The 115,343-nt window shown below is 63.2% G+C and carries 86 protein-coding genes and 1 riboswitch (2 of these 87 cut by a window edge); of the genes, 50 read left to right on the top strand and 36 right to left on the bottom strand.

Annotated elements, in window-relative coordinates; all coding sequences use genetic code 11:
- The 5 genes from EOD43_RS04705 to EOD43_RS04685 all read right to left on the bottom strand — a co-directional run.
- Positions 1-330 carry the 5' portion of a DUF2147 domain-containing protein gene (locus tag EOD43_RS04705; RefSeq protein WP_127741542.1) on the bottom strand. 45 nt of this gene lie to the left of the window's left edge, so 330 of the gene's 375 nt are visible here — the first part of the coding sequence; the start codon lies at positions 328-330; the stop codon falls past the left edge of the window.
- A gap of 69 nt (positions 331-399) precedes the next feature.
- Positions 400-2,820: a TonB-dependent receptor gene (locus EOD43_RS04700; protein ID WP_127741540.1), complete on the bottom strand. Its 2,421-nt coding sequence runs from the start codon at positions 2,818-2,820 to the stop codon at positions 400-402.
- Between the two features lie 2 nt (positions 2,821-2,822).
- Complete coding sequence (locus EOD43_RS04695; RefSeq protein WP_240653081.1) at positions 2,823-3,764, bottom strand: FecR family protein; 942 nt, start codon at positions 3,762-3,764, stop codon at positions 2,823-2,825.
- A gap of 36 nt (positions 3,765-3,800) precedes the next feature.
- A complete protein-coding gene (locus tag EOD43_RS04690; protein WP_127741538.1) occupies positions 3,801-4,316 on the bottom strand; it encodes an RNA polymerase sigma factor in 516 nt (171 codons plus the stop codon).
- A 37-nt stretch (positions 4,317-4,353) separates the two neighbouring features.
- The gene (locus tag EOD43_RS04685) at positions 4,354-5,019 is read right to left on the bottom strand and encodes a TetR/AcrR family transcriptional regulator (protein WP_127741536.1); all 666 of its coding nucleotides are present in this window, start codon (positions 5,017-5,019) and stop codon (positions 4,354-4,356) included.
- Positions 5,020-5,122: 103 nt separating this feature from the next.
- Between EOD43_RS04685 and EOD43_RS04680 the strand changes: the two genes are divergently transcribed.
- The gene (locus EOD43_RS04680) at positions 5,123-6,049 is read left to right on the top strand and encodes an alpha/beta hydrolase (RefSeq protein ID WP_127744627.1); all 927 of its coding nucleotides are present in this window, start codon (positions 5,123-5,125) and stop codon (positions 6,047-6,049) included.
- 10 nt (positions 6,050-6,059) lie between these two features.
- On the top strand, positions 6,060-7,841 hold the full coding sequence (locus tag EOD43_RS04675) for a flavin-containing monooxygenase (RefSeq protein WP_127741534.1): 1,782 nt from the start codon (positions 6,060-6,062) through the stop codon (positions 7,839-7,841).
- Here EOD43_RS04675 and EOD43_RS04670 read toward each other — a convergent pair.
- From EOD43_RS04670 to EOD43_RS04660, 3 genes are read right to left on the bottom strand one after another with little or no spacing between them, the layout of a single operon-like run.
- A complete protein-coding gene (locus tag EOD43_RS04670; protein ID WP_127741532.1) occupies positions 7,838-8,869 on the bottom strand; it encodes a zinc-binding dehydrogenase in 1,032 nt (343 codons plus the stop codon). The two genes, EOD43_RS04675 and EOD43_RS04670, sit on opposite strands and share 4 nt — an antisense overlap.
- 8 nt (positions 8,870-8,877) lie before the next feature.
- Positions 8,878-10,005, bottom strand: a complete 1,128-nt coding sequence (locus EOD43_RS04665) for an alkene reductase (protein WP_127741530.1) — start codon at positions 10,003-10,005, stop codon at positions 8,878-8,880.
- 14 nt (positions 10,006-10,019) lie between these two features.
- A complete protein-coding gene (locus EOD43_RS04660) occupies positions 10,020-10,520 on the bottom strand; it encodes a nuclear transport factor 2 family protein (protein WP_127741528.1) in 501 nt (166 codons plus the stop codon).
- Between the two features lie 104 nt (positions 10,521-10,624).
- Here EOD43_RS04660 and EOD43_RS04655 point away from each other — a divergent pair, with 104 nt between their 5' ends.
- Positions 10,625-11,461: a helix-turn-helix transcriptional regulator gene (locus EOD43_RS04655; RefSeq protein ID WP_127741526.1), complete on the top strand. Its 837-nt coding sequence runs from the start codon at positions 10,625-10,627 to the stop codon at positions 11,459-11,461.
- On the opposite strand, the gene EOD43_RS04650 is transcribed toward EOD43_RS04655, so the two are convergent.
- Positions 11,437-12,036, bottom strand: a complete 600-nt coding sequence (locus EOD43_RS04650) for a TetR family transcriptional regulator (protein WP_127741524.1) — start codon at positions 12,034-12,036, stop codon at positions 11,437-11,439. The two genes, EOD43_RS04655 and EOD43_RS04650, sit on opposite strands and share 25 nt — an antisense overlap.
- A gap of 301 nt (positions 12,037-12,337) precedes the next feature.
- Here EOD43_RS04650 and EOD43_RS04645 point away from each other — a divergent pair, with 301 nt between their 5' ends.
- From EOD43_RS04645 to EOD43_RS04630, 4 genes are read left to right on the top strand one after another with little or no spacing between them, the layout of a single operon-like run.
- Positions 12,338-14,863 carry a TonB-dependent receptor gene (locus tag EOD43_RS04645; RefSeq protein WP_127741522.1) on the top strand — a complete coding sequence of 842 codons (2,526 nt, stop codon included), beginning with the start codon at positions 12,338-12,340 and terminating at the stop codon, positions 14,861-14,863.
- 52 nt (positions 14,864-14,915) lie between these two features.
- On the top strand, positions 14,916-15,329 hold the full coding sequence (locus tag EOD43_RS04640) for a carboxymuconolactone decarboxylase family protein (protein ID WP_164857093.1): 414 nt from the start codon (positions 14,916-14,918) through the stop codon (positions 15,327-15,329).
- An 11-nt stretch (positions 15,330-15,340) separates the two neighbouring features.
- On the top strand, positions 15,341-16,495 hold the full coding sequence (locus EOD43_RS04635) for an MFS transporter (RefSeq protein ID WP_164857092.1): 1,155 nt from the start codon (positions 15,341-15,343) through the stop codon (positions 16,493-16,495).
- On the top strand, positions 16,492-17,334 hold the full coding sequence (locus EOD43_RS04630; protein ID WP_164857091.1) for an NAD(P)-dependent oxidoreductase: 843 nt from the start codon (positions 16,492-16,494) through the stop codon (positions 17,332-17,334). Before EOD43_RS04635 ends, EOD43_RS04630 begins: the two co-directional genes overlap by 4 nt.
- Positions 17,335-17,342: 8 nt before the next feature.
- Here the strand turns inward: EOD43_RS04630 and EOD43_RS04625 are convergent, their stop codons facing one another.
- Both EOD43_RS04625 and EOD43_RS04620 read right to left on the bottom strand, forming a co-directional pair.
- Complete coding sequence (locus EOD43_RS04625; RefSeq protein ID WP_127741514.1) at positions 17,343-18,116, bottom strand: ABC transporter ATP-binding protein; 774 nt, start codon at positions 18,114-18,116, stop codon at positions 17,343-17,345.
- Positions 18,110-19,114, bottom strand: coding sequence for a FecCD family ABC transporter permease (locus tag EOD43_RS04620; RefSeq protein ID WP_127744626.1), 1,005 nt, complete (start codon positions 19,112-19,114; stop codon positions 18,110-18,112). The genes EOD43_RS04625 and EOD43_RS04620 overlap by 7 nt, the downstream gene beginning before the upstream one ends.
- Before the next feature lie 115 nt (positions 19,115-19,229).
- On the opposite strand from EOD43_RS04620, the gene EOD43_RS23540 reads away from it, so the two are divergent.
- Both EOD43_RS23540 and EOD43_RS23535 read left to right on the top strand, forming a co-directional pair.
- Entirely contained in the window at positions 19,230-21,407 is a 2,178-nt protein-coding gene (locus EOD43_RS23540; protein WP_164857090.1) for a penicillin acylase family protein, read from the top strand.
- Positions 21,404-21,736, top strand: coding sequence for an EthD domain-containing protein (locus EOD43_RS23535; RefSeq protein ID WP_164857089.1), 333 nt, complete (start codon positions 21,404-21,406; stop codon positions 21,734-21,736). The genes EOD43_RS23540 and EOD43_RS23535 overlap by 4 nt, the downstream gene beginning before the upstream one ends.
- Here EOD43_RS23535 and EOD43_RS04610 read toward each other — a convergent pair.
- The 3 genes from EOD43_RS04610 to EOD43_RS04600 are packed head-to-tail and all read right to left on the bottom strand — an operon-like array spanning position 21,733 to position 24,676.
- A complete protein-coding gene (locus EOD43_RS04610; RefSeq protein WP_127741510.1) occupies positions 21,733-22,446 on the bottom strand; it encodes a TadE/TadG family type IV pilus assembly protein in 714 nt (237 codons plus the stop codon). The genes EOD43_RS23535 and EOD43_RS04610 overlap by 4 nt on opposite strands.
- Positions 22,443-23,024: a TadE/TadG family type IV pilus assembly protein gene (locus EOD43_RS04605; protein WP_127741508.1), complete on the bottom strand. Its 582-nt coding sequence runs from the start codon at positions 23,022-23,024 to the stop codon at positions 22,443-22,445. The genes EOD43_RS04610 and EOD43_RS04605 overlap by 4 nt, the downstream gene beginning before the upstream one ends.
- Positions 23,021-24,676 (bottom strand): Tad domain-containing protein, encoded by a 1,656-nt coding sequence (locus EOD43_RS04600; RefSeq protein WP_240653080.1) that lies wholly within the window; start codon positions 24,674-24,676, stop codon positions 23,021-23,023. Before EOD43_RS04600 ends, EOD43_RS04605 begins: the two co-directional genes overlap by 4 nt.
- A gap of 341 nt (positions 24,677-25,017) precedes the next feature.
- On the opposite strand from EOD43_RS04600, the gene EOD43_RS04595 reads away from it, so the two are divergent.
- The 7 genes from EOD43_RS04595 to EOD43_RS04565 all read left to right on the top strand — a co-directional run bounded on the left by EOD43_RS04595 (position 25,018) and on the right by EOD43_RS04565 (position 32,601).
- Positions 25,018-27,783, top strand: coding sequence for a bifunctional aconitate hydratase 2/2-methylisocitrate dehydratase (locus EOD43_RS04595; protein ID WP_127741506.1), 2,766 nt, complete (start codon positions 25,018-25,020; stop codon positions 27,781-27,783).
- Positions 27,784-28,015: 232 nt separating this feature from the next.
- Positions 28,016-28,447, top strand: coding sequence for a Zn-ribbon domain-containing OB-fold protein (locus tag EOD43_RS04590; protein WP_240653079.1), 432 nt, complete (start codon positions 28,016-28,018; stop codon positions 28,445-28,447).
- Positions 28,437-29,636, top strand: a complete 1,200-nt coding sequence (locus EOD43_RS04585) for a thiolase family protein (protein WP_127741504.1) — start codon at positions 28,437-28,439, stop codon at positions 29,634-29,636. Before EOD43_RS04590 ends, EOD43_RS04585 begins: the two co-directional genes overlap by 11 nt.
- 50 nt (positions 29,637-29,686) lie before the next feature.
- Positions 29,687-30,064: a hypothetical protein gene (locus tag EOD43_RS04580; RefSeq protein WP_127741502.1), complete on the top strand. Its 378-nt coding sequence runs from the start codon at positions 29,687-29,689 to the stop codon at positions 30,062-30,064.
- Positions 30,065-30,068: 4 nt separating this feature from the next.
- A complete protein-coding gene (locus tag EOD43_RS04575; protein WP_127741500.1) occupies positions 30,069-30,851 on the top strand; it encodes a helix-turn-helix domain-containing protein in 783 nt (260 codons plus the stop codon).
- 134 nt (positions 30,852-30,985) lie between these two features.
- Positions 30,986-31,831, top strand: coding sequence for an SDR family NAD(P)-dependent oxidoreductase (locus EOD43_RS04570; RefSeq protein ID WP_127741498.1), 846 nt, complete (start codon positions 30,986-30,988; stop codon positions 31,829-31,831).
- 5 nt (positions 31,832-31,836) lie between these two features.
- On the top strand, positions 31,837-32,601 hold the full coding sequence (locus EOD43_RS04565) for an SDR family NAD(P)-dependent oxidoreductase (protein ID WP_127741496.1): 765 nt from the start codon (positions 31,837-31,839) through the stop codon (positions 32,599-32,601).
- A gap of 14 nt (positions 32,602-32,615) precedes the next feature.
- On the opposite strand, the gene EOD43_RS04560 is transcribed toward EOD43_RS04565, so the two are convergent.
- Positions 32,616-34,025 (bottom strand): M20/M25/M40 family metallo-hydrolase, encoded by a 1,410-nt coding sequence (locus EOD43_RS04560; RefSeq protein WP_127741494.1) that lies wholly within the window; start codon positions 34,023-34,025, stop codon positions 32,616-32,618.
- A gap of 13 nt (positions 34,026-34,038) precedes the next feature.
- Complete coding sequence (locus tag EOD43_RS04555; RefSeq protein WP_127741492.1) at positions 34,039-35,907, bottom strand: gamma-glutamyltransferase family protein; 1,869 nt, start codon at positions 35,905-35,907, stop codon at positions 34,039-34,041.
- 563 nt (positions 35,908-36,470) lie between these two features.
- Between EOD43_RS04555 and EOD43_RS04550 the strand changes: the two genes are divergently transcribed.
- Positions 36,471-39,581, top strand: coding sequence for a TonB-dependent receptor domain-containing protein (locus tag EOD43_RS04550; RefSeq protein WP_240653078.1), 3,111 nt, complete (start codon positions 36,471-36,473; stop codon positions 39,579-39,581).
- Between the two features lie 63 nt (positions 39,582-39,644).
- On the opposite strand, the gene EOD43_RS04545 is transcribed toward EOD43_RS04550, so the two are convergent.
- The 3 genes from EOD43_RS04545 to EOD43_RS04535 all read right to left on the bottom strand — a co-directional run bounded on the left by EOD43_RS04545 (position 39,645) and on the right by EOD43_RS04535 (position 43,758).
- Complete coding sequence (locus EOD43_RS04545) at positions 39,645-42,617, bottom strand: amidohydrolase family protein (protein WP_127741490.1); 2,973 nt, start codon at positions 42,615-42,617, stop codon at positions 39,645-39,647.
- Between the two features lie 147 nt (positions 42,618-42,764).
- Positions 42,765-43,517 carry a CbtA family protein gene (locus EOD43_RS04540; protein ID WP_127741488.1) on the bottom strand — a complete coding sequence of 251 codons (753 nt, stop codon included), beginning with the start codon at positions 43,515-43,517 and terminating at the stop codon, positions 42,765-42,767.
- A 13-nt stretch (positions 43,518-43,530) separates the two neighbouring features.
- A complete protein-coding gene (locus EOD43_RS04535) occupies positions 43,531-43,758 on the bottom strand; it encodes a CbtB domain-containing protein (protein ID WP_127741486.1) in 228 nt (75 codons plus the stop codon).
- A gap of 195 nt (positions 43,759-43,953) precedes the next feature.
- On the opposite strand from EOD43_RS04535, the gene EOD43_RS04530 reads away from it, so the two are divergent.
- From EOD43_RS04530 to EOD43_RS04505, 6 genes are all read left to right on the top strand, one after another.
- On the top strand, positions 43,954-44,505 hold the full coding sequence (locus EOD43_RS04530; RefSeq protein ID WP_127741484.1) for a histidine phosphatase family protein: 552 nt from the start codon (positions 43,954-43,956) through the stop codon (positions 44,503-44,505).
- An 84-nt stretch (positions 44,506-44,589) separates the two neighbouring features.
- Positions 44,590-44,818: riboswitch (cobalamin riboswitch) on the top strand.
- Between the two features lie 175 nt (positions 44,819-44,993).
- On the top strand, positions 44,994-47,135 hold the full coding sequence (locus EOD43_RS04525) for a TonB-dependent receptor (RefSeq protein WP_127741482.1): 2,142 nt from the start codon (positions 44,994-44,996) through the stop codon (positions 47,133-47,135).
- Positions 47,122-48,612 (top strand): PepSY domain-containing protein, encoded by a 1,491-nt coding sequence (locus tag EOD43_RS04520; protein WP_127741480.1) that lies wholly within the window; start codon positions 47,122-47,124, stop codon positions 48,610-48,612. The genes EOD43_RS04525 and EOD43_RS04520 overlap by 14 nt, the downstream gene beginning before the upstream one ends.
- 162 nt (positions 48,613-48,774) lie before the next feature.
- Positions 48,775-50,667 carry a DUF8034 domain-containing protein gene (locus EOD43_RS04515; protein ID WP_127741478.1) on the top strand — a complete coding sequence of 631 codons (1,893 nt, stop codon included), beginning with the start codon at positions 48,775-48,777 and terminating at the stop codon, positions 50,665-50,667.
- An 18-nt stretch (positions 50,668-50,685) separates the two neighbouring features.
- Positions 50,686-53,502: a TonB-dependent receptor domain-containing protein gene (locus EOD43_RS04510; RefSeq protein ID WP_127741476.1), complete on the top strand. Its 2,817-nt coding sequence runs from the start codon at positions 50,686-50,688 to the stop codon at positions 53,500-53,502.
- A 79-nt stretch (positions 53,503-53,581) separates the two neighbouring features.
- Positions 53,582-57,388, top strand: coding sequence for a LamG-like jellyroll fold domain-containing protein (locus EOD43_RS04505; RefSeq protein WP_240653077.1), 3,807 nt, complete (start codon positions 53,582-53,584; stop codon positions 57,386-57,388).
- Here the strand turns inward: EOD43_RS04505 and EOD43_RS04500 are convergent.
- Positions 57,385-58,947: an aldehyde dehydrogenase (NADP(+)) gene (locus tag EOD43_RS04500; protein ID WP_127741474.1), complete on the bottom strand. Its 1,563-nt coding sequence runs from the start codon at positions 58,945-58,947 to the stop codon at positions 57,385-57,387. The two genes, EOD43_RS04505 and EOD43_RS04500, sit on opposite strands and share 4 nt — an antisense overlap.
- Positions 58,948-59,420: 473 nt before the next feature.
- Between EOD43_RS04500 and EOD43_RS04495 the strand changes: the two genes are divergently transcribed.
- Positions 59,421-60,737: an MFS transporter gene (locus tag EOD43_RS04495; RefSeq protein WP_240653076.1), complete on the top strand. Its 1,317-nt coding sequence runs from the start codon at positions 59,421-59,423 to the stop codon at positions 60,735-60,737.
- Complete coding sequence (locus tag EOD43_RS04490; protein ID WP_127741472.1) at positions 60,734-62,569, top strand: DUF8034 domain-containing protein; 1,836 nt, start codon at positions 60,734-60,736, stop codon at positions 62,567-62,569. The genes EOD43_RS04495 and EOD43_RS04490 overlap by 4 nt, the downstream gene beginning before the upstream one ends.
- A gap of 3 nt (positions 62,570-62,572) precedes the next feature.
- Here the strand turns inward: EOD43_RS04490 and EOD43_RS04485 are convergent, their stop codons facing one another.
- Genes EOD43_RS04485 through kdgD form a run of 3 tightly spaced genes read right to left on the bottom strand, consistent with a single transcriptional unit; the run spans position 62,573 to position 65,990 of the window.
- Positions 62,573-64,129, bottom strand: coding sequence for a carboxylesterase/lipase family protein (locus tag EOD43_RS04485; RefSeq protein ID WP_164857088.1), 1,557 nt, complete (start codon positions 64,127-64,129; stop codon positions 62,573-62,575).
- Positions 64,126-65,019 carry a LysR family transcriptional regulator gene (locus EOD43_RS04480; protein WP_127741468.1) on the bottom strand — a complete coding sequence of 298 codons (894 nt, stop codon included), beginning with the start codon at positions 65,017-65,019 and terminating at the stop codon, positions 64,126-64,128. Before EOD43_RS04480 ends, EOD43_RS04485 begins: the two co-directional genes overlap by 4 nt.
- A gap of 32 nt (positions 65,020-65,051) precedes the next feature.
- Positions 65,052-65,990, bottom strand: coding sequence for a 5-dehydro-4-deoxyglucarate dehydratase (kdgD, locus tag EOD43_RS04475; protein WP_127741466.1), 939 nt, complete (start codon positions 65,988-65,990; stop codon positions 65,052-65,054).
- A gap of 628 nt (positions 65,991-66,618) precedes the next feature.
- On the opposite strand from kdgD, the gene EOD43_RS04465 reads away from it, so the two are divergent.
- From EOD43_RS04465 to EOD43_RS04415, 10 genes are all read left to right on the top strand, one after another.
- A complete protein-coding gene (locus EOD43_RS04465) occupies positions 66,619-67,134 on the top strand; it encodes a hypothetical protein (RefSeq protein ID WP_127741462.1) in 516 nt (171 codons plus the stop codon).
- A gap of 16 nt (positions 67,135-67,150) precedes the next feature.
- Complete coding sequence (locus tag EOD43_RS04460; RefSeq protein ID WP_127741460.1) at positions 67,151-67,729, top strand: hypothetical protein; 579 nt, start codon at positions 67,151-67,153, stop codon at positions 67,727-67,729.
- 311 nt (positions 67,730-68,040) lie between these two features.
- Complete coding sequence (locus tag EOD43_RS04450) at positions 68,041-68,760, top strand: hypothetical protein (RefSeq protein WP_127741458.1); 720 nt, start codon at positions 68,041-68,043, stop codon at positions 68,758-68,760.
- Between the two features lie 482 nt (positions 68,761-69,242).
- Positions 69,243-70,472, top strand: coding sequence for an ATP-binding protein (locus tag EOD43_RS04445; protein ID WP_127741456.1), 1,230 nt, complete (start codon positions 69,243-69,245; stop codon positions 70,470-70,472).
- A gap of 52 nt (positions 70,473-70,524) precedes the next feature.
- Positions 70,525-75,693 (top strand): DEAD/DEAH box helicase, encoded by a 5,169-nt coding sequence (locus EOD43_RS04440; protein ID WP_127741454.1) that lies wholly within the window; start codon positions 70,525-70,527, stop codon positions 75,691-75,693.
- 4 nt (positions 75,694-75,697) lie between these two features.
- Positions 75,698-78,463 (top strand): DEAD/DEAH box helicase, encoded by a 2,766-nt coding sequence (locus EOD43_RS04435; RefSeq protein ID WP_127741452.1) that lies wholly within the window; start codon positions 75,698-75,700, stop codon positions 78,461-78,463.
- Positions 78,464-78,466: 3 nt separating this feature from the next.
- A complete protein-coding gene (locus tag EOD43_RS04430; protein ID WP_127741450.1) occupies positions 78,467-82,936 on the top strand; it encodes an Eco57I restriction-modification methylase domain-containing protein in 4,470 nt (1,489 codons plus the stop codon).
- Positions 82,929-84,899, top strand: a complete 1,971-nt coding sequence (locus EOD43_RS04425) for a DUF2326 domain-containing protein (RefSeq protein WP_127741448.1) — start codon at positions 82,929-82,931, stop codon at positions 84,897-84,899. The genes EOD43_RS04430 and EOD43_RS04425 overlap by 8 nt, the downstream gene beginning before the upstream one ends.
- A complete protein-coding gene (locus EOD43_RS04420; RefSeq protein ID WP_240653075.1) occupies positions 84,896-85,672 on the top strand; it encodes an HNH endonuclease in 777 nt (258 codons plus the stop codon). The genes EOD43_RS04425 and EOD43_RS04420 overlap by 4 nt, the downstream gene beginning before the upstream one ends.
- A 195-nt stretch (positions 85,673-85,867) precedes the next feature.
- Complete coding sequence (locus EOD43_RS04415) at positions 85,868-86,233, top strand: hypothetical protein (RefSeq protein ID WP_127741446.1); 366 nt, start codon at positions 85,868-85,870, stop codon at positions 86,231-86,233.
- A gap of 904 nt (positions 86,234-87,137) precedes the next feature.
- Here the strand turns inward: EOD43_RS04415 and EOD43_RS04410 are convergent.
- From EOD43_RS04410 to EOD43_RS04395, 4 genes are all read right to left on the bottom strand, one after another.
- Positions 87,138-87,335 (bottom strand): helix-turn-helix domain-containing protein, encoded by a 198-nt coding sequence (locus tag EOD43_RS04410; RefSeq protein WP_240653074.1) that lies wholly within the window; start codon positions 87,333-87,335, stop codon positions 87,138-87,140.
- Entirely contained in the window at positions 87,322-87,744 is a 423-nt protein-coding gene (locus EOD43_RS04405) for a hypothetical protein (protein WP_127741445.1), read from the bottom strand. Before EOD43_RS04405 ends, EOD43_RS04410 begins: the two co-directional genes overlap by 14 nt.
- A gap of 138 nt (positions 87,745-87,882) precedes the next feature.
- On the bottom strand, positions 87,883-89,940 hold the full coding sequence (locus tag EOD43_RS04400; RefSeq protein ID WP_240653073.1) for a DUF3363 domain-containing protein: 2,058 nt from the start codon (positions 89,938-89,940) through the stop codon (positions 87,883-87,885).
- Between the two features lie 405 nt (positions 89,941-90,345).
- On the bottom strand, positions 90,346-91,266 hold the full coding sequence (locus tag EOD43_RS04395; protein WP_127741443.1) for a HEPN domain-containing protein: 921 nt from the start codon (positions 91,264-91,266) through the stop codon (positions 90,346-90,348).
- Positions 91,267-91,412: 146 nt separating this feature from the next.
- Here EOD43_RS04395 and EOD43_RS04390 point away from each other — a divergent pair, with 146 nt between their 5' ends.
- A complete protein-coding gene (locus EOD43_RS04390) occupies positions 91,413-91,688 on the top strand; it encodes an HU family DNA-binding protein (RefSeq protein WP_127741442.1) in 276 nt (91 codons plus the stop codon).
- Positions 91,689-91,753: 65 nt separating this feature from the next.
- On the opposite strand, the gene EOD43_RS04385 is transcribed toward EOD43_RS04390, so the two are convergent.
- The gene (locus EOD43_RS04385) at positions 91,754-93,505 is read right to left on the bottom strand and encodes a ParB/RepB/Spo0J family partition protein (protein WP_127741441.1); all 1,752 of its coding nucleotides are present in this window, start codon (positions 93,503-93,505) and stop codon (positions 91,754-91,756) included.
- A gap of 537 nt (positions 93,506-94,042) precedes the next feature.
- On the opposite strand from EOD43_RS04385, the gene EOD43_RS04375 reads away from it, so the two are divergent.
- Entirely contained in the window at positions 94,043-94,813 is a 771-nt protein-coding gene (locus tag EOD43_RS04375) for a hypothetical protein (protein WP_127741439.1), read from the top strand.
- Complete coding sequence (locus EOD43_RS04370; protein WP_127741438.1) at positions 94,813-95,433, top strand: hypothetical protein; 621 nt, start codon at positions 94,813-94,815, stop codon at positions 95,431-95,433. The genes EOD43_RS04375 and EOD43_RS04370 overlap by 1 nt, the downstream gene beginning before the upstream one ends.
- A gap of 119 nt (positions 95,434-95,552) precedes the next feature.
- On the opposite strand, the gene EOD43_RS04365 is transcribed toward EOD43_RS04370, so the two are convergent.
- On the bottom strand, positions 95,553-96,836 hold the full coding sequence (locus EOD43_RS04365; RefSeq protein WP_127741437.1) for a tyrosine-type recombinase/integrase: 1,284 nt from the start codon (positions 96,834-96,836) through the stop codon (positions 95,553-95,555).
- A gap of 320 nt (positions 96,837-97,156) precedes the next feature.
- Between EOD43_RS04365 and EOD43_RS04360 the strand changes: the two genes are divergently transcribed.
- The 4 genes from EOD43_RS04360 to EOD43_RS24165 all read left to right on the top strand — a co-directional run bounded on the left by EOD43_RS04360 (position 97,157) and on the right by EOD43_RS24165 (position 99,904).
- Positions 97,157-98,410 carry a tyrosine-type recombinase/integrase gene (locus EOD43_RS04360; RefSeq protein ID WP_127741436.1) on the top strand — a complete coding sequence of 418 codons (1,254 nt, stop codon included), beginning with the start codon at positions 97,157-97,159 and terminating at the stop codon, positions 98,408-98,410.
- 440 nt (positions 98,411-98,850) lie between these two features.
- Positions 98,851-99,045: a helix-turn-helix domain-containing protein gene (locus tag EOD43_RS04355; RefSeq protein WP_240653071.1), complete on the top strand. Its 195-nt coding sequence runs from the start codon at positions 98,851-98,853 to the stop codon at positions 99,043-99,045.
- Positions 99,046-99,048: 3 nt separating this feature from the next.
- Positions 99,049-99,297: a hypothetical protein gene (locus tag EOD43_RS04350; RefSeq protein ID WP_127741435.1), complete on the top strand. Its 249-nt coding sequence runs from the start codon at positions 99,049-99,051 to the stop codon at positions 99,295-99,297.
- A gap of 226 nt (positions 99,298-99,523) precedes the next feature.
- Positions 99,524-99,904 carry a DUF6665 family protein gene (locus tag EOD43_RS24165; protein ID WP_420822447.1) on the top strand — a complete coding sequence of 127 codons (381 nt, stop codon included), beginning with the start codon at positions 99,524-99,526 and terminating at the stop codon, positions 99,902-99,904.
- A gap of 141 nt (positions 99,905-100,045) precedes the next feature.
- Here the strand turns inward: EOD43_RS24165 and EOD43_RS04340 are convergent, their stop codons facing one another.
- Positions 100,046-102,178, bottom strand: a complete 2,133-nt coding sequence (locus tag EOD43_RS04340) for an AAA family ATPase (protein WP_164857087.1) — start codon at positions 102,176-102,178, stop codon at positions 100,046-100,048.
- Positions 102,179-102,504: 326 nt separating this feature from the next.
- On the opposite strand from EOD43_RS04340, the gene EOD43_RS04335 reads away from it, so the two are divergent.
- The 7 genes from EOD43_RS04335 to EOD43_RS04300 all read left to right on the top strand — a co-directional run bounded on the left by EOD43_RS04335 (position 102,505) and on the right by EOD43_RS04300 (position 107,537).
- Positions 102,505-103,173 carry a hypothetical protein gene (locus EOD43_RS04335; protein ID WP_127741432.1) on the top strand — a complete coding sequence of 223 codons (669 nt, stop codon included), beginning with the start codon at positions 102,505-102,507 and terminating at the stop codon, positions 103,171-103,173.
- A gap of 235 nt (positions 103,174-103,408) precedes the next feature.
- Positions 103,409-104,476: a PGN_0703 family putative restriction endonuclease gene (locus tag EOD43_RS04330; protein ID WP_127741430.1), complete on the top strand. Its 1,068-nt coding sequence runs from the start codon at positions 103,409-103,411 to the stop codon at positions 104,474-104,476.
- A gap of 11 nt (positions 104,477-104,487) precedes the next feature.
- On the top strand, positions 104,488-104,991 hold the full coding sequence (locus tag EOD43_RS04325; RefSeq protein WP_127741428.1) for a hypothetical protein: 504 nt from the start codon (positions 104,488-104,490) through the stop codon (positions 104,989-104,991).
- The gene (locus tag EOD43_RS04320) at positions 104,988-105,365 is read left to right on the top strand and encodes a DUF2958 domain-containing protein (protein ID WP_127741426.1); all 378 of its coding nucleotides are present in this window, start codon (positions 104,988-104,990) and stop codon (positions 105,363-105,365) included. The genes EOD43_RS04325 and EOD43_RS04320 overlap by 4 nt, the downstream gene beginning before the upstream one ends.
- 2 nt (positions 105,366-105,367) lie before the next feature.
- The gene (locus EOD43_RS04315; protein ID WP_127741424.1) at positions 105,368-105,607 is read left to right on the top strand and encodes a hypothetical protein; all 240 of its coding nucleotides are present in this window, start codon (positions 105,368-105,370) and stop codon (positions 105,605-105,607) included.
- 291 nt (positions 105,608-105,898) lie between these two features.
- A complete protein-coding gene (locus EOD43_RS04305) occupies positions 105,899-106,624 on the top strand; it encodes an SHOCT domain-containing protein (RefSeq protein WP_127741422.1) in 726 nt (241 codons plus the stop codon).
- Positions 106,617-107,537 carry an SHOCT domain-containing protein gene (locus EOD43_RS04300; protein ID WP_127741420.1) on the top strand — a complete coding sequence of 307 codons (921 nt, stop codon included), beginning with the start codon at positions 106,617-106,619 and terminating at the stop codon, positions 107,535-107,537. Before EOD43_RS04305 ends, EOD43_RS04300 begins: the two co-directional genes overlap by 8 nt.
- Before the next feature lie 326 nt (positions 107,538-107,863).
- Here EOD43_RS04300 and EOD43_RS04295 read toward each other — a convergent pair whose 3' ends face one another.
- The 5 genes from EOD43_RS04295 to EOD43_RS04275 all read right to left on the bottom strand — a co-directional run bounded on the left by EOD43_RS04295 (position 107,864) and on the right by EOD43_RS04275 (position 113,489).
- The gene (locus tag EOD43_RS04295; RefSeq protein ID WP_127741418.1) at positions 107,864-108,379 is read right to left on the bottom strand and encodes a hypothetical protein; all 516 of its coding nucleotides are present in this window, start codon (positions 108,377-108,379) and stop codon (positions 107,864-107,866) included.
- Positions 108,376-110,034 carry an anti-phage dCTP deaminase gene (locus tag EOD43_RS04290; RefSeq protein ID WP_127741416.1) on the bottom strand — a complete coding sequence of 553 codons (1,659 nt, stop codon included), beginning with the start codon at positions 110,032-110,034 and terminating at the stop codon, positions 108,376-108,378. The genes EOD43_RS04295 and EOD43_RS04290 overlap by 4 nt, the downstream gene beginning before the upstream one ends.
- Before the next feature lie 60 nt (positions 110,035-110,094).
- Entirely contained in the window at positions 110,095-111,348 is a 1,254-nt protein-coding gene (locus EOD43_RS04285) for a three-Cys-motif partner protein TcmP (RefSeq protein ID WP_127741414.1), read from the bottom strand.
- Positions 111,349-111,380: 32 nt separating this feature from the next.
- Complete coding sequence (locus EOD43_RS04280) at positions 111,381-112,163, bottom strand: phage Gp37/Gp68 family protein (RefSeq protein ID WP_127741412.1); 783 nt, start codon at positions 112,161-112,163, stop codon at positions 111,381-111,383.
- Positions 112,164-112,712: 549 nt separating this feature from the next.
- Entirely contained in the window at positions 112,713-113,489 is a 777-nt protein-coding gene (locus EOD43_RS04275; protein ID WP_127741410.1) for an SDR family oxidoreductase, read from the bottom strand.
- 163 nt (positions 113,490-113,652) lie between these two features.
- On the opposite strand from EOD43_RS04275, the gene EOD43_RS04270 reads away from it, so the two are divergent.
- Positions 113,653-114,549, top strand: coding sequence for an SMP-30/gluconolactonase/LRE family protein (locus EOD43_RS04270; protein ID WP_127741408.1), 897 nt, complete (start codon positions 113,653-113,655; stop codon positions 114,547-114,549).
- A gap of 13 nt (positions 114,550-114,562) precedes the next feature.
- Here EOD43_RS04270 and EOD43_RS04265 read toward each other — a convergent pair whose 3' ends face one another.
- Positions 114,563-115,343, bottom strand: the final stretch of a protein-coding gene (locus EOD43_RS04265; RefSeq protein ID WP_127741406.1) for a membrane-bound PQQ-dependent dehydrogenase, glucose/quinate/shikimate family. It continues 1,595 nt past the right edge of the window; the window shows 781 of its 2,376 coding nt (coding positions 1,596-2,376); its start codon lies beyond the right edge, outside the window — the gene reads right to left on this strand; it ends in the stop codon at positions 114,563-114,565.

The following is a 115,343-nucleotide window of genomic DNA, read 5'->3' as shown; positions in this document are numbered from 1 at the left end:
GCAGCCCGACACGCTCAGCGTCTTGTCCGGATTGACCTTCACCTTCGCCTTGTAGCTTTTGCCGTTGCCCGGATTGTGGATCTTGCCCGTCCACATCCCGCCCGAATCCACCAGTTCGGACAGCAGCAGCGCGCCGGGATACGAAGGTTCGCCGGGCTTGGTCTTGAGCACCTTCACGATCTTGCCGCACTGCGCCGCACCGCATTTGGCGATGGTGACGATGTTCTTGCCCCCGTCGGTGATCCAGTTGCCCGCGATCGGCGCGGCCGCCTGCGCGGGGGCGGCGAGCAAAAGCAAAGAGGCGGCGATCAGCAGTTTGGGCGTCGACATGGTGGCTCTCCCGATTCTCTTGTCGGAAAAGTGTCGCGCGATTTTATGATCCAGTGAAGATCAAATCTTTCAGAAGGCGCGATCGATCCCCAGCCGGATCGTGCGGGGCCTGAGCGGCGTGATCTGCCGCCCGCCGCCCGCCGCGAAGGGGGTGCCGAGTGCGAAGCGATTCCCGATCTCGTCGGTCAGGTTGGTGAGGCCCAGCGTCACGCCCCACTCCGCCGTCCCCAGCCGCGCGGTCAGCGCGCTATCGATATAGTCGCCCTGTTCCTCGCCCAGCACCGGGCCGATGCCCAGCCGCGACTTGCCGACATAGCGCAGCCACCCGCCGACGCGCAGGTCCATCACGTCGCCGACGGGCACGCTATAGTCGACGCCGATCCGGCCGGAGAGCCGCGCGACATTGGGGATCTGCCGCATCCCCGCCGCCGCGCGCACCGCGACCGCATTGGTGACGACCCCGCTCGAAATCGTCCCGAGCGCCGCAAAGTTCAGGCTGTTGACGATCGACAATGTGAAGGAGGGCGAAGGATTGGTGACGCGACTGTTGTTGTAGGCCGCCGATGCTTCGATCAGCAGGCGCGGCACCGGCTTCCAGCCCGCCGCCGCGCTGATCGACCAGATGCGCCCGTCGCCGATATTGGCGGTCGATGGCAGGCCGGAACTGTCGACATAGTCGGCCTGGATATCGTTCCAGCGCGTGTGCGCGACGCTGATGCTCAGGTCGAACGGGTCGCGGCCATGTTCGCCATAGCGCAGCCCCGCCTCCATCGTGCGCACCCGATCGCTGTCGAAACGGCGCACGATCGGCCCTTCGATCGCAAGGCCGCCGGGGCGGAATCCCTGCTGGTAGCGGGCGAACAGCAGCAGGCCGGGCATCACCGCGCCCGATATGGATGCGGAGGGGAGGAAGCGGTTCTCGCGGCGGCTCGCCACCACCCCCGCCCGCGCCAGCGCGGTCGCGAACAGCGGCGATACGTCCGCGCCGTCGCCCGACAGCCGCGCATGGGTGTAGCGCGCGCCGGCCGTCAGCGTCAGGCCGTTGAGCGGCGCGGCGCTCACCTCGCCATAGCCGGTCAGTTCGCTGATCCGGTTGACCACGCCGGTCGACGGCGGCGGCGTACCGACGGGGCCGAGCGCGCGGGCCAGATAGGTGCGGTTGCGTGTGTAGCTGATCCCCGCGACCCAGCCGACGCCGTCCGCCATCGGCCGCCACAGCCGGTTCTCGCTGGCGAACATGCGGGTGCGGTTGCGCTGCAGGAAGATGCGGTCCGGCCCGCCGGTCGCGGTCGCGTCATAACGTTCGGCCAGCCGCTGGCGGACATAGCCGGTCGACGACAGGAAGGAGAGGTCGTCCCACGTCTTGCCGACCACCAGCTGCCCCAGCAGATAGTCTGCATCGAAGCCGCCATCGGTGCGGCTGGCGCGGGTCAGCGGGGGATCGCCGCGATCGGCATATTGGCTGTCGCGGCCGTCCGTATCCTGAAAGACGCCGCCAAGATCGATCGTCCAGCCGTCGCCCGGCGCCACCCGAAGGGTCGCGCGGCCGCCGCCGATATTGGTGCGGTTCACGTCCTTCCGGTCGCGCCAGACATCGTCGATATAGCCGCCCTCGCGCACGCCATAGCCGGTGACGCGCAGGCCCACCTTCTCGTTGACCGGCAGGTTGATCGTCCCGCCGATATCGCCGCCCGGATCGCCATGCTGGATCACGGACAGGCCGCCCGAAATGCTGCCCGACGGCCGGGTGAGATCGGGCGTGTTCGCCACGATCCGGATGATCCCGCCCAGCGATCCGGCGCCGTAGAGCGTGCCCTGCGGCCCTTCCAGCACCTCAACCGCGCGGATGTCGTAGAGGCGCAGGTCGGGATCGGGGGCGTTATAGGTCAGGCGCAGATCGCCCAGATACTGGCCGACGGTCGCCTGCGTCGGGCCGGTGAAGCTGCTGTCGGCGATGCCCCGGATGAACAGCTTGTTGCGCCCTGCGCCGAGATGGGTCGACGACAGGCTGGCCATCCGCGCGAGGATCGATTCCATCCCCTGCTCGCCACCGAACATCAGGTCGCGCCCGTCGAGCAGGCTGACCGATCCGGCAAAGTCGCGCAGCCGCGTGTCGCGCTTGCTGGCGCTCACGACGATGTCGTCGGGCGCGGGCGGGAGTTCGGCGATGCGGATCGTCGATGCGCGGCGGGGCGCAGCCTTGGGCGCCAGCGACACCCGCCAGCTGCGCGCGTCGACCCGGCGGACCTTCGCGCCGGTTCCGGCCAGCATCCGGCGCAGCGCGGCGCCCGCGCTCATATCACCGCGGACGGCGGGCACCGATCGCAGCCACAGCGCCTGATCGTCGACCGCGACGTTGACGCTCGCCTGCCGCGCCATCGCGCCCACGGCGTCGCGCAGGCTTCCCGCAGGCAGGTCGAACCGTTCCGCCGCCGCCGGTGCGGCGACGGTCAGCGCGATCCCCGACAGGATGACCCCGACCCGCTTCATCGTCAGCGTGCAGCCAGCTCCCATCCCTTCGGCGTGCGATGGACGGCGACGCCCAGGATCGGCCCGAGCGCGGCGATGTCCTCGCTCGCACCCAGCGACAGAACGCCGCGGAACGGCCGACCCGCGACGTCGGGCGCGGCCGACACGCGCTCGCCGGTGAAGCGGCTCAGTTGCGCCGCAACCTCGGCCATCGTCTGCCCGTCCGAAATCAGGCGCCCGTCGCGCCATGCCGCGACATCGCCGGGCACGACCGACCCCACCGTCGCCCGATCGCCCTCGATCCGGATCGACTTGCCGGCATCGAGCCGCACCGCATCGCTGTCCGGATTGTACATCACCGCGCCTTCGGACACCTGGACCTGCGTCACGCCATGCCCGCGCACGACGTTGAACGCGGTGCCGACGTCGAGCAGTTCGTCCCCGCCCACCGACACGCGGAACGGGTTCTTCTCGTCATGCTTGATCTCGAACAGCACCTCGCCGCGATCGAGCGTCGCCATGCGCGGATCGCCGCTGTCGAGGCGGACGACCGTATCGCCGTTCAGGATCATGCGGCTGCCATCGGCCAGCGGCACGGTCTTGCGTTCGCCGGGCGCGGTCGCGACCGAAATGTCGCCGCCCTTGTGATCGAGCATGTTCGTGCCGACCAGCGCCGCGATCGAAGCCGCCAGCGCCCCGCCCAGCCACAGGCGGCGGGTGGTACGGCGGCCGTGGCGCAGGCGCGCGGCCTCCCCGATGCTCGGCACGATGACCGAAGGCGCGAGCGTCGGCGCGGCTTCGGCCGGCAGCATCTCGCCCAGATCCTCTTCGGCGACGGCCAGCGCATGATAGGCTTCGGCACGCGCGGGATCGCCGGCCATCCACTCGCCGAACGCCTCCCAATCCTCGAAACCGGGATCGCGCAAGCGGATCACCCAGTTCAGCGCCTCGTCTTCGATCGTCATTCCATGCCTCCGAATGACCAGACGGAGTCCTTCGCCTCAAGCCTCATCGAAGCGCCTCCTGAGATCGATCATCGCGCGATAGGCGCGGCGGAGATCGGATTCGACCGTGCTGATGCTCACCCCCATTTCGCGCGCGATATCGCGCTGGGCGACCCCGTCGATACGATGTCTTCGGAATATGGCCGCGGCCCGCTCCCCCAGCGCATCCAGTTCGGCCTGCGCGGCATCGAGCTGTTCGCGCGCGATCAGGCCGCGTTCGGTGGAAGGTTCGTCGGATCGGCCCGCCTCGGTCACGGCGGCGTCGGACCAATCGGCATCGCGCTTCGCCGCCTGCCTGGCCGAACGATAGCGATCGAGCATCAGATTGTTGGCGGCGCGATAGAGGTAGGAGAGCGGCTGCGCGATCGGCTTCGTCGGCGGGCTGGCCCGGACACGCATCCACAATTCCTGCAGGATGTCCTCCGCCTCCTCGCCCCCGCCATGCGCGGCGATGAAGCGGAGCAACGCCCCGCGGTTCTGCATCAATATGGCTTCGAGCCCCGACTCCGCCATTGGTCCGGCACTTTTCTCCCCAATCCGGGGAGGCCCTCTAGCGCCTTTCCCCCATCGGCCGCAAACCGCGCGCGGCATCCGCCATCTCGCGGCGCAGGATGGTGGCGCCCTCAATCGATGCCAATGGCAGCGCGACCAACGCGAAGCCGTGCGCGACCAATGCGCGCCATTCGTCGGGATCGACCGTGGAATCGATCCATTCCTGCACCGCGCCGCTCAGCAGATGAATGAAGTGGCGCACCAGCACGTCGGCCGATCGGCCGGGCCGGATCTGCCCCACGTCGATCGCCGCACCGATCAGCCGGTGCCAGTAATCGACGCCCGCATCGCTGGTGGTCGCATAGGATCGCCCGCCCCGGCTTTCGAGCCGCGCGGCGAAGAAGGCGCGGTAGAAAGCCGGATGCCGGGCCAGATTGTCGCGGAAGCCATCGATCGCGGCGAAGACGCGCGCCAGCGGATCGGCCTGCCCCGCCGCAGGCAGGCGCGTCTCGCTTTCGCGGATCATCCGTTCGTAGAGCGCGGCGAGCAGCCCCGCCTTCGATCCGAACAGATTATAAGGGGTGACTTCGGATACCTGCGCGAGCTCGGCGACGCGGCGCATCGAGAATTCGCCGCTCGTCAAACTGGCGCGCGTCGCTTCGACCAGCGCCTGACGCCGTCCCTCTTTCGCGCTCTCCCGACGCCCCACAGCCGCTTCGCTCATCGCCTGACCATAGGATGCCAAATCCCTCCCCGCAATTTGCCTCTTGCCGGCCAATTACAAAAATATAGCATGCTTTAAAAATATAGACGAGTCGGAGAGGATGATGGACAAGCTGACGCCGCTCAGCCGTATGCTGGTCGATCGTATGGCGGGCGAGCACAATTGGGCCGAACTCGGCCCGGTCGCCTTCCGCGAATATCTGGTCGCCAATCGCCAGCCGCCGACGGGCGAGGACAATATCGTCGCGCAGGATGTGGATGCGGACGGCGTGCCGGTGCGCCTCTATCGCCCCGCCGAGCGCGAGGACGATCTGCCCGTCCTGCTGTTCATGCATGGCGGTGGCTTCGTGTCGGGCACGGTCAACAATTACGACCGGCTGTGCCACCGGATCGCGCGCAAGGCCGGGTGTGCGGTCGCATCGGTCGAATATCGGCTGGCGCCCGAACATCCCTATCCGGCGGCGGTCGAGGATGCGATCGCCGCGCTCGGCTGGGTCGCGCGTGAGGGCGGCAAGTATGGGATCGATACCAGCCGCATCGCGATCGGCGGCGATAGCGCGGGCGGCACGCTCTCGATCGTCGCCTCGCTCAACGCCCGCGATAGAGGTGGTCCGGCGATCCGGCACATGATGCTGATCTATCCGGGCCTCGACCTGGCCAGCGAGACCGAGTCCAAGCGCGAGTTCGGACGCGGCGGCTATATGCTCGACGAAGCTTTCTCGGCGATGTGCATCGGCGCCTACACGCCCGATCCCGCACGCAGGGCCGAACCCAATGCCTCACCGCTGCGGGCGGAGAGCGTGGCGGGGCTTCCATCGGCCACGATCATCGTTCCCGAATGCGATCCACTACGCGACGACATCCTCGCCTTTTCCGCCCGATTGGAGGCGGCGGGCGTGCCCGTCGACACCAAGGTCTATCCGGGTGTTTTCCACGGATTCGTCAGCACCTTCGGCATCCTGCCCGAAGCCGACGACGCCCTCGATCGCGCGACCGCCGGCCTGAAGGCCGCGCTCGCCCCCGCCGCATAGGAGAGAGAAAATGGCTACGATCAGCCCCGAAAGCCCCGCCGACATCCTCGCCCGCTACCGCGCCGAGCGCGACAAGCGCATCGATGCGAAGGGCAACGGCCAATATGTCGACGCGGTCGGCGAACTCGCCCGCTTCGGCGATACCGATCCCAATGCAACGCCGCGCATCGAGCGCGACCCGATCATCGCCGAGGTCGAGGTGCTGATCGTCGGCGCGGGCTTCGGTGGGCTGCTGACCGCCGCGCGGCTCAAGGAAGCGGGGATCGACGATGTCCGAATCCTCGATCTCGCCAGCGACTTCGGCGGCACCTGGTATTGGAACCGCTATCCCGGTGTGCAGTGCGACATCGAATCCTATTCGTACCTGCCGCTGCTGGAGGAGACGGGTTACGTCGCCAAGCATCGCTATGCCTATGGCGATGAGATCCTCGAATATTCGCAGTTCCTGGGCCGCTATTTCGATCTCTATCCGAAGACCAGCTTCCAGACTGCCGTTACCGACGTCCATTGGGATGAGAAGGCGCAACGCTGGCAGGTGAACACCGATCGCGGCGACCGCTTTTCGGCGCGTTACTTCATGCTCGCGGTCGGGCGGGTGAGCCGGCCCAAGCTGCCGGGCATCAAGGGTATCGAGACGTTCAAGGGCCACAGCTTCCACACCAGCCGCTGGGACTATGCCTATACGGGCGGCGACACCCATGCCGATCTGGACAAGCTTGGTGACAAGCGCGTCGCCGTGATCGGCACCGGCGCGACCGGCATCCAGCTGATCCCGCGCGTCGCGAAGACCGCGCAGCAGCTGACCGTGTTCCAGCGCACGCCATCCTCGGTCGGCGTGCGCGGCAATCACGCGACCGATGTCGACTGGTATAAGGCGCAGAAACCCGGCTGGCAGGAATATCGCCGCGCCCTGTTCCTCGATGCAGCATCCGGGCTGTGCGATGACAGCGAGATACGCGACGGATGGACCGAGACCGGCCGCATCCTGCGCGAAGGCAAGCCCGCGCATCCCGAAACGCCCGAAGAAATTGGCAAGCGCGCGATGATGGCCGACATTCAGGTGATGAACGGCCGGCGCCAGCGGATCGACGACACGGTGAAAGACCCGGAGACCGCCGAAAAGCTGAAACCCTGGTATAACCTGTTCTGCAAGCGACCGACCTTCAACGACGAGTTCCTCGACGCCTTCAACCGGCCGAACGTGTCGCTGGTCGACGCGAGCGGCGACAATGCGATCACCGAGATTACCGAGACGGGCGTGATCGCGGGCGGCAAGGAATATCCGGTCGATCTGATCATCTACGCCTCCGGCTTCCAGGTGATCGGCAAGGTCGGCCAGCGCGTGACCTTCCCGGTCAAGGGCCGCGACGGCGTGATGCTGGAGGATCATTGGGGCGCGGGGATGCGCACGCTCCACGGCCTGACCGCGCACAACTTCCCCAACTGGTTCTATATCGGCCAGGGGCAGAATGCGGTCGCGGCCAATTATACGACCACCGTGGACGATCAGGCCAAGCACCTCGCCTATATCCTGACCGAAGCGAAGAAGCGCGACGCGACGGTGATCGAACCAACTGCCGAAGCCGAGCAGGGCTGGCTCGACGAGATCCGCGCGTCGAACAAGCGCCCGCCCGAATTCTACGAGAATTGCACGCCCGGTTATTACAACAATGAGGGCAAGGGCGGCGTGACGATCTGGGCCGAAAGCTACGCCCCCGGCGCCGCCGCCTTCAACGCGCTACTCAAGAAGTGGCGCGATGAGGGCGACATGAAGGGGCTGACTTTGCGCTAACCCAGCCGCGGATCGACGATCATCCGGATCGGGTTGGAAGGATTGCGGGCGCCCTCGATCGCGCCCGCAACGCCATCGAGGCCGACGCGACCGCCGAGCCACGGGGTCGGATCGATCCTGCCGTCGACCAACGCGCGGACAGCCGCCGCGAAATCATCAGGCATCGGCCCGCCGCCATAATGGAGGCTCAGTCCCTTCGTATGCGCGGCGGGGGTGAACATGTGGTCCATTTCCAGGCACCAGCCCGACACCATGATCCGCGATCGCGGGGCGCAGGCGCGGATGATCCCGTCCATCACGCCCGGCACACCGACGCATTCGAAGATGACGTTGGGCACCCGCCCCTCGAACCCCTTCGGCGCTTCATAGGGTGAGGTTTCGGCTGGATCGATCACGATGTCGGCGCCCATCGCGAGCGCCATCCGGCGGCGATCGGCATTGTAATCGGCGGCGATGATCGGGCGGGCATCGGTAAGCTTCAAAGCCAGGATCATCGCGAGGCCGATCGCCCCGCAGCCGATGACGAGCGGGGTATCGTCCGCCGTCACCCGCGCCGCCTTCACATAATAGATGCCGACCGACACCGGCTCCGCCATCGCGCCGATATCGACGCCCAGAGCATCGGGGATCGGCTGGAGCAGCATTTCGGGCAGCACCATATATTCGCCGAACCCGCCCGGCGCATCGTTGGCGAGGCCGACGCCCACCGGCCCCGCCGCCGTGAACCGCACCGGCGTGGAGGTGACGAGCGATCCCTTCTTCAGCGTGCGCTGCGTATCGGGGCCATAATCGATGATCTCGCCCACATATTCGTGGCCGAGGACCACCGGCTTGCTCAGGTCCATGTTGAAGGGACCGTTCACCTCGCGCGACCACTGCGTCAGCAGCTCGCCATGATGCAGGACGTGGAGATCCGACGCGCAGACTCCACACGCGCAAGTGCGCACCAGCACCTCGCCCGGACCCGGCGTCGGATCGGCCAGCGATCCGACGTGGATCGCCTTGTCGAGCATGAAAGCGGCTTTCATCGCCCGGCTCAGCCGGCCATTGCGGGATAGTCGGTATAGCCCGCCTCGGCGCCGCCATAGATCGTCATCTGGTTCGGATCGGCGAGGTCGGCGCCCGCCTTGAACCGTTCGAACAGATCGGGATTCGAGATGTAGCGGCGGCCGAAGACGAACAGGTCGGCCATGCCGGCGTCGAGCGTCTTCTGCGCCAGATCCAACGTCAGATCGCCCGAGGCGATGATCGGTCCGGTGAAGCGATCGCGCAGGAACTGGTAGGGCCAGTGATGCCACACCTCGACTTGGCCCTCCGTGCTGGCGACGGTCGAGAATTCGTTGAGGTGCTGGTAGGACAGGCTCGTCTGGAAGTGCAGATAAGCGGGCTTCATCGCGTCGAGCTTGCGCACAAGCAGGTCGTAGGTCGGCTCGACCTCGGCATCGTTGATGTCGTTGTAGAGGATGCCCGGCGCGATCTTGATGCCGGTGCGTTCGGGACCGAACACGTTGAACAGCCGCTCCATCGCCTCGATCGTGAAGCGGGTGCGCTTTTCGGGGGTGCCGCCCCATTTGTCGTCGCGCTGGTTGGTGTTGGTCGACAGGAACTGCATCGGCAGATAGCCGGAGGCCGCGTGCAACTCGATCCCGTCGAAGCCCGCCGCCTTGGCGTTGACCGCCGCGCGCTCCAGCCCGTCGAGGACGCCGTCGACCTCGTCGGTTTCCAGCGCGCGGGGCATCGCCATGCGGACGAGCTGGACGTTGCCGTCATCCCCGACCGTCAGGATCTGGAAATCGGCCTGCACCGCCGAGGGCGCGACCAGCTGGTGCCCGCCATTGTTGACCGGATCGCCGACGCGGCCGCAGTGCATCAACTGCATGAAGATCTTGCCGCCGCGCGCGTGGACGGCGTCGGTGACGGCCTTCCATCCGGCGGTCTGTTCGTCATTTTCGATGCCGGGCGTCGAGAAATAGCCCTGCGCGTTGATCTCCGGCCACACGCCTTCGGTCAGGATCAGGCCGGCCGAGGCGCGCTGCGCATAATATTCGGCCATGATCGCGTTGGGCGTGCCGGTTGGGCAGCGCGCGCGCGTCATCGGCCCCATGACGAGGCGGTTGTTGAGGCGGATCGGGCCGAGATCGAACGGTTCGAGAACGGATGCCATGAGGGAGTCTCTCCTTAATTGCCGAAATAGCTGGGGTCGGTGCGGTCGCGCTTGCCGGTGGTGGCGAAGGCGCCGGTCGCAGGGCCGCTCACGTCGAAATCGAGCACGAACTTGCGTTCGGCGATGCGCCATTCGCCATCGCGCTTCTCCCAGCGATCGATGTAGCGGCCGAGGTTGCGGATATCCTGCGCCTGGTCGCCTTCGTAACGGCGCAGGGTGACGTCGGCATAGGTTTCGCTGCGCGCCTTGTCCGGCCCGTCGATCCAGATGCGGATGTTCGAAAACTGGTGCGAATGGGCGTGGAAGTGCGGGTGGACCGACATGCACATGTCGACGAAGCCGTGGCCCGTCCCGACGAACATCTGCTCGCCATAATCGGCGGGGCAATCCGCGTGAAATACGGCATAGCCCAGTTCCTTGTCGAGCCGGTCCATCGAGCGGCCATAATCGTAGATGCGTTCGGTGATCGCCTGCTTGTCGAGCAATTGCTGAAGCTGGGTTTCCATATCGGACATCGCTGGCTCCTCTTGATATCGCCCGCCTGTGCCGGCGGGTCTGTCGGGGCGATGCTTGTCATGCTGGCGCAAGCGCGTCGTCACCCTTAAGGGTGATATCTGCGATGTTCGATATGGACGGATATGACGCTCTGATCAGCGGAATCTACGACGCGGGCACCGCGGGCGGATCGCTGTCGCACATGTTCGAACTGATCCGCGACGCGGTGGGCGCGGCCGGCGCCGGGGTGACGATCTACGACGCCGACGATCTGATGCTCACGCACACGCTCGTCCGATCGGGTCGGTCGATCTCGCGCAGGCTGATGGACAAGCTGCTGCCGATGACCGACGATCCGGGCGCCGGCCTCGTCACCGGCGCGCGCTTCCCCTCGGCACGGCGCTTCACCGATATCGTCCCCGAACCGCAATTGCGGCATGCACGCTGGTTCCGCGAACAGAGCGCGCTGACAAGCCTGGGCCACGGCGTGATGATCGACGTCGACATTGCTGGCATCCGCGTGCGGCTGTTCGCGGTTCGCAGCACGGGTGCGCCCAATTTCAGCGAGGACGATGTCGACCTGTTCGACCGGATCGGCCCGCACCTCCGCCGCGCCTTCGCGAAAGACGTCCGGCGCTTCTCCCCCTTTCAGGCGAAACGCGGGCTGCAGGTGATCCTCTATGATGAAGACCGGCTGGCGCCTGCCTTCGTCCGCGACGATCCGTTCGATCGGCAACTCGCCGCGCGATATGGCCTGACGGCGGCCGAATTGCGGGCGTTGCGCGTCATGGCGGGCGGCGTAACCCGCGCCGAGGCGCATGGCCGGCTGGGCATCGGCGCCAATTCGCTCAAGACGCACATGCGCCGGATCTACGCCAAGACGGGGACGAGGCGGCTGCCCGAACTGGTGCTGCTGGTGCAGGCGCTGCGCGGCGGTCAGCCGGCCAGCAAGCCTTCATAACAGGCGATCATCCGTTCGAGCGCGGGTTCGTAGCTGCCGAAACCCGCCGGAATGCCGAACGCCTCGGCCGAGCTTCGTCCTTCGGCCAGCGGCACCAGCGTCGTTTCCATGAACTGCGTGGCGACGACCGCACCCAGCACCGTCTGGTTGGTTTCGAAATAGAGATCGTTCGCCATCCGCTTCGACAAGCCGCGCGTGTGGAGCAGATCGACGATCACGCGGCGGGTCTCCGCGCCGAAATGCGTGCCGGCATTGCCCGACACGAGATTGGCGATCAGCTGCGGCCAGCCGCGCATCCGTTCGAAGGTGAGTGCTGCATGTTCGCGGATGATGTCCTGCCATTCCTGGCCGACATCCTTGACCACCATCGCCTGCGCCCGCCGCGACGCGACCTGGAAGATCAGATGTTCGCGATTGTTGACGTAGCTGTAGAGCGTACCGACCGCGACGCCGAGCCGCCGGGCGAGCGGCGCCATTTCGATATTGTCGATGCCCATCGCCCAGGCTTCGTCGAGCACGCGTTCGAGAGTCAGGCGGCGGGGGCGACCGGCAGGGCGGGCAGCGGGCTTCAACATGCGCGCCCTCTATCGCGCAACTGAACCGGTTCACAATATCGTTTCACGCGCTTGCGGCAGGACCGGAAAAACGGTGTCGCAAAAAGCGCGACTTTAACTGACGTATGTTCTGTTTTATGCATTGCCCGGCAACCGGCCTTTCACAGACGGTTGCCAGATGCAGCGCGCTTTGCGATGCAAAGAGATAATTGAATCGATTCGAAAACGAATCGCTCCGATGCTGACGCGATCAAGACGCAGCACGGAACCTTAGGAGAAAGCGCCGTTCCACCGGAGCGAGCGCGATGGAGGGGAGGATTTTATGAAGATTCTGAACAGGACTCGTGTCGCGTTCCTCGCGTCGGCGGCAGCCGCCGTCACAGCACCCGCCTTTGCGCAGAGCGCGCCTGCGGACGACAACCGCGTCACCGGCGTCGAAGAGATCATCGTCACCGCGCAGAAGCGCGAGCAGAATCTGCAGAACGTGCCGATCTCGATCACCGCGATGACCGCCAACGCACTGCAGGCGAACCGTGTGCAGGACGTGCGCGATCTGAGCGCGGTCGTCCCCAACCTGACGGTCCGTCCGTCGGGCGGCGGTTCGCAGCTTCCCAACTACACGCTGCGCGGCATCCTGACCGGCGGTTCGGCGGTCGGCACCGACAAGGGCGTCGCGCTATATATCGACGGCGTCTATATTCAGGCGACCGCCGGTTCGGTGTTCGAAACCGCCGATCTCGAGCGGATCGAAGTGCTGAAGGGTCCGCAAGGCACCCTGTTCGGCCGTAACGCCACCGGCGGCGCGGTGAGCTTCATCACGCGCAACCCGACCGGCGAGTTTGGCGTGCGGCAGGAGTTCACCTACGGCAATTACGATCAGATCCGGTCGCGCACGCGTGTCGATCTGCCGCAATTCGGCCCGCTGAGCCTGTCGGCTACCTATCTGCACAAGGAACGGCGCGGCGACACGCGCAACCTGGGCGCGAGCACGCGTTGGGATTACGGCCCCGCGACCGGCGGCAAGATCGGCGTGAAGACGTCACCCAAATATCTGGGCGACGAGAATGTCGAGGCGGTGTCGGCCGCCGCCAAGCTCGATCTGCACCCCGATCTCGATCTGATCTACAAGTTCGATTATTCGCAGAACGACTTCACCCCCGAAGCCGCCGGCGTCGCTTACTTCCCGACCGGCTTCCTGTCCGGCCTCTATGCGGCGCAGAGCGCGGCGACCCGCACCCCGGTCACGCTCAAGCGGCCCAAGGCGGTCAACAACAACTTCACCACGCCCGGTTATTCAAAGAATGTCGGCCACAACCTGACCGCGAAGTGGCAGATCAACGATACGGTGTCGGTGAAGAACATCCTCGCCCGCCGCACGACCCGGCTTTACAACACCTTCCAACTCGACGGTCTGGGCGGCCTGCTCAACACGCCGGCGGTTCCGGTGTCGGCGACCGCGATCGTACCGCCGGCCTGGTTGCCGGGCGGCAATCCGGGTCAGGCCTGCCTTGCGCCCGTCCCGTCGACGTCGTGCCTGCAGAGCGTGGGCAAGCCCTTCGCCTATCTGACCAACAACTCGTTCAACAACCTGAAGCAATGGAGCAACGAGTTTCAGGTCAACATCAACACCGACTGGTTCACGATCACCGCCGGCTACCTCTATTTCCACATGTTCCAGCAGACCGGCGGTCTCAACGACGTGTTCAACACGAACATCCTGACCGCCTTCTACGGCCAGGGGACGAGCGCGCAGGGCACCGCCTTCGTGATCCCGCAAAATCCCGGCTTCCAGCCCGGCAATATCAAGGTCAATTCGAACGCGGTTTATGTGCAGCCCGAATTCCACCTGACCGACCGGCTCGACCTCGTTCTCGGCGGGCGCATCACCAAGGACCGCAAGAAGGGCAACGAATATCTGCCCAACCAGCCGACCAATCCCGCGCTGCCGCGCCTGATCTCACCGATCCGCTATCGCAGCTCGCACCAGAACTTCCTGGTGGGCGTGAACTATCGGCCGGTCGACGGCATCCTGACCTACGCCAAATATTCGACTGGCTATATTTCGGGCGGTCAGCTGGCGACGATCCCGTTCCAGCCCGAAACCGCAAAGTCTTGGGAAGCCGGCATCAAGGCCGATCTGCTCGATCGGCGCCTGCGCACCAACCTGTCGGTCTTCGACGTGAAGTATAAGGCGATCCAGTACAACACGTCGGGCACGATTTCGGGCGTGCCGGCGGCCTTCCCCTTCTCGGTCGCGATCATCTCCTCGGCCGATGCCAAGGCGTATGGCGCGGAATGGGAAAATACCTTCATTCCGGTCGACGGCCTGACGCTGGGCGCGAACTTCGGCTACCTGCACTTCAAGTTCGATCAGGACACCGTGTTCGGCGGGATCGGATGCCAGGGGCCAAGCTGCACCGGCGGTTTCGTGCTCCAGTCGGGCGCGCCCGGCTATCGCGAGTTTGCGCGGCCCAAGTGGACTGGCAATCTTTCGGCGCAATATGAAACCGCGCCGATCATCGCGGGCGGCCACATGATGTTCCGCGTCGACGGCAACTTCCAGAGCAAGAACTCGCTCACATCGGATCTCACCCCCGGCACCGGCCCGACCTCGCAGGCCGATCCGGTCCTCGTGAAGGCCGCGACCAAGCCGTTTGCGTGGATCGTCAACGGGCGCGTCGCGCTGACCGACTTCGACCTCGGCAGCACCAAGGCGACCGTCGCGGTGTGGGGGCGCAACATCCTCGACAATGACGACATCATCCAGTTCGTCGGCCTCGGTCCCGTCGGCTCGGCGCTTTATGAGCGCGCGCGCACCTACGGCGTCGATCTGGCGGTGGAATTCTGATCTCCCTGGCCCGGCGGGTGCCCTCCCGCCGGGCCCTTTCCCAAGGTGTTGCATGGCCGACCATAATCCCACCGAACAGGACATGATCGCACGCGGCCAGGCCGTGTTCGACGATTGCTATCGCGGCGTCGTGCCGCAGCCGCCGCAAATCGACCCCAAGGGGTTCAGCGGCATGACGATGAAGATGTTCAACGATTTCTGGGGCGGGATCGAACAGCTTTCGATGCGCGACAAGCGCATGGTGATCCTGGGCGGCCTCCTGTCGCATGGCCGCGCGGATATGTTCACGATCCACGCCGAATGCGCGCTGCGCAATGGGGAGATGGACGCGAACGAGCTGCGCGGCGTCGTCCTGATGGCGCTGCCCTATATCGGCTTTCCCAATGCGTCGGTATGCATGATGGCGTCCGAACAGGTGATCGCGAAGGTGCAGAGCGGCGCGCCGGTACAACCGCCGTCATTTTGAGCCATTCGCCGATGAACGCCGCGGGCAAGACCGCGATCGCGCTGGGCGGGGTGCTGCCGGGCGTGGCGCTGGGCACGATATCGGTGATGCTGCCGGGCATCGCCGACGCCTTCGGCAATGGCGAGAATGGCCTGTTCATCAAGATGGTCGCCACCGCCACCGGCCTTGGCATGATGATCGGCGCGCCGATCGGCGGCTGGCTGTCCGATCGGCACGGGCGCCCGCCGGTGCTGGCCGCCGCGACGATCATCTTCGGGCTGGTCGGCTGCGGGATGGCGCTGGCCGACGCGCTCTGGCAACTCGTCCTCGGCCGCTTCATCGTGGGGTTGATGGTCGGGACGATCTCGACCGGTTACATCGCGCTGATCGGCGATCATTTCGCCGGCTCCGCGCAGAGCCGCTGGCTCAGCATCAACGGCGCGCTCGCGACCTTCGTGGTGGTCGCGCTCAATCCGATCACGGGCATGCTCGCCGATCTGGGCTGGCGTGAGGCGTTCGCGGTTTATGCGACGGCCTTCCCCTGCCTGATCCTGCTGCTGGTCGGCGTGCCGCGCACCGCGAAGCAGGCCACGCCGCAGCAAGCGACGCCGCGCGGCCGCGTGCCGGGCGCGGCGCTGTTGCTGGGCGTCGCGGCCGGAACGCTGGCGACGGGCACCTCGCTCTACTGGCCGTTCCGCCTGCGCGAAGTGGGGCTGGAATCGGCGCAGGACATCGCCTTCTACGCGCTGCCCAACACATTGCTGATCGGGGCTGCGGCCTTTTCCTACGGCATCGTTCGCAGGCGCCTTTCGATCCGGGGCGTGTTCATGCTGTGCGGGCTGATGTCGGCGCTGGGCCTCGTGGTCATGGCGTCGGCGACCACGCCCGGCGGGGTTGCGACGGGGCTGGTGCTCGAAGGCATCGGGGTCGGCCTGCTCACCCCCAATCTCTCGCTCTACACGATCGAGCTGTCGCCGCCGGACCGGCGCGCGGCGATGATCGGGCTGGTCAAGGGCGTCTATTTCGGTAGCCCGTTCCTGACCCAGTTCGCGCTCGAATGGATCAACCACCGCGCCGGCACCTCCGCCGCCCTGCTCGCCATCGCCGTCATGGCGGCGACTTTGGGCCTCGCCATGCTCACCGCCATGATCCGGACCGGATCGACGAAGGGAATCGTCACGTCATGACCAAAATCGCGTTCATCGGATTGGGCAGCATGGGCGCCCCGCAGGCGCGGCTGATCGCGAAGGCGGGCTTCGACCTGGCGGTTTACGATCCCTTCCCCGCCGCGATCGAGGCGTTCAGCGGTATCGCCCGCCTCGCCTCCTCCGCAAAAGACGCGGCGAGCGGTGCGGCGCTGGTCGGCATCTGCGTACGCGACGACGAACAGGTGCGCAGCGCGATCTTCGGCGAAGACGGCGCGGCGGCGGGGATCGCGCCCGGCGGCCTGATCGTCATCCACAGCACGATCCGCGCGGATACGGTGCGCGCGATCGCCGACGAACTGGCGCCGCGCGGCATCGGCGTGATCGACGCCGCCGTATCGCGCACGCGGATGACCGACGATGACAGGTTCGTCGTCTCGATCGTCGGCGGCAGCGAGGCCGATTTCGCCCGCGCGCGGCCGATGCTCGACGCCTTTTCCACCGACATTCAGCATATGGGGCCGCTGGGTGCGGGCGTGTCGGCCAAGGTCGCCAACAATATGATCACCTGGACCCACATCGTCGTGGGCATGCAGGCCGCGTCGATGGCGGCGGCGAATGGCGTGAAACTCGATCAGCTGCGCGCGATCCTGAAGGCCAACGGCAATCTGACGCCGCCGGTCCAGTCGCTGCTCGACGCGCGGATCGCGGGAGATGCGGCCGCCAGCCCGCAGCGCACCGAATTGCTCAGGAGCCAGACCGGCATCGGCCAGAAGGATCTGAGCCTCGCCGCCGAGAGCATCGAAGCCGCGAGCCTCGATCCGCAACTGGCGCTCGCCGCCAAGGCGCTGGTCGCCTTCGCGATGGACAGCGCCAGCTAGATACTCCGCTAGATTCTGGCCAGCGGCACCACCATCGGCGAGGCGCCGTCGAGGTCGATCATCGCCGATATGCCATAGGTTGCGCGCAGCCGTTCGGCGTCGAGCACCTGCGCAGGCGCGCCGTCCGCCACGATCGCGCCCTCGTCCAGCAGCAGCACCCGATCGCAATAGCGCGCGGCCATCGTCAGATCGTGCAGCACCGCGACGACCAAGGCCCCGCCCCGCGCCTCGCGCGCCAGCAATTCCATCACGTCGATCTGGTGGCCGGGATCAAGCGAGGCGAGCGGTTCGTCCACCACCAGCCCCGGCGCCCCGACCGCCAGCGCGCGTGCCAGCATCACCCGCGCACGCTCGCCGCCCGAAAGCTCGGTCGCGATACGGCCGGCAAGATGCCCCGCATCGACGCGGGCGAGCGCGTCGGCCACCACGTCGCGATCCGCCGCGCTCATGCCCGACATCGGCGCGAGATGTGGGAGCCGCCCCAGCGCCACCAGCCGTTCGACCGCCAGCGGCCAGTGCAGGATCTGCCCCTGCGGCAGATAGGCGATCGACCGGGCGATATCGCGCGGCGACAGCCCCGCCACATCGCGCCCGTCGAGCAGCACGCGCCCGCCCGCTGCCGGCACAAGGCCCAGCATCGCGCGCACCAACGTGGACTTGCCCGCGCCATTGGGGCCGACCACGCCGATCAGTTCGCCGGGCCGCAATTCGGCGGTGGCGCCCTGCACCACCGTCCGCTGGCCAAGCGCCACCGACAGACTTTCGATCGCAACCGTCACCACAGGCGCCGCTCCCGCAGCAGATGGACAAGGAAGACCGGCACACCGAGGAAGGCAGTAACGACGCCCAGCTTCAATTCATTCGTCGTCGGCACCAGTCGCACCAGCACGTCGGCGAAGGTGAGCAGGGCCGCGCCGCCGATCATCGACGGCAGCAGGATCGCAGACGGGGTCCGGTCGGTCAGCGGGCGAACGATGTGCGGCACGATCAGGCCGACGAACCCGATCGCCCCCGATACCGCCACCGCGCCGCCTACACCGATCGCCGTGCCGAGCAGGATGCGCAGCCGCGTCATCCGCAGATCGAAGCCCAGCGATCGCGCCGCATCGTCGCCCAGCGACAGCGCGTCTAGCGCGTGCCCGTCGACCAGCAGCAGCGCCATGCCGATCAGGATGCAGGGCAAGGCGATCCAGATATGTTCGACCGACCTGTTCTCGATCGATCCGAGCAGCCAGTTCATGATCTCCATCGCCGCAAAGGGATTGGGCGACAGGTTAAGCGCCAGGCTGATCCCCGCCCCCGTCAAAGTCGACACCGCAATGCCGGCGAGGATCATCGTAAGGCTGCTGTCCGATCGGCCTGCGAGCGTGAACAGCAGCAGGAGCGAACCGAGGCTCCCGGCGATCGCCAACAGCGGCAGCACGACGACATGGGCTTCGGACAGCCCGAAATAGAGCGCCGCCACCGCGCCCAGCGCCGCCGCGTTGGACGCGCCCAGCACCGATGGTTCGGCCAGCGGATTGCGCAAATAACCCTGCAGCACCGCGCCCGCGAGACCCAGCATCGCACCGACCAGCAGTCCGACGACCATGCGCGGCACGCGCAGGTCGATCACGATCGTCCGCGCGATCCAGTCGCCCTGCCCGGTCAACGCCGCGATCACGCGCGCCGGCGCGATCGAGACCGCGCCAAACCCCAAAGATGCGAAGGCGGCGAGCAGGACGAGCAAGGCGGCTATGGGGAGCAGCGCGGGATGGCGGCGCCTGCCCGGATCGGTGATGCTGATCGTCGTTCCCCTGCCCTTGGCGATGTTCGACGCCCCGCTAACGTAAAAGCGGCGCGCGGCCAAAGCGAAACCTGTGGGCAGGCGCGACAAGCGTCGTTACGCTCGCTTCATGAAGACGCTTCCAGCCCTGCTGATCCCGATCGCCCTGCTCACCACCGCCGCGGCGCCCGCCCCGGACATGGGACGCTGGAAAGCGACAGCCGCGCGGGTGACGATTACGCGCGACGACTGGGGCATCCCGCATATCAAGGGGCGCACTGACGCCGATGCGGTGTTCGGGCTGATCTATGCGCAGGCCGAGGATGATTTTCCGCGGATCGAGGCGAATTATCTCACCGCGCTCGGCCGCACGGCGGAAGCCGAGGGCGAGGAAGCTATCTGGGCCGATCTGCGCCAGCGCCTGTTCGTCGACGATGCCGAGTTGAAGGCGCAATATGCCAAGAGCCCCGTCTGGCTGCGCAAGCTGATGGACGCCTGGGCGGACGGCCTCAATTTCTACCTCGCGACCCATCCCGAAACGAAGCCCAAAGTGCTGACCCGCTTCGAACCGTGGATGGCGCTGAGCTTCACCGAAGGCAGCATCGGCGGCGATATCGAGCGTATCTCGCTGACCGAACTCAAGACCTTCTATGGCCAGCCGACCCCGCCCAGCCCTGAGGAACTGGGTATGATCCCGCGCGAGCCGTCCGGATCCAACGGTATCTCGATCGCGCCGAAGCTGACGAAGGATGGCCACGCGCTGCTGCTGATCAATCCGCACACCAGCTTCTACTTCCGGTCCGAAGCGCAGATGACCAGCGATCAGGGGCTAAACGCTTATGGCGCGAGCACCTGGGGCCAGTTCTTCATCTATCAGGGCTTCAACGCGAAGGCGGGGTGGATGCACACATCCTCTACCGTCGACAATATCGACGAGTTTGCCGAGCGGGTGGCGCACAAGGGCGACGGCTATACCTACCGCTACGGCGCCGAGACGCGGGCGGTGACGAGCAAGCCGATCGTCATCCGCTATCGCCAGCCCGACGGCACGATGGCGGAACGCAGCTTCACGACATGGCGCACGCATCACGGCCCGGTCGTCGCCGCGAAGGACGGCAAATGGATCGCGACCGCCCTGATGTGGAAGCCGATCCCCGCGCTCGAACAATCCTATCTGCGCACCAAGGCGACCGACCTGAAAAGCTACATCAAGGTCGCCGAGCGCAAGGCCAACTCTTCGAACGATACATTGTTCGCCGACAGCAAGGGCGAGATCGCTTTCCTGATGCCGCAGTTCATGCCGCTGCGCGACGATCGCTTCGACTATCGCAAGCCGGTGGACGGCAGCGATCCGGCGACCGACTGGAAGGGGCTGCACAGCCTGCCCACCCTGCCCAGCGTGATCGATCCGAACAGCGGCTGGGCCTACAACACCAATGACGGGCCGTGGAACGCGGTCGGCCCCGGCAGCCCGCGCGCGGCCGATTTTCCGCGCTACATGGATCAGACGGGCATGAACGCCCGCAGCGCGCATGCCGATATCGTGTTGAACGGGAAAAGCGGCTGGACGGCGGAAAGCCTGCGCGATGCCGCCTTCGATTCCTATCTACCCGCCTTTGCGCGGCTCCTGCCCGATCTGATCAAGGCGTGGGAGGCCTTGCCCGCCGACAGCCCGCGTCGCCGCGCGCTGGCCGAGCCGATCGCTTTGCTCAAGGGCTGGGACCATCGCTGGGGCTACGATTCCACCGCGACCAGCCTCGCCGTCTTCTGGGGCGACGAATTGTGGCAGGAGGTCGGCAGCTTCGCCAAGGCGCAGTCGATGAACGTGCCCGATTATATCGCCACCCGCGTCACGCCCGAGGACAAGCTGGCGGCGCTGCAGGCAGCCGCCAATCGGCTGACGAGCGACTTCGGCAACTGGCAGACGCCGTGGCGCGAGATCAACCGCTTCCAGCGGCTCGACGCCGCGATCAAGCCGCATTTCGACGATGCCGCGCCGTCAATGCCGGTGCCCTTCACCTCGGCGCAATGGGGCACGCTCGCCTCGTTCGGGGCCAAACGCTGGCCGGGCACGAAGCGTTATTACGGCACCAGCGGCAACAGCTTCGTCGCGATCGTCGAGTTCGGCCCCCGCGTGAAGGCCAGCGCAGTGATGGCGGGCGGGCAGAGCGGCAACCCCGCCTCCCCGCACTTTGCCGACCAGATCGGCCGCTATGCCGAGGGGCAGTTGCGCCCGATCTACTTCTACCCGACCGACCTCGCCGGCCACGTCACCGCACGCTACCGCCCCGGAGACGCGCCGCAATGATCAAGATCATCTCGCTCCTCCGCCGCAACCCGGCGCTGACACCTGAGCAATTCCGCACCTACTGGCGCGAAACGCACGTCCCGCTGGTCCGATCGCTATTGCCGGGCCTGCGCCATTATGAAGGCTGCTTCCCCGTCGACGGCGCGCTCGATGGTTATGACGCCGACGCGATCGTCGAACTCGCCTTCGACGATCGCGAGACGATGGAGCGCGAAATGAACAGCCCCGCCTTCCTCTGCGAGGAACGCGTGCGCAGCAGCGCCTATCTGCTCGATCTCAACTCGGTGCGGAACATCCTGGTCGAGACCGAGGATGCGCTGAAGCTTTAGGCCGTGTACACGTTGCACGTCGCGCGCGTGGCAGTGGGCGACGGGTTGAAGATCTGCGAATAATCACGCCGGTCGCGAACGATCAGCGAGGCGACGTGGTGGATCTTCTGGGGCTTCATGAAGAGGCCGCCGAACAGCCTCTGATAATTGTAGTTCACCTCGACGAACATCAGGCCCGCACCCTGCGGCGCGCTCACCTGAAAGCCCGGATCGCCGATGCCGGTGGGCGCCAGCGTGCCCGCGGTCCCCGCGGTCGCATCGGTCCCCGCCGAGGCCGACGTCGTGCCGTAGCTCGAGTCATAGCCCGTGCCGCTGATCTTGCCGACGCAGCGTTGCCAGTGGATGCGCTGCACCGCCGCGCTGTCATAGCTCTGCTTGACATATTCGAGGCTGGAGAGCGTCACGCGGCCATAGGTCGTCAGGTTGATCGCATCGCCCTGAATCCGCGCGCCCTGCAGCACGTCGTTGATGTCGACTTCGCGCAACTGGGTGATCGACAGCGACGTCGCCGCGCCCACGCGCGAGGCGTGATCGGCCAGATCGAGCGCCGCCTGGCTGACGCGGACATTGGCGATGGCGTAGTTCGTCATCTCGATGCCATAGCCGCCCGCGACGAGCAGCAGAGGCACCGACAAGGCGAACTCGATCGTCGAGATGCCCCGCCGATCGTCGTGCAGCCGTCGCGCGATACGGGTGAGTGCGCGTCTCATGTGCACACCGTCGTCGGCGCGGTGATCACCTGCGTTCCATAAGGCTGGTTCTTGAGCGTGGTCGTCGCGGTCAGCACCTGCGGCCCCGTCCAGCCCATCCACGCCGCAAGCGGGAACAGGCGCGGATAGCTGATCGTCACGGTATAGACGACGCTGTCGCTGGCGCCGCCCGCGCCGGTCGAACCGGGATCGGCATCCCACGCCTTGTTGTTGTTGATGTCGGTATAGCATTCGCCGATCTGACGAACGCCGTCGCCGTTCAGGTCGGTGAAGGGCTCGGGCTGGATATTGCCGAAGGTCGTATAGCTTTTGCGCGAGGGAAAGCCGGTGGAGAACACGGCACGCGGCGCCGCCTGCTGAACCTGCGTCAGCACCTGATCGTCGATCGTGTCGATGTCCGCACCCTGGATCGTGCTGTCGCGACCCGCCTTTTCGACCGCGCCCGTCAGGATCGACTGGATGTAGCCCTGATAGGCCAGTTCGCACAGGCCCATGATCAGCAGCAGCAGGAACGGGACGACGAGCGCGAACTCGATCGCCGCCGCACCGCGCAGATCGCCGGAGATGCGCCGGATCATCGCGTGATCCGGAGCATCGCAACCTGCTTGGCGATCGCCGCAAAGGCGTCCGCAAGCCCGGTGCCGGTGGTGCTGTAGAGCGCCTGCGCGGGGATGGTCGCGCACTTGGTCATCTCGCTCGTCGCCGCGGAATCGATCGAAACCGTCCACACGCTGATATTGCGCGATTTGGCTGCAGTGCATTCGGCCAGGAAACGGGCGTTGTGATAAGCCTTCAGCGTGGCGCTATCGAGGTCGGTCGTCTTGGAAATCCGGCGGTCGAAATATTCGACGCCATAGGCCCCGTACACCGTATAGTTCGGCGACATATCGCCGTCGGTCAGGAACACGATCACCTTGTTGGTGGCGTTATGGCCCGGCCACGGGCCGTTGTCGGACGCGAAGATGCCCTTGGTCGACAACATCCGCGTGCCCCAGATCATCCCGATATCGTGATAGGTGCCGCCCAGCGCGCGGAAGTCCGTCGCGTTGACGTAATTGGACACCTGATTGCGCGTCATCGTCTTCAGACGCGACACCGGCTTTCCGCATGCGACGGCCGCCGGACCGCCATAGCCGGTGGCGGTCGCCAGCAACTCACCGGCCGACGAGGATGCCACGGCGTTGCGAATATAGACGACGTCGGACCAGGCCGGCTTCCACTGGGTGCGGATATCGCTGGTCGGGATCAGATCGGGATTGAGGTCGTTCGGCAGGTTCGACTGGCTGAACGATGTCGTGCCGGACGTGGTGAAGCGTTCCTCGATGCAGCCCGGCCAGCTGCTGTTGCCACTGGTCTTGCTCGGGTCGGTCACGCTGGTCTGGCTGACGAACATGCTGACGTCGTAGCTCATCTGCTGGTACGTCCAGTTGCTGCCGTTGCGCAAACGGCTCTGGTAGTTCCAGACCTTGTTCGCATTGCCGCTGCCGCCGACCATATAAGCAGGCGACATCTGCATGATCGCCTTGCCAGCATTCACCGATGACGCATAGGTGACGAAGCCATAGCGAATGTTGGTCGAAGGATCGGCCGCCGACGCGAGCGTATCGTAGAAGCTGAGCACCGCTGTACGCAGCGCCGCCATGCGCGACCCGCTCTTTTCGGGCACATAGAAGCCGGTGGAGCCCGGATAACCGACCGTGCTGACATTGCCGCTGCCATTGCCGTCGGCGGGGCGCGAGAAGCTCGTCGTGCCGGCATCGCGGACATAGTTGTTACACGTCACGTCGTCGTCCTGCGGCAGGCAGGCCATCGATCCGGTGGTATCGAGCACGAACAGGACATCGGTGTCGGCGACGTCATAGCGCGCCTCGCACGCGACGTTGATCTGCTGGGCGGGCACGCCGAACATCGACATGATCGTCATCGGCACGATCGCGACCGCGGTGCCGGCGACCTGCGCCTCGCTGGTCTTCGTCGGGGTGAAGCCGACCGACTTCGCCCCGAACCAGCCGGTGCGGAAATTATTGGCGAAGAAGGCGTTCGCCTGCGCCTGCGCGGTCGAATCCAGCGTGGTGTTCGCCATCGACGTGTCGGTCATGAAGCGGCGGCCCGCCAGCACCCCGGCGTCGCACGCCTGCTGCAACCGCATCTTCACGAAATACATGCGCGCGGTATCGACCGCACAGCCGGAGAAGGCCATCAGCGGCACCATCGTCATGGCGCTGATCACCAGCACGTTCCCGCGGACGTCCTTCCGCAGGCGCTGAAGAAATCCCTGGCCTTTCGATACCCAACGCAACGCCCGAACCCCGGCACACGATTACAAACGCTGCCTTATGCGCGATGCGATATGTGGATTCGGTAAACGCGCCGCTTGCCTTAGACGTAAGTATGAAGCGGCGGGATGATGCCGGTCCGCCGATCGCGCCATTTGGATATGCCGCTTTGCCGCGATGCGATCCTTGCCAGTACGGCCTTGTTGGCATAAGCGCGGCGCGTCAGGCTCAGGGCGGCCGAGGATTCCGACCGACGCCCTGACCTTTGCGGGGCACTTTACACGGTGGGACTAGCATGAGCGCATATCTCGATTATCTGGCCGAAATCGAAAGCCGAAAGGCTCAGGGTCTTGCGCCCAAGCCGATCGATGATGGCGGCCTCGTCTATGAAATCATCGCCATCGTGAAGGATGCGGGGAACGAGCATCGCGCCGGCGCGCTCAACTTCCTGATCTACAACACGCTTCCCGGCACCACGAGCGCCGCGGCCGTTAAGGCGGCCTTCCTGAAGCAGGTGATCCTGGGCGAAATCACCGTTCCCGAAATCTCGCCGGCCTTCGCGCTGGAACTGCTGTCGCACATGAAGGGCGGCCCTTCGATCGAAGTGCTGCTCGATATCGCGCTGGGCGATGCGCCCGCACTCGCCGAACAAGCCGGCGAAGTCCTCAAGACCCAGGTCTTCCTCTACGATGCCGACATGCATCGCCTGAGCGAAGCGCATGCGGCGGGCAACGCCGTCGCGACCGGCGTTCTGGAAAGCTATGCGAAGGCCGAGTTCTTCACCAAGCTTCCCGACGTCGAGGATGAGATCAAGGTCGTCACCTTCATCGCCGGCGAAGGCGATATCTCGACCGACCTTCTGTCGCCGGGCAACCAGGCGCATTCGCGTTCGGACCGCGAACTGCACGGCCAGTGCATGATCACGCCCGAAGCGCAGCAGCAGATCGTCGCATTGAAGGCGCAGCACCCCGACAAGCGCGTGATGATGATCGCCGAAAAGGGCACGATGGGCGTTGGTTCGTCGCGCATGTCGGGCGTCAACAACGTCGCGTTGTGGACCGGCAAGCAGCAGAGCCCCTACGTTCCCTTCGTCAATTATGCGCCCGTGGTTGCCGGCACCAACGGCATCTCGCCGATCTTCGGCACCACCGTCGACGTGACCGGCGGCATCGGCATCAACCTGAAGAACTGGGTCAAGCAGACCGGTCCGGACGGCAAGCCGATCATGAACAATGACGGCAATCCGGTGCTCGAGGAGAAATTCTCGGTCGAAACCGGCACCGTCCTGAAGATCGACGTCAAGAACAAGAAGCTGACCGACGAGAATGGCGTCGAGCTGGTCGACGTCGCATCGGCCTTCACGCCGCAGAAGATGGAGTTCATGAAGGCGGGCAGCAGCTACGCCATCGTGTTCGGCAAGAAGCTCCAGACCTTCGCGGCGCGCACCCTCGGCATCGAGCCGACCCCGGTCTATGCGCCAAACAAGGAAATCACCGTCGAGGGCGTCGGCCTGACCGCGGTCGAAAAGATCTTCAACCGCAACGCCGTCGGCGTCACGCCGGGCAAGGTGCTGCACGCGGGTTCGGACGTGCGCGTGAAGGTCAACATCGTCGGGTCGCAGGACACGACCGGCCTGATGACCGCGCAGGAACTGGAAGCGATGGCGGCCACCGTCATCTCGCCGCTGGTCGATGGTGCCTATCAGTCGGGCTGCCACACCGCGTCGGTTTGGGACAAGAAGGCGCAGGCCAACATCCCGAAGCTCATGTCCTTCATGAACAATTTCGGCCTGATCACCGCGCGTGACCCGAAGGGCGTCTATCATTCGATGACGGACGTGATCCACAAGGTGCTGAACGACATCACCGTGGACGACTGGGCGATCATCATCGGCGGCGACAGCCACACCCGCATGTCGAAGGGCGTCGCCTTCGGCGCGGATTCGGGCACCGTCGCGCTGGCGCTCGCCACCGGCGAAGCGACCATGCCGATCCCGCAATCGGTGAAGGTCACCTTCAAGGGCACGATGCAGTCGCACATGGACTTCCGCGACGTGGTTCACGCCACCCAGGCGCAGATGCTCCAGCAGTGCGGCGGCGAAAACGTGTTCCAGGGCCGGATCATCGAAGTCCATATCGGCACGCTGCTGGCCGATCAGGCATTCACCTTCACCGACTGGACGGCGGAGATGAAGGCCAAGGCATCGATCTGCATTTCGGACGACGAGACGCTGATCGGATCGCTGGAAATCGCCAAGGCGCGCATCCAGATCATGATCGACAAGGGCATGGACAATGCGGCCGGCACGCTGAAGGGCCTGATCGCCAAGGCCGATACCCGGATCGCCGAGATCCGCATGGGCGAAAAGTCCGCGCTCGCGCCCGATGCCGACGCGAAATATTTCGCCGAGATCGTCGTCGACCTTGACCAGATCGACGAGCCGATGATCGCCGATCCGGACGTCAACAATGCCGACGTTTCGAAGCGCTATACCCACGACACGATCCGCCCGGTTTCCTACTACGGCGGCACGAAGAAGGTCGATCTGGGCTTCATCGGATCGTGCATGGTGCACAAGGGCGACATGAAGATCCTCGCCCAGATGCTCAAGAATGTCGAAAAGACCGAGGGCAAGGTCGAGTTCAAGGCGCCGCTGGTCGTCGCCCCGCCGACCTACAACATCATCGATGAGCTGAAGGCCGAAGGCGACTGGGACGTCCTGCAGAAATATTCGGGCTTCACCTTTGACGACGAGAACCCGAAGACGGTCACGCGCACCGAATATCAGAACATCCTCTATCTCGAGCGTCCGGGCTGCAACCTGTGCATGGGCAATCAGGAAAAGGCCGCGAAGGGCGATACCGTCCTCGCCACCTCGACCCGCCTGTTCCAGGGCCGCGTCGTGGAGGATACGGCCGAGAAGAAGGGTGAATCGCTGCTCGCCTCGACCCCGGTCGTGGTGCTGTCGACCATCCTTGGCCGCACCCCAAGCGCCGAGGAATATAAGAATGCAGTCGCAGGCATCGACCTGACCAAGTTCGCCCCGCCCAAGGCGGCCTGATCATCCCCCGGCCGTGCGGTTCCGCCGCACGGCCGGTCGGACCCAATCTGATATCCTGAATATCGCCCGCTATGGCCCGCGCGGTCATGGCGCTGGCATCCCACGCCTACACGCGACAAGCGGCGCCCGCTTCTACGGCCCCTGCCCTGCGCCCATATACCCCAAATCCCTGAGACCTGTCCGATCGCGATCGAATAAGGCACAGGTCGACAGAGAGGTGGGGAGAGGACAGATGACCGCCATGCCAGACGCGCCGGCGCGCCAGTTGCCGGCGCTGGAAAAGGACAATGAAGCCTTCTGGACCGGAGGCGCCAACGGCGCGCTGATGATCTGCCGGTGCGCGGCGTGCGATCTCTACATCCATCCCCCGCTTCCCCAATGTCCGCAATGCGCAGGCGCGGTTGCGCCGCAGGCCGTTTCGGGGCGCGCGCGGGTCGCCAGCTATACGATCAACGTGCAGCCGTGGCTGCCGGGCATGAAGGTGCCCTTCCTCTTCGCGGCGGTCGAGCTGGAGGAGCAGAAGGAGCTTTACGTGATGACCAACATCGTCGGTTGCCCGGTCGATCAGGTCACGATCGGCATGCCCGTTTCGGTCGTGTTCGAACAGCATGACGATGTCTGGCTGCCGATGTTCCAGCCGACGGAGGCGCCCCATGCCGGTTGAGACCCACGCCGAAAAGCGCGTCGTCATCTCGGGTGCCGGCCAGTCCGAAGTCGGGCGCCCTTCGACCAAGACGGCGCTGCAGCTGACGATCGACGCCTGTTCGCAGGCGATCCGCGAGGCGGGGCTCAAGCCGTCCGACATTGACGGCCTCACCACCTATCCCGGCCCGATGCCCGAACCGAAGGGCTTCTCCCCCGTCGGCCCCACCGAACTGATGTTCTCGATGGGCCTCAATCCGTCGTGGGTCGCGGCCTCCACCGACGGGCACGCGCATATGGGCGCGATCTTCAGCGCGATTCAGGCGATCACATCGGGCATGTGCAAGCACGTCCTGATCTTCCGCACGGTTTCGCAGGCGACGGTGCAGGTGCAGGCCAAGACATCCGCCGCGCAATCGAACCTGATGGGCCGCGGCAGCACGCGCATATCGGGCGGCATGGCGTGGAACGTCCCGTTCAACGCGGTCTCGGCGACGCCGATGTACGCGCTCTATGCGCAGGCCTATTTCAGTAAATATGGCGCGACCTCCGAACAGCTTGGCGCCATTGCGGTCAACGCGCGCGGCATGGCGGCGCTCAATCCCAATGCGACGCTGCGCAAGCCGCTGACGATCGAGGATTATATGGCATCGCGCTTCATCGCGACGCCGCTGCGGCTGTTCGACTGCGACATCCCCGTCGACGGATCGACCGCGCTGGTGCTGAGCCATGTCGATACGATCGCCGACCTCGCCCAGCCGCCTATCCGGATCGAATCGATCGGCATGTCGATCGGTGGCTTCGGGATCGGCCTGCACCAGGGCGATTTCACCACGATGGCGTCCAACAAGGCGGGCGACATGCTGTGGTCACGCACCGATCTGAAGCCCGCCGACGTCGATGTTGCGCAGATCTATGACGGCTTTTCGATCCTGACCCTGATGTGGATGGAAAGCCTGCGCCTGTGCGGCCGTGGCGAGGCCGCCGCCTTCGTGGAAGGCGGGACGCGGATCGGCCTTGGCGGCGAACTTCCACTCAACACCAGCGGCGGGCAACTCTCGCAGGGTCGCCTGCATGGCTACGGCCATACCTATGAGGCGTGCGTGCAATTGTGGGGCCGCGCGGGCGATCGGCAGGTGAAGGATGCCAGGGTCTGCGCGGTCGCCAATGGCGGCTTCGGCTATGGCGCGCTGCTGCTCCGACGCGATTAAAGCGGGGGAGCCCCCTTGCCTTCCCCGCCGCTGGGAAGGCAGTTAGGGACATGGCTCCCCACATTCGCGCGCTGATCGCCGCATCGGCTTATGCTTTCGTCACTGGCGACAAGGTCGCCGGTATTTACGACCACGCCGCAGGCCGACACCTGCGCATCGCGGCCGAATGCCGGGGATCGAGCCTGCAGGGCTATGACGGCGATCGCGCCGCCCGCTTCGGCGGCACGCTCCCCGAAATCTTCGATACGGCGACCCAGACCTTCGTCTCGATGATGATCGAAGGCGCCAGAGTGCAGGGCTACGACCGCGCCTCCTCCACCTTCTACACCGCCGAAGTGACCGCCTCGCTCGTCCAGCTCTACGATCACGGCACCTCCTTATGGTCCGCTTTCGCCGTCCAGATTGCGGCGGATAGCGCCATCCCGTGAGGCCATGATCAAGCCTTCGAACGAGACGGCGCAGCTGCTCGATCAGTTGAAGCGCGTCTATAAGGCGCGCGGTATCCGCTATGCCGATGTGGCGCGTCAGATCGGCGTGTCGGAAATGACCGTGAAGCGCGCGATGGCCGGGCGGGGTCTGTCGGTCGCGATGCTCGAGAAGATGGCGGCGGTCGCCGAGATCGGCATCTTCGATCTGGCGCAGATGGCGCGCGAACATTCGGAGCCCTTGCCCGCGATGAGCGCCGAACAGGCGCAGCGCCTGACGGCCAAGCCGATCCTGTTCATGACCACGTTCATGCTGGCGCGGCACTGGCCGGTGCGGCGGATCCGCGAGGAGTTCGGGCTGGATGAGGTGGAGATGATCCGCGTGCTCACCGAACTGGACGGGATGGGCGTGATCGCGCTCCACCCGCTCGATCGGGTCAAGCTGTTGCGCGGCCTGCGGGCCGACGATCGCGCCACTTTATCCGCGCAGCGCGTGACGCATTTCTTCGGCCGCGTCGATCTGACCGACGGCCGCAATGCCTGGGCCAGCGGCATCGCCCGGCTGTCGAGGGCATCCTTCGCGAAGATCCAGCAGAAGATCGAGGCGATCGAGCGCGAGATCATGCAACTGACCGAGGATGATCTGCCGCTCGGCACCGGCGATGCCGACTGGTACGCCCTGTTCTGCGCGATCAAGCCGGTCGCGCTGGACGAGATGATGAATGCCGCCGGCGCGCCGGGCGATCACGATGCGGTAGCGACGATATCGGCCGGCAAAAGTATCATCTGACGTACCCTGACCGGTCGACCCGAGTAACTTCCGGAATAACTTCCCTCCATCGGCTTGAGGACGTCCCGCACGCCGTCCATGCCCGTTTCAGAGCCGGGCGCCGACCCGGCGGACAGAGCGGGAAGGTGCCATTGATGGGACAGAATCTGGAACTGGACGGCCGCGTCGCCGTCGTCACGGGCGCGAGCCGGGGGATCGGGCGCGCGATTGCGGAACGGCTGGCCTCGGCCGGCGCCACCGTTGTCCTCGCCGCGCGCAGCCTCTCCACCAGCACCGACGGGCTTGAAGGCACGATCGAGGAGGCGGTCGCGGCGATCACGGCGCGCGGCGGCAAGGCCGTCGCCAAGGCGTGCGACGTCGAGGATGCGGCGAGCCGCGCCGCGCTGATCGCCGACACGGTCGCCGATTTCGGGCGGATCGATATCCTCGTGAACAATGCCGGCCGCGCGATGATGAACCCGGCGTTCGTGCTCAACCTGGCCAACGAGCTGTCGCAGGCGCAGCAATATCTGCTCGGGCCGCTCGATCTGATCATCAATGCGCTGCCGCACATGAAGGCGCAGGGGCAAGGCTGGATCGTCAACCTCGGATCGAGCAGCGCCTATCCGATCGACGGTTACAAGGACGGCGACAAGCTGATGAGCCCCGGCCACGCTTATTACGGCGCGCTCAAGGCGGCGGTGCATCGGCTGACCGCCGGTCTGGCGGGCGAGCTTCAGGAGGCGAACATCGCGGTCAGCGCGGTAGCCCCCGTCGCCGCGATCGCGACCCCCGGCGTCACCGCGCTGGGCATCGTCACGCCGGAGACCGCGCACTGGTTCGAAAAGGTCGAACATATTGCGGAGGCGACGCTGGCGCTCGTCACCCTGCCGGCGAAGGAGCGGACCGGCGTGATCGCCTTCTCCTACCAATATCTCGACACGATCGGCCGGTCGACCATGTCGCTCGACGGCAAGACCGTCATCGAAGCACGGGGGTAAGCGGCATGAACCGTCTTTCAGGCAAGGTCATTGTCGTCGCCGGCGGCGGCGGCATCGGATCGGAACTGGCGCGTCGCTATGCAGCGGAGGGCGCATCGATCGTGCTGGGCGACATCGATGCGGCCGCGGCACAGACCGTCGTCGACGAGATCGTCGCGGCGGGCGGCATCGCGACCGCAACGGAGCTCGACGGCGGGGACGAAGCGTCGATCTACGCGATCGTCGATCTCGCCTGCGCGACCTATGGCGGGCTGGACGGCTTCCACGCCAATTATGCGAGCTTCGCCGACGGGGCGATCGCCGCCAGCGTCCTCGACATGCCGATGGACGTTTATGACGAGGTGATGCGCGTCAACGCGCGCGGCCACCTGCTCTGCACCCGCGCGGCGCTGCCCAAGATGATCGAGCGCGGCGGCGGCGTGATGCTCTATACCAGCTCGGGCTCGGCCTATGTGCCCATGCCGATCCGCCCCGCTTATGCGATGAGCAAGTCCGCGATCCACGCGCTGATGCGCACCGTCGCGATCAAGCATGGCCCCGACGGCATCCGCGCCAACGTGATCGCGCCGGGCATCATCATGCACGAAAAGCTCGAGGCGAATGCCAGCCCCGGCCTCAAGGAATGGGCATTCGGCCGCAACGCGGTGAAGGCCCGCCTCGGCCGCCCCGCCGACATCGCCGCAACGGGCGCGATGCTGATGTCGGACGAGGGGGCCTACATTACGGGCCAGGTGCTCAGCATCGACGGCGGATCGAGCATGCGGCAGTGACGATACCGCGCTGATCAATCCTTCTGATCGGCATAGGCCTTGACCAGCTGGTACAGGAACTTGCGGCCGTTCATCAGCGAACTCACGCGGATGCGTTCGTTCAGGCCGTGGACGCCGTTGCCGTCCGGATCGCGGAACAGGCCGGTGACGCCGTAGGTGGGGATGCCCGCCGGCGTCATCGACACGGCGTCGGTCGCGCCGGTCGCCATGTGGGGGATGACGGGCACGCCCGGCCAGATCGTCGCCGAGATGCGCCGCGCGGGGCCGAGCAGCTTGTCCGTCACCGGCGCGGGGTTCATCGGCCGATATCCGCGGCTGGACGTCACCTTCACCTCGGGATCGTCGATCGCCTTCACCAGCGCCGCCTGCACCTCCTCCAGCGGCACGCCGGGTATCACGCGGCAGTTGATCGTCGCGGTCGCGCGCTGAGGCAAGGCGTTGCCCGCATGGCCACCGTTCATCAGCGTCGCGACGCAGGTGGTGCGCAGCATCGAATGATATTGGGGTGACTTGTTGAGTTGATCGTTCGCCGCCTTATCGGTGGGGTCTGCGACGATCTTCGTCATCGCCGCGCCGTCCGCACCGCCGACAACCTTGGCCATCTGGCTGAAATAGCCCCGATTGGCGTCGATGAACTGGACCGGAAAGTCATAGCGGCTGACCGCATCGAGCGCGCGGGCAAGGCTGTAGATCGCATTGTCCGGCCGCGGCACCGAACTGTGCCCGCCGGGATTGGTCGTCTCCAGCGTGAAGCTCATCACCACCTTTTGCGCCGCCTGGAAGGTCTGGACGACGGGCTTTCCGGCGGCGTCATTTTCGCCATAGCCGCCCTCGTTGAGCGCGATCCCGGCGTCGACCAGCTCGCGCTGATTGTCGACCAGCCATTTGGCGCCGTTGACGAAGCCGCCACCTTCCTCACCGCAGGTCAGCGCCATCTTGATCGTGCGCAGCGGCTTGTAACCCTCGGCATGATAGCGGAGCATATTGTCCGCCCAGATCGCGTCCTGCCCCTTCATGTCCGCCACGCCGCGCGCGTAGAAATAGCCGTCTTCCTCGATCAGCGTGTAGGGATCGCGGGTCCAGTCGGCGCGGCGGGCATTGACCACGTCGGTATGCCCCAGCATCAGCACCGCCTTCAGCTTGGGATCGCGGCCCGGCAGCACGGCGACGAGAATCCCGGCCTTCGGATCCTTGTCGGGCACGAAGCGGTGGAGGTTGCCTTCCGGAAAGCCGGCGGCCTTCATCCGGGTGATCAGTGTGTCGATAACGGCGGTGCAGCTGCCGCCCTCCTGCGCCGAATTGATCTCGACCATTTCCTTGAACATGGCGCGGAACGCCGGTTCCCCTGCGCCGGGCGACGGCGCGGCCTGAACCGGGGCGACGATGATGGAGGCGACCAGCAGGGTCGGCAAAATCTTGTTCATCGAAGAAGCTTCCTTACCAGCCGAAGACGTAGCGTTCGCGGCGAACATCGGCGCCGCCCCGCAGATTGCCGCCGGGCGCAACGCCCGCCGCGACGATACCGGTCGAGACACCGAACGGCCCGAGTACGACCAGCTTGTGCCCCCGCGCGGTGAGATCGGCGCGGACGGCATCGGGCACGCGGCTTTCGATCTCCAGTTCGCCGGGCGCATCCTCCTTTCGGCCGAACGAGCCGTGGAAATGGTTGGAGTTGATGCGCGGCGCCTCGATCGACGCCTGGAGCGGCTGGCCGAAGGCGAGCAGGCGGACGAGCACATTGGCGATCTGCTGATCCTGATTATCGCCGCCCGGCGTGCCGATCGCTAGGAAGGGCTTGCCGTCCTTCAGCACCATCGACGGCGAGAGCGTGGTGCGTGGCCGCTTGTACGGCACCAGTACATTGGGGCTTTCGGGGTCGAGATCGAACACGGTCAGGCGGTTGCTCATCGGCACGCCGGTGTCGCCCGCAATATAGGCGCCGCCCAGCAGCCAGCCTGAACTGGGCGTACAGCTGAACAGATTGCCGTCCTTGTCGACCACCTCGATCGCGGTGGTGTCCGCAGTCGGGCCGACGGGCTTTTCGATCTTGTGCGGGGTGAAAGCGGGTGTGGTGCGCGCGCGGCCTTCATATTTCCACGGATCGCCATAGCGATGCTCGAGCGACGCGCGCGGCCCGATCTGGCGGGCTCGCTCGGCCGCATAGGCTTTGGAGAGCAGCCCCTTGGCGGGGACGGTCGCGAAATCGGGATCGCCGAAAAAGGCGTTCCGATCGTCGAAGGCGAGCTTCATCGCCTCGGTCAGCGTGTGGAGATAATCGGCGCTGCCCGGCTCCATCGTCTGGATGCCCGCCGCCTCGGCGATCTGGAGCGCCATGATCAGCGTCGGCCCCTGGCTCCAGAACCCGCCCTTGCAGATCGTATAGCCGAACACATCCCCGCTCACCGGCGGCTCGATCTTACCCTGATAGCGGGCGAGATCGTCATAGCGCATCAGGCCGCCATCCTGCTCCATCGCCGCACCGATCCGGCGGGCGATATCGCCCTTGTAGAAGGCATCGCGCCCGGCCGTGATCGCCGCCTTGCGGTTCTTCGTCTTCGCGAAGGTCGCCCGGCTGGCATCTGCGATGATGCGCATCGTGCGGGCCAGATTGGGCTGGCGGAATATTTCCCCGGTCACGGGCACTTTGCCGTCGGGATAATAGGTGTCGTAGGCGGTCTTGTACTTCGACGTCGCCTTCTTCTGGCTCGCGAACACCTCGGCCAGGAAATTGTACATCACGAAGCCGTCGGCGAGCTTGATCGCATACTCCATCACCTCGTGCAGCGTCCTGGTGCCGTTGAGCGCCAGCGCGCTCGCCATCGCATCGACCATCGCGGGGATGGTGCCGCCATTGGGGCCGTTGCCGGGGATCACGCCCGCTTTGGCGAAGTAAGCAGGCGTGGCGAGGCCCGGCGCGACGCCCTGCCCGTTGATGACCGACACCTTCTGCGTCTTCGCATCGTAGATGATCGACGGCGCTTCCCCGCCGAAGCCGAAGTGCGAGATTTCGGTGACGGCGGCGGCAAAGACCGCAGCGACGCCCGCGTCGGTCGCGTTGCCGCCCGCCGCCAGCATCTGCGTGCCCGCCGCGACCGCATAATGGCGGCCTGCGGCGACGATGCCGAAGTCGCCCACGATTTCCGGACGCAGGGTCTCGCCTGCGCTCTTGAGCCGGGTCGGCTCGATCGCCGGCTTGTCCTGCGCGGTGGCCGGCGCGCCCGCGGCCGCAGCAACGGCCACCCCGCCCAACAAACCGGCGAGGTCGCGGCGGCTTAATCCGAAATCGGTCGATCGATCCTTGGTCACGTCACCCCCGTCTGATTGGCGCGGGCAGCGTTCGATCCGCCCGCATGTGCGACCCTGACAGGAACGGACGCCCCGGTCTTGTACCGACCATGATCGCGACCTCGCTCAGGAAAGATCAAAAGCCTCTCCCGTGGCGAAACATCCATCTCTCAAGATTCATTTTGGAGAAACATTTTATCTCATCAAGCAATTTCGTGCTTGGCACTGACAAATTTGTCGATAACGTGACGCCCACTCGTAACCGTAGAAACTGCGGCGGATTCGCTTGGGTGCAGGCCTTGCGGGTGCGTCAGCTGAAGCGACGCGAACAGTCGCCCCAGGATCGGATGCCGGAACTCTGGACGGGGGTCCCGCTTGCGTGAGTCCATCACATCATCAATGCCAATGATGATCGCGCGCGCCCCGGACGGCCGGTGCGTCGCATTGCCAAAAGGCAAGCACCCGATCGGCTGACCCCCAAAGCAGAACAGGCCTTTCGTCCGGGGGGACGGAAGCATTGTTGCCAACAGGGAGAAGCGTTGATGACCGCCAAAGTTACGACTGCTGCATTGTTAGGCGTCAGTATGGCCACGCTCGCATCGGGCATGGCCGCCGCACAGACCGCGGCCCCGATCGTTCTCGCACAAGCCGATACGCAGCCGAGCGCCGATGCCTCCGGCACTAACGCGCTCGATGCCAAGGATATCGTCGTCGTCGGTTCGCAGATCAAAGGCGCACGCATCACGGGCGCACTGCCCGTCAACGTCGTGGGCGTCGAACAGATCGAAGGCGTCGCCGCGGTATCGGGCGCCGATCTATTCCGATCGGTTCCGCAACTCGGCGGCGTCACCTTCAACGAACAGGTTCTGGGCGGCGGCAACGCAAACGCCGCGCGCGGCGACGTTTCCACCATCTCGCTGCGCGGCCTGGGCCAAGGCAACACCCTGATCCTGATCAACGGCCGCCGCACCGTGCTGCACCCGACCAGTCAGGCAATCACCGGCGTCGTGGACTCGGGGGTTCCGACCTTCGGCTACAACGCCAATGCCATCCCGGTCGGCGGGATCGAGCGCGTCGAGGTGCTGCGTGACGGCGCCGCCGCGCTCTACGGATCGGACGCGGTCGCCGGCGTCGTGAACAACGTGCTGCAGTCGAACTACAAGGGCTTCAAGATGGATGCCCAATATGGCTTTGCCGAGGGCACGAACGTCAAGGAGCTCAACGTCAACGGGCTGATCGGCACCGACTTCAACGAAAGCCGCGGCAACGTCTCGCTGTTCGTCGGCTATGCGCGCAAGACCAAGCTGCTGGTCAGCGATAATCCGTACACCGCCAATCCCGATCGCCGGCCCTATGTCGCCGGCACGCCCTACGCCAATGTGGCGGCGTTCAACGGCACCAGCACGACGACACCGTGGGGAACGTTCCGCGCGCAGGGATCGGGCATCATCTCCTATATGGGCCGGAATCTCACCAACGCGTCGCGCCAGTTCCATGTCCAGCCGAACGGCAATGCGGGCTGCGTCGCGCCGACCGGTACTCCGGGCGTCTGCTATGACGACGGCGTGGGCACCACCGAAATGACGACGCCTGCGGCCAATCCGCCAGACGTCAACCTGCGCTACAACTCGCCGGGCACCTTCCCCGATCTGACGCAGCAGCCGTCGGTGAGCCGCATCAACGCGTTCAGCTTCCTGAATTACGAGCTGACCGACCATCTCGACTTCTTCGGTGAGGCTGGCTTCTATCGCGGCGAAACGCACGCTGTGGTCGGCGCCTCCGCCAGCCTTGCGAACATCCCGATCACGATGGCGGCCAACGCCTATTGGAACCCGTTCGGCCCGGTCGGATCGCCCAACCGCCTGCCCGGCCTCACCGGCGTTCCGGCGACCGGCCTGCCGATCACGATCAGCACCCTGTCCTATGTCGATCTGGGTTCGCGCCCGGTGGTCGTCACCAACTATCAATATCGCTTCCTGGGCGGGCTGAAGGGCGACATCGGCAACTGGAACTGGGAGACCGCCGGTCTCTACACCTGGGCGACGGCGGCCGACAAACAGGTCAACTTCTCGAACACCCGGCTGCAGGCGGCGATCAACCGCACCACATCCGACGCCTATAATCCGTTCAACGGCGGCTGCGTCGACACGCCGTCGATCGGGGATTGCACGCGCAACAACCAGGCGACGATCGACAGCTTCCGGATCGAGGCGACCCGCCGCACGCGCACCTCGCTGGCGCTGGCGGACTTCAAGGTTTCGACCCCGAACCTGCTGGAGCTGTGGGGCGACAACAAGATCGGCGTCGCCGCCGGCGTCGAGATCCGCCGCGAAACCTATCGCGACGATCGGTCGACCTTCCAGGGCGGTATTGCCGGGGTGGACACCACGTACACCGACTCCGTCACCGGCATCTTCTACGGATCCGATCTGGGCGGCGCGAGCCCCAGCCCCGACGTCCGCGGCAAGCGCACCGTCAAGTCGGCCTATGCCGAACTGGCGATCGGTCTGGTCAATCCCGACGACGGCATCTTCGGCATCCGTGCGCTCGATTTCCAGGTGGCTGGCCGATACGAAGATTATAGCGACGTCGGCGATGTCGCGAAGCCCAAGTTCGCGGGTTCGTGGGAGATCCTGAAGGGGATCAAGGCCCGCGGTTCCTACAGCAAGGGCTTCCGCGCGCCGAACCTGGAGGTGATCAACACCTCAACGCTCGATCGCGTGAACACCGGCGTCGACTATGTCCTGTGCGAAGCCGATCTGCGCGCGCGCCGCATCACCAACTTCTCGCAGTGCAACCGCAGCATCTCGGTGCTGCGTCGGTCGGGCGGCAACCGCAACCTGAAGCCTGAAAGCTCGACCAGCTGGAGCTTCGGCGGCGTGATCGAACCGCCGCTGCCGGAAGGCTGGGGCCACGCCACCTTCACCGTCGATCGGTGGCGGATCAAGCAGACCAATGTGATCGGCCTGCTCGACTATCAGAACGGCCTGAACCTCGATTATCTGCTGCGTGTTCAGGGCAGCACCAATCCGAATGTCGTCCGCATGGCGCCGACGGCGGACGATATCGCGGCGGTCGCCGGCACGGGCCTCGCGCCGGTGGGGCAGCTTCTGTTCGTCACCGCCAATTTCGAAAACCTTCTGCCCGTTACCGTGCAGGGCATCGATTTCCAGTTCGACTATCGGATCCGCAACACGCCACTCGGCAACTTCTCGCTGAACGTGAACGCATCGAAGCTGATCTCCTATTTCGTCGGCGTGCCGGCCGGGGTGCAGCAGGTGATCGATGCCAAGGCGGCCGGCACGATCAACGGCGGCGTGCCGCTGATCGGCGGCGGCGACGTGGTGGGTCGCGATGGCCAGCCCAAATGGCGTATTTCGGCCACGGCCAACTGGTCCTCGGGCCCGGTCGCGATCGGCGCGTTCACGCAATATATCGACGATGTCTATGAAAGCGCGGTGCTCGATTCCACGGCGACGCCTTTCCCGGTGAAGGGACAGACCACGGTCAACCTCTTCGCCCAGTACACGTTCGACGAAGAAAGCAGCCGCTGGCTGAAGGGCACCGCGATCCAGATCGGCGCCCGCAACATCTTCGACAAAAACCCGCCTTTCTCCTCGGCAGGCTATCTGTCGAACCTCTACTCGCCGACCGCGCGCTACTGGTATGCGAGCGTCAGGAAGACCTTCTGGTAAGACCCAACGAAAAGCGGCCCCGGATCACCATCCGGGGCCGCTCCTTTTTAATCGGGCAGTTGATCAGTCGTTCGGCGCTTTGAGCAGGTCGGCCTCGTCATAGGCGACGCCGTTCAGCACCACCTTCTTCACATTGTAGGTCGCCGAAATGTCGGCGCGCGGATCGCCCTGGACCAGGACGATGTCGGCCAGCTTGCCCGGCTCCAGCGTGCCGGCGTCCAGGTTCAGGCTCTTCGCCGAATTGACCGTGACGGTCTGCAGCGCCTGAAAAGGGGTCAGCCCCGCGACGACATAGGAATAGATTTCCGAATGGAGATTGGGCGCCATCAAAGTGTCGGTGCCCGCCGTCACCAGCGCGCCGGCATCATAGGCGTCCTTGATCATCTTGAGCGACCCAGCATAGGTCGGCGCGAGCATCGCGGCCATATTGTCCTTGCCGACGATCGTTTCCTGAGCCCATTCGGGATAGAGCTTCACGCGCGGATCGTCGCGATAGTCCGGATGCTTCGCCAGATACGGCCCCCACGATCCGAACATCGTGGGCGTGAAGGTCCGCCCGCTCTTGCCGAACAGCTGGATCACATCCTCATAAGCGCGGCCCTGCGGCGCCTGCTTGGGCGAATAGCCGCGGCGGCTGGTCGCGCCGGTATGTTCGGTGGCGTCGACGCCCGAATAAGCCGCCGGATAGATTTCGTGGCCCGACACCGGCACGCCCATCGCATGCGCCGCCTCGACGATGCGCCGCTGGCCGAAATCGGTCATCCGCACATAGCTTTTGATCATGTCATATTTGAGCGCGCTGACCGCACCCAGCGCGCGATCGAGATGCGCATAGCCCGATATCGCGACGCCCATCTTGTAGAAGGTGCGGTTCCATTCCAGCAGCGGCCCGCCCGAATAGATGCGCGGGCCGATACGCACGCCAGCCTCGGCCGCCTCGCGATTTTCGATCCCGTCATACCATTGGCTGCCCGGATCGCGGACCGTGGTGATGCCGTAAGCCAGCCACGCCCGGTTGCCCGCCGCGCCGAAATCCTTCTGCGCATGCGAATGATGCTCAATCAGGCCGGGAATGGCGGTGAGGCCCGTTCCGTCGATCACCTTGGCGCCCGCATGCTCCGCCGGATCATGGTCGCGTATCTCGACGATGCGGTTGCCGTCGATCACGATATCCTTGTCGCGCTGCGTAATGTCGTGGACCGAGTCCACCAGCGCCGAAACATGGATGATCGTCCGCCCTGTCGGCTTGGCGAGCGTATAGCTGAGGTCGAGCGGCACCTGACGGATCGCGCCCGTCTCCAGATCGACCAGCTTCAGCTTGTCCTCGTTCTGATAGAGGATCGTGCGCGAATCCCCGCCCCATGTCGGGTAATGCGACATCTCGCTGTTCACGCTGCGCGGCGGCCCGGCGGGCGCGCCGTCCGCCGTCACCGGCCAGACGCGCAGCACGCCTTCATAGACCGCGGCCATCTTGGTCCCGTCGGGCGACCAGGCGGGGCCGCCGCCACCGCGCGTGTCGATCGACTGATCGGGATCGGGCACATACCAGCGCGGCGCGCTCTTGCCGTCGGTGGGCACGACGAAGACCTGATTGGTGCCCTCGCGGAAGCTCTTGGAATAAAGTTTGGACAGGCTGATCGCGACCGACTTGCCATCGGCCGACCAGCTCGGCTCGCCCGGCTGCGGCAGCGATCCCTGCAAGCGGGTGATCTTGCCGCCGTCGACATCGACCAGCGCGAGCCCAGCGACGCCCCAGCGCCCGTCGACGTCGATGAAGGCGATCTGCTTGCCATCGGGCGACCATGCGGCGCCCAGAGGCTGGGTCGCGATATCGGTCAGTTGCTTCGCAGCACCGGTCCGCACGTCGCGCACCCAGAGTTGGGGCAGCCCACCGCCCTTGTCCGAACTATAAGCGATCTGCTTGCCATCGGGCGACCAGGAGGGATCGGCGTCCATCGCATGATCATTGGTCAGGTTGGTCGGCGCGCCGCCGGTGACGGGCACCGTCCAAAGGTCGCCCAGCGCGACGAATGCGATCGTCTTGCCGTCGGGCGACAGCGTGGGTTTCAGAATGCCGAGCGCCTTGCGCGGGCTGGTCGAATCCCAGTCGCGCTTGGCGCGGGGATAGCTGGCGCGGGTGACGTCGAGTGTCGCGGCGAACGGCACGGTCGCAACCTTGCCGCCGGTGCGACGGCGGATCTGCCCGTCGGACACATAGACGAAGTCGCGGCCGGCCTTTGCCCGCGATATCTTGAACGGGAAGACATTCTCGCTGCCCGAAACGGCGGCGCCGTCAATCTCCAGCCGGCTGCCCTTCGCGTCGTTCGCGACATAGGCAAGCTTGCCGTCGGGCGTCCATGTCGGCGCGTCGTAGCGTGCGCTCCCTTCCTTCAGCACGCGCGCCGCGCCGCCGGTCGCAGGCACGGCATAGAGGCTCATCGCCGTGCCGCGCGTGCTCGAATAAGCGATCTCCTTCCCGTCCGGCGACCAGGATGGCATGCGATCCTCATAGTCGTCGGCGGTCAGCTGGGTCAGCGCGCCGCTGGCAAGGTCGATCGTCCAGATATTATAGCCCGCCGATCCCCTGCCGGCGCGGTCGGAAGAGAAAGCCAGCATCGTCCCGTCGGGCGACCACATCGGCTCGCGATCGTCGGCCACGCCTTCGGTAAGGTGGCGCATGTCCGAACCATCGGGCTTGATCGTGAAGAGATCATAGGTGCCGTCGCGATAGGCGAAGAAGGCGATCGACTTGCCGTCCGGAGACCAGACCGGCTGACGCGCATCATTGAAATAATCGGTGATCCGCTTGGCCCTGCCGCCCTTGGCCGGCACGATCCACAAGCTGCCTTGCAGATCGATCGCCAGCCACTTTCCATCAGGCGAAGTCGATACCGACATCGACGTTCCCTGATGCACCTCGATCGGAAAGGATATCGCGCCGCCGGGGGGCGGCAGATTGGCGGGCTGGGCATGAGCAGCGCCCACCCCGACCAGCGCCACGGAAGCCAACAACGATGTCTGAATATTGCGGCGCATCACATCACTCCCCTTTAGGAAACAATTATTCTACATGAGAAATGTGTCAATCTGCGATTGCAGCATGCTGCAGGCGCACGCTCGCGCCGCGCGATGCCGCGCGTCAGTTCTCCTGAACGACAGAAAGCCCGCTTTCGGGACGCCGGTTCAGCGGCGCTCCGCCTGCCTCCGCAGCACGCGATCGGCCATCGCACCGAAGCCGATCCCGATCACCACCCACAAGGTCGCCTGGACACCAAGCGAGGCGATGCGGAAGCGCCACAGGACGACGGCGGGGAAGTCGGCGGGCACTTCATTGATCGCCGGCAGGGCGAACTGCACCGCGATGATGATCGCCACATAAGCGCCGGCCGCGATCAGCATCGCGTTGAAGGCGCCGGCCTTGTTCGCGAAGGCGCGGCCGACCTTGATCGCGACCACCATCGCGACGACCGAGAGCGCGATCATCGCGAAATAGGTCAGCGTGCGGAACACCACCGTCTCATGCTGCCCCACCGCTGGGGGCGTCGCGGGATATTTGATCGCCGGCACCAGCGCGATCGCGATGAACGCGCCGATCGCCATCAGCAGCGACAAGGATCGCGGCCCGAGCGTGCTGATGCGCCCATAGATCACCGCGAAGACGAGCGAGAAAATGCCGCCCACCGCCGCGCCATAGAGCGCAGTCGCGGTCAGCAGGCCGATGCCCTTCTGGGTATCGCGGCTCACCAGCTCGGGTTCGGGGTCGGCGGGCATCGCCATCGCATGGCCGGCATGGCTGTGCGCGGCCTGATCGTGCGAGGCTTCGAACGCGATCGCCAGATCGACCTGCGGTTCTGCGACCAGGCGCGCGAACAACGTCACGATGAACGCAGCGACGATCCCCGCGATCATGCCGCGGATCAAAAGATCCCGAGTCATCGGATAGCCTGCCTTAGTGGCAGGGGAAGCCGAGAAGGTGGCGCCCGTCGTGGACGAATTCGTGCACGTACATGCCGTCGAAGAAGGCGTAGGCGCCCTGTTCGGTGCTGACGAAATAGAGCGCGATCATCGCGAGGAGCAGACCGAAGATCGCCCAGGGCACGATATCGCGCAGCGGGATCGCGCCGCTGTCCGACAGCGGAATGAAAACGTCATCAGCGAACACAGCAGCAGCGGCCATCGTCGGTCTCCTTCGGGATTGCGCGTCCCGCGAACAAGATGGTTCTCGAAGGTCTGGCTCTCGACAGCTTGCGAAGGCTGACGATAACAGTGGCGCGACCGCGCCGGATTTGCACCGGCTTCTTCTTCGAACCTGTTCTGCCCGCTTTGGCCGGAACGGGGCGAAGCGTCAACGATCCTGAAAGGCCGGGTGGACGTGCGACTGACATTATTGTGCCACGCCGCCACCCGCTCGATGCGCGAAGGCGGCTTTCCGTCGCCCGACGAGCCGCTGGATGAGGGCGGCGAACGCAAGATCGCGGCGCTTGACCTTCCCAAGGCGGCCGCCATCCTGTGCAGCCCGGCCCGCGCGGCGCGCCAGACGATGGAGTTGGCCGGACTGTCCGGTGCCGAAGATGCGACGCTGCGCGACATCGAGCATGGCGACTGGAGCGGGCGCAGCTTCGCGGCGGTCCATGCGAGCGACCCCGGCGGGCTGACCGCGTGGATGGCCGACCCGACCCGCGCCGCACCGGGCGGCGAACGATTCGATGATCTCGTCGCGCGCATGACGCCGTGGCTGGACGATGTCGCCGCTAAGCCGGATGCGACACTCGCGATCACCCATCCGATGGTCATGCGCGCGGTAATAGTCGCCGCGATCGGCATCTCCGCCGAAGCCGCAATGCGTATCGATTGCGCACCACTGACGCGGATCGATCTGTCCTACAATCGGCTGTGGCGATTACAGGCGATCCGTCCGCTCTGATCGGGGCGTCTATTTGCTGCGCTTGCGAAGAGCGCATTTTCTGCTTATTGGCCGCGCTGTTCGAGGGGGCGAACACTCAACCCCAAGAACATTGATCGCGCCGGTTCCCCGAGAGGGGATTAAAATGGGAACGCGGTGAGGACGGCCAAGGCCGCCCGAATCCGAGGCTGTCCCTGCAACTGTAAGCGGTGAGCGCGATGCACATGCGCGGACGGGCCTTCCGTCCGCCAGCCACTGGACCATCCGGTCTGGGAAGGCGTGCATCGAGCGATGACCCGCGAGCCAGGAGACCTGCCGGCGTCTGGTCGCTCTTGCCCTGGCCCAGGGGATGGCCGCGGCACGGTTCTTCCGTCTGAGCGACGAACGAGCGGCGGGGGCCGCATCGGAGACGTGCGTCGGTCGCCCTTGGCGTCCGCCCGCCGCGCGTTGCCGACCGTTCGAGAACGGCAGTCCTCCGCCTTGTCGCTTTGACGCCGGGGGACCGATTGATGACCTATTCCACCAAGCCCGCGCACATCCGCGCCCTGTTGTTCGCCGCCACCGCGCTCACCGCCTTGCCCGCGCATGCCGAAGATGCGGCCGCCACCGAAGCCGAGGATAGCAGCACGATCATCGTGACCGCGGTGGATTCGCTGCGGCTCAACCAGAAGACCGAGGGCGCCAGCCGCCTCGGCATCACCGCGCTGCAGACGCCCGCCAGTGTCGAGACACTCGATGGCGATGCGATCCGCCTGCGCGGCGACCTGACGATCCAGGACGCCGCCGCGCGTGCGACCGGCATCGTCAACGCATCGGGCGTGTTCGGCTTCTCGCTCGCCGCGCGTGGCTTCGTCGGCCAGAATTCGGTGATGCAGCTCTATGACGGCATGCGCATGTACAACAACACGCTCACCTTCCCGGCCGATCCGTGGATGGCCGAGAGGGTCGAGATCCTGCGCGGCCCCGCCTCCGTCCTCTATGGCGAAGGTGCGATCGGCGGCGCGGTGAACGTCGTGCGCAAGCAGCCGGGCGACACGCTGGAGGCCAGCGGCCGCGCGATCGTCGGATCGTTCGAAAGCTACAATATCGCCGCCGGCGCGGGCGGGCCGATCAACGACATGATCGGCTTCCGCATCGACGGCGCCTATCGCGAGTCCGATGGCTGGATGAAGCGCGGCGATTCCAGCGCGACATCGCTGTCGGGCGCGATCAAGCTCAAGCCTGCCGAGGATCTGAGCATCACGCTCTCGCACGATTTCAGCCGGCAATTGCCGCGCACCTGGTTCGGCGTTCCGCTTGTCGGCGGCAAGCTCGACAAGTCGCTGCGCAAGAACAATTACAACGTCACCGACGCCCGCCTGCGCTTCCGCGACAATTGGAGCCAGGGGAAGATCGAATGGTCGCCGTCGGACAGCTTCAGCATCCGCAGCACCTTCTACCATCTGTGGGCCAACAAATATTGGCACAATAGCGAGAATGAGACCTACGTCGCCGCCACCGCGACCGCGCCGGCCAAGATCCGGCAGTCGAGCTTCCTCGAACTCTACCACGTCCAGCGGCAGACCGGGAACCGCACCACCGCCAATGTCAGCGGCACGATCCTGGGCCTTGAAAACCACATGGTCGTGGGCTTCGACGTGAACCGGATCACCTATAAGAACATCAGCAATTCTGGGAATAACGCGACCCGGCTGGTCGATCTGTTCGCCACCGACACCGGCCTGTTCATCGACCAGACCGGCGCTGCGGCGACCAAGCCGCGCTACAAGAACACGATCCACCAATATTCGGTCTTCGCCGAGGATCGGCTGGTGCTGAGCGATCAGGTCTCGTTCGTCGGCGGGCTGCGTTACGATCGCCCGCGCATCCGCAAGAACGATTATGTGAACGCGGCGAACAATTTCACCGCAACGCCCGACGCCGTCACCTGGCGGCTGGGCGGGGTCTATAATCCGATCCCGACCCTATCGATCTACGCGCAGTACGCGACGGCCGCCGATCCGGTCAGCGCGCTCGTTTCGACCAGCCTTGCCCAGAGCGCGTTCGATCTGTCGACCGGCCGCCAGTGGGAAGCCGGTATCAAGCACGTCTTCTGGGGCGGGCGCGGCGAATGGACCTTCGCGGCCTATGACATCGTCAAGCGCCGGCTGCTGACGTCCGACCCGCTGATCCCGATGATCCAGGTCCAGGTGGGCCAGCAATCGTCGAAGGGGCTGGAAGCGTCGCTGTTCCTGAAGCCGGTCGATCGCATCGGCATCACGCTCAACGGATCGGTGCTGAAGGCGCGCTACGACGATTTCTCGGAATCGGTCGGCGGCGTCCGCTTCCAGCGCGCGGGCAACCGCCCGAGCAACATCGCCGCGAAAACCGCCAATGCCTTCGTCAGCTGGGAGTTCGCCAAGGGTTGGGTCGCCGACGGGGGCTTCTCCTATGTCGGCAAGCGCTTTCAGGATGCGGCCAACACGCTGGTCATCCCGTCCTACACGCTCACCGACTTCGGCGTGCGCTGGCAGTTCACCGAAAAGGCGAGCGCCGGCCTGCGCGTCCGCAACATCTTCGACGAAACCTATGTGCGCGCGACCTATGGCGCGTCGCAGTGGGTGCTGGGCGATCCGCGCGCGGTAGAGGCGTCGATCAATGTCGCTTTCTAGAAGCGCGCTGCGCACCGGGCGGCGGTGGCTCTATCTAAGCCACCGCTGGACCGGCATCGTCCTGTGCATCCTCTTCGCGATCTGGTTCGTGTCGGGCGTGGTGATGATGTACGTCCCCTTCCCGTCCTTCCGAGGGCCGGAGCGGGTTGCGGGCCTTCCGCCGATCGAATGGACGAAGGTCCGCACCAGCCCCGCCGACGCCCTCGCCTCGATCCAGCCGAAGGACTTCCCGTCCGAAATGCGGCTGGAGATGACGGGCGGCGAGCCGGTCTATCGCTTCGTTCTGGAGGATGGCCGCCGCGCAGTCTCCGCCACGACGGGGCGCGAGATCACCGGCGTCGATGCCACGCGGGCCCAGGCGATCGCCAGCGCCTTCGTCCACGCGCCCGCAAAGTCGATCGTCCCGGTCGATCACGATCAGTGGGTCGTCACCCGCGCTTATGCGCGGATCGCCCCCTTTTGGCGCATCCGCATGGCCGACGATGCGGGAACCGACATCTATGTCTCCCGCAAGACCGGGGAGATCGTGCAGAACACGACCGCGCACGAACGCTTCTGGAACTGGCTGGGCGCGGTGCCGCACTGGATCTATTTCGAGGCGCTTCGCGTCTATCAGGAGCCGTGGCGGCAGACGGTGCTGTGGACATCCGGCATCGGCATGTTGGGCGCCATCGCCGGCATCTGGATCGGCATCCTGCGCGTGCGGATTGCCCGGCGCTACAGGTCGGGCTCAGTCAGCCCCTATGTCGGCTGGATGAAGTGGCACCACATCATCGGCCTCGTCGGTGGCCTCTTCCTCGTCACCTGGGTGTTCAGCGGCTGGATGTCGATGAGCCCGTGGGGCGGCCTGCGCGACGAAGGCGGCAAGACGATTGCCGATCGCTACGCGGGCGCGAAGCCCGAATTCGCCCGCACCGATCTGACTATGCTCGCCCGCACCGCGGCCGGCGCGCACGAAGTCCGCTTCACCTGGCTCGGCGGCCGGCCAGTGATCACGGCGCATGGCGGGCCAGTGCACAAGCGTCTGCTCGACGGCGCAACCGCGCGCGCCTTCACGCCCGCCCGCGCGGATATCCAGACACTCGCGGCATCGGCGCTGCCAGGCGCGAAGCTGACGGGGTTCGAATGGCTCGACCGCTACGACCTCTACTGGTTCAGCACCGGCGATCCGCGCAGCGACGAACGCCCGCTGCCGGTCTGGCGCTTCACCTTCGACGATCCGGCCAAGAGCTGGCTCCACATCGATCCGACGACCGGCGAACTGCTCAACCGGTCGGGATCGGGATCGCGCAGCTACCGCTGGCTGTTCAGCGCGCTGCACAGCTTCGACCTGCCGTGGCTCCTGATCCTGCGCCCGTTGCGCGACGCATTGATGTGGCTGCTCTCGGCCGCCGGCCTGTTTATCTCGGTCAGCGGCGTCGTGGTCGGCTGGCGCTATTTGCGGCGAGGCTCGGCTTCCCGCGCAAAGGTTCGCTGAACACCTGCATCGTCCAGGCTGATCGCCACTCGACGGCGGCGATCAGCCTGAATGCGATACCTGCATTGAACAATGCCGCCTTTGGCTTGGAAATTGACAATCGCGTTACGTAAGGAATCCGACAAACGCCGCTCAGAGCGTTCCCTGGGAGTGTGATCGGATATGCACGCAAGCCGTCGTGATGTGTTGCGTGGCGTCGTCGCCATCGGATTGACGAGCGTTGCGACGACCGCGGCACAAGCGGCGCCGATCCTTCTCGAGATTTCCGAACCGATGCCGTCGCCCGAATGGGCGCTGCTCCAGCGCGCCGTGCTCGATGCGCAGACCACCGCCTGCGAAACCTTCTTCGCGCGCTATTTCGATCCGAACACCGGCTATTTCCGCGCGATCGAGCGCTGGGGCGGGAATGACGGCCCCGACGACGCGATCGAGAACGTCAACGACTGGCCCCATTTGTACATGCTGGGCGGATCGGAGCGGGTCCGCACGCTCTACGAACTGGCTTATGAAGGCCATGTTCGGCAGTTCGCCGCTGCGAAGACCAAGGATGTGCCCATCGCGCGCGAGGGCATGTATTTCCGCGATTTCCCGGTAATGATGGACTGGCAGCATAATGGCGAAGGCATCTCCGTCTTCAACGCCATGAGCCTGGCCGATCCCTATTCGAAGGCCTATCGCGACCGCGTCCGCCGCTTCGCAAACTTCTACACCGGCGCCGATCCGACCGCGCCCAATTACGACCCCAAGCACAAGATCATCCGCAGCCTGTTCAATGGCAGCCGTGGTCCGTTGATGCGCAACACGACCCCGCTCGACTGGGCAGGCGACCCGATCGACCTGAGCGGCATCGATCCCGCTGCGATCTTCCACGGCGAGCGGACCTATGAGGAGATGCTCGCCCATTTCCACGGTTACGAGGATATCGTCGGCGATCATCCGCTGAACCTGCAGGCGACCGGGCTTGCCACCAACGCCTACATGCTCTCGCACGAGCGGAAATATCGCGACTGGGTGATCGAATATGTCGACGCCTGGATCGAGCGCGCCCGCGCCAACAACGATCTGCTGCCCACCAAGATCGGCCTCGACGGGAAGATCGGGGGCGATGCCGGCAAATGGTATGGCGGCGTCTATGGCTGGGGGTTCAGCCCGATCGTGCCGATGACGGGCAAGCCCGCCGATCGCAACCGCATCCCCTATACGATCCCCGGTTTCTTCAACGCCTATCTGTTGACCGGCGACGACAAATATCTCGACGCGTGGCGGCGCATGACCGACCGGATCAACGCCAACGGCAAGATGATCGACGGCCGGATGCACTATCCGAGCATGTATGGCGACAATGGCTGGTACGGCTTCAAGCCTCAGAAATGGTCGGTCGGCGCGCAGGATATCTACCTGCTGACGATGAAGCCGTCGGATCGCGCCCGCGCGCCGGATCACCCCTTCCTCCAATATCTCGACGGGAACAATCCAAGCTTCCCGACGACGGCGCTGCGCGAGGCGCTCGCCCATATCCGCAAGACCGGCGAGATGTTGCGCGCCGACACCACCACGCCCGATACGCGCTTCGTCGATACGGTGATGGATCAGAACCCGGCGGCCGTGACGGCGCTGGTCCTGCTGATGCAGGGCGGTTCGCATATCGCGCGCCCCGGCTGGTCGAAGAACTCGCCGACGCTGGGCGGATCGATGCAATTCTCGCGGCTGCGCTATTTCGATCCGGAGGCAAAGCGCCCCGGCGTGCCGCCCGATGTCGGCGCGCTGGTCGATCGCCTGACCGCCGATACGACCGGGGTCACGCTGGTGAATTGCAGCCAGACCCGGGCGCGCACCGTCACCATCCAGGGCGGCGCCTATGGCGAGCACCAGATCCTGTCGGTCGCGCAGGGCGGCAACGCACCGCGCACTGTCGATGGCCAGCACTTCACCATCCGGCTCGCCCCCGGTTCGGGCACCCGACTCGAACTCAAGATGCGGCGCTTCGCCAATCAGCCGACGCTCGACTTCCCGTGGGGCGGGCCGCTCGTCGATCAGAAACTCAGCACAAATTGAAATATACAGGGAGGATTTATGGGCTTTGATATCGTTACCGCGCGGCGCACCCGCCTGATGCTGGGCGTCGCCGTCGCGTCGCTCGCGACCTCGGCCGCCTTCGCGCAGGAACAGGCCGCCGCCGAACCGGCTGCTGCGGCCGAGGCCGCAAGTGCTGCGGTCGATGACACCGCTGTCAGCGAAATCATCGTCACCGGTTCGCGCATTTCGCGCAGCGGCTTCACCGCGCCGACCCCGACGACCGTCATGGGCGTGCAGGACATCCAGAAGGCCGCGCCCGCCAATATCGCGGACTTCGTCAACCAGTTGCCTCAGCTGAGCGGCAGCGCGACGACCCGCACCAACAATGCCAACACCAGCACGGGCGCCAACGGCCTCAACGCGCTGAACCTGCGTTCGCTGGGCACCAACCGCACGCTCGTCCTGCTCGACGGCCGGCGCGTGGTCGCATCGTCGACCAACGCCGCGGTCGACGTGAACAACCTGCCCAGCGCGCTGGTCGAGCGCGTCGACGTCGTGACCGGCGGCGCTTCGGCCGCTTATGGTTCGGACGCGGTGGCCGGCGTGGTCAACTTCGTCCTCCAGAAGAAATATACCGGCTTCAAGGGATCGATTTCGGGCGGCATCACCGATCGCAGCGATGGTGAGAATGGCAACGGCTATCTCGCCTTCGGCGCCCCGTTCGCCGAAGGGCGCGGCCATGTGCTGCTTAGCGTCGAAGGTCTCTACCAGAAGGGCATCGGCTCACTCGATCCCAAGAAGCGCAAGTGGTTCAACCAGACCAACCTGCTGCTCAATCCGGCCTGGACCGCAACCAATGGCCAGCCGCGCCGCATCATCCGCAGCAACGTCAACAACCTCACCGTCGCCCAGGGCGGCGTGATCACCACCACGGCGCTTGCCAACACCCAGTTCGGCGACGGCGGCGTTCCGCTGCCGTTCGAGCGCGGCTCGCTGATCTCCGATCCGCACATGGTGGGCGGCAATCCCTGGTACGAAACCAATGCGGTTGCGCTCGATTCCAAGCTCAAGCGCTGGGCAGCCTATGGCCGTGCGAGCTACGAACTGACCGACGATATCGAGTTCATCGCCGAAGGCTCCTACTCCTACGCCCGCACCGGCGGCGTCGCCGCGTATCAGCGTTATCCGGGCAACCTGACGATCTCCGCATCGAACGCCTTCCTGCCCGACAGCATCCGCCAGCGCGCGGCGGCCGCCAATGTCAGCTCGTTCCGCTACGGCTATTCGACCTTCGATCTCGGCCAGCCCTACAATCAGGCGACGCGCGAGACCTATCGTGCGGTCGCCGCGCTCGAAGGCACCGTCTTCGACAACTGGAAGTGGGACGCCTATTACCAGTATGGCCAGACCGACGCGGCCTTCGTCCTGAGCAACACCACCAATGTCGCGAACTTCGCACGCGCCATCGATGCGGTGCGCAATTCGAGCGGGCAGATCGTGTGCCGTTCGACGCTGACCAACCCTGGCGACGGCTGCGTTCCGCTCAATATCTTCGGCTATAATGTCGCAAGCCAGGCGGCCATCAACTATGTGAAGGGTCGCGCGACGCAGGATCTCACGATCAAGCAGAACGTCGCCGCCGCCAGCCTGAGCGGCGAGCCGTTCGAACTGTGGGCCGGCCCCGTCAGCCTCGCGGTCGGCGCCGAATATCGCAAGGAACAGGTGTCGGGCACCGGCGACGCCATCTCGGCGGTCAACGGCTGGTTCACCGGCAATTTCAAGGGCACCAACGGCAGCTACAACGTCAAGGAAGTCTATGGCGAAATCGTCGTTCCGCTGGCGAACGACCTGCCCTTCCTGCGCCTGCTCGAACTCAACGCTGCGGGCCGTTATACCGATTACAGCACCAGCGGCGGCGTCGAAACGTGGAAGGTCGGCCTGACGTGGAAGCCGGTCGACGATCTGCGCCTGCGCGGCGTGCTGTCGCGCGACATCCGCGCGCCCAACCTCAACGAGCTGTTCTCGGCCGGCAACACCCAGTCTGCGGAGATCACCGATCCGGTGCGCAACGCCTCCTATCGCGCGACGCGTCTGGTGGTCGGCAACACCAATCTGACCCCGGAAAAGGCGGACACGACCAGCGTCGGCGTGGTTTACAGCCCGTCCTTCCTGCCGCAATTCTCGGCCTCGTTCGATTATTACTCGATCAAGCTGAAGGACGCGATCACCTCGCTCGGCGCGCAGGAACTGATCGATCGCTGCTCGCGCGGCGAAACCGAACTCTGCCAATATATCACCCGCGACAATACGGGCTTCATCACGCAGGTTCTGGGTTCGTCGATCAACGTCGCGCAGCTCAAGACGCGCGGCTTCGATATCGAAGCGAGCTTCCGTCAGCCGCTCGGCGACATCTTCGACGGCATGGACGGCAACATCACGATCCGCGCGCTCGGATCGCACATCGCGCGCCGCACCACGATCAACGGCGGCGTCAAGACCGAGGCCGCCGGCCAGAACACCGGCGATGCGCCCAAGTGGCGCTGGTTCGGCACGATCGGTTACGACAATGAGCGCGTTTCGGGCCTCGTCACCCTGCGCACGATCAGCGGCGGCGTTTACGACAATCTGTGGCGTTCGGGCGTCGACATCGACAACAACCGCATCAAGGGCGCGGCCTATGTCGATCTGGCCGGCACCTACAAGTTCGACATTGGCGGCGGCGTGAAGATGGAGGCCTTCTTCAAGGTCGAAAATCTGTTCGACAAGGATCCGCCCGTCGTCGCCGCAACCAGCGTCAGCGCGCTCCAGACCAACGTCGTCATCTACGACGTGATCGGCCGCGCCTATCGCGCGGGTCTGCGCTTCAGCCTGTAATCCGAAACCGGGCCGGGTTCCCCCCGGCCCGGCCTTCGGGCACAGGACCATCACTATCGCCTACCGGGAGCAGAACATCGTGCCGTCGATCCATATTTCGAAGGCGCGCCTGCTCGCCGCCGTGGCCCTCGTGGGCCTCACCACCCCGGCCCTCGCCCAGCCTGCCGGCGATGACGACGGCCTGCTGTTCCGCGTAGCGGCCGACAAGGACCTGACCGCCGATATCGCGCGCGGCGAGGCCCAGCCCAATTTCCGCAGCGCCGTTACCGTGGTTCCCGATGGCGCGATCGGCGGCGCGGCGCGCTGGGCCGATCAGGGCTATGTCGCGTGGCGCGCGCCCGGCAACATCCGCGCCGCACGCGGCACGCTTGCCTTCTTCTGGCGCGCCCGCACGCCAGTCGGCGAAGCGCCCTTCAGCATCTTCCGCGTCTCCTTCGCCGATCATAGCAGCTGGGACATGGCGTTCCTGCGGATCGACTGGAACGGACACGGCTTCGATGCCTTCGTGACCGATGCGAACCTGTCGCGGGTGCGCGTGTCGTGGGCGATGCCGACGCCGCCGGCCCCCGATGCCTGGCACCATATCGCCTTTGCATGGGACGAAACCATGGGCGTGCGCCTGTTCGTCGATGGCCGCGAGGTCGCGCGCAAGGATCAGAAGGCCGATCTCGATTCCGGCCTCGATCAGCTCGGCATGGCCGGCCGTGTCCTTTCCCCGCATCAGGTGCAGAGCCGCTACAACTTCATGCGCGGATCGGATTTCGACGAAATCCGCGTCTATGCCTCGGCCCTCGATACCGACGCGGTCGCGGCCCTCGCCGCAAAGGGCGAACCGACCCTAAAGCCTGCCACGGACAGCGCCGCGCGCCGCACCGCCTGGCTCCATCGCTATGGCTGGGATCGCACCACGCCGCCGCGCCTCGACGCCCCCGTCACCCGCTTCCGCAAGGTCGAGTTCGCCGACGCCAAAGACCTCAAGCAGTGGAACTGGAAAGGCATCGACGGCATCGCCGAGACGACCTGGCCCGGCGTCTATAACCGGTCGCGCCTGCCCGGCCGCGACGACTATTTCCAGCTGCCCGACTGGAACGTCTATGTCGAAGGCGGCAAACGCTACGACCTGACCGTACCGCCCGGTGAGCGCGTCAATCAGGTCGAAATCCGCGGCGCGGCCTATGGCACGCTCAGCTGGAACGACAGGAAAGTGATCAGCCGCGCTGAAGGCGTGGTGCGCAGCGTCGACCGGATCGAACCACGCACCGGCGGCACCTTCAGCTTCACCAACGTCGTGCAGGAACAGCCGATCCAGGAGTTCTGGGCCTATGATGTGACGACCGGCACCGAACCCGCCGGCACCTTCAAGCTCGATTATACGATCCGCGCCAAGGCGGCGCCGAAGCTGGCCGCGCTGGACGGCCTCAACACCTTCATCGCAGGCCGCTATCCGCCCGATGAACGATCGACCGTGCTCGCCATGCCGACGTCGGGCGTGCGTGCCGCGGTGGGCGCGGGCGCGGCGGGCGGCGACGCGACCGTCGAACGCGCGGCAGGCGCCGCCCCGCTCGTCCACCTCCTGATCCCCGCCAGCTTCGGCGAGGCGCCGGCCGATCAGCCGGTTGCGCGCGCCTGGGATTATGGCTGGCAGAATATCCATGACGGGCTGGACGGGATCGCGATCGATCTGCCCGCGCTCAATCTTGCGGGCGACAGGAACGGGCTGATCCCGCTCAACGTCAAGATCAAGGATCCGATCTGGCCGGGCCGCGACATGATCGACGTGTCGTTTTCGGTAAAGCCGGGCGAGGCTCGGACGATCTGGCTCGATCTGCGCGACCGGATATTGTCGCACGACAATCTCTATCTGACGGTCGCCAGCGCCGCGCCCGATTTCGACGCAGACAGCCTCGACGGCGCGCGCATCCGCCTGGTCTTCAAGCCGCGCGCCGAGGCCGCGAAGGAGCATGTCGCCGATCGCTTCAACCAGGTGAAGGACAATTGGGCCAATCTGGTCGAGGAACACACCGCATCGAAACGCGCGTCGCTCTACGCCCGCATCTTCGCCGACGCGACCGATCTGCTGCGCGTTGATCCCGATCATGTTGAGGGCCGCGCTTATTGGTCCGACATCAATTATCGGCCCGAAAACCTGCCGCCCGTCCCGCTCGCCCCAACCCCGGCGGGCGTGCCCGAATGGGCGCATCGGCAGCTGCAGGATCTCACCTATGCCCGCCGCTTCGCCGAATGGTGGATCGACAATCGGCAGGTGGCTTATGGCGATTTCGGCGGTGGCCTTTCGGACGATGTCGACTTCGTCCAGCAATGGCCCGGCCTCGCGTTGATGGGGCTGATCCCCGACAAGATCACCTCCTCGCTCAACGCCGTGTCGGACGCGATCTACAAGAACGGCATGATCACCAATGGTCTCGGCACGATCGAGACCGACGAACTCCATGCCTATGAGGAAGGGCTGAACACCAACGCCGCGCGCCTCTACCTCAACTGGGGCGAACCCAAGGCGATCGAGCGGATCATGGACAATGTTCGCGGGCTTCAGCGGATCGTCCTGCGCAATCCGGCCGGGCATTTGCACTTTGCCTCGTCCTGGTATGGCGGGCGCAAAATCTATCGCGAGGATGCCTGGGCCTGGCAGAAACCCTACGGCTTCGTCGTGCTGCACGGGCCGATCCTGCTCGGCCTCTACAACGGCAATCCGGCCGCGCGCGGCATGGTGACGGGCATGATCGACGGCGTGCTCGCGCATGGCAAGCAGGATGAAAAGGGTCGCTGGTCCTTCCCGAACGAGATCAACTGGCGCAGCGATCAGGAACGCGTCGGCGACGGCGGCGGCGCGAACTGGCCGCTTCAGGGCGCTTGGGCCGCATGGCGCTGGACCGGCGATGCGCGCTATCTGCGCCCGCTGGAGGCATGGGTCGCCAAAAGCGGCCCCGGCATCCTTGCCGAGATGAACGAAAACGCCTTCGATGCGCTGCCGCAGGGCAAGGACTGGCGCGACACGCTGATCGCCGGCTCCTCCGATCCGTTCGCCTCCTTCGCGCGCTGGACCAGGACGGGCGACACCGCCCCGCTCGCCAAGCTCCACGAAGCCGCCGCCGCCGAAAAGGCCGCGCGCGAATATATGATGACCGAGGGCCATTGGTGGACCGACCGCGTCGAGGCGCCGAGCGAAATCCTCCAGCGCGAACGGCTGGGCGGCATCGCGCTCAAGCGCAATCAGACCTGGCCCGGCAACGCGGTCGGCTGGCGCTTCGCCGATCCGGCGGGTGCGGAGAAGGTCGCCTTGCTCGTGCCCGGCGCGACGCCGCAGCGCATCCGCGTCATCGGCTTCAACACCGGCACGATCACCGAGAAGGCCGATCTCTCCACCTGGAATATCGACGCCGGCGAATGGCGCATACGAACGTCGATGAGCGCCGACGAAGGCAAGACGCTGTCGCCGGTCGGAGAACCGGTTTCGGTCGCGCTGGAGCGTGGCGCGTCGACGCAGGTTGCGTTCGCGCCCGGCACCACGACCGTCATCGATCTGGAACTCGTGCGACCGGCCACGCCCGCCGATCAGCGACCCGATCTCGGCATCGGCCGCGACGACGTGACGGTGAAGGGGCGGAAGGTCGACGTGACGGTCCACAGCCTCGGCGCGCAGCCCAGCGACGGCGGCACGGTGTCGCTGGTGGCGGGGGACAAGGTGCTCGCGACCGCGCCCCTGCCCGCGCTCAAGGCGCCGCTCGATCTCCAGCCGTCGACCGCGAAGCTGAGCCTGACGATGCCCGCCGGCACGCGGCCCGACACCGTCACCGTGGTCGTCTCGCTACCCGGCGATGCGCCCGAAGTGACGCTGCGCAACAACCGGGTGGCGATAGGGCGTTAGGCCCCGCGGATCTTCTGCGGGATATCCCAGGGATTGGTCGCGCGGGCCGGCGCCGGCAGCAGGCTGTCGGGCAGATCCTGATAGCAGACCGGGCGCAGGAACCGTTCGATCGCCAGCGCACCGACCGATGTCGTGCGCCCATCCGACGTCGCCGGATAGGGGCCGCCATGCACCATCGCATGGCTCACCTCGACACCCGTCGGCCAGCCATTGGCAAGGATGCGACCGACCTTGCGCTCGATCAGCGGGATCAGCGCGGCGGCGGACGCATGGTCCTCCTCATCGAGATGCAGCGTCGCGGTGAGCTGCCCTTCAAGGCCCGCGATCACCGTCGCGGCCTCGGCCATGTCGGCAACCTCGACGACGATCGACGAGGAACCGAACACTTCGTGCGACAGCGCGGCATCGCCCAGGAAGGCCGATCCGGTCGTGCGGAAGATCGCCCCGCGCGCCTGATTGACGCCTTCGCCCACGCATCCGCGCGCAACCGTCGTGACGGCGGCATGGCTTTCCAGCTCGTCGACGCCCTTTTCGAAGCTGGCGTGGATACCAGGCGTCAGCATCTGATGCGCGGGGCTGGCGACCAATGCCTCGGCGGCAGCTGCCACGAACGCATCGAGATCGGGGCCGGCCACCGCGATGACAAGGCCGGGATTGGTGCAGAACTGCCCCGCCCCCAAGGTCAACGACTGGACATAGCCGGCACCTAGCGCCGCCGCGCGACGGCTGAGCGCCGCCGGGAACAGCAGCACCGGATTGATCGAGCTCATCTCGGCATAGACCGGGATCGGCTCCGCGCGACCGGCCGCGATCCGCATCAGCGCAAGCCCGCCGCCGCGCGATCCGGTGAAGCCCACTGCACGGACGCGCGGATCGGCGACCAGCGCCGCGCCGAGTTCGTTCGTCACGCCCGGAAGATAGGAGAAGACGCCCTCGGGCAGGCCCGCATCGGCCACAGCCTTGCGGATCGCGCGGGCGACCAGTTCGCCGGTGCCCGGATGCGCGGGATGCCCCTTCACGATCACCGGGCATCCGGCCGCGAAGGCCGAGGCCGTGTCGCCGCCCGCGACCGAGAAAGCGAGCGGGAAATTGCTGGCGCCGAACACCGCGACCGGGCCGAGGCCGACATGACGACGGCGAATGTCCGCGCGCGGCGCGGGCTGGCGTTCGGGCAGCGCCAGATCGATCGTGACGTCCGCCCATTCGCCCGCGCGAACGACATCGGCGAACAGCCGCAACTGCCCCGTCGTGCGTCCGCGCTCATTCTCCAGCCGCCCGCGCGGCAGGCCGCTTTCGGCCATCGCGCGCACGATCAGGTCGTCGCCGATCGCCATGATGTTATCGGCGATAGATTCCAGGAAACTGGCGCGGGTTTCGGGATCGCTGTCCGCGAACGTCCCGAAGGCTGCATCGGCAAGCGTCGCGGCTTCGGCGACATGGTCAGCATCGGCATTGGCGAAAGGCGGATCGATGGTCGCGCCGCTGCTGGGGTCGACGGCGGCGAAGCTGGTCGCCGAACGCACGTCCCGCGCGCCAATCAGGATGCTGCCGTCGATCATCTCGCTTCTCCGCTTCGATAGTAAAAGGCTGCCTCCCCATGATGGGGAGGCAGCAGCAGGGCAGCAGGGATGTTGCTGCACTCCGTGGCGGCGGCCGCGCCGCGAACCGGTGGCCGCCATGTTCCAACACGCTCGGGCGACGAACCTCGCCCCCGAAGATGGCCATCGGCGCGGGGCCGCGTGAATATTCTGACGCTGGTGTCGGCCACTCTCCCGATCATCGACACGCATGGATCGCCCACCTTCGGCGGGCTTTGTTGACAATGGCGTAGCGTGGGTTCGGGGACGGACGCCAACCTCAATCCGGCATCAATCGATGCACACATCGCACCGGTGACGACTATTATCCACCGGTGTCATCGGTCTAAACCATGCCAAGTCTTGACTGGATCCCGATCGATCCCGCCACGACGACCGACATGCCAAGCAGCCGCAACGCCCCGACAGAGGGCGAGGGCCACGAGGAGAGAAAATTGACCGATCTCGCCGCCCGCCCGACGCGGGTTCGTCACAAGATCATCGCCCTGATCTTCCTGATCACGACGCTGAACTACGCCGACCGGGCGACGTTCTCGATCGCGGGCAGCGCGGCATCGGCGGATCTGGGGCTCAGCCCCGTCCAGACCGGCTTCATCCTCTCGGCCTTCGCATGGGCCTATGCGCTGGCGCAGATACCCGGCGGCGCGCTGCTCGACCGGTTCGGCACGAAGCGCGTCTATGCCGGCGCGATCGCGCTCTGGTCGATGTTCACCGCGATGCAGGGCTTCGTCGGCTGGTTGCCGGTCGCGTCGGCCGTCGCGACGCTGTTCGTCCTGCGCTTCCTGGTGGGGCTGGCCGAGGCGCCGTCCTTCCCCGGCAATGCGCGGCTGGTCGCCGCCTGGTTTCCGGGCGCGGAGCGCGGCACCGCTTCGGCCATCTTCAATTCCGCCCAATATTTCTCGCTGGTCGCCTTCGCGCCGCTGATGGGCTGGCTGGTCCACGAATTCGGCTGGCGCGCGGTCTTCTGGGTGATGGGCGGGATCGGCCTGTGCGGCGCGGCGATCTTCGTCCGCTACATCCACAGCCCCAGCCGCCACCCCGACATCAACGCCGCCGAACTCGACTATATCGAGGCGGGCGGCGGCCTGATCCATCTGGAGGAAAAGGGCGCGCAGGCCGCCGCCTCGACCTTCACCTGGGCGAACATCCGCCAGCTTCTGGCCAACCGGATGATGCTGGGCATCTATCTCGGCCAATATTGCATCAACGTGCTGACCTATTTCTTCGTCACCTGGTTCCCGATCTATCTGGTCAAGGAACGCGGCCTGAACATCGTCGAGGCGGGCTTCGCCGCCGCGGTCCCGGCGATCTGCGGCTTCATCGGCGGCCTCGCCGGCGGCTTCCTGTCGGATATGCTGCTGCGCCGCACTGGATCGAACGACATCGCACGCAAGACGCCGATGGTCGTCGGCATGCTGCTGGCGACGTTGATCATCGCCTGCGTGTGGGTCGATGCCGAATGGCTGGTGATCGTGCTGATGTCGATCGCCTTCTTCGGCAAGGGGATCGCCTCGCTCGGCTGGGCGATCATGGCCGATGTCGCGCCGAAGCAGCTCGCGGGCCTGTCGGGTGGCGTGTTCAACATGTTCGGCAACGCCGCCGGCATTGTCACCCCGATCGTGGTCGGCTATATCGTCGGCGCGACCGGATCGTTCGATCTGGCCTTGTGGTTCGTCGGTGTCCATTGCCTAATCACGATCTTCGCCTTCCTTGTCGTCGCAGGCCCCATTCGTCGCCTGGAACTCAAATGATCGTTCTCGATCGGCGCGCCCTGCTCGGCGGGGCGGCGATGCTGACGGTGCCTGCCGTCGCACGCGCCGCCCCCGCCGCGATCCGGATCGACGGCCCGATGGCGCCGCCCGCCTGGGCCGTGATGCAGCGCCGCCTGCTCGATGCGAATGCGGCGGCGTGCGAGGCTTTCTACGCCACCTATGTCGACGCGCGCGATCGTCTGAAGGTGTTCGAACGCTGGGGCGCCAATGACGGGCCGGACGACGCGGCGGAGGCGACCAACGACTGGTTCCTGCTTCACGCGCTGGGCGGATCGGATCGGATCGCCGCCCTCGCCGCGCGCTTCTGGGAAGGGCATATCCGGCAATATAGTGCGGCCCGCACCGTCGACGTGCCGATCGCCCGGCAGGGCATGTATTACCGCGAATTCCCGGTCCAGATGGACTGGCAGCACAACGCAGAGGGACTCACCAGCTTCAACGTGCAGGGGCTTTCGATGCCCCGCGACCGCAAGCTGATCGAACGCACCCGCCGCTTCGCCGATTTCTACACCGGCCGCGATCCCACCGTACGCAATTACGATCCGCGCACCCGCACGATGGCGAGCCTGCTCAACGGCAGCCGCGGCCCGATGCTGCGCGAGGCAACCCCGCTCGACTGGGCCGGCGATCCGTTCGCAGCGGGTGAGCGTTTCCACATGGAGCATGGCGAAACCACCTACGCGCAGACGCTCCACCATTATGACGAATATGGCGACGTCGTCGGCGACAATCCGCTCAACCTCCAGTCGACCACGCTCGGCCTCAACGCTTATGCGCTGACCCGCGAGGAGCATTATCGCCGCTGGGCGCTCGACTATATCGACGCCTGGGTCGATCGAGCCGCCGCCAATGGCGATATCCTGCCCAGCCGCATTCGCGCCGACGGCAGCGTCGGCAAGGACGATTGGTGGAAGGGCGTCTATGGCTGGGGCTTCTCCCCGCTGGTGCCGCAGACCGGCGAACGCGAGGACCGCAACCGCGTGCCCCGAAGCATCACCGCCTTCATGGGCGCCGTGCTGTTGACCGGCGATCAGGCTTATGTCGACCTGTGGCGCCGCCAGAACGCCCGCATCAACGCGGCATCGCGGAGCATCGACGGGGTGCTGAGCGCCCCCACCATGTACGGGCCGAACGGCTGGTACAGTTTCCAGCCCGGCCCCAATCGCAGCAACGCGTTCGAAATCTGGTACGTCTCGCAGCGCGCCGACGATCTCGCGGCGGCGGGCGATCATCCGTGGATCGATTATCTGGCGGGTCGCAACGACCATTATCCGATCAAGGCGATGGAGGCCGATCTGGCCCGCATCGCCAAACGGATCGAGGCGCGCGAAAAGGATCCGACCACCCCCGACACCCGCCTCGCCGACTGGCCGATCGACATCAATCCGGCCAGCGTCGCCAGCCTCGTCCAGTTGATGACCGGCGGACTTCACATCGCCCGCCCGCCCTGGTCGAAGACATCGCCCAATCAGGGCGGCGTGCCGCTCCACTGCCGGCTGCGCTATTTCGATGCGCAGGCAAAGCGGGCCGGTTTGCCCGCCGACATGGCCGCGCTCGTCCACAGGCTCGGCGATGCCGAAACCGACGTGACGCTGATCAATATGGGGCGGCAGCCGCGCGACGTTGTCGTGCAGGGCGGCGCCTATGCCGAACATCGGATCGACAGCATGGCCATCGATGGCAAGACGACCGCCGTGGGCGCGAGCCATGTCACGATCCGGATCGAGCCCGGCTGCGGCGCGCGCCTCACGCTCGCGATGCGGCGCTACGCCAACCGGCCGACGCTCGACTTCCCCTGGAACCGTGCCTGAGCGTCAGCCACCCGGCTTGATGTAGGGTACCGGCGCGAACAGCAGCCTTTCCTCCCGGCGCGGATCATTTTCGATCCGCACCTCGCGATCGAAGATCATCGTCGGCCGATGCTCCAGTTCGAAGCGCGGCCAGTGCGGGATCGATCGGTTATTGGGGTCGCCGGTGCGGGCGAGCGCGATGAAGCTGTCCGCAATCCGCCCCGCGAGCGCCCGCGCCTCGGCGCTCATTCCCGTCATCGATCCCTTCGCGTCGACATTGTCGAACACCAGCGGAATATCGAGCGTGTGGAAGGCGCCCAGCACCCCACCCGCCTCGGGTGACGGGAAATCGAGCTGGTACATCCACGTCGGCGAACCCAGCTTCGCGCGCTCCTCCGCCTGAATCAGATGGCCGGGCCACGATCGCCCCGCCGTGGTCGCCGCGAGCAATATCTGGGTGGGACTGCGATCGGGATAGAGCGCGCGATATCGTTCGGCGACATAGGTGGGGGAGATGTCCTTGGTCATCTCCTGCCCCAGCCGTTCGGGCAGGTTCTCCCATGTCGTATCGCCACGCTTGAGCATGCTCGTGATGAACAGGCCGGTCTCGTCATGGGTGTTGCCGATGATGAGCGGGATGTCCTTCGCCTCGCGCGGCGCATCGGGGAAAAAGGGATGGCGGAACAGGACGCGATGATCGACGACCGAGAAGAAGCTGATCTCGCCCTTCTGTTCGATCGGATCGGTCATCGCCATCGCCTCGACCAGCCGCTCGACAGGCAGACGCGCAAGTTCGCCGACATTCGCCGCGCCCGCCTTCTCCATCCAGGCGCGGGCACGCCGCGTCGCGTGGATCGGGCCGGCAGCGGTGACGTGCTGGCCGCTCATCGTCGCCGCGCTGTGGAACAGAGGACGCGCCTGCGCCATCGCCATCAGCGTCACCACCTTCGCGCCGCCACCCGACTGGCCGAAGATCATCACCCGCCCCGGATCGCCACCGAAGTTCGCGATATTGTCGCGCACCCATTGCAGCGCCAGGATCAGGTCGAGATTGCCGACATTGCCCGACTCTGCAGGCCCGCCCAGTTCTGCCAGATAGGCATAGCCGAGCCCGGCAAGGCGGTGGTTGACCGTCACGACCACGACATCGCCGCGCCGGACCAGATTGGCGCCGTCGTAAAGCGGGTCCGATCCCGATCCGTGCGCGTGCGCCCCACCGTGGAAATAGACCATCACCGGCCGCTTCCCCGCATCGAGCGCGGGGGTCCACACATTGAGGAACAGGCAATCCTCGCTGGTCCGCTCCTCCGCCTTGGTCTGCGGCGCGGCAGGGCCATAGGCCGTCGCATCGACGATATCGCGCCACGGCGTCGGGGCGATCGCGGGCTGAAAACGGCGCGGGGCGGTATCGGCGCCATAACGCACGCCACGGAACGCCAGGACATCGCACTCGATCGTGCCGCGCACCCGACCATAGTGGGTGATCGCCACCGGATCGCCGCCCCTTCGCGCGCCGTGCGCCGCCGCAATCGGCGTGGCCGCCAGCGCCGCGATCATGGTGCGGCGGTCGATCGTCGTCATCCGTTGGCTGCCGTCTCGATGCAAAGCTGCTTCATCGGCCCAAGCGCCGGATTGCTGTTGTCGCGACGCCAGGCCATGTGAAGCTCGACCGGGCGCTCCTGCGGCATCACAAGCCGGCGAAACTGGACATCGTTCATATGCAGACCGGTGGCGGATTCGGGCACGATCGCGGCGGCGAGCCCGGCATGGACAAGCCCCAGCATCGAATGGATCTGGGTGACGTGCTGGACGAAGTTCGGGACGACGCCGGCCTCTTCGAACAGCCGCGTCACCATCGCGTGGAAATAGCCCGCGCCCTGCCGCGCATACATGATCAGCGGCTGATCATCGAAATCGGCAAGGTGAAGCTCGGCCTTCGCCTGACGCGGATCGCCGGGGGGAAGCGCCACGACTAAAGGCTCGCGCAGCACGCAGGTCGTATCGAACTCCTGCCGGGTCATCGGCGGGCGGACGAAGCCGATGTCGATCAGCCCGGTCAGCAGCGCATCGACCTGTTCGGTCGTCACCATCTCGCGCAGTTCAAGCTCGATATTGGGCAGCGTCGCGCGGGCATGCGCCACGATCTGCGGCACGACATTGTAGCCCGATACGGCGGTGAAGCCAATCGCCACCCGCCCCGCATCGCCCTTCGCGACCCGCCGCGCGGACATCGCCGCGCTGTCGGCCAGCCGCACGATCCGGCGCGCCTCGATCAGGAAGACGCGACCAGCCGGGGTTAGGCTGACCTGCCGGCTGGTGCGTTCGAGGAGGGTCACGTCCAATATCCGCTCGAGCAGCTGGATCTGCCGGCTGAGCGGAGACTGGGTCATGTTGAGGCGCTGGGCCGCCCGGCCGAAGTGCAGCTCCTCGGCCGCTGCCACGAAGCAGCGGAGTTGGCTGAGGTCGAACATGGACATGAGCCTATCGGACCCCGATCAGGGTGTCACGCGGCCTTGGCGAGCGCCTTGGGATCCGCCTGCCCGATCAGCGCCTTCAGCTCGGCAAGTTCGCCGTTGCTCAGGTCGGTCAGCGGCGTGCGCACCGGCCCCGCATCGCGGCCGATCGCCTTCATGCCCGCCTTCACGATCGACACCGCATAGCCCTGCCCGCGATTGCGCAGCGCGATATAGGGCAGCACGAAGGTGCGCAGCCGCTCCAGCACGTCCGCATGGTTCCCCGCGCGCACCGACTTGTAGAAGTCGAGCGCCCATTCGGGCAGGAAGTTGAAGATCGCCGACGAATAGGTCGTGACGCCCATCGTCAAATAAGGCGTGGCGAAGGTTTCTGCTGTCGGCAGGCCGCCGATATAGGTCAGTCGGTCGCCCATCCGCGCGAAAATGCGCGTCATCAGTTCGATGTCGCCCACGCCGTCCTTATAGCCGACAAGGTTCGGATTGCGCTCGCACAGGCGCGCCAGCGTCTCGTCGCTGACGATCGCGTTGTCGCGATTATAGACGATGACGCCAAGGCCGGTCGACTTGCAGACCGCCTCGATATGCGCGGCCAGCCCTTCCTGCTTCGAACCGACCAGATAGGGCGGGAGCAGAAGGATGCCGTCCGCGCCGGCCTTTTCGACATCGCGCGCGATCCCGGTCGCAATCGCGGTGCCATATCCGCAGCCCGACAGGACCGGCAGCTTGCCGCTGCCTTCCTTCACCGCCGCCGAAACCACCGTAGTCACTTCGCTCGGGGTCAGTGAGAAGAACTCGCCCGTGCCGCCGGCCGCGAACAGGCCGGACAGCTCATGTTCGAGCATCCACGCGCAATGTTCGCGATACGGCCCTTCCAGGAAAGCGCCGTCCTGATCGAAATGGGTGACGGGGAAGGACAGCAGTCCCTGCCCCAGCCGCGCGGCCATATCCGTTGGGCTGATGGTCGACATTGGTGCTCGATCTCCCTCTCCGGCCGTTTGGCCATGCACCACGTCGAATTAGAACCGGGCTCAATGGCGGTCCAAACCAAAGGGGCGAACGAACGATGCACCGCTTAGCTTGATCGGCGCCGCCATGATCGGCCCGCGCGCGAGCACGCACAGCCAACCGCAAGGCGACTATGCCGAAAACGCTGATTTTTATGGAATGTGGTGGTGCGCTTACAGGACTCGAATAGAACCATCATCCGCTTGGTATAGATCAGAAATATCCCAGATTGACTATCGGTGGCCCCACCATGGCCACCAAAAAAATTCGGGACTCGAACCCGTTCCGAAAGTCGAATTCTGGCGGTCCGAACGCCTCAAAAAGCGACCGTCAAACGATCACCGATTTACCGGAATCTGCCCTTCCGCATCCTCGTACGAAAGGTCGATTTTGGCTGCGCCTTAAGCGCCTGCGGGAAATCAGCCGGACGGCCGACACTTGCCCCCATAACCGTCGAAGACCAAGCCCTCATCAAACAGCACCAAATCATACCAACCATGTGCATTGATAAAGATTGAGTTGCCAGCAATCAGCGAATCGCTTAAGGGTCGGTTATCAACGATTATCAACCACCACCAAAGGATAGCAACGATGACGGAACCCGCCTTCATTATCCCTCTGAACGTCGTGAAAAGCTTTTCAGCAACGACCCAGAGCGAGATATTCGCATATTATGGCGCGACGGCCATCCCGGAAGGAGACCGACCACTCGCTCCGCAGCCAGCCGCCCCTTTCGCATCCCCGCCTGTCGTGGCGATGGCAGGTGATGAAGTGCCGGCAGAGCTGACACTGGCCCTGGTACGCAAGCTCGCCGATCGCCTGAGCGAGAAAACCCTGATCGCGCTTCGCATCATCGCCCAGAGCGAGACCCGACAGTTCCATCTGAAGGACGTGGTCGCTGCTACCCCCGGAGCAAAGGACTATATGGACCTTCGCGGCGTATGGTCGGCGCTCACGCGTCGGACGCGCAACATCCTTGGCGACAGCAAAGCGGAACTCATCTGGTGGGTGGGCGATCACATCTATGAAGGCGATGATTATGTCGATCATATCGGTGAAGTCGCGCCCCTGACGCACAACTCGCTGCGCACCTTCTTTAATCTGTGACCGAGGGGAGATGAACGTGTCGAACGCGATCGAATATCGTCGTCATATCATCAAGGTCATGCAGTCGAAGGACGGCTGGAAGGCGCGTGCGCTGCGCGGTAGCAAGATCGCCAGCGACATAGTGCAGGAGGCAACCAAGGATGCCGCGATCGCAGCGGTGAAGCAGATCCTCGATGATCGGGCGACAGAACTCCGGTCGTCTCGGGGTACGGACGACTACCCCTGCCAACAGGAAGTTCGTGAGGCACTTAAGCAAATAAGACCAAGTGATAGCCAGCGCCTCATGCTGGAGGCGCACATCGCGGCTGCCGATCGGGTATTGACCGCCACCCAGCTCGCGCTGGCGGCTGGCTATGACGACTATGTCGTCGCTAATGGCCAATATGGCAGCCTGGGTCGCGCCTTGGCCGAAGAAATGGAGTGGGAGCCGGCCCAGCGCTCTGACGGCTCGCCGATCTGGACCTTCGCTTTGGCGACCGATGGAAGCGAGCAGCCGACATCGGAAGGAGCCGAAATCGCTAGCCATTGGCGATGGCGCCTGCGGCCAGAGGTCGCTGAAGCCTGGATGAGCATAGTCGCCTCCGGTGGAGGGTGATGTGCAGGAGGCAGCCATAACCAGGTCCTCCAGCCTTAACGGGGCCGTTAGCGGAATGTCGGGTCTCAATTTGAACAACTGCGAAAGCAGTCGTTAGCTGTTCGCACAGAGCTCTGCTCTCCGAAGACAGAGGCCGCTGGTTCAAATCCAGCCGGGTGCATCACTTTTCAATGGCTTAGCCTCCACTAGGGGCAAAGTCGTCTAATATACGTCAAATAAGTGTCCTTATCCCTGTCGCCCCTCGAGAGCAAAGGGATTGCCGCACTAGCCCAGCACCTGCCACATTCGCCTGACTGAGCGGAGGATGCGGCATGGCTGAAGGTGAACTCCTCGAGTTTGAAGGCGAGATGTTCGAACCGACCTGGATCACAAAATGGATCGAGACCGGAAAAGAGATCGCCGCCGGCACCCTCATCGTTCCCGTCGCACTGTGCGAATCCGACAAGACCATAGAACACGCGGCCCTGCACTTGGCCGCAGACGACCTGAACCTCGCCCGCCAGAGCTTCGAGGAAGCCGCCAAGCTGGGTCTTCCGAACAACGAGAACAGCCTCTCCAAGGCCCTGATACACGCCGCGATCATGGCCTATGCGCGATCCTTTGCAGGCGGCGTTCGCGGCTTTCGGCTGAACACAGAGTTTTTCGAGGCGATCTGGGGCTCGGCCGATATCGAGCTTCACGCGTATCTCTACAATCTGCGCGACAAGCACGTGGCCCATTCGGTTAATGATTTCGAACGCGCGACCACGGTTGGCGTCGTTGTCGCGGACCAGTCTTGGCGGTTGCTCGGAACTAATCCTAGCGGCGTCGGCGTGACGAAGCTCAGCATGGTCGGCCTGCCAATGTCGAAGCTGAAGCTCTGCCCGGCGCACATCGAGGTAATGATGGTCCGGATCACAGATCGAATCGCGGAGCTGGACCAGGCCATCTACGCCGAGTTCCGGGCAGGTCTTGCCGTAGGAGAGCTCGTCAAGCCGGCACCGCTCGTGACGCTCCCCGACAGAAGTAAGGTCGCGGAGAGGCGGCGCTGACCCTTCGATGCGGCCGGCTCGACACTGAAGACGTTGACTGGCTACGGGTCGATCTGACTAGCGGGCGAATTTCATGTGCAATCTCCGTGCGATCATGATGGCCCGGACGGAAATGGCCGGATTGGCGCGGGCGATGATCGACCGCAAGACAACCATCGTCCCATGGCCGGCGTCTAAGCCCCCGCTGATCAGCTGAGGCCGACCTTCGCCTCGTGTCGCGCGCCGCGTGCCTCGCGCAAGCGTGAATGCAAACGAGATCCGGTGTTCTGCTTCCGACTTGTTTGCTGACGCCTTAGCCGGGCGCGAGCCACGGGAAGCCATCGCGGGCACCGTTTCCGTGAGCCAATCGAAACCAGTGATATCGGGCGCAGAATAGATTCCTCTTCTCCACCCCAGGATACGAGCTTTCAATTCCCAATTGCCCGCCCACAAACTCCCAAATATCATGCCATCAAATTCCAATCGTCAGCTATCGGATTCGCATGTACAAACGGTTCGTCGAGCGTCGGGCACAAGAGGCCCTTTCGGACACCCCGGTAGTCCTGGTCGTAGGGCCACGTCGGGCGGGCAAGACCACGCTCGTACGCAAGATGGGGGAAGCCGGCCGGACCTATATCACGCTTGACGATCAGACGGTTCTCGATGCCGCCCAGTCCGATCCCGCAGGCTTCATTCGGGGCCTTGACCAAGTCATCATCGACGAGATTCAGCGCGCGCCCGACCTACTGCTGGCGATCAAAAGGGTCGTGGACGAAGACTATCGTCCCGGGCGCTTCCTGCTCACAGGCTCCGCCAATGTGCTGACCTTGCCGCGAGTCGCCGACAGCCTGGCGGGCCGGATGGAAACCATCCACATGTTGCCGCTGGCCCAGGCCGAGATCACTGGCCGAACGCCCGCCTTCCTGGAGCGTCTATTCGACGGGACACTGAAAGCCGACAAGCAGGCGACTCTCGGTGACGACCTCGTCCACTTGGTGCTGGGAGGCGGGTTTCCCGAAGCGATCCGCCGTGAAACCGAGCGACGGCGGCAGGATTGGGCACGGTCTTATCTGACCTCCGTACTGACCCGCGATCTAAGGGATATCGCCGACATCGAGAAGCTGACCGAGTTGCCGAAGTTCGTGCGGCTCGTGGCGGAGCACTCGGGCCAACTGGTCAACTACTCGCAATTCGGTGCGAGCATCGACGTCAGCCATAAGACCGCGCAGCGCTATATCGCACTGCTCGAACAGGTGTTCCTCGTCGCGACCCTACAGCCCTGGTTCACCAATGCGCTGAAGCGGATCGCCAAGACGCCGAAGCTGCACTTTCTGGACTCCGGACTGCTCGCCACAACGCGGGGCCTCAGCTTTGAGCGAGTGAAGGCGGATCGGGGCACCTTCGGCTCGCTATTGGAAAGCTTCGTCTTTTCAGAAGTGCTGAAGCTGATGGCAGCATCTGACCTGCGGCTTACCCCTTATCATTTTCGCGATCAGCAGATGCACGAGGTCGACATCGTATTGGAACGCGATGACGGCATGATCGTGGGCATCGAGGTGAAGGCGTCAGCCACGGTAAAATCCAGCGACTTCGCCGGACTACGCACCCTTGCCGAAGCCTGCAAAGAACGGTTCGCCTATGGCGCGGTGCTGTATGACAGCGCCGATTTCGTGCCTTTCGGTGACAGGCTGGCAGCAGCGCCCCTCTCATCTCTGTGGGGTACAGCCCAATGATTCAGAATAGAATTTTGGGCATGGCAAAAATATCCGGGGGGATCTTCTGACAATGAAGGCGTTCGAATTCGACCATCGACTTATTCAGTCCTATGCCCGTTTCTCACGGTCTTTTAGTGTCGTTCGATCCGATGATCTGAGGTCCGAGATTAATCGACAATATGACGAAGGCCGCTTTTGGCCAGAAGCCTTGCTGTCCATCAACCCGCGCTTCCTGCAAGGGCCAACAGCTGAAGAGCTTGTCACCTCAGGCGATCTCGATGAAGCGACCGGCACGATATTCCGGTTTGGATCAACGCCGCTCCGCTTTCACCGCCACCAAGCCCAAGCAATCGCCAAAGCTCGTACTGATCAAAGCTATGTAGTTACCACCGGAACAGGATCAGGAAAGTCGCTTTGCTTTTTTGTGCCGGTGGTCGACGCGATTGTACGCGCGAGGAAGGCAGGGAAACCACGCAAAACCAGTGCGATCATCGTTTATCCGATGAACGCGCTGGCCAACAGCCAGATGAACGAGATCGAGAAGTTCATCTCCCAATCCGGGCTACCAACTGAAATGAGGCCGGTGGTACGACGCTACACTGGGCAAGAAAGCCAGGAAGAACGGCAGCGGATCGCCGACAATCCGCCAGATATTCTGCTCACCAACTTTATGATGGCTGAATTGCTTCTGACGCGGCAAGACAGCCTCGACACCAAGGTGATAGAGAACGCTAGCGGTCTGGAGTTCATCGTTCTCGATGAGCTGCATACCTATCGCGGCCGCCAAGGCGCCGATGTGGCTATTCTCGTCCGTCGGCTTCGCAATCGCTGCACGCCAGACAAAGCACCGATCTGCATCGGCACGTCGGCCACCATGGCAAGCGAAGGGTCCGACACCAATCGTGCGCAAGCTGTAGCAGATGTTGCATCTCGCCTTTTCGGGACGGCCATCGGACCGGAGTCGGTCATCGACGAGTCGCTGGAACGCGCGACAGATGATCGGCTGAAGTTAGACGATGTGCGTTCGAAACTCGCGTCCGTGCTCACATCTACCCCGCCGGACGAACTGACCGATGAGGTGCTGAGGGATCACCCTCTCGCGGTTTGGACTGAATTGGCGATCGGCCTGGATGACGCGCAGGAGCTCAAGCGCAAGAAGCCAATTCCGTTCGGGGAGGCCGTCGCGCTCCTGTCAAAGGATAGCGGCGTAGAAATCGAAACTTGCCGAAGCTATTTTGAGGCGTTCCTGACCCGTATCAGCCTGCCGGAGGCGGATCGAGGGGGCCAGGGAGCCGGCGCATTCCTGGCATTCAAGCTCCATCAGTTCATCTCGGGCGCGGGCGAGGTTTTTACCACGCTGACCGAAATGCCCAGGAGCGTGCTCTTTGAGGGGCAACTCGAAGATCCTAACGCGCCGGGCCATCGCCTCTATCCCACTCGCTTTTGTCGGTCATGTGGGCATGAGGTTCACGTCGTCACCAGAACCGACGATGCCTTGGGCACTTTGTTCGTTCCGAGGAACATCGACGACGCGCCCCTCGATGACCAAGAGAGTGATGCAGCGGGTTATCTAACCGCAACCGGTGATGATGATCCCGACTATGCTTTCACGGGCGAAATCGAAACCTTCCCCGAAGACTGGCGCGAGGAGCGCAAGGGTGTCGAACGACTGCGGGCGAATAGAAAAAGCCGATTGCCGCAGATGGTATCCGTCGCCCCCGATGGTCGCCCTGCGTCAACCGGTAAAGCCTTCTGGTTCATACCTGGCAAGTTCGGCTTCTGCCCTTGCTGTCTTGATCAACCGCACCCCAGCATGCGGGAGCGCTCCAAACTTGCTGGCCTCTCAGGTGAAGGTCGAAGTTCTGCCACTACGCTTCTGGTTTCGACAGCGCTCCAATGGATGAACAGCCACAACAGCGGTGTTCCAAAAGAGAAACGCAAGCTCCTCGGCTTCACAGATAATCGCCAGGACGCTGCGCTTCAAGCGGGTCACTTCAACGACTTCCTTTTCGTTAGCCTCCTGCGCGGCGCGATCTTGCGCGCCGTTTTGGACGCCGGTGACGACGGCATGACCGAGGACGAATTCGGTTTGAGGGTCGTGAAGGCGCTCGGTTTCACCGCGAGCAACAAGGAGGCTCGCATCCATTGGATGTTGGATCTCGACGCAGGAGCCGTGGTGCGGGAAGACGCGCAGCGATCCCTCGCCAAGGTCCTTGCCCACAGGCTTTGGACAGACCTGCGCCGGGGATGGCGTTACACGAACCCAAGCCTTTCCGTACTCAAGCTTATTGATGTTGCGTTCATTGGTCTCGATGAGGTCGCAGAGGATACAAAGCGCCTTGCGGCCATCCTACCTGATATTGCCACGCTGGACGTTTCGAAGCGCAAGGCGATGCTGAAAACGATCCTCGGTGCCATGCTCGATGGCCTCGCCGTTGGAACCGAGGCGCTTGATCTGACCGTCCTCGACGCCGTCGCCCAGAAATCCCGAAACCTCCTGCGCACACCTTGGTCCATCGACGCGAAGGAGACGCCCAGAAGCCGCACGACACTGTTCCTGCAAGCTCCAGGCAAAGACCGCGTTGGGCTTCGGGAAGAACAGACGATTGTTCGCGCAGGACATAGTTCCCGTATCGGCCGCCTCATCAATCGCAAGAGCGTCCTAGGAAGCAAGCTCGGCAAAGATGACTACCTGACCGTCTTGACGGGCTTGATGGAACTGCTGGCCCGCGAGGGTCTGGTATCCCGCGTCGACATAGAGGCGGATTTGCAAGGTTGGCGTTTATCGCCGTCAGCCGTTCGGATCATACCCGGCGAAGCTATCCAAACCGGCATGGCGCAGGGAAATCGCTACTTCCACGATCTCTACCATGACATTGCCGCCGATCTAAAAGCGGGCGGGAGCGGTTTTTGGGGTCTCGAAGGCCGTGAACACACGGCCCAGGTGTCGCAGAGGCAGCGCGAATGGCGCGAGTGGCGCTTCAGGTACGAAAAGGAAGACCGGAAGAACCTTTCCGCACACGCTGCCGAACTCAATGCCGTGGGAGAGTCGGAACAGTTCCTGCCCGCCCTCTTCTGCTCTCCGACGATGGAGCTAGGCGTCGATATCTCGGCGCTCAATGCCGTCTATCTGCGCAACGTGCCGCCGACGCCGGCGAATTACGCGCAACGCGCTGGCCGCGCCGGGCGCTCCGGACAGGCCGCCGTCGTTGTGACGTATTGCGCCGCCCAATCGCCGCATGACCAGTATTTCTTCGAGCGGCGCAACGAAATGGTCTCCGGCGTTGTCCGCCCGCCAGCTCTCGACATCACCAACGAAGAGCTCGTACGTTCACATCTTCATGCCATCTGGCTAGCCGAAGCGAAACTCGCCCTATCGCCAGATATCCCGGAAATTCTCGACCTGAAGGAGACGGGCTACCCCCTGAAGCAAGAGATTCAAGATCTCATCGATCGGCCAGCACTGGCGGTCGCGGCACATGCACCGATGAAGCGCGTTCTCGATCAAATTCTTGCGTCCGTGGATGGTCGTAAGCCGGTTTGGATGAGCGATCCCGACGATTTCGTATCTGCTGTGGCGCAAAGAGCGCCGCAGGATTTCGCTCGCGCCTTCGATCGCTGGCGGGAACTCTACAATTCAGCCCGAACGCAGTTGATGGAGGCCAATGCGCGCTCCGAGATCACGGGCCTTTCGGGCGCGGACCGCCGTCGCATCAAAGCGGCGCAGATGCAGGCAAGCGACCAGATCACCATTCTTGAACAGGGCAAAGCCTCGAACGGCTCTGACTTCTATTCCTATCGCTATCTCGCGACGGAAGGCTTTTTGCCGGGCTACAATTTCCCGCGCCTACCTCTTTACGCCTTTATCCCTGGAGAGGGAAAAGCTGGTTCATTCCTCCAGCGCGCCCGCTTCCTCGCCATTTCCGAATTTGGGCCACGCAGCCTGATTTATCACGAAGGGCGCGCCTACCGGGTCATGAAGGCTAAGCTGCCGCCAGAAGTCCGAACGGGCGATGGATCAGAACTGGCGACGAAAGACATCTTCATATGCTCAAACTGCGGCGCCTGTCATGACGGCGAGGTCGAGCGCTGTCACGCCTGCAATGCTCCGATGGCGGGTGAGGTGCCGGTACAGCGGACGCTCCGGATCGACAACGTGGAAGCTGCTCCGGCAGAACGGATCACGGCGAACGATGAAGAACGTGTCCGGCAAGGCTTTGACATCCAGACTGTATTTTCCTGGCCGAAACGAGATGGTCGTGCACAGATTACTGAAGCCCATTTCCGCTGTGACGACGTCTCGATCTTCAATCTGCAATACGCCAACAGTGCCGAGATCAGTCGCATCAACAAAGGACTCAAGCGGCGTGCAAATCAGACCATCTTCGGCTTTCACATTGATCCGCGGAGCGGGTATTGGGCGAAGTCAAGTGATGAAGACCCCGATATCGATGTGCCGCCCGATGTCGTGAAGCCGGTTCGGATCGTTCCGATCGTTCGCGATCACAAGAACGCGCTTCTTTTCCGTTTCAATGATCCCACAGCCTATGCGCCAGAAACCATCGCGACGGTTCAACACGCTTTCATGAGGGGCATCGAAGTCGTCTTCCAATTGGAAGAAGGCGAGATCCTCGGTGAACCGCTCCCCGCCCGCGACAATCGTCGTGCTGTCCTAGTTTACGAAGCCACAGAAGGTGGCGCAGGGGTTTTGAGCCGTCTGATCGAGGATCCTCATGCCCTCGGGAAAGTTGCCCGCGAGGCTCTGATCCTAATGCACTTCGATCGCGTCGATGACGCTATCGCTGCTGGCGATGCCAAGCTGCTTATCAGCCACGACGAGGAGTCATGTGTCCGCGGCTGCTATCGTTGCCTGCTTTCCTATTTCAACCAACCTGATCACGAGTTGATCGACCGCACCCACGACGAAGCCAAACAGATGCTGGTCGATCTGGCACGGGGCCAGGTGGTGCTCGCAAACGCCGATCAACCTGCAGAGGCCGGCGAATGGGTGAACGCCTTCATGGAGGTAGGACTTCCCGCCCCGGATGAAATCGCCATCAAATTCTCCGATCAGGAAATGAGTTTCGCGTGGCGCAGTCATTTCGTAGCCGCGCGCATATCTCCCCTTACGGAGACGACCCGCCAGGAAGCGGAAGCCAAGGGCTGGACGCTGTTCGAGTTACCAGAAGCTGTCACTGCGGGTGTGCCCGACGCGATGCGCTCGATGTTCGGGGAATGAGCTGATGACGATGAATTTTGCTCCGGGAGACCTGGTGCGGGCGCGCGGACGTGAGTGGGTTGCGTTACCGTCGCCCCGGGATGGGATCCTCGCGCTCCGCCCCCTCTCGGGCGGCGGGAACGATACCGTCGTCCTCGATCCAGCGTTCGAACTCTTGCCGGTCGAGCCCGCCAGTTTCGATCTCCCAGTCGATGCGGCGGCGACGGTTCAAGCCAAAGCGGCATTGCTGGCTGATGCGATGCGCCTAACGCTTCGCCGTGGCGCAGGCCCCTTCAGGTCTGCTGCCCAGCTTGCCTTTGAACCACGAACCTACCAGCTTGTTCCTCTACTAATGGCGCTTCGTATGGCGGCGCCGCGCCTTCTGATCGCGGACGACGTCGGCATCGGAAAGACGATCGAAGCCGGCCTCATCTTGCGCGAGCTGATGGACCGGGGCGAAGTAGATGCATTTTCGGTGCTTTGCCCACCGCATCTCGTCGAACAATGGCTCGGAGAACTGAAGGCCCGCTTCGGGATTGACGCTGTTCCGGTCACTTCCAGCACCGCGAGCCGGTTGGAACGCGGTCTGCCACTCGCCCAGACTTTGTTTGAGGCCTACCCCTTCACGGTCGTCAGCCTCGACTACATCAAGGCTGAGAAACGCCGCGAGGGTTTCGCGCGCATGTGCCCGGACTTCGTCATCGTTGATGAGGCCCATGCCTGCGTGGGAACTCATAAGGGCAAGCAGCAGCGCTTCGATCTTCTGCAAGGACTGGCTCGGAATCCGGATCGCCGGATGATCTTCCTGACCGCTACGCCGCATTCCGGTGATGAGGAGGCTTTCGCGCGCCTCCTCTCGCTGATCGATCCGTCTTTCGCCTCGATGGACTTCGAGGACACGCGGTATCGTGAACGTCTGGCCCGGCATTTCGTGCAACGGCGTAGAATCGATCTCGTCACCGGAGATTGGGACGAGGAGCGCGCCTTCCCGAAACATGAAACCACCGAATTTGCCTATCATTTGTCCGAGGCCCATCGAGATTTCCAGGAAGCCGTTCTCGACTACTGCTTCGGTATTGTCTCCCAGGCGGGATCAGGGCAGCGGGAACAACGTCTCGCCTTCTGGGGCACGCTGGCATTGATGCGATGCGTCGGCTCTTCGCCGGCCGCAGCTCTGAGCGCATTGCGGAACCGCCTGTCGAGCGAGAGCGAACGCCTCGAGCCCCAAATTTTCGATGACGATGGAGACGAAGAGGACGCTATCGATCTCGAGCCCGGCACGGCATTCGATGTCGATCCGGCGCTCCTCGCACTGGTGAAGCGCACCGAGGAATTGGTCGGCAAGCCCGATCCGAAGCTGGCCGCTTTGATCGAGACGCTGACACCGATCATCAAAAAGGGTGCAAATCCCGTCGTTTTCTGCCGCTATCTGGCAACGGCCGAGCATGTTCGCGATGGTCTGCGCAAAGCCTTCCCGAAGCTGACCATCGAATCTGTGACTGGCGTTCTTACGCCGGATGAACGCCGCGATCGTGTCGCCGACATGGCCCCGTCGGACGAGGAAAAGCCGACCCAGCGTCTTCTCGTCGCCACCGATTGCCTCTCGGAAGGGATCAACCTGCAACAGCTCTTCGACACTGTCGTCCACTACGACCTGTCGTGGAATCCGACCCGGCACCAGCAGCGTGAAGGGCGTGTCGATCGCTTCGGCCAGCCGGCAGACCTTGTCCGGTCGATCATGATGTTCTCGCCGGACAGCGCCATCGACGGTGCCGTGCTTGAGGTCATCCTTCGGAAGGCTGAGGAAATCCGCAAGGCGACAGGCGTGACTGTGCCGCTCCCCGAGGAACGTGGGCCGGTGACTGACGCACTGATGGCATCGATGATGCTGCGTCGTCGCGGAAGTCCCCAGCTCACGCTCGACCTTCGCTTTGAGGAAAGCGTGAAAGCTGTGGAAGCGCGGTGGCGTGACGCTTCCGAAAACGAACGGAAATCGCGGGCACGTTTCGCGCAGAACGCCATAAAACCGCAGGAAGTCGCGCCGGAATGGGAAAAGGTTCGTGCGCTACTCGGCTCCCCGGCTGAGGCGCGCCTCTTCGTCGAACGAGCAATGGCGCGTTTCGGCGTACCTCTGGAACCTAGGAAGACCACTCTCTTGGCCCATGTCGATGCCCTCGATGCTGGCTTGCGCGAGCGTTTGGCCGAGCACGATCTCAAAGGATCGGTGCGCTTGGCGACGATGGAGCCTGCGCCCTCGGGCACGGCGCTACTCACCAGAACGCACCCGCTGACGGCGACGCTCGCCGAAGCATTGGTTGAAGCCTCGCTTGATCCAGAATCCTTGTCCGGGCTGGGCATCGGGCGTGTCGGCGCCTGGCCAACCGCCGCCGTCCAACAGGTCACCCGCCTCGCACTCCTGCGTATCCGCTTCAAGCTGACCGTCCATGCCCGCAAGGACCGGCTGTTGTTGGCGGAAGAAGCGGCTCTCGTCGCGGTCCAGGGCACCCGGATCAAGGCAGTCGGTGAGGAAGTGCGCGAACTGCTGAACGCGCCCGCGACGGCTGATCTTGCGCTCGTCGCGCGGGACAGATTCATCGCCAGGGCCAAGGAGGAACTGCCGGGTCTGCTCGAAGGGCCGATCGCCGAATTCGTCCGATCGCGCGCGCAGGAACTGATGCAGGATCACGCCCGCCTTCGCGCCGCATCCGGATCCGCTTCCCGCGTCACGGTGGAGGCCGTATTGCCGCCGGACGTCATCGGCCTGTTCACACTGATGCCGGGGGAGGCTTGAGCCATGGCGCGCAAACCCTTCACCGATATGTCGGCATGGCCCTCCCTCACGCTGGAAGGCAACCTAATTGCTCCGGCCATGGTCGCCAGCATTGACCGCCGGCAAGCCTCCGAGCAGGCGGAAGATGATTATCGCATCCGCAAGGGACTGACGATCCGCGAGGAGATTTCAACCTCCTTTCGCGTCGGCCAGTCCCATTTCGACGCCTTCGCGAATCTCCAAAATCCCTCGGTTGAGGCGACCCGCCGCTTTGTCCGTGCCTTTCTCGCGGAGACCTTCGGCTTCGACGATCTCGTCCCGGCCGATGGAACGCTCTCTTTCTTCGCCGGCAGCCGAGTGCCGATTGTCGTCGTGCCGCCATCCGAGGAAAAGCTCGATCGTCGCAGCCCGACACTTTCAACCGACCGTTCACGCTCTCCGGCCTTCGCGCTTCAGGATTATCTCAACGACCATGACGACGCACTTTGGGGACTGGTCACGAACGGGACCGTTCTGCGTCTCATGCGCGACAATGCCTCGCTGACGCGGCCAACCTATGTGGAAGTCGATCTCGCCCAGATATTCACCAACGAGGACGCAGCCTCCTTCGCGGTCCTTTGGTCCCTGATCCACCGCACACGGTTCGGTACTGCTAGCGCCCCGACCACGGATTGCGCGCTGGAGCGCTGGCGTGAGGCCGGCTCCCGAGAAGGCGAAGCCGCGCGTGACCGGCTGGCCGCGCAGGTGAAGATCGCTCTCCGGGTGCTCGGCTCGGGTTTCCTTGAAGCCAATCCCGATCTCGCGACGCGCCTGAAATCGGGCGAGATTGATCTCACCGAGTGGTTCAACGAGCTTTTGCGCCTCGTCTATCGCCTGATCTTCCTGATGGTGGCCGAGGACCGGACCCTGCTCCATCCCGAGACGGCGACACAGGATGCACGCAAGCTCTACCGCGAAGGCTACAGCCTCGCGGCACTGCGCGCTTCATGCGTCCGCGCGGCCACATGGGACAAGCATCACGACCGCTATGAAGGCGTGAAAATCGTCTTCCGCGCGCTGGCTCATGGCCAGAGCGCACTCGGTCTGCCGGCGCTCGGCGGCCTTTTCACCGACGACAAGCTGCCGCATCTCGAAACGGCGCGCCTGCGCAATCGCGCCTTCATGGAGGCGCTCTATCGCCTCTCTTGGCTCTCCGACAAAGCCGGCATGACACCGGTGAACTGGCGCGCGATGGAGACCGAGGAGCTTGGCTCGGTCTATGAATCCCTGCTCGAACTCCAGCCGCAGCTTGGCGAGGACGGCAAGACCCTGCACTTCGCCTCGGAGGCGGCAGAGCAGAAGGGCAACCAGCGTAAGACAACAGGCTCCTATTACACGCCGGACAGCCTCGTTCAGGCGCTGCTCGACACGGCACTCGACCCCGTGCTGGACAAAACCGAGGCTGAGGCGGACGACCCCGCCGCAGCGCTCCTGAAACTGTCTGTCATCGACCCCGCCTGCGGCTCGGGCCACTTCCTGCTGGCTGCTGCCCGCCGCATCGCCACGCGGGTGGCCCGCATTCGAACTGATGGCACGCCGTCGCTTTCCGATTTCCGTCATGCCCTGCGCGATGTCGCGCGGTCCTGCCTGCACGGCGTGGACCGCAATCCAATGGCGGTGGAGCTGACCAAGGTCGCGCTCTGGATCGAAACTGTGGACCCCGGCTTTCCCCTCGGCTTCTTCGACGCACAGATCCGTTGTGGTGATGCGCTGCTGGGGGTCTTTGATCTTAAGGTACTGGAGGATGGTATCCCCGATGCTGCCTACAAACCGCTGACAGGCGACGATAAGGAAACCACGAAATTTTATACCCGCGCCAACCGGGACGAGAAAGCTGGTCAGGGAAGTCTGGATTTCACAGGTGGTCGATCCCGTTTGCCGGCCATCCGACCGATTGCCACGGAATACACCGGCTTTCGGGCGCTGGGCGAAGACACGCTGGACGATATCATCACCAAGGATCGTCGCTTCCAGTCGATCCGTGAAAGCGAGGCCTTCCACAAAGTGCAAACGGCTTGCGACCTCTATATCGCAGCCTTCCTTTTGCCGAAGACCGGTGGCGCCCCAACTTCGCGGGGCACGCGATTGGTTCCGACCACCTCGGACGTCTGGCAAGCGCTGGATGACGGGCAGGTCTGGGGGCCGATCATTGGGCAGGCGACTGTTGCAGGCCGAGCTCGCGCCTTTCATTGGCCGCTGGAATTCCCGGACGTAATGCAGCGCGGCGGGTTCGATGTGGTGCTTGGCAACCCGCCATGGGAACGAGTGAAGCTGCAGGAAGAAGAGTTCTTCGCCCTCAGGGACGCTGAAATCACGACTGCGAAGAATGCAGCAGCACGCAAAAGGTTGATCGAACAGCTGGACGAGACCAATCCGCGCCTTGCCAAAGAATGGCGGGACGCATTGAGATCAGCCGCCAACGAAAGCCACTTTATGCGAGAGTCGGGGCGTTTCCCGAGGGGCGGCGTCGGCGATGTAAACACCTACGCTGTATTCACCGATCATTTCTGGCAGCTTACGAAACCAACCGGATATGCGGGCCTGATCATCCCGACCGGACTTGTCAGCGGCTTCACCTACCGCGCCTTTCTTGGCGAGCTGCTGAGCACCGAGTCTCTCGTCGCGTTCTATGGATTCGAAAACGAAGATCTGATTTTTCCGCACATCACCAACAAGGTGAAGTTTGGGCTGCTCACGATAGCCGGACGAGACGTCAAGATAGCGCAGCCTTGGTTCACAGCACACATCCGACAGCCGTCAGAGATTGCCGATCCTGAGAGACGATATGCCCTGACCATCGACGAAATCAGAGCCATCAACCCGAACACCTTGAACCTCCCCGCCTTCCGTTGGTCGAAGGACGCTGAAGTTACGGCCGCGATACACATGGCTGCGCCGATCCTGATTGAGAAGGATGGAAATACAGTCACTGCAAATCCGTGGGACGTAACGCTTAAGACCTTATTTCATATGTCTGGGGCTTCCGAACATTTCATAGATCACGAAGACGTGGCGAATTTGATTCAGGAGCGGCGCGGAGCACTCGCGGTATTGACCGACGGACGCCAAATCTACCCTCTCTATGAAGGAAAGATGTTTTGGCATTTCGATCACAGGTACGGAACCTATGAAAATCAAACCGAAAAGCAGTCGAATAAGGGTGTCTTACCTCGCGTCACGGACGAAAGGCACCTGGATGCCAATTACCAGATACAGCCTCGCTATTGGGTTGATAGCAAGCTGACGCTGGAGGCTTTAGACGATCAGAGGCAGCGTCAATGGAGTTTTTCGTGGCGCGACGTGGGCCCCTCTGAGCGCACATTTGTTGGAACAGCAATTCCCAAGTCTGCTGCTGGAGATACTGCGTACTTACTCTACCCCAACCAGAATCCGAAAGAAAATGTCGCACTGGTGGGCGTCCTAGGGTCATTGGTATGCGACTATGCAGCACGTCAAAAATCAAACCGAATGAAATACTTCGTCGTTGAGCAGATTCCCGCACTGTCGCCCGGCGTTCTGCGCGAACATTATGAATTTCTAGCCAGCAGTGCTGTCGATTGGCTATCTATTCGTGTTCTAGAGCTCTGCTATACTAGCCATGAAATGGTTGGCCTTGCGGATGATATGAGTTTCAGGGGTGGGCCGTTCAAATGGGCTTCAGAACGCCGTAAAGTGCTCCAAGCAGAGGTCGATGCTGCATTGTTGCACCTGTACGATTTAACGAAGGAGCAAGGTGAGACGCTTCTCGACTCGTTCGCGGTGCTTCGAAAATATGAGGAGCGCGACCATGGCGAGTTCAGGACTAAGCGGCTGGTCCTGACCGCCTACGACGCCATGGCCAAAGCAAAGGTTGCTGGTGCAGCGTATATCTCCCCGCTTTCTCCGCCACCCGCGGACTTGAGTCTTTGTCATCCCGGCAGTGCCGAAAATACACCGCTTATTGAACTGCCGGTTCTCGACAGCCTGCCTGACAGTGCATGGACTTGGCCAGTCAATATTCAGCAACGAGACCGGCTCCCCTACGCAGCGCAATATGCGCTTTGGCAAATGGACCCGGCGACCGATGGCACGCACATCCGGTTCGCCATCGCTAGCCTCGCGGAACCTGCCTTGCTCACGTCCTTGCTCACCGCAGGCGACCGAGATCAATGGGTCAGGCTGGTCGGTTCCGAGGCGCAGCCGCCTCAGGGCGCCGTTCGGCTTCGCCCTGCTCTCAATGCGGCATGGCGGTCCATGTTCGAGGCTCTAATTACATCAGGCCAGTTGGCAGAAGGCGCCAACGGGGCTTGGGTGAAAGGACAGTATTTCGATACGGCAGGGTTGGAAGCCAATTCTAGCCATGCCCAGCGTGCCGCCTTTGCGATACGTGCGGTGCGGGACATAGACATCGGCAAGCTCACCACCGCTGTCGCGCCGGAAGACAATGTAGTCTGGGTGAGGTTCGGCCATGGATAGTCAGGCAGACTTGTTTGCACCAGTCATGAAGCCGCCGAAGGCGCCGGAAGGCCGGGCTGGCCCTCGGCTTTGGGTTCGCCGTCTAGCGATTTTCAAAGACCGCCAGACACTCATCCGCGATGTACCGCTGAAACCCGGTCTCAACATCGTCTGGACGCCGGACATGGCGAGTAGCGGCCGCCGCGCCTTGGCGCATGGCAGTGGTAAGTCCACCTTCTGTCGCCTGCTTCGGGCCTGTCTCGGCGAACCAAGCTATGCAACTGACGCCCAGCGGTTGCGCCTCATGACGCGACTTCCCGATGGTCTATTCGCGGCTGAGATACTGATCGACGGCATATGCTGGGTTGCCATCCGCCCGCTGGGGCTGCCGGGTGGCGAATTTGTCGTTCGGGCTGACGCCATTGAAGACGCGATCGCGCGGGGACGCAGCGATGGAGATCAAGGAGTTATTGATCCTGTCATCATCGGCACGTTTTTCCCGACTTTGACGGGAGCGACGCCGCTAGAGATCGGCCGCGAACAGGTCTGGGATGTGCTTCGGGCCTGGCTGACGCGCGACCAGGAATGCCGTCTTGCCGACATCCTCGCCTGGCGTTCGTCACAGACCCAGACCCGTTCCCGCGCACAGGTTCTGGGCGAAACCGCGAAGTTGACGATGGTTCGCCTTGCCTTGCGCGCCCTCGATGCGGAAGAGCGTGCGGCCGGCGCCCGTGAGCGGAACCTGGTGGCCACGGTCGAGGACGAGCGCCGCCGCCATGCCTATCAGCAACAACGATATGCTGAAGGCTTAAAGGCGGTAAGGCTGGCATTGGGGGCCAGCGATGAGGTCGGGTTCGAGGACACGATAGACCAGAAGGGGTTGGTCTCGTTGGCAGAGTCCGCGCTTGCCGAAGCGATGCGGACAGCCGTCCCAAAGCCTCCCGATGTTGGAGCCATCTTTGCTCGCCAAAAGGCCCTCAATGCCGAGCGGGAAACGCTGACGAGGAAACAGCAGCAGTTGAACAACGACGCGCGTTTCAAGCGAGGTGAAGCCGAACGCTACCGCTCAGAAGCCAACCTGGGTGAGATCGACATCACGCAAGGCCGGATCAGGGTATGTCCCGTGTGTCGGGTGAACATCGACGAGATCAAGGCGAACGGATGCGGGATCTCGCTCGAACCGTGTGATCTGGCCGCACTGAAGTCAGCCATAGCTGACAAGCAAAAGAAGGCGGCCGATCTGAATACTGAAGCCGGCGCTGCGGAGCAGGAGAGCAAGCTCGTTGGGGCACAGATTCAGCAGTTGGAGCCGAAGCGGCTCGCGCTGGAGGCTGAGGTCAAAATCGCAGATGACGCCACCCGCGCCGCGCACGCCGTAACGAAGGAGATTCAGGAAAGTACTTATCGTGCGAGACGGACGCTCGACGATGTGCGAGCACTTCGCGAAAGTGCAAAGAATGAAAAACCTGCTCCATCCGGAACTGCGGCTTTGGATGCCGTTCGCTCGCAGTTGGATGCCGGGCGCACACGGGCGCGTGTTGCCATCAGGACGCTCGAGGAGCGGTACCAAGGCGTTATGGCTGCCTGGCTACCCGAGGGAATTACCAGTGCCATCAAGCTGGATGGCCACGGCCTGAAAGTTGATGCTGAGTTCGCAGGACGAGGCGAGGTATCTACCGCGGCTCTGGACTCGCTCAAGATCGTCGCCTTCGACCTCGCGGCTCTACATATGGCCATTGAGGAACAGGCCGATCTGCCGGCCTTCCTTATCCACGACAGCCCGCGCGAAGCTGACCTGGATGGGCAACTCTACGCCGGCCTGTTCAACCTCGTACATCAGTGGGAGGAAGCAGGAACTCCGTGTTTTCAATACATCGTAACGACGACCACCGCCCCGCCGCCTGAATTGCAGGACGAGCGCTACGTCCGGCTTCAGATGAGTTCGACACCTGCAGAAATGCGGTTGTTTGCGATGGATATTTGAGTTTCGACATGGCTCTTGAGGCTCCCCAATCCTTCATCGTCCGGGAAGAATGCGAGAAAGCCGCCTCGCAAAACGGCTTCCGCCGCATTCTGGGCGAAGAGGCAGGGTGGCGAGCTTTCGCTTCCACGACCGCCCACGGCGCTATCTTTCTGGCAGCCGAAGGCAGCCACGGGCCATGGTTTCTCGCCACCGACCATGCCGGCGTTGTTGCTGAATTGGGTTGGCCTGCCAGCCCCGCACCCGGTCCCGGCGCAAGCCGCTACGCTTTCGCTACACTGAGCGAACTCTATGCGGCGCTGAATCGTGCTTACTTCTTGGCGATCAGTCTCCCAGACGCGCCTTTGCGGGACTTCGAGCAGCGCGTGGGAGATCTACCGACGACCACTGAGGTCGAGCGCCTTATCGTACAGCGGATCGGCCAGGATATCTTCCGAAACCGACTATTGGATTACTGGCAAGGACGCTGCCCCCTGACCGGAATCTCTGACCCTCACTTGCTGCGCGCGTCGCACATCATCCCTTGGGCAGAATGCGAAAGCGACGCGGAGCGGCTCAATGTGCATAACGGCCTATTGCTTTCCGCACTGTGGGATGCCGCGTTCGACAGGGCGCTCATCACCTTCAACGATGGTGGAGAACCGGAGTTCTCGCCGGCGCTCAGTGATCAAGCGCGCGCTGAACTGCGCTGGCATTCTCCCATCAAATTGACCGACAGCCATCGCCACCGACTAGCTCGTCACCGCGAGCGGCTATCGCGCCAAATCGTGAGCTAACGCGGGGCATTCTAGTGTCGGGAACCGTTGACCACAGCCAGAAGACGACGGTCGCTGCGAGGGCGAAAGCGGAGAAGTCTCTCTCGATGAAGCCCATCGATCGGCGGATGAAGGTCGAACCTAAAAGGAGGATGCGGTGAGCGCTGACGACGAGAAGCCGGGATCGGCCTTAGAGTGGCTAAACAGTTGGAGTCTATGATCGGCTTCGCCACAATTGGGTTCTTCTTCACATTGGAGCCCATCCCCCACGGCTACAGTGCCGGACAACGAACCCTGACCCAAGCGTTCGACCAAGCCGAAGCCGACGATCAAGCGCATGTCGCAAAGGTCGCCGCCGGTGAGATCGACGACATCATCACCGACGAAGCGTCCGCCGAACGCTTCGACTACGGTGATCACATCTATCACATTCAAGAATCCGCGAAGGATATGCTGAACATCCATAGGCAGTCCTACGCGGTCATGCTCCACCATGCGTGGGAGAAGCATGTCTGCCAGTCGAACGACTTCAAGGAGTATCGTCACCGCGACGCCTATCGCGAGTTGTCCAAGGAGGGATAGGACATAGACGAGCCCGGACTCGAACGGCTTCGCCAAACCGTCAACTGCATCAAGCACGATGGCCCCGAACTATTCAATGTCCATCCCAAGATGTTCGATGCGGGCGAACTTCCCGACGAGGGCCAGAAGCGCGGTTTTCAGGACGCGCTTCGGCTCACCGACAAGGACATCAAGGCTTTCATCGCGACTGTGAAGAGGTCAGCGCAGAGGTTCGGCAAGCGTAAGATACGAGCCAAGTCGCATTACGCTTGCGCTCATCGCTGAATTAGCTCTCCCAACATCGCCTCCTGTTCCTCATATTTTGGATCGAAGGCGTCCAAAATCTCCGGCTTACTCAGCTGGTTGCCGCGCTTGATGGCGGAATGTCAGGTTTTCACCCCGTAGCCGTCGTGCGTGCCATTAAAGCGGACCGACCGCTTGCAGAGTGCGGCACAGCTGGCCGCTACGACCAATTAAAGGGCGCGTTGCCGCCCCCTCCTCTGCCCTTCCAACTCCCACCGCTTCCGACCAATGTCGGCCGTTCAGTGCGTTGCTCAAGCGAACGGCCGTTTTTGGGCGAGGCCGCGATGGCCACGAATGACCGTGTGTGGACGCCCCTTAGGATTCAAGGGGGTCATCGAAAGATTTGACCGCGCAAGTTCAGGTGCTTCCGTGTGTCCGGCCTGTTCGTGCAGCCATCATCACGGCTGCTGGCCTGTATGGAGATCGCGGGTCCGGTCCTTACTGATCTGCGCAGTGAACCTGGAAAACCGACTTGGCCAGATCGATGCCGACTGTGCTAACCTCATCCATGGACGCCTCCTGCAGTGGTGCTTCAACACCTCCACTCTGGCACATCGATGCCGTCAGGGGGCGTCCACTCCAACGGTTATAGGGCGCAAAGATGCCGACCGCAGTGCGCCTCTTATCGGCGGGACTTCGCGATCAACGCATGCAAGCTTCGCATCGGGATCAACGTCGTCGCACCGATTTTCACCACATCAATCTGCCCGCTCTTTATCAGCTCGTAGAGCTTCGATCGTCCGATTCCGAGCAAGCGGACCGCCTCAGACACCCTCACGGTGATCGGTTCGTTCAGGATCGGAGCGTCAGTTAGCATCATTCGGACCTCCCTCCCCTTCCGCTGTCACAGTCTCTGGGCCGCGCCCCATCCGCTGCGCGATCCCATCGAGAAACACTTGGTAGTTGCGCTGCCCCGCGGCCTGCGCTGCCTCGTCTGGCCGGGGCAGCGCGGCCGAATAGATCAGGTGATGCCGCAGGAAGCGGAACAGCGCGAAGCTGATGATGAAGGTTTCGCGGCGCGTTTCGTCAATCGACCGCTGCAGCCTGTCGAGACGCTTGGCGACACTATCGTCGCCCTCGCTCGCTGATCGCTGGTTCATCCACGCATCGACCATCTCCACGAGCAGGTCGGAGCGTGCGCGCTTCTGGGCCCGCGCCATGCGGGTCAACCGGACGCTGATCTCGTCCGGAAGAAACAGCTGATGGCGGGTCTTGCCCTTGATGGCCATGAGATCACCTCTTCGGTGATGGCGACGCTGGTCCTAGCGGGGGAGGGTTGAGGCCGCGCCGCCATCGCCCGGAACTATGCTTCAGACGCTACGATCGCAGCAGTGCCTCTAGGGTGCACAGGGGTGAACAATGGTGCATCACCGACCAATCCCTCGCGTCCGGCCGACCGTCCAATCGACCGACCCACGCGACAATGTTCCGCTGACCTTGCGGCCGATTTCCCGTTCCAGCATCGGCTTCCACGGCACGAGCGTAAACTCGTGCGACCGCTCGATCAGCGCGTAGCGACCTCCAATCGCCTGGACGGACTTGCGATAGGTGCCGGAAACGTGCTCGCCATCCCGATGCTCGACGAAGGCCATACCCAATTCGTTCGAAAGCTGCCCCGCGACCTGCAGCAACTCACGCCTGCGCAGCATATCCATCGCCCCGCGTTTCAGAACGACCTCTTCCCCCTGTCTTTCCGCCAGCCCCTGCTCGACGAGCCATTGCTGCCGCTGTCGCAAGGCGCCCTGAACATCGCGGCCATAGCCGTGGTCGGCCAGGTGGCTATGCTCCTCCCCTGCCAACCTGCGATCGAGCCAGGTCGGCGCATCCGCTGCGACCAGCTTGTCGAGCGAGATCGGCGATACCGTCTCGACGATTACCGGCGCGCGCTCCGCCTCTTTGGATTGGTAGAGCTTCACCCGATCAAGATGATCTGGCGCGATCCTCCAGCTGCCGTCGGGTAAACGCTCAACGCCCCCTGTGGCGCGACGGATCGCTTCGAGACGACGAACATGCGTCTGGGTAAAGGCTTCACTGGCGTTAGGGTCATGGTCGAGATGGACATCGACCGAGTAGCGACCAGCATTGGCGGCGGCGATCCCGGCCACGGTGCGGTCGACCGCACGCGGCTCGATCGATCGCGACGACAGGCGAACGATGGTGCCCAAGGGGAAGCTGCCGTCGGCCTCGCCAATGTCGGCATAATGGCTGTGCCCATCTGTGCCATCGACGACGAGATAGCGGCGGGACATATTCTCATCCGTCAGGCCACGCGCGACGACGCGCCCGATAACGGGTTCATCGCTCACCTCCCGGATGCGGTAAAGCTGCGGGGGGCGCTCCGATCCGTCCTTCGTCATTGCCGCGTGCAGTGTGCGGATGACGTCACCCCGCCGTCCCATGTCATCGAGCGTCTGGCGCAGGCCGGGCGAGAGCTGCCAGGAAAGCGGAAGTCCGGCCTGCGCCAGCCCCATCCGCTCCAGCGTCCGTGCTCGCCCGATCAGCAACTGGCGATAATCGTCGCCCAGGCCCGTCTTCCCTAGATCGCCCGATAGGTCGACACGCCCCTCTTCGGCGCGTCCGATCAGCGCATGGTCTAGCCGGGTCAACCGCTCGGCCTCGACTTCGCTAGCGAGCTGGCGTGCGACCTCATGCTCGGTCTGCGGTCCGAGATCGCGGGTCATGATCTCGCTCGCGCGATGACGGATACCGTGCGCGATATAGTCGCCGGCGATATTGAGGGTCTTGCCCTCTTCGGTGACGCCTCTGACGACGATATGGACATGGGGGTGGCCGGTGTCGTGATGCTCGACCGCAACCCAGTCGAGCGTGGTTCCAAGATCCTGCTCGACCTTCGCCATCAGATCGCGGGCAAAGGGCTTCAGATCATCGAGCGCCGCTCCGTCCTCAGGCGCGACGATGAAGCGAAACTGATGGCGGTCGTTACACCCACGCTCGAGAAACGCATCGCGGTCGGCTTCATCGGCGAAGGTCGAGAAGAGTTTGCCGGGCGCCCCTTCGCGCGTGGTGCCGTCGCGTTCGAGATAGCGCAGATGGGCAGCAGCAGCGCCGGCCTTCCCAGCAGCCTTCACGATCCTCGCCTTGACGGTCACGCGGCGCATCCGCACGCGGGCGCCGGTCACACGATCGACCGACCAATCCGAGCTGCGCGAAATGGACGCCGCGATGGCCGCACCGCGCCCCCGTCCGTTGAAGCGCCCGCTGCGTGGTTTTGGTGCGACCGCTATGACACTGCCAAGGCGCCGCGGATTGCCACCAGATCGCGCAACCCGTTCGAGCAGGCGGCGCTGGCGACCACCACCGATCGTCGCACCGCCACCGCTGCGCATTCGGCCGAGCCACAGCTCGAAGTCACCGTCATCCTGTGCCATGCTGCAAAAGCTGGTCAGGGCGGCCTCGCGCTGCAAGTATCTCCCTGAAAAGGCGCGAAAAGTCAGGCTTTGCGGGCCTAGCCTCTCTTTTTCGTCTCCCCTTCGCTCTAGCGAGAGCGACGCGATCTCCCTGAAAAAGGATGTGCAGACAGATAGTTAGGGCCGAATGGCCCGGCCGGGGCAACCCGGTTTATCTTGCCGTAATCCCCTCTCTGACCTTCTCGCCCTATTCCCCTCGGCGACCCTCTGGCTCACCATATCCGCAAACTCGGCCACGCCAGCATCGATGCCTGCCATGCGCGTGGCGTCAGCGGTCGCCGATACTCCGCCAGTTTCTGCCGACTTCAACGCGCAGAACGCCGATGCGAAAGGCGCTCGATCGCCTTTTCGTAGGCGAAATCGATGATGGCTTTGGTTGAACGGGCCGTGCGATTTGGGCCGTCAGGCGGCCTTTTCGAGGGTCTCGATCCGCTCCAGACACAGCTCGCGAATGAGGTTCGTGAGCAGTTCGACGCGCTCGCCGAGCCACGCCAGTTCCTCGTCGGTGATGCGATATTGGCGCGAGTAGCGCGCCTTCACATAGGCGGCTCGCAACAGGTCGTAGCAACGCCGTTCGAACTTGTTTTCGGACGGCCAAACCGTCTTGAGACGCGGTTCAACTTGCTCAGTCTGCGAACGAAGTCGGTTCAGATTGTGGGTCTTCGGACTATACAATGTGCGCACCAATAGCAGGCACTGATAGAAGCGCTCTGCGGCCTGATGCAGCATGAATGCTGCTTCCTTCGGACGCCCCATATCGGCGACAAGCTTGCTCGATTTACGGAAGGTCTCGGCGCTCTCGAACCATTCCTCGTAGTACTCCTGCGTCTCTTTGAGCGCCTGTTCAGGCGACAAAGGCTCGGGTTTTGAGAACAGAAAACCTGGCTCCGCAAAGAGCGAAATGCCATCGCGCAATATGTCGATGAAGAAGTAGCGCCCGAGCCGCAGCTTTTCGTTCACATCGTCGAGGCTGTGATAGATCAGGCTGACCGGGGTGCGCAGTTGCTTGCCCTCGGACAGCGCATCGAGCAGCCGGTCTTCGGTCTTGAGCCAGAATTCGGGGACGTCGGTCAGATCCTCATGATCGACAACGACGAGGATATCATAGTCGGAAAAGTAGCGCCCGACCGGATCCTCGACCCAGTCGCCGCGCGCATAGCTTCCGAACAGGATGATCTTGAGGAGCTTGCCGTCCTTGAACCGCTCGGCGCGCTTGCCCTCGATCGCCTCGGCGAACCCGTCGCGGAGCAATTGCACCACGAACGCGAGTTCGCGGCGCTTGCCTTCGGGCAATTCGACATCCTTGGCGGTGAGCGACCTCATGCCTCCAGACTCGCCCGGTGAAGGCGGAATGCCAAGGAAAATCGTGCTTGGGGCATCGCCATGCACGCGATGTGATACAGGTCACCACAGGACGCGCGGGCCTTTGTCACGACCAGCGCGACGCAATCAGGAAAGGACAGATTTCCATGAACAACAGCGACCTCGCCGATCAGATCGCCGCCTCCCACGGGATCACCAAGGCCGATGCCAAGAAGATCGTCGACACGGTGTTTGCCGGCATCGCCGACGCGGCCGCCAAGGGTGAAGAAGTGTCGCTGCCGGGTTTTGGCAAGTTCAAGGTGAAGGCGAGCGCCGCGCGCGAGGGCCGCAATCCGTCGACCGACGCAACGATCCAGATCGCGGCGTCGAAGAAGCTCGGCTTCACCCCCGCCAAGGCGATCAAGGACAAGCTCAACGGCTGATCCGGGACCAAGAAACCGGGCCGGAGAAATCCGGCCCGGTCGTTCTTTGGGAATGATCGCGACGCTCAATGCAGCGTGGCCTCGTCGGGCACATGGTCGACATCGGCCATCAAAGCAGGCGGCAGTTCGATGAGAGATTGCGCCCGTTCGACGGAACCGACGCCGCCGCGCCCGGTGTAGCTCGATGGCGGGAACGTCATCCACCTCGGAACCCATCCCTCAATCTTCTCACGCCCGTTGGTGCCAGTGAGGCAGTCGCGGACGATGCCGCACTGAACCTTGACCGTGGCGCTGGCATTGGCCTTCGCCACGTCGTCCCCTGCAACATCGGACAGGATTTCCCCGATCACCTCACGATCACGGATCAGGTCGAGAAGGGCATCATCGGCCGTCCAGACGTCGCCCATGTCAACGCCGAGTTCGAGGCCCAGCAATTCGACCAGCGAGGTGCCCGCTTCCAGCGTTTCGGCCATGACGAGGACGAGGATATCGAGCAAGCTCTCGTCATCCAGAGCCGAGAGCAGGCGGTAGAGACCGGGCAAACCGCCCTCCCCCGCATAGCCGCCGGTGACGGTCGGTGTGTCGGGATCAAAGCCGAGCAGGGCCAGGACCGAGCGCCGCTTCGCATCGAACGCCGTCTCGGACGGACAAATTTCGACGCTCTCGCGGATCGCATCATTATGCGCGCGCTGCGGCTCGACCGACACGCGCCACAGCGCCGATCCCGCAATGACATGCGCGACCATCAAGCGCAGCGCTACGCCCGGACAGAAGGTCAGCCGATCGCGCACGGCGGCATGGCGGTGCAGATCGATATAAATGCCGATTGGTGCGCTGATCTCGGGGCGGATCGGCTTGTCGATGGCCTCGCCGCGTTCCAGCCGACGCGCTTCCTTGGCAGTGATATAGCCTTCGTGAAACGTCACATCGCCGCGATAGCCGATGGCGACATAGACCCGACCGCCCTTGCGCTTGGCGCGGCGCTCATGCTCCCAACCGGCGAAGACTGCGCCCTCTTCGAGGATCACGACATCCTGCCAGCCAGCCTCGCGATAGGCTTCGGCGCGCGCGTCGATCGCAGCACGTTGCGCGACCCAGAAATCCGCCGCTGATCCGAACCAGCGGTCCTCGCCGAACAGGTCGGAAATGATCTCGCCGGAATAGCTATCGAGATCGAACAAAGCCGCTTTAACGGGGATCGACGCGCCGCCGAACAGCCACGCCTTCAACTGATGGCCGACCGGGGCATGCGCGCTTTCGTCATCGACCAAGGCCAGCCAGTCGCGCTGCTGGGCTTTCGATGCCAAGGTCAGATGGCGGAGCGTAACCGCATCGATCTTGTCCGCGCGGTAGAGGCTGCGGATGCGCGGCATGAGATTTCCCAGCGCAAGCGTGCGCCTGACCTGCACGTCGGTCAGCCCGAAGGTGATCGCGATATCCTCGGGCTTGCGGCCTTCGCGCACCAATCGCGTAAAAGTTTCCCAGCGGCTGACCTCATCGGGATCGAGCCGCGCGATATTCTCGATGAGCGACGCTTCGAGCGCGGCCGCATCATCGCCCGCCTCCATGATCGCGCAGGGAAGCGCCTCGGCAACGCCGCCTTCTTCCGCCACCGCCATCGCGGCGTGGTAGCGCCGCTTGCCCGCGACGATCTCATAATGGTCCGGGCTACCGTTGGCTCTCACGATGAGCGGCACCAGCACGCCGCGCGCCCGGATGGACGGCAGGATGTTGGACAGGTCGGATGCCTTGCGCGTGCCCCGCATATTGACGGGCGAGACGCTGAGACAGGCGATATCGATATGACGAAGTTCCATTGATCTGCTCCTTCTCAAAAGCCGCAACCGGCCCCGGACGGCGGGGTGGGCGACAGGAGCGAACTGGCAGGGCCGCCGTCAGAGGTGGGCCGCACCCGCAGGGCCGGAACGAAGAGGAGGACCCGGCGCAGGCGGGTTGCGGCACGCCGCGGCGGACCTAGAGGAAAGCGACGCCCACCCCGCCAGCCGGAGGCCGGCCAACGTCATCGCGCCAGCGCGATGTCCGCATCTGGATCGCCAGATCCAGCCAGCGTCATGCGATCGTAGCCCGAAAGGGACGAGACGGCGACGCAGGCGCCGGCTCGGGGGAGCGAAGCGACATAGAGCGCGGTCAACCGAAGGATGAGACGCCGCGAGTTCTTCTGCTGCTCGCCTTCAAAGTAAGTCATTCGGCTCAGGTCGGTTCGCCCAAAACCAGTCACTAAGGGCGATAGCTTCAGGAGAGTTATTAATTCGACAGCGGCCTTGGAAGTCGCATCATGACCGAAATCATAAACGACGCTATATTGTAGCGTGGCAGCGCATCAGAGGGTTAGAATGCTGACTATCGCGGTAGAGGGTAAAACCGACAGATCGGTCGTAGAAAATCTGTTGCGCTCAGCTGGCGTTGAAGATTTTAATGTGATCGTGGCCGACGGCCACCTGCACCCAAAAGTGTCTTTACGCAGACTAGCCAATCTGAACATCACACCACCGTCGATTGTGGTTTACGATCAGGATTCCGGGTCCGTTGGCGACGCCGTTGAACCGAACAAGGTGTCGCTTGACGCCATTTTTTGCCCTGCAATTCCGAGTATCGAAGCTTGGCTTTTTGCTGATTCCGCAGCATTTTTCGAGGTTCTCGGCGAGAAGGCAGAGGCGTTCCAAGGACGCTTACCGTTGCCGGAACAATTACCCTATCCCAAGTTTTTGAAAAGTACGATGCTGCGCGATGCGCGTGATTATCATCGCCTTCTTCAGACAATTGATGTGCGGAAGGCGAGTGCTCGTAGTCCGTCGCTAAAATTCTTCCTTCAGTCCGCGCGCAGACTTTCCGGACTAGCTCCAATGGATGTTGACACACCCGATTTCAAGACCGGTCAAATGACCCGCGAGGTGCTCCGAAACCTCATCAGCGAAGTGTATCCGAGTTCGAAACCACTGTTCCGGTCAGCTTCTGGAGCAATCGTCACTGCTGAGCAAATGATGCAAGAGATCACAGATGGGACAGATTTAGGACGTGAGTACGCCAGTGATATCCTACGAGTGGCACGCGACCTACTGTCTCGACAGGCGCAAAAACATCATAGTGGTCCGCCGAGCGAATAATGATCCTATTCATTACGGCACAGGATGCCGCGACGAGTGACAATTTCATTGTAGCTGGTCACCTGATGGCCACTGCAGCCACCGCCCTGTGCGGCCCCACAGCCACGCGCGCACCTCTTCTCGCCGCGCTTGAGGCTAATGGAGATCAGCCGTTTCTCGCCTTTTCTCATGGCGAGCCGCGAGAGATACGTGGTCACGATGACAATCTCGGAATCGGCGAAGGCGACATTGCTCTTCTCATTAACCGACGCACCTACGCGCATGCGTGTCACACCGGCGAAAGCCTCGGTCCATTGGTTGCTGGCGCAGGTGGAATTTGGTTTGGGTACGCCGGGCCGGTCAATGCTCTTCCCTCCGATCCTGACACGATAAATTTGTTTCGGGAGATCGTTGATTTCATTGCTCAGCATTTTCCTGAATGTGATTCGCCTGCTCTTGCACAAGCTTTCATGGACGATCTTTCAGCTCTTACCGATGTCGGGTTTGATACAGTGTGCGCAACAGCCAGCCTGGAGCAGTTGCACACATTCAGAGATATTTCGCGACGCCTGCGTATATGGCTTCCAGGAGTTCCCGAGCCAATCAAGCACCCGGAAGCATTTGGAGATCCAGTGCTGTAACGTGTTTGGAAGTCCACTATGGCGAAGTCCCTTGTAACAAGTAGACCGTCCCCTCACGGCCCCGTCAGCTCATTCGCCGGTGCATTTCAGCAATCGGACTGGGCCGTTCTGTCCACCGGCTAGGCGCGTGCCGCAACTGTCTCCTCAAAATTTCCAACTTTCGCAGCCCCCTTCTGCGGAAGAGATGTTCGACGTAACTTTGGCCGCAGCACCTTAACGCCGCTGCGCAGCTTATCGAGATGGTCGGACCACCACTGCGCCATCCGAACGCGCTCGTCCCAATGCGCACCCCGGTGATAGGCCGCCCGGACGCCGTTACGCTCCCCATGCGCAAGCGAACGCTCGATCGCGTCTGGATGCCAAAGCCCGCTCTCGTTCAAGAGCGTCGCGGCGGTCGCCCGGAAGCCATGCGACGTCATGTCGTCCTTACCATAGCCCATCCGCCGCAAGGCCGAATTGAGCGTGTTCTCGCACATCGGCCGCAACGGCGAACTCAGTGACGGAAACAGATAGACGCTGTTTCGCCCGATCGCTTTCAGCTGCTTGAGATAGCCGAGCACCTGCCTGGACAGAGGCACGGCATGCTCCTGCTTCATCTTCATCTTGTGCGCCGGGATGCGCCAGACCGCCGCCTTGGTATCGATCTCGCTCCATTCGGCTTTCCGCAGCTCACCCGGACGAACGTAAAGATGCGGCGCCAGCTGCAGTGCAAGCAGCGTTTCGGCCTGCCCGGTGTAGCCGTCGATCGCGCGCAGCATTTCACCGACGTCCTTCGGGTCGGTCAGCGCGGCATGATGTTTGGTGCGCGGCGCGATCAGAGCGCCCCGCAGCACATCGGCCGGGTTGGTCGTCGCCCGGGCCGTGACAATGGCATAGCGGCAGACGCGAGATGCAAAGGCGCGCGTGCGGTTCGCCGTTTCGCGATGACCGCGCCGCTCCAGCTTTCGCAGCGCCGCGAGCAGTTCCTGCGGCATGATATCGGCGACCGGCAGCGGACCGATGTCCCGGTCGAGAAGATCGCGAAACCAGCGCGCCTTCTTCATCGTCGCATCGGACTTGCCCTCAGCCTCCATCTTCTCGAGATATTCGTCGGCGACCAGCCTGAACGTGGTCGCGGCGCGCAATTCGCCCTCGAGCTTCTCGCGGCGCCTGACCGCGATCGGATCCGCCCCGCCTTCAACCATGCGCCGGGCATCGTCGCGCCGGTCGCGCGCTTCCTTGAGCGAGACCTCGGGATAGTGGCCCAGCGACAGTTTCCGTTCGACCTTGTGAAACCGATATTTGAGCCGCCAGAGGCGGGCTCCCGATGGCTGGACGAGCAGGAACAGGCCTTTCTCGTCGGCGAGCTTGTAGGGAATCGCCCGCGGCTTGGCGTTTCGGACGTCGAGAGGTGTCAGTGCCATTTGGGGCCACCAAAAGTTCGGGTTGCGCTCGTGGCCCCCAAAGTGGCCACCAAAACGCCCGGACGGGGACGAACAAGGGTGGACGACGCTGGATGCCTCAGCGTCATTTTTACCATATTTTCCAAGGGTTTTCGATGGATTTCCGGACGTCGCCGGACGCGTCGGTGGTGCCGCTTACAGGCATATAACTAATGACCGCACGAATTCGCACTTGTTTTTTTATATATATTTTTCAATCTCTTAATTGATTTTCCGTCCGCACGTGTTCGTTGACAATCCCCGATAATCGTGATGTAGTGTGGTAACGCATGAGGGAATAAATGGGTCGTCTTTCGGTTGCCTTTGTTCGCAGCGCAGGCCCAGGGCGCCATGCGGACGGGGATGGCCTGTACCTCCTGGTCAAACCCTCAGGAGCAAGAAGCTGGATGCTGCGTGTCCAGGTCGATGGTAAGCGCCGCGACATCGGACTGGGTGCTGTCGACCTAAGAAGATCCTCCACACCGAACGAAATCGAAATTCCGCTATTGCTGCGCAGAAGGTTATCCCTTCAGGAAGCGCGGGAGAAGTGCTACTTGCTGCGGAATGCGGCCGTCGCGGGGCTGGATCCCGTTCTTGAACGCGACAAAGAGCGCGTGAAAATCCCGACATTTCGAGAGGCCGTTGAGGAATGCCATAAGGCGCTAAGCCCCTCCTGGTCAGCGCGGCAAGGAGCGTCGTTTCTCGCTTCGCTGAAACAACATGCCTATCCTCACATGGGACGAAAGCGCGTCGATCAAATCGACGCCGCAGATATTATCTCGGCGCTCGCTCCCATTTGGACGACGCTTGGGGATATGCCCCGCAAAGTCCGGGGACGGATAAGCACCGTACTCAATTTTTCGCATTCGAAGGGCTGGCGCCCAACCGAAGCTCCTGGCCGATCTGTTTCGGCGGGACTCCCAAAGCGCAAAGCGGGCGGAAACTATGCAGCCATGCCCTATGACGACGTTCCGGCGTTTGTGAGTTCGCTTGCGGCGAAAGCGGACACGATGGGGCGCCTGGCCCTGCTTTTCACAATCTTGACCGCGGCGCGATCAGGTGAGGTCCGTCAAGCATTATGGTCTCATATCGACCTGGAGAAATTGCTCTGGCACCGGCCGGCCCATTTGATGAAAGGGCGAGTGGCGCATTCAGTGACGCTGTGCGTAGCTGCAGCAACCGTGCTGAAGCGTGCCCGCGCACAGAAAATCCGAGATGGCGAAGACGTCCTGATCTTCCCGGGCGCGAGCCATTCTGCGCTGTCTGACATGACACTCTCCAAAGTCATGCGAGATGAAAAACTGCCATTTACCGTTCATGGTTTCAGATCGTCATTTCGAGATTGGGCCGCTGAAAAAGTGCCCGAAATGCCAGACGCAGTAGCGGAGGCAGCCCTTGCCCACCTCGTTCCAGACAAGGTCGAGCGAGCTTATAAGCGTTCTAACTTTCTAGAAATGAGGCGAGACTTGCTAGACCGCTGGGGCCGTTTTGCAGCCGGCAGCATTTCGGATAAGCCGGCACAGCTATATCGCCCTCGCACGTCCAAACCAGAATGATCGACGCTCGGCCATAAGGCCTGCTGAACCGACCTGAATTTCTAAAGGTCGGGCAGGACTACGGGCAATGGGAATGGCGCGCAAATTTCGTCAAATGCTACCGAAAGCAGCTCGCCAGGACTGAAATGGTCCGCACGTAGCCATTGTCGAATTCGCACCTTTTGAGGCCGTTGTTCAGCGCTGTCTCTCTGAGCAGGAGCCACCTTCGAGAACAGACTCCGTTAGGCTCGATCTGCACTCTACCTAACTTAATAACCTGCATGCCTATCTAGCTATATCGATCGCATAAAGCTGGCGTATAGCTCATATGAAATTGGCTCGGGGTCATCTTAAAATCTCTGGATGATGAACGAGTTGAGAAATTTTTCCTGAATTCTCAACGCGAATGAGGGTCTCTACGCTCACCCTCTATATGACCGTGCAACGACACGGAGCCAAAAATGTCAGAAGACACTCAAAGCGTATTGATGTCGATCAACGACTTTCGCGCATATGCCAAAGTTGGCCGAACGCTGGTCTATAAGGAATTGGCAAAGGGCACGCTGGAGGCCGTCAAAGTTGGCCGCCGCACTCTCATTCTCACCTCATCCGCCCGGACCTGGGTTGAGAAGCTCGACCGGTACGGAGTGCGTTGAATCATGACAAAGAAACAACGTCGCCCGCTGACTAACGAGAACGACAGCCCCGAGATGCGCCGCGTGATCGCTTGGTGCTCAAGTCACTCGCTGCCCATCCGCCGAGTGTCGGATCACCAGATCAAGGTAGGTGCGTTTAATTTCTGGCCAAGCAAGGCAAGCTGGAATCTTGACCACAGCCCTCAAAAAAAGACTGGCGGCGAAGCTGCATTTCGTAAGGCAGTTTTGAAGTGGTGGTCTGAAGCAATCTAGGTCGCCAACCCATAAATGGCCGCTAGCAGGCTGGTTGCCCTACGGCTGAAACGAGGTGGCCAACAGCCTGGTAGGTTGCGGGAGGCAGATGGCGATAGCTGCCGTCCCAAAACGCGGGAAGCGGGAATGACGCTGAGCCGTTCATTGCCGATCCGAGCAGATTGTCCGACAGCATTGCAACCTGTAGACTGAGCCCTTGACTGACCTGATCGGAAAACGAGGGGCTGTGTCGCTTAGACTTCCACAAAACCTTGAGACAGCCTTCCCATCTGATCGCGCGCTGAATGCTTTTCACGGCGAAGTTCTAGCCGAGAAGGCGGCCTCGCTTGGGCGAGCGGGTAAGTTACTTGCGAGTAAGTTGGCACTTCTTGCTAAGGCAGCTCCCGGCGAAGATCGGAAATCGTTGTTGCAGGATGCTGCTGACGCAGCTCACGGTTACTTCATACAACGTGAGCTATGCGGACTATGCACTCACCAGACAATTGTTAAAGATTACAAAATTCCCAGAGAGGTTCTTGCTCGAATTGGGCGAGGTAGGCCCAGCAGCCGCCATTTTTACGAGCCTACCGTCTCAAATCGCTCCGAGACTTGCCGCGAAATTCGATAGAAATTGCCTTGCCATTGGTGTATTTCCACGAAAGCCGCTACGAACCTATCCTTAATAAACCCCGCTCTTCATCCTATCCAAAATGCATCCCAATCCGCTTAAGTTAACTCTCTGCGGCTAGGGAAGGAATATTTATTGAGGTCATGGTCGATCTTGATGACCGCCGCCCCACTTCCATGAATTATCTACGCGAATACGTGAGTGCGGATCGTCAGGCCACTCATTCATAAGGTCTACTAACCGCGCGCGCTTCATCTCGTTATCTGGGCCCTCGCTCTCAAACATCGCGTTTACATAAGCGATATCCTCCGCACGCCGGCCGCGTTCGATGCGCCGTTCAATAGCCTCTTTCAGCTCCCAGCCAGTATCGATGTAACCCCACGCACAATCGTCGAAGGCGGAAAGGAGCAACATTTTATCCTTTTCAGCGCTGGCTCGTTCATCCGGACCAATACTCGCTGATGTATTGAACCGACGTCCGATAGCTGCTCCTATCGATCCCTGCTGATTTCGGGGGACACGCAGCAGATCGATCAACGCCCGCCGACTTTCCTGATCGACTGATTGCCAATGATCTACGTCTGGATCAATGCCGCGCCAGAGGTACCGAACGAGGCGCCAATGAAGCTTAACCCGCGCTCGGGTGGCAGATAACGGCATATGCTCGAATGACCATGCACCCTCATTATCAGCTGCAGGACCTCGCCATTTACGCATGACCTTCTCGAACCACGCTCGAGCCTGCCCTTCAACATCCACCGGCAGGTGGAGAACGATATCCGTCGTTGGTCCGATCGATGAGGCGGTGTGCAGATAGATCCAGTGCGCGTCCTTTCCTGACCACCCGGGAACACGGATTCCAATTTGATGCGTGAGTTTTGAAACGAGATTTGTCACCTCATTCCGATCGGTGGCGCCCAACAAACTATGGTCAAGCTTCAGATGAGCGTTGAACAGCGAACCATAATGTTGGGGCAGAAAGCTCGCTGCAGCATATATCCCGCGCGCTTGTTCCACCGAGAGATACTCCCGGGTTGCCGGCGCACCGCCCGACCGGATGGGGTTAAAGGTGCGCGCCGATCGCATTCGTCCCGGCCGTTTGGACTGCAATACCCGCTGAGCTTGCTGACTGGGCACCACGCCACCAATCAAATCAGATAAGCTTGGCGGATTAAGGTAGTTGTTGAACTTACGAATATGAATGGAGAGGCTGGGACCATCTGCCAATGTTTGCAGATCGACCCGCCAGAAGTCGGCGAGATCCAAAAGATATTCGCCAAGCGGCTTACGACGATCCAAAGCTCGTATTTCCAAAGCAGCGATAATTTGTTGCCGCTGGGCGTGAGTCACTTGATGAAAAGCGGGATCAACCACCTTTCCGCTGCGCATAATCTCCATGTCGTGCAGGTAAACGAGAAAATCTCGGATCGCTCGCCCTTTGCGCGAGGGCTGATCATGCCAGTCCGCGATAATCTGATCCTGCTCCAGCAATGTTCCGGTTAACAGCGCGTCGAAATATCCAAGCAGTTCCTGGATCCATCCTAACGACAAAACATTGGTTAGAAGCTTAACCGTGAGCGGACCTTGTTGGTTTGCTTGATCGAGAAGTTTGACGAGCTCTCGGGCGGAACCCTGCCCCGCGGTGACGAGCATTTCCAAGGCGGCACGCTCCGCCTGGATGCCTTCTCGATCACAAATTTGGCTTAGCAAACGATAAGATTCCGCGCCGCTGAGCAACTTCAGGTTCAACTGCAGGCATCGAGACTTGAGAGCCGGACGGACCTCATGGGCCTCACTCGAGGCGAACATGAAGAAGGTTCCCTGGCTCGGTCTCTCGACCGCTTTCAAAAGAACGTCAGCGGCATTGTCATCTAGACCATGAACCTCATCGATAAATATACCTAGAAGACGCGTAAGTCGGGCAGAGTTGTACGCTTCTATCTGTTTAGCATAATCTCGCTCATGATGCCGAGCACCGTTCATCTCGACATGATAGAAAGAAAGATCGCCAAGGCGCTCTTCTTTAAAATAGATACAAATATCGCATCGCCCACATGGCGACGGGTTCGGATTTTCGCAGTGCATCGCATTTGCAAAAATGCGCATCAACGTGGTTTTGCCCGTGCCCGGGGGGCCAAATGCGATGATGGAATTGAAGTTCCTGGTCTCTACGCGGCGCCTTAAATCCGATACTGCTGCCTCCTGACCGATCACCTCCTCAAACGTACGGGGGCGATACTTTTCGGTGAATGCAGTGTGCTGTCCGCTCGACATATTTCTTCCAAAGCCGCAGGGCATGATCAGCTACTCATCCACGCCGACTCTTAAAACGTCAAGTTGATCCTGCAAACCGTTTCTTTGAACGCACATTCAGGATTTCAGGCCAGGACCAGGGACACCCTTTTACAAATACAGAACTAAGCCTGACAACAAAACGTGGACTTTAGCGAAACCAACATAGCCGCTGTCACAACATTTTGAACACATGATTGCCCACTGCAAGCGCCTGCGTCCCGCGATTCTTCACACGAATGCTGACGGGGGAATAGCGCTCCTATGTGCCCCTGCCCTTTTGCCCCCGTTTGAGAAAGCGTCAGCGCATGCAGATCGACCCGTCCGCTACGAGCCATCCTGCGCTCCCTTTCGAATATGATGTCTGCGTCGACCGGCTGCCGGATATCGTGACGCGCGAGACCGAGAGCGCGGTCCGCTCAGGCGCCATTCCCACCTTCGTCAGCACGGATGGGAAGACCTGGGTCAGCTATGTTGATCTGTTCATCAACATGGGCCAGGGCCGGCGCCTCCGCGATCCCGCGAGCGCCTTCTTCGTGTCCCCCGAAGCCATGCGTCGCATCTCCTATTCCTCAGATCAGATCGATGCAGCCGGCCCGGATCTATCGGAGCGCAACAAGGTAACGCTTGCAGGTGCCAAGCGCATCGCCGCAACCTTGGCCCAGTTGCGCAAAGATCTGCCGCCATGGCCCTACGACCTGCGCGTACCGTGGAGCGAGGATTTCGACTTCCCCCTCGCCGCATTCATCAAGGCGGGTCAGTTGGATGCTTATCCTAGTGGCAGGTGTTGGTGGGTGCGCAGCGTGGAGGCCACCAAGCTGCTGCCGATCGGGGAAAGCTTCGATGACCCTGCCAGTCCCTGGTTCGTCGGGCCCCATGGTCGCGCTGACCACGCCGAGGTTGTTCGTCTGAGCGCTGCCCACAGACGCCATTGGCCTGAGATCTACGGACCCGCCCTCACACCCCGGGTTCGTTAGGGACCGCATCGGCGAAAAGCGGGGTTCGACCCACCTCGCAAATGTTTGGAAATGGGCCCGTCGAAACGGCGTTCATGACCGACATGGCGGGTTCCGCCCCACCGCCGACCTCCAGGCGGGACCAGCATTTCAGACGGGGTTCGGCCGCAACGGTCAGCCAGTTCTGTCCACAAAAACACCGCCCCAATGAAACCTCTTCGTCCGCCTGAAACAAGGCATCTGACGAGGAGATCTCATGTCCAACCGGCCGGCTAGTGCGCCTCTGCCCATCGTCCCCACCGAATTGCTCAAGCGCTTCCATGTTCATGAGCGCCATGACACCCGTCTCAAAGCCTGTGCCCGTTTGCTCCAGACCTTGTGGCTTGCCGAGCACAAGATCCCGACCGGATATCATCACGGCCGCCACGGCCCCCGACGTCTAGGGTCACGTCTGTGCATCCCGGCCGCCCAAGCCGGTCGCAACTTCCTCTCGCCTGACATCGCCGAACTCGCCCAGCACGTTATCGCCTATCAAGAGAGTGGGGCGTTCATCGATGCAAGCCGAGTGTTTGCCAATGCGCTGGGATCGACTGCCGCCTGCATCAACTTCATGGGGCCGCTCGCCCTCGACCGGGGCTTGGCCGCGCGCGTCCTCTGCCAACTCTTCCCCGAGCTCAACATCGCCAGCGTCGACCATATCCGGTTCGAACATTCGCCTGGCCGTCTCGATCCCAGTCTGACCGGCGATCGGTCTGCCTTCGATGTCTGCGCCTTCGTCAATCTGCGCAAAGGCCGCAGCAGCAAGACCCGGCCCGCCATCATCGCCTTCGAGTTCAAATATACCGAGAGCCTCCACGATTCCTCGGCCTGTGCCCCCGGGCGCTATGATGATCTCGCCGAAGCCTCCGGTCTGTTCAAAGACCCCCGCCACGCCGCGCTGCGGGTAAATCCCCTCCAGCAACTGTTCCGTGAACATCTCTTAGCGCAGGCCGCCGTCATGCGCGGGGATTGGCCCGAAGCCATCTTCGTCAGTGTGGCACCCGCCGCCCACGATCGCGCCCAGCGTCAGGCCGATCTCTACGCCGCCTTCCTCAACCCCGTGACCGAGGGTCAGGTCCCCTATCATCACGTCACGCTGGATGCCTTCATCACCGCGCTGCACTTCGCCGGCGCCACCACCGTGGCCCAGGCCTTGTTCAACCGCTATCTCGATTGGGGGAGGATCGACCGGGCCATCGCCCAAGCCCTCCACAAGCGGGTCGAGAAGTGGACCCCGGTCCCCAAATCCGCACCGCTCCAGCTCGTCGACCAGCAAGCAGCCTGAGGAGACCCGACATGGCCAATCGCGCATCGGCAACGATCATCCTGGGCGGCACGCTCAGTGATGCTGATTATCGCACCCTCGTTGACCTCATCGTCGGCGAAGGCCTTTCCACCGAGTGGTGCGGACCGCTCTTCGATGCCCACCACCGCACCGTCGGCCAACCCCTCTTCCTATGTGACCATGAGGTCGTCGGCGCGCAGTTCGAAGAGCTCGAGCGCTGGTGCATCACGCACAACATTCCTTTTGCCCGTTGGTCCGGTGGCTACACCGGCGGCTGGGAAGCGGGACGGGTGGTCTTCGATCCTGCCGTCGGCCAACCCCGTTCCTACACTGCCGATGAGGATAACCGAGTACTCATCGATCTGCAGACGGTCACGCGCCTGGGTTCCTACACCGCCATCCTCGACCATTTCCGTCGGGCCAATTTCACCGTGCCCCAGCTCATCGTCGAGGGTGACCCCGTGCCAGCTACCATCAGCCACGCGTTAAGCCCACAGGAGGAACCGGTACGATGATCATTGTCCCCTTCCTCACCCCCACCGACTTTGCGCAATTGCTGGCCAATGGGCGGCGCACCGCAGCTGGGGAGCAGATCGATCCTGCGCCCGTCGTCAAGCTCTTCACGCCCGACGCGGCCGCCACCTGGTTGCTGACCGAGATTGATCCAGGCGATCCTGATCGCGCCTTCGGTCTATGCGATCTGGGCCTGAGCGAACCCGAGCTGGGCTATGTCAGCCTCAGCGAGCTCGCCACCGTTCGTGGCATGCTCAATCTGCCCATTGAGCGTGACGCCCTGTTCGTCGGGACCGCGCCCTTGTCTCGTTACGCCAGCGCCGCCCGGGCGAGTGGGATCATCGTCGAGATGCCAGACAACCCCACCACGTCCTAACCGTGAACGGGTTCGTGATTGGGCAACGGGTCTTCTTCTGGACCGGACGCGGATCGCAGGGCCACGGGACGATCCGCGCAACGAAGGGCGACCGCTTCCTGATCGATCCCGAGCCCGACGCCGTGAAGGGCAGCGACCACCGCATCCTGTCCTCGGGACGCGAGGTCTGGGGGCCAAGGGATCAAGGTGTCCGTGGCTACCAGCTCAACACGCCGCCCCGGCCCTGGCTCGAAAACAGCTGAGCAGGAGATGTTCATGCCAGCACTTTACAACATGCGCGCGGATCCGACCAATTCCGCGCGATACGACATTGCCTTCCGGCACACCGCCCGCCTACAAACACCTCGCCTCCGCAATACTCGGGGGCGGGGCCTAGTAACCCCTCAAGCAAAGCATCTCGGTCGAGTTATCGGCCGGGTGGCATGCGCGTATGTCCAGCCGGCAACGGTAAAGGCGCATGCGCTCTGTGCTTTGCCAGGGTTTACTAGCATCCGGCTTTGGCCGTTGCCCTTGATGGACATAGGGGGCAACCGATGACCGACCGGATCGAGGCGCTCGAGCGCCTTGCGCGGCTCAAGACCGAAGGCGTGCTGACCGACGCGGAGTTCGAGCAGCAGAAGCAATTCCTGCTGGGCCAGGGCACATCAAGCGCGCCATCTGCCGAACCTGCCGTCGGCACATTCGCTTATGGCTGGCAGAAGTCGCGTGGCATCCGGCGCGTCTTCTATTGGTTTTTCGGTCTCCAGGCGCTCGCGATCGCGCTCATGGTGGTCTATTTTCTTTTGCGCGTCTTCGTCTTCCCCGAGCCGCGACCTACAACGGATGCGACCGGGGCGAACGCCATCGCACCAGCCGAAGACAATGCAACCGCGCCAGAAGGGGAGACGAAGGCGATAGAGACCGCACCGGTTGTGGGTGAAGCCCAGCCCTATTTCCAGGTCGAGGCTACCATCACCGATGCGTCACTGCAAAATCCCTGGAACCTCGACGGAGACTTTCCTGAAGATGCACCCAACCGGCAGGATGCCTGTCCGCTTGGCCAGGTCAGCATCGTCAACCGGTCCTCGCAGGCATTGTCGCTCGACATCATGGAAATCTACGGGGACAGTCCTAATGTCACCCTGCCCAAGCTTGAGCAGGGCATGATGGCGACATACCAGCCGCCACATGTCGGGCAGTTCCTAATCCGACATCTCCAGCCAGATGGCTTTAGCGGCTTCTACCTGCTCAACGTCGTGAACTGTCCGCCCAATGACTGACATCACCGAGCGCCTTGAGCGGCTGGCAAGGCTGCGAACCGCCGGCCTACTCACGGTGGCGGAGTTCGAGCAGGAGAAAAGGCACTTGCTTGCTTCCTCTGCTTCGACTTCTGCCGTCGATCCATCCGCGATCCTCACCGACGCCCCCACCGCCGACATCCAGCCGCCCTACCCGCTGATCGTGCGCATCTTCGCGGGGCTCGGTCTTGTCGCGCTGTTGATTGGCATATTCGCGGTGATCGGTTGGTTGCTGGAGATCAAGGAGGCCGACGAGCGGCAGGAACAGGTCAATAGCGTGGCAGCGCAGGCCACCGTGCAACAATGGGCCGAGGAGACCGCCAACGGGATCGAGCAGGCGGTGGCCCAATTAGAGCAGATGGGGGACGGCATCGCGCGTCTCCAGCCCACCGGTTGGAGCATCGGCACCAAGCGCGACCCGATGAATGATCTGCAGGTGACCACCGCAACCACCCTCATCGCCACTGCCCCCTTCATGGTCGAAGTAGCGGTCACCTGCACCGGCAATCAGGCTTTAGTCTATGACTTCGTCGCCTTTGACGAGATTGGCCAGCCCGCGAATTTTCGCCGGAGGATTACCGATAAAGGCAGGCAGCAAACATCGTTTTCGGTGCGTGTGGATCGAGCGCCAGCCTTCGACGTGATCGATACCGACATGCGTAACAGCAATGTTGCTCGATTGATCTCGCTGTCGTTGTACGAGCAGTTCGACGTCGCGGAGACTGCGGCACGCGGCACTTCGTTAACGGTCCAACTCCCGCTTGAGACTGGAGAGCCCGTTGTGAAGATCGATCAGAGCAATCCGCCAATGCGGCACATGCTCGACAATTGCCTGAAGGAGCTCGCCGCACGGCGCGAATGGGTGAAGGCGCACACTACAACTTGGGGAGCCTGATCCTCAAAGAATGCGGAAAATATTCTGACGGTGTGCCCACAGCAGCGTTCATCCGCATAAGATCGCTATGGGGCCGATAGACGACCAACCGGTATCAAGCGCGCAGCAGCGGTGAACTGCCGTTCATGCGGATTTCGAAACTCAATCTCTGGCGAAGAAAGAAACGCTGGAACTCGGTCGATCTAACCCAGCGTGTTACAGCTGTATCCAGGTAACGCTAACGCGCAGACACCTGATTGCGTTAATTACACCGCCTCTAGTTGAAGCCGTGTTGCCGCCACCGTGGCGACGCTCACAGTTCCGCATTTTGTGAAATGAAGTCAGGTTTAAGCGGCCTGTTCTATGCGCCAGCCGTGAGTTCGCCGGCTAGTCAGTGCTATATTAAGCGCCGAAGCCATTACGCCTGCGTCCTTCCGGTTGGGCACCAGCAACAAGATATGACCGTCCTCACGCTCGATAATCTCGTGGAAAAGCCTTGGGGGCACGATGCTGCTGTCGAGTGCAAATGAACCAATTTCTAGGCTGTGCCATTCGATCGGCTCGCGAATGTAGAGCGTATGCGCGTGCTGTAGATCTCCAAAAAATCGGTGGCGATTGGTACCAGGAAGATCGAAGCGCACCGCATAACGCAGATCCATGGCGGCAACCGGCTCAAGCTCGAAAAGGAGGTCGTGTAGCCGCACGCCGTCTATGTCATCCATCGGGATGAGGACGATCCGTCGGACAGGATCCACGTCGAAATTGAAACGAAATTGTCCACTATGCTCGGGCACTCGCCGCTCGCCGGGCTCCGGTGGTGCCTCGCTAGGCCCATCGCCAACGATGCGCAGAAAGCGGCTCATGGCAGTGTCTTCGTCAAGGCAGCCTCGAGCTCCGGATACGCAGAAGTGAACGGTGACCATTCGTCACCCCAAGCAGGCGTGCCCAAGCGGATTTCGCCCGACACCTTTTCCTTCAGATCGCGTGTCTTCTCAAATGCACGCAAATAGAGGCGGGGTGCCACGCCAACGAATGGCTTGAACAGCACCCGGCCGGGCTCCTCGGGTTGCCTCTTGCCCTCTTGCAACGCGATTGCGCGGCGTTTCTCCTCGGCGGCCGATATCTCTTCCGGTGGCATCCAGCTGTCCTCTTCGACTGCGATGGCGTCGACATGGAGAGCAAGCGCGAGGCTCTTCGGATAGGGTTCGATGAATTGGACCTCATACACGCCTGCGCTGACGATATGCCGCGCGCAGTAGTGACATGGGAAGGTTGTCACGAAAAGTCGCGTGCCAATCGTCGAGACGCCCTCGCGACCGGCCGAAAGAAGCGCATCCATTTCGGCATGTACAGCTCGGCTGAATTCGATCAGGCCTCCAAGGCGTGTTTTTCGGATTCGCGCCCTGAGCGCAGCCTGGTCTTCGACCTGCTGGAGAGCGGGAAGCGCATCGATCAACTCATCAATAATGCGGTTTTGCTCGACATTGCTGCTGCATATTTTCGGCCCCGGCCGGAAGGCGCAGCGATGGTCAGGTGGGGTCTCGATGCCCGAGAAATGTTCGCCATAGATGCCTCCCCCAGCTTTGGGCACCTCGTTTGTCCCTGTTGAGACGACGGTCCCGTCCGCGTCGACCAGCGCAGCGCCTACCTGCCGCGAAAGACAGGCGCTGCGGACGCGCGCGGAATGCGCATGATGCATGGCAGTCTCTTCGATCGTCGGCCGGATGATCCGACTATGGGTAATGATGCCGACAAGACGACCGAGTTCGTCCTCCAGAACAATGCGCTGGTCCGCGCCTTCCTGTTCGCTATTGTCGATGAAAAAATCGGCTTCGTGGAATGCCGAAGTCACATGCTGTCCGTAGGCGGCGGTCGAATCGTCCGCGTCGCGCGCGATGAACTGGTCGACCATGCTGATCTGGGCGGGATCCTCGCGCTGTTGATTGTTCAGATATTTGCCGATGATCCGCTCCCTACGGATATCCTCCCGGCACACTACTCCAACCAGCGCGAAAGCGTTTCCATAGGCGCGTCGGAAAAGGCTTGTCTCAGCCGGATGGCGGATCGAATCGATCAGATAGGCGCGCTTTTCCTGGTCGGGCTCGACAACCTCGCCGCGTGTAAACGTCCTTCCTGTCTTTTCCGCCCGCTTGGCAGCGATCGCCGCGAGGCAAAGCCGCGCGACGCCCGCCGGATCGCGCTTACGGATATGGTCGCCGAGATTTTGCATAGTCTCGACGCTTTCAAGTGTCTTGTGCCCCTCCGGCGGCACAGAAAGCTCCCGCGCCACCGCCCAGTCGCGTATCAGGCTGCTCATCTTGATGGTCTCGACCTTGTAGCCGGCGGCGCCGCACGCCTTTTCGAGCGCCTTGATCGCATGCGATCCACCAGCGCCGACGGGGCCTACGACACCAAGCCATATTTCATTCGAGCGGTTCTGATGAAGGATGGCCTGCGCATCCTTTGCGTCGTCATTCGCGTGATTGCCTGTGGCGGCTTTTGCGGTCGTGCTTGCCATCGGGGCAGAGTCTTTCACTTTTGTCGTCACCTTGGGCGGGATTGCCGAAGCAAAGGGGCGTTAATGCGGCGGCCTGGGGTCGAGAAATGTCGGAAAGAAGCTCTTCTGCCGCTTGAGCCTGAGTACGTCGTTGATATCGATAGTGTGTGCGGTCCGCCGCTCGCCTCCTGCCGGCGTGATCACCTCGATGTCTGGATTCTCGATAATCGCGCGGTGGATGTCGTCGGTGTGCGCCGGCGTTGCATTGTAGATGCCCTCGTAGAAGTCGCCCACCGGAATGGCATCGCCGGTGTCCGAGATCAGGCGTGGAATGTCCGACAACAGCTGGTCGCGTGCCCGCTCGCGGTCCGCGGTGTCGAACAGATACAGCACTCCATGATCCTGAGAAGGATCATAAGACAGCATGTTGAGACCCGAGCGGCCGAAATGCGCTTGCGCGGTACTGTTGTCGTGCAGGACGTTGTTATAGACCTGCCGCCCCCGATAGACATTGGCGAAGTGAATAAGCCAGTAACGCCAGCCTCCCGGATTGTTGATCGAGAAAGGACTCACGAAAGCCGCACAGGTTCGGAACGTATCGAACACCAGACGCTCGGCACCACCCAGCCAATCCTGCTTGCTGATGCCCTGTCCGAGCGACATGACATCGCTCCGGCCGATGCCAAACGGTGCGAGCTGTAGCGCCAGTCGGTCTGGATCTGCCTTCTGCAGAAAGGACAGAAGCGCCTCGATCGCGAAGGTGTAAAAGATTTCCACCGACGGATACGAGCGCATTATATCGAGCAACGTCTGGCGGTCGACCTGGCTGTGCCCGCACTGGTCAAGGTTGAAGATGACGTTGCGATACCGACCCTTTTCAAGGAACGCCTTGATCCGGGAATAAGATTCCTCGAATTTGCGATCGAGATATTCGACATGAATGTGCAACCCGGATGTCCGCTCGCGTATGTCCTCTAGGAACGGCGCCACGTTTTCCCTCAGCGATGACAGAGCGTCCTGATTGAGGTCATTCAGAACCAGAAGGCACTCGATCTCGATCTTGGCGACGCCTTGTGTCGCACGATGCGCGTTCACGGCTTGGATGGCATTTGCGAGCTCTTCCAGAAAGATCAGCGGCGATCCGGGTGTTCCACAGGCGTAACGCCCGCCGCCAGCGAAGCCGTCCACAATGGCGAGCCGGAACTTCTCCCGCTTGGGCAGTTGGCAACGAACACTCAGATACTGAAAGAAATATTCGCGCAGGATTTTGTGCTTGCGCCTCGAATGCTCCTCGAGCGTCGCGCCCAGCCCCCATTCATATGGTCTCTCCGACACAGATCCCCCTCATGGTCGCCCCCCGGCAAGGTCTATTCGTAGGCAGCAGCCGATACCGGCATCTCGTCCCACGTCTTGCCGCGATATTCCCGTCCGTTGGCCTTCTTCGAGCGCTTCTTATTGTCCTTTCCCCAAGTGCCCCATTGCTTGAAGAAAAACGCCGTCTCGAACGCCACGCACTGATCATGGATTTCGTCGATCCATGCTTCCTGAATGGGCCGTGCTGAACGACCACTCTCGCCGCCCACGATTGCCCACTGAATGTCAGTCAAGTCGACCTGACCGACCGGGCCGATCAGAGGTTCGAACGAAAGGAAACGTATCACCGCGGGAACGCGCCGCAACTCGTCGATGCGCTCCACGACATCCTCATTCTCGATGCTCGTGCCGAGCCAAACATTGGGCAGGACCTTGCCGATCCGCTGCGACACGATTGTGGCCATGCGATCAGGGCGCTTGGTCAGAATCTGATAATGGTGATGGGGCGTCTCTTCCATCACATGCCAGACGTCCTCGATGAACGCATCGTCAACCGTTTCATGGAAAAGATCGCTCATCGAGTTCACGAAAATCTTACGGGGCTTTCGCCAGCGGCGGGGAATGGCGAGCGCGCCAGGGTCTTCGCGCACGACGCCGGTCCAAACCGTCCGATTGCCACTTTTCCTCGTGAGGCCGGCATATTTGGCGACGCCCATTGCCTCCAGGCGCCGTGCCATGTCCATGGCATAGCAATTGGAGCATCCCGCGGTCAGGATGTTGCAACCGGCAACGGGATTCCAAGTCGCATCCGTCCATTCGATCTGCGTTTCAGCCATGCGCTTTCCTGTCTGACTCGCTCAGCAGTGCTGCCGTTCGAATGCACCATAGCGCAAATGGAACATAATAAGAACGCTTGGACAAGTTTTTCTCCGAACGCCCTAAACCGCCGACTTACATTCTGCTAAAAACGGCGTCGCCAATCAAGGAGGGCCATCGCTCGGAACGTTGGATAGGCCCCAATGACCTCGCTTCCAAAAACTCTGCGGGAACCGCCGGAATGAAATGTACCCCGCCCGGTAAATCCAGCGCCTGATTTGGCCGCGACGCGGACGGCTTCTCGATCCTCAACCACAGCTGTAAGGTCATCGAACCGGGTCATGAGGATTCTCACGCTCAACGACAAAAAGATGCGAGCTGAGTGATCGCTACCGAGTTATCCCGTTGCTCGTCAAACACACTGACTTTTTATCTGCGAATGAACATTCGCCTTCGGTATCACCGCCGCCGTCGAATGACCGATAGTGGGGCGCAAATCTACCATAAAGTCCGTGTCGGGCAACGCCCGGCGATTGGGCTGATTTGGGGAGAGTGAAAGCGAGCTTTCGTTAAGGTGCCATATATTGACCGCCGTTGATGTCGAGCGAAGCGCCTGTGACCATGCGAGAATGATCGGAGACGAGGAACAGGATCGCGGGGGCGCAGTCGTCGAGCGGCGGGATAACGCCTAGCGGAATACGGGCGTTGATCTCGTTGACGACGGCGTCGCGATCGCGGCCCGCCGTAACCTGGGCATCGATAAAGCCTTTGACCGCGGGGCCCGCCATCCATCCCATCCGGGCGAGATTGGCGCGAATCCCATATTGTCCGAAATCAGCCGCCATATGTCGCGTCAGCGCGCCGAGCCCGCTCTTAGCGGCGGCGTAGATCACCTCGCCCGGAAAGGGGTTCACCACCGACATCGTCGAGACCGAGACAATCGCGCCCCGTGATGCCTTGAGTGCAGGCAGGCAGGCCTGCGCCATGCGCAATGTGCCCGCGCAACTTGTGTCGAACAGCGCGGCGAGTTGCCCGGGATCGGCCTCGTCGGCGCGCTTCCAGTCGCCCGGTGCATAGGCCGAGGCGACCAGTCCATCGATCCGGCCGAAGCGCGTCTCGGTGACTTCGGCGAGCCTGCGGCACTGATCGGGGTCGGTGACGTCGGTGGAGACTGCGATGACGCGGCCGCCCTCGGCTTCGATCTCGCATTGTAGCTGGTCGAGCTGGTCTTGGGTGCGCGTGCCGAGGCCAATGGCAGCACCCTCGCGCGCCGCCCTTAGCGCCAGCACCCGCCCAAGCCCCGGACCAACCCCACTCAGGATGATCACCTTTCCCTCGAGAAGCATGGTCGCTGTTCCTTATCCCCCCGGTCCTGCACCGACTGCCCGGGCGGGGCGGTAGGCGCAAAGCCGACCGGGCTTCTTCCCAAATAATGGAAAGATGCGATTGGCCGCCCGCTCATTGGGCGAGCGGGCGATGATGGGCGGATAAAATCGAGAGGAGCCCGCTATGCCCGCCATTCGTGTCTTGGTCGATTGCGAGAACCAGCTCGGAGAATGTCCCGTATGGGATGGGCCCGCCGAGCGGCTCTACTGGGTCGACAGCATCGCGGGCGAGATATGGCGCTGTGCGGCCGACGGATCGGACCTGGCGCGTTGGACGTTACCCGCGGCGATCGGCTCGATGGCGTTGCGCGCCGGCGGGGGCGCGATCGTGGCGCTCGAGACCGGCCTCCATCTCTTCGATTTCGAGACCGGTGCGCTGTCGCTGGTTGCACATCCCGAGGCCGGGCTGGATGATGTCCGGCTCAACGATGGAGCAGTCGATAGCCGCGGCCGCCTCGTCATCGGTTCGCTCGACATGGGGACGATCGACGATCCGGTCGAGACCCGTGATCCGCGCGGCTCGCTGTGGCGGCTCGATCCCGATCTCTCGCTTCACCGGCTCGCCGACGGCGTGTCGATCGGCAACGGCCCGTGCTGGAGCCCCGATGGCCGGCTCTTCTACTTCACCGACACCAATGTCTCGACTATCTTTGTCTACGACTGGGATGCCGAGCAGGGCACCGCGACCGGGCGCCGTGCTCTCGTGATCGCCGAACCCGAGGAGATGCCCGACGGCTGCGTCCTCGATACCGAGGGCTATTTGTGGAGCGTCTTCAACGGACCCTATACCGGGCTCGGCCAAGTGCGACGTTATGCACCCGACGGCCGGCTCGACCGGACCATAAAGATGCCGATGCCGCGCCCTACGAGCCTCGCCTTTGGCGGCCCCGACCTTGACATATTGTTCGTCACCTCGATGACGATCCCGAGCGCGGTGCCCTCGACCGACCTCGACGGCCGGCTCTTCGCGATCAGCGGTTTGGGCGTGCGCGGACTTCCCGAACCGCGCTTCGCGGGCTGATCCTTGGCACCTCTCAGGGCCTGAGCGCGAAAGCGACGATATAGTCGCCGGGCTGGGTCTGGAGCATCGGGTGCCCGCCGGCGGCCACCACCACGATCTGGCGGCCGCTCCGGGGCGCCCGGTAGGTCATCGGTGTCGCATTGGCGGCCGCCTTGAGCCGCGCCGACCAGAGCGTCTTGCCGCTATCGGTGTCGATCGCACGCAGTCGATTGTCACCGGTCGCGCCAATGAAGATCAGGCCACCAGCGGTCGCAAGCGCGCCACCCGATAGCGGTGTGCCGGCAGGAAGCGGGATCGACAGCTTCACCCCGGCGATGCGCAGATTGTCAGCGAGACCGAGCCGCCGCGTCCACATAGCCCGGCCCGTCTTGAGGTCGACCGCCGTCATCAGCCCATAAGGCGGGGCGGCGCACGGAACCCCGAGCGGCGAACTGAACGGCATCGCCATGTCGGCAAAGGGGGTGCCGAGCTGCGGGGTCAGCCCGCCGACGCTCCCCCCCGGGCCGATCGGCTTCATGCCCTTGGCTTGAGCGCGTGGGATCAGGCGGTTAAGCATCGGCAGCCTGACCCAGGGCACAAAGGCGAACCCGCGGGCTGGATCGACCGCAGCGCTTCCCCAGTTGCTCCCGCCAAGCCCGCCGGGCATCTGGATATAACTGCGGGTCGAGGGCGCGGTGAGGGTGCCCAGCCACCGCGCGTGGCGGAAGCGGATACGGCACCACAAGGCGTCATAGGGGGTCAGGCCCCACATGTCCGCCTCGCTGAGAGGCAGTCCGTCGAGTGCGGGCAGGCCG

This window comes from Sphingomonas crocodyli (genome assembly GCF_004005865.1).
GTDB classification, from domain to species: domain Bacteria; phylum Pseudomonadota; class Alphaproteobacteria; order Sphingomonadales; family Sphingomonadaceae; genus Rhizorhabdus; species Rhizorhabdus crocodyli.
The sequence above is the reverse complement of the archived record's forward strand: the minus strand, read 5'-3'. Positions and strand labels throughout refer to the sequence as shown.

Excerpts from the sequence above, each read along its gene's own strand:
- EOD43_RS04700 (WP_127741540.1), bottom strand. The coding sequence starts at position 2,820 with ATGAAGCGGGTCGGGGTCATCCTGTCGGGGATCGCGCTGACCGTCGCC.
- EOD43_RS04695 (WP_240653081.1), bottom strand. The coding sequence starts at position 3,764 with ATGACGATCGAAGACGAGGCGCTGAACTGGGTGATCCGCTTGCGCGAT.
- EOD43_RS04690 (WP_127741538.1), bottom strand. The coding sequence starts at position 4,316 with ATGGCGGAGTCGGGGCTCGAAGCCATATTGATGCAGAACCGCGGGGCG.
- EOD43_RS04685 (WP_127741536.1), bottom strand. The coding sequence starts at position 5,019 with ATGAGCGAAGCGGCTGTGGGGCGTCGGGAGAGCGCGAAAGAGGGACGG.
- EOD43_RS04680 (WP_127744627.1), top strand. The coding sequence starts at position 5,123 with ATGGACAAGCTGACGCCGCTCAGCCGTATGCTGGTCGATCGTATGGCG.
- EOD43_RS04675 (WP_127741534.1), top strand. The coding sequence starts at position 6,060 with ATGGCTACGATCAGCCCCGAAAGCCCCGCCGACATCCTCGCCCGCTAC.
- EOD43_RS04670 (WP_127741532.1), bottom strand. The coding sequence starts at position 8,869 with ATGAAAGCCGCTTTCATGCTCGACAAGGCGATCCACGTCGGATCGCTG.
- EOD43_RS04665 (WP_127741530.1), bottom strand. The coding sequence starts at position 10,005 with ATGGCATCCGTTCTCGAACCGTTCGATCTCGGCCCGATCCGCCTCAAC.
- EOD43_RS04660 (WP_127741528.1), bottom strand. The coding sequence starts at position 10,520 with ATGTCCGATATGGAAACCCAGCTTCAGCAATTGCTCGACAAGCAGGCG.
- EOD43_RS04655 (WP_127741526.1), top strand. The coding sequence starts at position 10,625 with ATGTTCGATATGGACGGATATGACGCTCTGATCAGCGGAATCTACGAC.
- EOD43_RS04650 (WP_127741524.1), bottom strand. The coding sequence starts at position 12,036 with ATGTTGAAGCCCGCTGCCCGCCCTGCCGGTCGCCCCCGCCGCCTGACT.
- EOD43_RS04645 (WP_127741522.1), top strand. The coding sequence starts at position 12,338 with ATGAAGATTCTGAACAGGACTCGTGTCGCGTTCCTCGCGTCGGCGGCA.
- EOD43_RS04640 (WP_164857093.1), top strand. The coding sequence starts at position 14,916 with ATGGCCGACCATAATCCCACCGAACAGGACATGATCGCACGCGGCCAG.
- EOD43_RS04635 (WP_164857092.1), top strand. The coding sequence starts at position 15,341 with ATGAACGCCGCGGGCAAGACCGCGATCGCGCTGGGCGGGGTGCTGCCG.
- EOD43_RS04630 (WP_164857091.1), top strand. The coding sequence starts at position 16,492 with ATGACCAAAATCGCGTTCATCGGATTGGGCAGCATGGGCGCCCCGCAG.
- EOD43_RS23540 (WP_164857090.1), top strand. The coding sequence starts at position 19,230 with ATGAAGACGCTTCCAGCCCTGCTGATCCCGATCGCCCTGCTCACCACC.
- EOD43_RS23535 (WP_164857089.1), top strand. The coding sequence starts at position 21,404 with ATGATCAAGATCATCTCGCTCCTCCGCCGCAACCCGGCGCTGACACCT.
- EOD43_RS04610 (WP_127741510.1), bottom strand. The coding sequence starts at position 22,446 with ATGAGACGCGCACTCACCCGTATCGCGCGACGGCTGCACGACGATCGG.
- EOD43_RS04605 (WP_127741508.1), bottom strand. The coding sequence starts at position 23,024 with ATGATCCGGCGCATCTCCGGCGATCTGCGCGGTGCGGCGGCGATCGAG.
- EOD43_RS04595 (WP_127741506.1), top strand. The coding sequence starts at position 25,018 with ATGAGCGCATATCTCGATTATCTGGCCGAAATCGAAAGCCGAAAGGCT.
- EOD43_RS04590 (WP_240653079.1), top strand. The coding sequence starts at position 28,016 with ATGACCGCCATGCCAGACGCGCCGGCGCGCCAGTTGCCGGCGCTGGAA.
- EOD43_RS04585 (WP_127741504.1), top strand. The coding sequence starts at position 28,437 with ATGCCGGTTGAGACCCACGCCGAAAAGCGCGTCGTCATCTCGGGTGCC.
- EOD43_RS04580 (WP_127741502.1), top strand. The coding sequence starts at position 29,687 with ATGGCTCCCCACATTCGCGCGCTGATCGCCGCATCGGCTTATGCTTTC.
- EOD43_RS04575 (WP_127741500.1), top strand. The coding sequence starts at position 30,069 with ATGATCAAGCCTTCGAACGAGACGGCGCAGCTGCTCGATCAGTTGAAG.
- EOD43_RS04570 (WP_127741498.1), top strand. The coding sequence starts at position 30,986 with ATGGGACAGAATCTGGAACTGGACGGCCGCGTCGCCGTCGTCACGGGC.
- EOD43_RS04565 (WP_127741496.1), top strand. The coding sequence starts at position 31,837 with ATGAACCGTCTTTCAGGCAAGGTCATTGTCGTCGCCGGCGGCGGCGGC.
- EOD43_RS04560 (WP_127741494.1), bottom strand. The coding sequence starts at position 34,025 with ATGAACAAGATTTTGCCGACCCTGCTGGTCGCCTCCATCATCGTCGCC.
- EOD43_RS04550 (WP_240653078.1), top strand. The coding sequence starts at position 36,471 with ATGGCCACGCTCGCATCGGGCATGGCCGCCGCACAGACCGCGGCCCCG.
- EOD43_RS04545 (WP_127741490.1), bottom strand. The coding sequence starts at position 42,617 with ATGCGCCGCAATATTCAGACATCGTTGTTGGCTTCCGTGGCGCTGGTC.
- EOD43_RS04540 (WP_127741488.1), bottom strand. The coding sequence starts at position 43,517 with ATGACTCGGGATCTTTTGATCCGCGGCATGATCGCGGGGATCGTCGCT.
- EOD43_RS04535 (WP_127741486.1), bottom strand. The coding sequence starts at position 43,758 with ATGGCCGCTGCTGCTGTGTTCGCTGATGACGTTTTCATTCCGCTGTCG.
- EOD43_RS04525 (WP_127741482.1), top strand. The coding sequence starts at position 44,994 with ATGACCTATTCCACCAAGCCCGCGCACATCCGCGCCCTGTTGTTCGCC.
- EOD43_RS04520 (WP_127741480.1), top strand. The coding sequence starts at position 47,122 with ATGTCGCTTTCTAGAAGCGCGCTGCGCACCGGGCGGCGGTGGCTCTAT.
- EOD43_RS04515 (WP_127741478.1), top strand. The coding sequence starts at position 48,775 with ATGCACGCAAGCCGTCGTGATGTGTTGCGTGGCGTCGTCGCCATCGGA.
- EOD43_RS04510 (WP_127741476.1), top strand. The coding sequence starts at position 50,686 with ATGGGCTTTGATATCGTTACCGCGCGGCGCACCCGCCTGATGCTGGGC.
- EOD43_RS04500 (WP_127741474.1), bottom strand. The coding sequence starts at position 58,947 with ATGATCGACGGCAGCATCCTGATTGGCGCGCGGGACGTGCGTTCGGCG.
- EOD43_RS04490 (WP_127741472.1), top strand. The coding sequence starts at position 60,734 with ATGATCGTTCTCGATCGGCGCGCCCTGCTCGGCGGGGCGGCGATGCTG.
- EOD43_RS04485 (WP_164857088.1), bottom strand. The coding sequence starts at position 64,129 with ATGACGACGATCGACCGCCGCACCATGATCGCGGCGCTGGCGGCCACG.
- EOD43_RS04480 (WP_127741468.1), bottom strand. The coding sequence starts at position 65,019 with ATGTTCGACCTCAGCCAACTCCGCTGCTTCGTGGCAGCGGCCGAGGAG.
- kdgD (WP_127741466.1), bottom strand. The coding sequence starts at position 65,990 with ATGTCGACCATCAGCCCAACGGATATGGCCGCGCGGCTGGGGCAGGGA.
- EOD43_RS04465 (WP_127741462.1), top strand. The coding sequence starts at position 66,619 with ATGACGGAACCCGCCTTCATTATCCCTCTGAACGTCGTGAAAAGCTTT.
- EOD43_RS04450 (WP_127741458.1), top strand. The coding sequence starts at position 68,041 with ATGGCTGAAGGTGAACTCCTCGAGTTTGAAGGCGAGATGTTCGAACCG.
- EOD43_RS04445 (WP_127741456.1), top strand. The coding sequence starts at position 69,243 with ATGTACAAACGGTTCGTCGAGCGTCGGGCACAAGAGGCCCTTTCGGAC.
- EOD43_RS04440 (WP_127741454.1), top strand. The coding sequence starts at position 70,525 with ATGAAGGCGTTCGAATTCGACCATCGACTTATTCAGTCCTATGCCCGT.
- EOD43_RS04435 (WP_127741452.1), top strand. The coding sequence starts at position 75,698 with ATGACGATGAATTTTGCTCCGGGAGACCTGGTGCGGGCGCGCGGACGT.
- EOD43_RS04430 (WP_127741450.1), top strand. The coding sequence starts at position 78,467 with ATGGCGCGCAAACCCTTCACCGATATGTCGGCATGGCCCTCCCTCACG.
- EOD43_RS04425 (WP_127741448.1), top strand. The coding sequence starts at position 82,929 with ATGGATAGTCAGGCAGACTTGTTTGCACCAGTCATGAAGCCGCCGAAG.
- EOD43_RS04415 (WP_127741446.1), top strand. The coding sequence starts at position 85,868 with ATGATCGGCTTCGCCACAATTGGGTTCTTCTTCACATTGGAGCCCATC.
- EOD43_RS04410 (WP_240653074.1), bottom strand. The coding sequence starts at position 87,335 with ATGATGCTAACTGACGCTCCGATCCTGAACGAACCGATCACCGTGAGG.
- EOD43_RS04405 (WP_127741445.1), bottom strand. The coding sequence starts at position 87,744 with ATGGCCATCAAGGGCAAGACCCGCCATCAGCTGTTTCTTCCGGACGAG.
- EOD43_RS04395 (WP_127741443.1), bottom strand. The coding sequence starts at position 91,266 with ATGAGGTCGCTCACCGCCAAGGATGTCGAATTGCCCGAAGGCAAGCGC.
- EOD43_RS04390 (WP_127741442.1), top strand. The coding sequence starts at position 91,413 with ATGAACAACAGCGACCTCGCCGATCAGATCGCCGCCTCCCACGGGATC.
- EOD43_RS04385 (WP_127741441.1), bottom strand. The coding sequence starts at position 93,505 with ATGGAACTTCGTCATATCGATATCGCCTGTCTCAGCGTCTCGCCCGTC.
- EOD43_RS04375 (WP_127741439.1), top strand. The coding sequence starts at position 94,043 with ATGCTGACTATCGCGGTAGAGGGTAAAACCGACAGATCGGTCGTAGAA.
- EOD43_RS04370 (WP_127741438.1), top strand. The coding sequence starts at position 94,813 with ATGATCCTATTCATTACGGCACAGGATGCCGCGACGAGTGACAATTTC.
- EOD43_RS04365 (WP_127741437.1), bottom strand. The coding sequence starts at position 96,836 with ATGGCACTGACACCTCTCGACGTCCGAAACGCCAAGCCGCGGGCGATT.
- EOD43_RS04360 (WP_127741436.1), top strand. The coding sequence starts at position 97,157 with ATGGGTCGTCTTTCGGTTGCCTTTGTTCGCAGCGCAGGCCCAGGGCGC.
- EOD43_RS04355 (WP_240653071.1), top strand. The coding sequence starts at position 98,851 with ATGTCAGAAGACACTCAAAGCGTATTGATGTCGATCAACGACTTTCGC.
- EOD43_RS04350 (WP_127741435.1), top strand. The coding sequence starts at position 99,049 with ATGACAAAGAAACAACGTCGCCCGCTGACTAACGAGAACGACAGCCCC.
- EOD43_RS04340 (WP_164857087.1), bottom strand. The coding sequence starts at position 102,178 with ATGTCGAGCGGACAGCACACTGCATTCACCGAAAAGTATCGCCCCCGT.
- EOD43_RS04335 (WP_127741432.1), top strand. The coding sequence starts at position 102,505 with ATGCAGATCGACCCGTCCGCTACGAGCCATCCTGCGCTCCCTTTCGAA.
- EOD43_RS04330 (WP_127741430.1), top strand. The coding sequence starts at position 103,409 with ATGTCCAACCGGCCGGCTAGTGCGCCTCTGCCCATCGTCCCCACCGAA.
- EOD43_RS04325 (WP_127741428.1), top strand. The coding sequence starts at position 104,488 with ATGGCCAATCGCGCATCGGCAACGATCATCCTGGGCGGCACGCTCAGT.
- EOD43_RS04320 (WP_127741426.1), top strand. The coding sequence starts at position 104,988 with ATGATCATTGTCCCCTTCCTCACCCCCACCGACTTTGCGCAATTGCTG.
- EOD43_RS04305 (WP_127741422.1), top strand. The coding sequence starts at position 105,899 with ATGACCGACCGGATCGAGGCGCTCGAGCGCCTTGCGCGGCTCAAGACC.
- EOD43_RS04300 (WP_127741420.1), top strand. The coding sequence starts at position 106,617 with ATGACTGACATCACCGAGCGCCTTGAGCGGCTGGCAAGGCTGCGAACC.
- EOD43_RS04295 (WP_127741418.1), bottom strand. The coding sequence starts at position 108,379 with ATGAGCCGCTTTCTGCGCATCGTTGGCGATGGGCCTAGCGAGGCACCA.
- EOD43_RS04290 (WP_127741416.1), bottom strand. The coding sequence starts at position 110,034 with ATGGCAAGCACGACCGCAAAAGCCGCCACAGGCAATCACGCGAATGAC.
- EOD43_RS04280 (WP_127741412.1), bottom strand. The coding sequence starts at position 112,163 with ATGGCTGAAACGCAGATCGAATGGACGGATGCGACTTGGAATCCCGTT.
- EOD43_RS04275 (WP_127741410.1), bottom strand. The coding sequence starts at position 113,489 with ATGCTTCTCGAGGGAAAGGTGATCATCCTGAGTGGGGTTGGTCCGGGG.
- EOD43_RS04270 (WP_127741408.1), top strand. The coding sequence starts at position 113,653 with ATGCCCGCCATTCGTGTCTTGGTCGATTGCGAGAACCAGCTCGGAGAA.